The organism is Bartonella bacilliformis Ver097 (assembly GCF_000709795.1).
In the GTDB taxonomy this organism is placed as follows: domain Bacteria; phylum Pseudomonadota; class Alphaproteobacteria; order Rhizobiales; family Rhizobiaceae; genus Bartonella; species Bartonella bacilliformis_A.
In genome coordinates this window covers 115,343-223,720 of record NZ_KL503804.1, presented here as the reverse complement: position 1 = coordinate 223,720, position 108,378 = coordinate 115,343, and the positions used below count along the sequence as shown (strand labels likewise).

The window sequence follows — 108,378 nt, the reverse complement described above, 5'->3', positions numbered from 1 at the left end:
ATGAATATTCAGTAATAGGCTAAAGAAAAATAAAAACAGTTTCATTTTCATTTTTTTGTTTCCTTTAAAACATCCCTCCCACTATGATGTTGGTAGGTCTACCAGAAACTATGTTTTACATCTTCCCCTGAGGACAGGGTTTTTAATGTTTTTATTAGACAATTTTAATTGGTGATTTATATTGATTTCTTTACATAATAAACATTATTTTGAATATTATTAATTTAGAACAAGGCACAAAATGCTGATTCTATAATGACTAATATCACTACGTTAGCAATCTCATTTTCATTAAACTATAATTACATAAGGACTATCAAGTGAATCAGATGCATCAAGACCGTAGCCGATTTTATACAACCAAGACATATGCTTACTTTAATTAAAGCTGATAAGAAATATAAATTATGAGATTTGATTAGTGAAGATACCTAAAGTTGAAAATATTTATTCAAAATCAACTAAAACGTGACACTATCAAAGATTTAGAGGAAATTAAAGAGAAAATGCAGTTTTTATAGCAAGGTAGGTTGTTGTCTTTAATCTTATAAAGATTTTTCTTTTAAGCGAAGTTAGCAAAATTTAAAGATATGCAAGTCGAATAAAATTGACTTTTAATTTAAAGATTAGAGATAATAAAATAAAAACTAAGTGCCTGTAATCTTAAAAAGATAAATTATATCAAACTATTAAGTATAAAAAACAGCATGATGTTTTCAGAAAATGTAAGAGCACTAAAAAACTATCCAGAATATCAATGTGATATTTCTATGATTGTTTGTAAGGTTTATTCTTGGATGGTACCTTAATATGAATAGAACTGGAATATTTTTCAAATATGCGGTAATTTTAAAACCATAGGTTGGTATGAATAATTAAGCTCTTTCCAGTTATGGAACAGATGAGAGTTATGGTTTGGCATTTATTTGGTGATGGGAAATTGTGAGAGTGCTAAAAGAGAAGGGAATCACACTAAATAAAAAAGATACCCTTCCTCGTTTTATTCATCTGAGGGTACATTCAGCTTATTCACTTCTTGAAGGAGCTATAAAAATTCCACAGATTATTCAACACGCGGTTTCTGATAATGCACCAGCGATAGCTATTACAGATACGAATAATTTGTTTGGTGCATTGGAGTTTTCACAATATTGTCTTGCTGAGGGTATCCAACCTATTATCGGATGTCAGATTGCTATTGATTTTGGTGATAAAAATGATCATTCACGTTTAGCTAAGTATCACCATCCTGCGGATTTTCCCTCTATCGTGCTATTTGCTGCCAGCAAAATAGGTTACGCTCATTTGGTTCGTCTTGTGAGTCGTGCTTATCTTGATAAGCAAAACAGTAATTTTCCTCATATTAAAGCTAATTGGCTATTATCACAAAGTGAAGGCATTATTGCTTTGACTGGTGGTTCAGGTGGTCCCATTAATTTGGCTTTAGCAGAAGATAAAAAAGAGTGGGCCATTGAGTGCTTAATAGATTTGAAGAAGATTTTTGGTGATCGTCTTTATATTGAATTACAACGCCATGGTTCTTATGATCGAAAAGTTGAAGCTGAGCTTATTGATTTGGCTTATGTGCATCAGATTCCTCTTGTTGCAACTAATGAAGCTTTTTTTCTCAATAGAAAAGGATATGAAGCTCACGATGCACTGATGGCAGTTGCGGAAGGACAAGTTGTTTCTAATCCAAATCGCAAACGTGTGACACCGGATCATTATTTAAAGTCACAAGATGAAATGGTTGCATTATTTTCTGATCTTCCAGAAGCTTTAGACAATAGTGTTGAAATTGCATTACGTTGTCATGCTTTTACACCAATGCGAAGTCCCATTTTGCCTCGTTTTACAGAGCGATCTGTAGATTCAAATGCTGCGTTAGAAGAAGATGAAGAATTGTTAAATCAGGCAAAAGATGGTTTGAAAATACGCCTTGAAACAATTGGTTTGGCTGAAGGCTATACATTCGCAGATTATGAGCAGCGGCTTGATTATGAGATTGCAATTATTACACGTATGCAGTTTTCTGGTTATTTTCTTATTGTTTCTGACTTCATAAAATGGGCAAAATTTCATGGTATTCCTGTTGGTCCTGGTCGCGGTTCTGGTGCTGGTTCACTTGTTGCTTATGCACTCACTATTACGGATGTTGATCCGTTGCGCTTTTCTCTCTTATTTGAACGTTTTCTTAATCCAGATCGTATTTCTATGCCGGATTTTGATATCGATTTTTGCCAAGATAGACGTGAAGAGGTTATTCACTATGTTCAGCAAAAATATGGTTGCGATCAAGTAGCTCAGATCATTACATTTGGTAAATTACAGGCACGTGCAGTGTTACGTGATGTTGGTCGTGTTTTGGAAGTGCCTTATCGTCAGGTTGATTATCTTACAAAGTTAGTTCCTGCTACACCTGGAAATAATGTTGAATTGGCACAGGCAATTAAAGATGAACCCAAATTTGCAGAAGAGGCAAAAAAAGAGCCCGTTATTGGACGTATGTTGGATATAGCTTTACAGCTTGAAGGACTCTATCGTCACGCATCAACTCACGCTGCAGGGATCGTTATTGGTGATCGACCTTTATCGGAATTGGTACCAATGTATCGTGATCCACGCTCAGATATGCCAGTTACCCAATTTAACATGAAATATGTTGAACAAGCTGGGTTAGTGAAATTTGATTTTCTTGGTTTAAAAACCCTTACTGTTTTAAAAATGGCTGTCGATTTTGTTGCACGAAAGGGTATAAAAGTAGATTTGTCGTGTATTTCTCTTAATGATGAAGAAACTTATATCATGTTAGCGCGTGGTAATACAGTGGGAGTATTTCAAGTTGAAAGTCCTGGTATGCGTAAAGCGCTTATTGGGATGAAACCAGATTGTATTGAAGATATTATTGCGCTTGTAGCGCTTTATCGCCCTGGTCCGATGGAGAATATTCCAACATATAATGCACGTAAACATGGGCAAGAAAAAATCACTTCTATTCATCCTAAAATAGATCATTTAGTTAAAGAAACACAAGGTGTTATTGTTTATCAAGAACAAGTTATGCAAATTGCTCAAGAGCTTTCTGGTTATTCACTTGGGGAAGCAGATTTATTACGCCGAGCTATGGGAAAAAAGATTCATAAAGAAATGCAAAAACAGCGTACACGCTTTGTGAGTGGAGCTGTTGATCGTGGTATTGATAAGAATCAAGCTGACATGATCTTTGATCTTTTAGCAAAATTTGCCGATTATGGTTTTAATAAATCGCATGCTGCTGCTTACGCAATCGTTTCATATCAAACAGCTTATATGAAAGCACATTATCCGGTTGAGTTTTTGGCTGCCTCTATGACATATGATATGATAAATACCGATAAATTAAATGATTTTCGGCGTGAAGCATTAAGACTAGGAATTAAAGTTATTGCACCTTGTGTGCAAACATCGCATCGCATTTTTGAAATTGGAGAAAATTGCATATATTATTCTCTTTCTGCTATTAAAGGAGTAGGAGATTCAGTTGTTGATCACATTGTTGCTTGCCGTGGGAATAAACCTTTTAAGGATTTAGAAGATTTTTGTGGGCGTATTGATCCTCGTATTATTAATAAACGTGCAATGGAAAGTTTGATTTATGCTGGTGCCTTTGATTGTTTTGGTATTGCTCGTGAAGTCTTATTAGCAAGTATTGAAACGCTAAACGCGCGTGCTATTCGTATTTTTGATAACAATTCTAGTGGGCAGACTGATATATTCGGGATGATGGATGGGCCAAAAGAGCCTTTTATTTTATCACAGGCAACTCCTTGGTCTTTGGCAGAAAAACTTAATCATGAATTTCAGGTTATAGGTTTTTATTTTTCTGCTCATCCATTAGATGAATATCAAACTATTCTTGCTAAAAAACGTGTTCAGACTTGGAATAATTTTTCCACTGCGGTTAAAGGTGGAGCAACAGCTGCTCGTCTTGCTGGAACTGTTGTGACAAAACAAATTCGTAAAACAAAATCTGGTAAAAAAATAGGTATTATCCAATTTTCTGATACAAGTGGGCAGTATGAAACGGTTATGTTTTCTGAGGGGCTTATTGCCTATGAAAGGATGCTAGAACCTGGAAAATCTTTTATCATTACAGTGAGTGCAGAGAACCGTTTTGACGGAATTAGTTTACGTCTTGAGACAGCTCAAGACTTGGAAGAAGAAGCAGTACAACATCATAAAATGATGCGCCTTTTTATAAACAAGGTTGATATGCTTTCACAAATTGAACAAAATTTAAATTCCGGTGGTAATGGAGAAATAGGAATTATTTTGATTCAAGAAAATGGATCACGAGAAGTAGAGGTCGTACTTCCCAAGCGATATAAGGTGAACTTAAATGTAGCGCGTGCTATGAAAACGCTTCACGGTGTTCTTGATGTAGAGTTGAATTAACAGAAAAATGGTGCAAATGTTTTTTTATGTTTATTGATAAGAATAACCGTTAATTAAAGTTATTTGTAGTTCATATCGGATAAGTTTTTTACTGCGGGGTTGTTTGTTACGTTCATTGCGTCATGACTATAAAGCCAATCAAGACTGGACATAATATTCTCAGATGTGCGGATTTTCATGATGAAGTTACGTGCGATGGCTAAAGGCCCCGTTGCATGATACATCAGTCTATTAAAGTCTCCACGTTTTTTGACGGCTGTGATGCGTGGTTTGCGTATTGTTTCGTAGAGTGAAGTGGCTTCAATAAATGAAAGATTATTGCAAGAGAGCAATTCTGCTAATGTGGCAGCATCTTCTATTGCCATAGCAGCGCCTTGTGCTGCAAAAGGAAGAGCTGCGTGTGCACAATCTCCAACAAACACTTGATTCTTTAAGCCTAAAAAGCGATCATGTTTCATTTGAAATAGTGGCCAATAGCTCCACTCATCAATATAGTCAAAAATTTGAAGAATTTTAGGATTCCAGCTATTAAAGAGAGATTTGAGTTTATCTTTTTGTCCTTTCTGTTTCCATTCTTTTTTTAGATTTTCTCCATGAGTAATCGCTACAAAATTAAAAATTTTTGTTGATTGAATAGGATAAATAACAAGATGGTTTTTAGGTCCTATCCAGGCAGTAATTGTTTCTATATCCTGTAATAAAGAACGGAAGCTTTCGGGAAGATTTTCAGAGAGTATTGTGGCACGCCAGGCGATGAAACCACTAAAATCCGCTTCTTCATGAAAAGGTGCCAATTGTCGTAATTTTGACCAAACACCATCGCATCCAATAAGAAGTGGTGTTGAATAAAATTGGTGTTGTTGTGCTTTGGTTGATCTTTCGGTTTTTATGGTTTCTATATTAATGCCATTTGTTGCAGTTTGAGTAGCTGATATAATATTTTCACCTAGTTTATGTTTGATAAGAGAGTTTTTAATAACAGCATTATATAAAATTTTCTGTAAATCGGCTCGATGAATTGTAATATAAGGAGCCTTCCAATGTTTTATAGATAATTTGATAAGGTCAACATGCAGGTGTGTTTGTAAAGATACACCATCTTTCAATTCAAGAAAGTGAGGCTGAACACCTACTTCGATAAGTTGGTTAAGAATTCCCCAGCGAGCAAGAATACGTGTTGCATTTGAGGTAAGCTGGATACCAGAACCGTCACTATCAAGTTTGTTACGTTTTTCGATAATGGTACTTGCAATTCCTTTATGAGCAAGTGCTAAAGCAGAACTTAAACCAGCAATACCGGCTCCAACGATAACTGGTGATTGGTGCATGGACATTTCACTATTAGGAAAATAGAAATAGATTACCGCATATTATTTACATGATATGTGCACCCTGCTGGGTTGGTTTGATTATACTGTAATGAAGGATTATAGCGGTAAAGGGTTGAGCAATAAGGGCAAATCTTTTCATCAGCTGCTCCCATGTCTATAAAAATGTGAGGATGATCGAATGGCTGTGTAGCACCTACACACATAAATTCTTTTACACCAATTTCAATTATTTTATAGCCACGGTCATTTTGAAGATGAAGAATGTTGTGATCAGCCATAGTATATAAATTCCGGATGGATTGTCTAAAAAAGAACAACTTAGATCATATGTTTCATTACTCTGTAATAAAATTCATTATAATACAAGCTACTTCTAAAGACAATTTGCAAATGAAGACAGTTTTCATTGCTGTGCATAGTGTAAAGTAAAATTAATTATTGATTATCTGACATAGGTAAAAATTGAGTACCATCTTATTAATAGAGAATATAGAATATGCGTGACTAAATTAATGACCATATTTTGATGAAGTTTACCAGTTCGAAACACCCTTTAAAAAGGAATAGAATTTTTTTCGATTTAAGTGTGATGGATTTTTATTGTTTATATTGCTAGCTTTTTTAGCTAAATCAAATCCAAGTTAGAACTAGTCTATAATAGATTTACGTTTTTATGTATGTTGATCATACATTTTCACGTAAAGATTTCTTCTACAGATTCAAGATCTTTCATTATTATTTGTCCATTGTGAAAATAAAATCCTAATTTCCCCTCTAACATTTGTTCAGCTTTTTGACCAAAGATTTCATAACGCCAACCATTCATAGTAGGAATATTTTGAGTCATGGTTCTCGTGGCGATTTTTTCTAAATCATTGGAAGTTGCAATAATTGTCGGTGAAATATTATTTTTATTCGCAACGAGCTTTAATAACACTTTAAGGAGATCGATTGCAGCAGTTGTTTTATCACCGATAAGATTGTACTTAGGAAGAGCAGGTAAAGTAGAGGTGTCGATTTTTAAGCTTTCATGAATAGTTTTGATTAATGTCTGCGTCATTGATGGATGATGCCAACTCTTGTTAATATTGCGCAAACGTTTCAATGCATATTCGTCTTTCGGTTTTTGGATCGCAATTTCGATAAGGCATTCATCTTTTATGATATGGCGACGTGGAACATTATATTTCCGTGCTTCATATTCACGCCAAGCTGCTATTTTTTGTAAAATGGCAAATTCACAAGGTTTTTTAACTCTTCCTTTCACTTTCTTCCACGCTTCATCTTCTGGAATATCATAAATCGTTGGTGTTGAAAGAATTGCCATCTCATTGTCCATCCAATGAAAGCGTTTACTTTCTTCCAACTGCTTTTTCAATGAAAGATAAACGTCTCTAAGATAGGTAACATCAGCAAGTGCGTAGAGTATTTGTTTTTCAGAAAGGGGGCGACAGCTCCAATCTGTAAAGCGTGATGATTTATCAAGATGCTGTCCGGTGCAACGCTGTACAATTTGATCATAGGAGATAGAATCACCAAATCCACAAATTGCTCCTGCAATTTGGGTATCAAATAAAGGGAAGGGAATGATTCTTCCCAGATGATAAATAATTTCGATATCTTGGCGCGCAGCATGAAAAACTTTGACAATGTTTTTGTCTATCATCAAATCAAAAAATGGCTGTAGATCAATATCCGGAACCATTGGATCAATAAGCGCTGTAGCATTTGGCGATGCAAGTTGGATAAGGCATAGCTGAGGCCAAAAAGTTGTCTCACGGATAAACTCAGTATCTACTGTTACAAAATCAGAATTGCGCAAAGTGGCAATGGCGATTTCAAGATCTTTTGTCTTCGTAATAAGTTTCATCATTTTACCATAGCAAAAGAAATTAAATTTGTCTTTTATGGTTTTTTTTCTGGGGCTTTGGGGTCATATCTTGACAAATGGCATTTAAAAAGCGTTTGTAATCAATATGAAACAAATTTACAATTAAAGGCAAAAAATATGCACCGTTATCGCAGTCATAATTGCGCCGCTCTTCGTAAATGCGATGTAGGAACACAAGTTCGTCTTTCGGGATGGGTTCATCGCGTTCGTGATCATGGCGGGATTCTTTTTGTTGATCTACGTGATCATTTTGGAATCACACAAATCGTTGTTAATCCTGATTCTTCAGCTTTTCAAATCATAGAAAAGGTGCGTTCTGAATGGGTCATCTGTGTAGATGGTAAAGTATGTGCACGTTCTGATGAAGTGATTAATACGACTTTGCCAACCGGTGAAATTGAAATTTTTGCAGATGAAATTGAAATTCTTTCAAAATCTGATGAACTTCCTTTACCAGTTTTTGGTGAACCTGATTATCCAGAAGATATTCGATTGAAGTATCGTTTTCTTGATTTACGTCGCGTAACTATGCACAAAAATATAATGCGCCGTACTGAAATTATTTCTTCTATAAGACGGCATATGCAAGACAGTGGTTTTACAGAATTTACAACTCCACTTTTGACAGCTTCATCACCAGAAGGGGCACGCGATTTTTTGGTTCCAAGCCGTATTCATCAAGGAAAGTTTTATGCACTTCCTCAGGCTCCTCAACAGTATAAACAACTGTTAATGATGTCTGGTTTTGATCGCTATTTTCAAATAGCTCCATGTTTTAGAGATGAAGATCCGCGAGCCGATCGTTTACCAGGAGAGTTTTACCAATTAGATATTGAAATGAGCTTTGTTGAGCAAGAAGATGTTCTTGCAACAATGGAGCCTATTATACGTTCTGTTTTTGAGGAATTTTCAGATGGCAAGCTTGTAACACAGAGCTTTCCTCGTATTTCATATGATGAAGCAATGCGTAAATATGGCTCAGATAAGCCCGATTTGCGTAATCCAATTATCATAGAAGATGTTTCTCAGCATTTTTATGATTCTGATTTTAAGGTTTTTGCTCAAATTTTAGCGAATAATGAAAATGCACGAGTGTGGGCTATTCCTGCTAAAACAGGTGGAAATCGTGCTTTTTGTGATCGTATGAATGGGTGGGCTCAAGGTGAAGGACAGCCAGGTCTTGGGTATATTTTTTGGCGTAAAGAAGGTGAAAATTTTGAAGGCGCTGGTCCTATCGCTAAAAATATTGGTGAGCGGAGGACTGAAGCTATTCGTACACAGCTTAGGCTTGAAGAGGGAGATGCTTGTTTTTTTGTTGCTGGTGATCCGAAGAAATTTGCATCTTTTGCTGGTGCTTCACGTACACGGATAGGAGAGGAATTAGATCTTATTGATTCTAGATGTTTCTCTTTTGCGTGGATTGTTGATTTTCCATTTTTCGAATGGAATGAAGATGAAAAGAAGATTGATTTTGCGCATAATCCTTTTTCAATGCCACAGGGAGGAATGAACGCAGTTGATAGTCAAGATCTTCTTACCATCAAAGCCTTTCAGTATGATCTTGTATGTAATGGTTATGAGATCGCATCAGGGGGAATTCGTAATCATTCTCCTGAAATGATGTTGAAGGTTTTCAATCTTGTTGGGCTTTCTAAAGAAATAGTCGAAGAGCGTTTTGGTGGTTTATATCGTGCATTTCATTATGGTGCTCCACCGCATGGTGGTATGGCAGCCGGTGTTGATCGCATTGTTATGCTTTTGCAGGGAGTAAAAAATTTACGTGAAATTTCTTTATTTCCCATGAATCAACAAGCACTTGATCTTTTAATGAGTGCTCCATCTGATGTTTCTGCTACACAGTTGAATGATTTAGGGATTAGAATTTCTCCTAAAGTTAACAATGCCTAGTAAGGCCTTTTTATAACACTGATATAGATGTGATTTGGGTAAAGATTATTTAAATTTCTATTTTAGGTTTGTGTTTATAAGGTCAATTAATTTCTCTAGTTTCTTATCATCATTAATGTAAGAAACGTAAGAACTGGCAGGTTTTTTGAGGTGAAAGGCTCTATCTTAATACTATGTCTGATAAAATTGATGAGGAACATATTGAGCTGATAGAATTACGTTCTGCTTTGCAAGAACGTTACTTGGCTTATGCATTGTCTACCATTACACATCGTGCTTTACCCGATGTACGGGATGGGTTGAAGCCTGTGCATCGGCGTATTATCCATGCTATGCGCTTATTAAAACTTAACCCTACACAATCTTATGCTAAGTGTGCTCGGATTGTAGGTGATGTCATGGGGAAATTTCATCCTCATGGTGATGCCTCTATTTATGATGCATTAGTTCGTTTGGCACAGGACTTTGCTGTCCGTTATCCATTAATTGATGGACAAGGAAATTTCGGTAATATCGATGGTGATAATGCTGCGGCTATGCGTTATACAGAAGCACGCATGACCGAAGTAGCAGAATTGTTACTTGAGGGTATCAACGAAAATGCTATTGATTTTCGTTTAACTTATAATGAAGAAGATGAAGAGCCTATTGTTTTACCAGGAGCTTTTCCTAATCTTCTAGCGAATGGTTCTTCAGGGATCGCTGTTGGTATGGCAACATCTATTCCGCCGCATAATGTTGCTGAGTTATGTGATGCAGCGCTGCATTTGATTACTCATTCTGATGCGAGTAATGAGGACTTAAATCAGTTTGTACTTGGTCCTGATTTTCCAACAGGTGGCATTTTAGTTGAGCCCAAAAAAAGTATTGAGGAGGCTTACCGTACAGGACGTGGTTCATTTCGATTACGTTCACGTTGGCACCAGGAAACGGGTAACCGTAATTTTTATGTAATTGTTGTTACTGAGATACCCTATCAAATACAAAAGTCTCGCCTTATTGAAAAAACAGCGGAATTGTTACTTGCACGACGTTTACCAATGCTTGAAGATATCCAAGATGAATCGGCGGAAGATATCCGCATTGTGCTTACTCCTAAAAATCGTACAGTTGATCCTGAACTCTTAATGGAGTCACTTTTTAAGTTAACCGATTTTGAAGTAAGATTTCCTCTTAATCTTAATGTGTTAACTTTAGGCAAAACTCCTAATGTTCTCTCTTTACGAGAAAGTTTGCAGCAATGGCTTGAACATCGTCAAGAAGTTCTTATTCGTCGTTCAAACCATAGACTTTGTCAAATTAATTGTCGGTTAGAAATTCTTCATGGATATTTGGTCGCATATTTGAATCTTGATAAAGTAATTCAAATTATTCGAGAAGAAGATGAACCGAAAAAGGAATTACTTGCACATTTTCAATTAACAGAGAATCAAACTGAAGCTATTCTTAATATGCGATTGCGTTCTTTACGTAAGCTTGAAGAGTTTGAAATTCGTAAAGAATTTGAAAATCTCAAGGATGAAGAAGAGAAATTGCAGGCATTATTGAGCTCTAATGTAAAGCAATGGCAAGTGATTTCAGAAGAAATCAAAAAAGTTCGTAAAAAATTTGGTCCTGAAACTTCTTTAGGAAAAAGACGTACAACATTTGAAGATTCACCGAAGCGTGATGTTAATGATATCTATCAGGCAATGATCGAAAAGGAATCTGTAACTATTGTTATTTCTGAAAAAGGTTGGATGCGCGCTTTAAAAGGTCATTTAAATGATTACAAAACCCTTTCTTTTAAAGAAGGTGATTGCTTAAAGTTGGCATTTCCAGCATTCACTACAGATAAAATTGTGGTAGTAAGCACAAGAGGAAAGTTTTTTACTATTAGTGCAAATACTTTACCTGGAGGACGAGGGCATGGTGAGCCAATTCGTATTTTGGTAGATATGGATAATGAGCATGATATTTTGACAGCTTTTATACATAATGCACAGGGGAAATTGCTTTTAATTTCATCTTATGGAAATGGCTTCATCGTTTCTGAAACGGAAGTCATTGCTAATACTCGAAAAGGAAAGCAAATTATGAATGTAAAATTTCCTGATAAGGTGAAACTTTGCATTCCGATCAAGGGAGATCATATTGCAGTGATTGGAGAAAATCGTAAGATGCTCATTTTTCCTATTGGACAAATACCAGAAATAAGCCGTGGTAAAGGTGTTCGTTTACAGCGTTACAAAGATGGTGGTGTTGTTGATGCAAAAACCTTTAATTTGTCAGAAGGGTTAAGTTGGCAGGACACAGCTGAGCGCAGTTTTAATCGTCAAGCTGATGAGCTTATTGAATGGATGGGGACACGTGCTGGAGCAGGCCGCTTGCTTCCAAGAGGATTTCCCAAGTCTGGAAAATTTACTAACTAATTTAATATAGTCAATATACCTATTTTAGCTGATAAAAAACACAACAAAGGGATGTTTTTAAAGTAAGGTTTAGTACAATTAAAAAGCTATGAACTTTTGTTTATAGTATAGTTATATTTCCTCAGACATTTCCTTCATACAAAAACGCTCTTTCTCAGTCCATAGGATAAGAAGAATGGCACTGAGACTAAGAAAGAAAAATCCTGCCGAATTGATGATTGTTGTTTCATTAAAGCGCTGTGCAATCAAAAAACCAAGACTCGTACCAATGGATGTTTGAAAAAAACCAGTTACAGAAGATGCAGTTCCGGCAATTTTCCCCAAAGGTTCTAAAGCAAGCGCGTTGAAATTAGCTAAAATCCCACCACATGCAAACATCAGTGTACAGTATAATATCATATAAAAAGGAAAGGGGACAACACCACCTGTTAGGATTGATGCAATAAACCAAATAAATGAAATGACGCAAAACAGCACGAGCATACTATGAGCAATACGCCGCATTCCAAGGTATTGGACAAGTTGAGAATTAAAGAAAGATGATACAGCTTGAAATGCAGCACCGACAGCAAAAGCAACAGGAAACCAAAATCCTAAATTATAGATTCCTTCATATATTTGTTGTGATGTATTCACGGATATAAAGACACAGCCTAAAATAATAGAAGTAGCAAGCGTATAACACAGCGTAGTGCGATTAGTAATGACATACCGTAAGTTATTTTTTACAGAGGAATAAGAAAGAGGGCTCTGTGTATGTAGCGTTTCAGGTAAGCGCAGTTGAATCCAAATCATCATTCCAAAGCCGAATATTCCCATAAATATAAAAATAAATTTCCAGTGTCCAAATAACAAAATTATTTGTCCTATTGCGGGTCCAATCATTGCTGCAATAAGAAAAATCATCATGGTTATCGACATCACTTTTGCCATTTCTTTTCCGCTGTAAAGGTCGCGTATAATAGCAGTTGTAAGCACACGCATCATTGCTCCTCCAATACCTTGCAAAATACGCAGAATTAATAACATAGGTAAACTTGACACAAATACACAACCAATCGCTGTAAATGAATAAAAAGCAAGACCAATAAGGACGAGATTACGTCGACCGTAACGATCACTTATTGGTCCAAAGAATATTTGAGTAGCACTATAGCTAATCAGGTAACACGAAATGATATAATGCTGATCATTTTCATTCGTAGTATGTAAGCTTTGTAAAATATCTGGCATAGCCGGCAGCATAATATCAATGGCTATGGAATTGATTGCCATAAGCGCTGCAATGATAATAATAAATTCTTTATATCCAATTTTTGATTTGATCGCATCTATATGCATTTGTTCGTCGACACAATGTGACATATTTATCCTTGATAAAAATTGCGACCGACCAAAAGAGGTTAACAAAATCAGAGAGATTATGACGCACTAAAGGAAATGTTTTTTTCTTTTAGAATTTTTTGTAATTCATTGCACTGAAACATTTCTTTAACAATATCACAGCCACCAATAAATTCACCTTTAATGTAAAGCTGTGGGATTGTTGGCCAATTGGAATAATTTTTTATTTCTTGACGTAACTCACCAGAGGCTAGAACATCAATTCCTTTATAATCTAATCCCAAATAATCAAGAATCTGAACAACTTGTCCAGAAAATCCACACTGTGGAGAGCTTGGTGTTCCTTTCATGAACAAAACGACATCATTTGTTTTAATTTCATTGTCAATAAAATCGTAAGTAGTAGTCATTTTTATTTTCTTAATATTTTGATCTTTGAGAATATAAACTTGTATCAGTTATCATTCTAATCGTACTGATGGAATGAATGCAAGGAGAAAGTTTTAGGTTATGAAGGAATATGTGTTTGCAGCGCTAAAGCATGTAACATACTTCCCATGTTTCCTTTAAGAGAATCATAGACCATTTTATGTTGTTGAATTTTATTTTTGCCTCGAAAGCTCTCTGAAATAACCTCTGCAGCATAGTGTTCACCATCCCCAGCGAGATCATGAATTGTCACTTTGGCATCGGGAATTCCTTCACGAATGAGGGTTTCTATTTCATGGATACTCATTGCCATGGTTATTTTCCTCTATTTATTTATGATTTTTGTAAAAGTCGTATGCAGGAAATGGAAATTAATCATCATGTACTATTTATTCTCCCATAAATTTTGGAAACCAGCTTTCATAAGCTTGTGTAAGTTGATATATTGAAAGTGATAATGTATCTTTTATGTCAAGTGTGTCGCCTTCAACGGTGCCAAGTTTTGTTAAAGAAATCGTGTTTGTTTGTGCAAGTTCTTTAAGGCTATTAAGTGCGCTCGGTTTAACAGCCATAAGGTAGCGTCCTTGATCTTCTCCAAAAAGTTCAGCATGACACGGTGACATGTTGCTTAATTTAACTCTAATTCCTTTACTAGCTTTAATAACCATTTCTGCAAGAGCAATAGCTAATCCCCCATCAGAAATATCATGAGCAGCATGAATAAAGCCACGACTAATCACATCTCGAACAAATTGGCCATGCTTTTTTTCAAGTCGTAAATTTACATGAGGAGGAGTACCCATATCAATATTTAAAATGTCACGTGCATAGATTGATTGTCCTAAATGTGAACCGCAAGGGCCAACTAGAACAATGGTATCCCCCTCTTGCATACCGCCGACTGTTACCACCTTTAACCAGTCATCAATAATGCCAACACCAGCTATTGTGGGTGTAGGAAGAATTGATTCTCCATTAGTCTCATTGTAAAGAGAGACATTTCCTGAAACAATTGGAAAGTCGAGTTCTTTACACGCTTCTCCTATGCCTTTAATAGCAAAAACTAATTGTCCCATGATTTCAGGTTTTTCAGGATTACCAAAATTGAGATTATCTGTTGCCGCTAATGGTGTTGCACCTGTGGCGCTAATATTACGCCAGCATTCTGCAACGGCTTGTTTTCCTCCTTCATAAGGATCAGCTTCACAATAGCGAGGTGTTACATCAGAAGAAAAAGCAAGGGCACGTTTATCATTATTGTCTACGCGAATGATACCTGCATCGCCTCCTGGACGGACAAGACTATTTCCTTGGATAAGTGTATCATATTGTTCATAAACCCATCGCCGTGAGCTTTGATCAGCAGAGTTAAGCAATGTCAGGAGCGCATCACCAAAATTTTCAACTTCTTTGACTTCTTCCGCTTTAAGAATAGTTTTTGGAGAAGGCGCTATCCAAGGGCGATCATAAACTGGTGCTTCATCACCGAGCTCTTTAATTGGCAGGTTAACGACTTCTTCTCTCCGGTGCAAAACACGAAAACGCAAATCATCTGTTGTTTTGCCAATAATAGAAAAATCAAGTCCCCACTTATGAAAAATTGCAGCAGCTTGTTTTTCCATCTCTGGTTTAAGCACCATGAGCATTCGTTCTTGACTTTCAGAAAGCATAATTTCATAAGCTGTCATGTTTTCTTCACGAACAGGTACCTTATCAAGGTTAAGCTCTATTCCTAGGTTTCCCTTTGCACCCATTTCAACTGAAGAGGATGTTAATCCTGCAGCTCCCATATCTTGAATAGCAATAATAGCTTTTAGTGCCATTAATTCTAAACACGCTTCAAGAAGACATTTTTCAGTGAAGGGATCACCTACTTGAACAGTAGGGCGCTTTTCATCAATTGCATCATCAAATTCAGTAGAAGCCATTGTGGCTCCACCAACACCATCACGTCCTGTTTTAGCTCCAAGATAAACAACAGGAAGTCCTACTCCTTGTGCTTTTGAGTAAAAAATAGAATCTATTGTTGTAATACCAGCTGCAAAAGCATTAACGAGGATGTTGCCATTATAGCGTTTGTCAAAATTAATTTCTCCTCCAACAGTTGGAACACCAAAAGCATTACTATAACCACCGATTCCAGAAACAACGCCCGAAACAAGATGGCGTGTTCGAGGATGATCAGGAGATCCAAATCGTAATGCATTTATGGTCGCAATGGGGCGAGCACCCATTGTAAAAATATCTCGTAGAATGCCACCAATACCTGTTGCTGCACCCTGATAAGGCTCAATATACGAAGGGTGATTATGGCTTTCCATTTTAAAAATCACGCATTGACCCTTGCCAATGTCAACGACACCAGCATTTTCACCAGGACCTTGAATGACACATTTCCCTTTTGTTGGTAAAGTTTTGAGCCATTTTTTAGATGATTTATAGGAACAATGTTCATTCCACATTGCAGAAAAAATTCCAAGTTCAGTAAATGTTGGTTCTCTGCCGATTAATTCTAAAATGCGCTGATATTCATCGGTTTTGATACCATGATCTGCAATGAGTTCTGGTGTAATTGCACTATTATTGCGAATGCTCATGAGTATTTTATTCCGTCAAATTAATCAAAATTTTAGTATTTATTTTTCTTGTTATTAGCAGTTTATATCATCAGAGATTTCATTTAACAGATGATAAAGCCATTAACGTTCTATAATTAAAACTTTAGTTGGTTATCTTATCGGATGCAAGGATTAGAATTTATTGTTACGGTTGAAATTATTATAGAAAAAATCTACCAAGCTTCTCTTGTAATGATCAGCTTACTAATTTTAAAGCACTTTCAAAGAGTAAACGACCATCAATACAACCATGTGCAGGTTCAATGAAATTTTCAGGATGAGGCATCATACCAAGGATATTGCCAGCCTTATTAACAATACCAGCAATATTATTAATTGAGCCGTTAGGGTTTGTATTTTCTGCATAGCGGAAAACAATTTGTTTATTATCTTCCATTTTTTTTAAGGTATCACTATCAGCAAAATAATTTCCATCGTGATGAGCTACAGGGCAACGAATGATTTCTCCTTCAGAATAACCTCGAGAAAATCTTGTATCTGCGTTTGTTACTTCGAGTTTTACCTCACGACAAACAAATTTTAAAGAAGTATTGCGCATTAAAGTGCCGGGTAATAATTTAGCTTCCAGTAAAATTTGAAAACCATTGCAAATTCCTATAACCGTGACGCCTTTTTGTGCTTTTTCATGAACAGCTTGTAAAACTGGTGCACGTGCAGCAATAGCGCCACATCTTAAATAGTCACCATAGGAAAAACCCCCAGGAATAACAATCATATCTACATCTGGGATTGTTGCTTCCGTTTGCCAAATTTTCAAGGGTTCAACACCTGTTATGTGGTATAATGCAGCAATCATATCCCGATCGCGGTTTAATCCAGGTAATTGAATGATAGCAGTTTTCATTTATTAATCCGCTTAAAGAAATTCTATAGCATAATTTTCGACGACAGTATTTGTGAGTAATTGCTCACACATTTCTTCAAGTTGTTGCTTTGCTATTTCAGAAGACATATCATCAAGAATAATATCAAAGACTTTCCCTTGGCGAACGGACTGGACGCTCGCAAAATTTAGACTGTTTAAAGCATTAGCAATCGCCTTTCCTTGAGGATCAAGGACACTGCTTTTTAAAGTAACGATGATACGTGCTTTCATTTTTACTTTCCATTATCAAAGAACATCTTTTAAGGATTTGTATTAAACAATACAGAACAATATTGCTTTGTTTTTATTTTACTAAAACTGGACCATTTGGCCGTGGAAGATCATTTTCATTCATGATTCCAAGACGTCTTGCAACATCTTGATAGGCATTAATGAGTCCTCCCATATCACGACGAAAACGGTCTTTGTCCATTTTTTCTTGTGTTTGCATATCCCATAAACGAGCCGAATCAGGAGAAATCTCATCAGCAAGAACAATGCGCATTGTTTCATTTTCCCATAAACGACCAAATTCCATTTTAAAATCAATTAATTGAATATTAACACCTGCAAAAAGCCCCGAGAGAAAATCATTGATGCGAATCGAAAGCTGCATAATGTCTTCTACTTCTTGCGGAGCAGCCCATCCAAAAGCAGTGATATGTTCTTCTGTTACCATTGGATCATCAAGAGAATCATTTTTATAGTAAAGCTCAATAATGGATTGTGGAAGAACAGTTCCTTCTTCTAATCCCAAGCGCTTAGAAAGAGAGCCTGCGGCAACATTACGAATGACAACTTCTAATGGAATAATTTCAACCGCTTTAATAAGCTGTTCACGCATATTTATGCGTTTAATAAAATGTGTTGGAATATTTAAACGGCCAAGTTGGGTGAAGATATGTTCTGAGATACGATTATTTAAAACACCTTTACCATCAATGATTTCATGTTTTTTTGCATTAAACGCAGTTGCATCATCTTTAAAAAATTGAATATAGGTACCTGGTTCAGGCCCTTCATATAAAATTTTGGCCTTGCCTTCATAAATGCGGCGACGACGATTCATCATAATTATCTATTCGTTAAGCGGTCTGAGTATTATTTATAAAGGAAATATACCCTAATTAAGGGTAATTCTCAATGATTGCTGTAACACCTACACAATTTTTATCATTTAGAGAATAGAAAAAAGCTAATTTATGTAACAATATAATAAATAATTCCTTTTTGAAAAGGATCTATATTTATATCAAAGTTTTGCTAGAAAATGAGCAAGAAGTATCAGTCCTTCAGGCCAAGGTCCATGTCCGGATTCCGCATTAATATGGCCAGATTGTCCAGCATCAACAAATAGTGCTCCCCAATCATTTGCAAGTTTTTGTGCTAATGAAAATTGGCAAAACTTATCATTTTGACTAGCAATAACGACAGAAGGAAAGGGAAGATTCTTCTGAGGGTATGGGCCAAATGTCATTAAATGTTTTGAACGTATTTCTTGATTAGCTACATCTGGTGGAGCAACAAAGAAAGCACCACAAACTTTTTTCGCATTATGCACAATTGCATGAATGGCCGTTGGAACTCCTAATGAATGTGCAATAATAACAACAGGTTTATTAGCTTGTATGATAGCTGTTTCAACTCTATTAACCCATTCTCCAAATACAGGTTTTGACCAATCCGTTTGTTGAATACGCTGAGCGGTAGATAGTTTTTGTTCCCAGCGCGTTTGCCAATGGTTAGGACAAGATCCTTTATAACCAGGAACAATTAGAATATCGAGTTGATTTACTTTCATGATTTTTTTTTAGTTGAAGTATATTTTAATTTTGGCCAAAAGAAGAGAAAAGCAGTGTATTTTTTTTTATATAAAATTTTGTTATGATCCGAAAACACGCTTAAAAATCGTATCAATATGTTTAGTATGGTATGCAAAATCAAATTTTTCGCGAAGTTCTTCTTCACTTAAAGCTTTTGCAACATCTTTATCTTTTAGTAATTCTTCTAAAAAATCTTTCCCTTGTTCCCAAACCTTCATTGCGTTTCGTTGTACGATTCGATAGGAATCTTCGCGGCTAATACCAGCTTGTGTAAGTGCTAAAAGCACACGCTGTGAATGAATAAGGCCACTGAATTTGTTGAGATTTTTTTGCATATTTTCTGGATAGACAATTAAATTTTCAATCACGGATGTCAGTCGAGCAAGAGCAAAATCAAGCGTGATGGTGGCATCAGGGCCAATATAACGCTCAACAGATGAATGAGAAATATCTCGTTCGTGCCAAAGTGCAACATTTTCCATAGCAGGCATTACAAATGCACGTACCATACGCACTAACCCGGTTAAATTTTCTGTTAAAACCGGATTCCGTTTGTGAGGCATAGCTGATGACCCTTTTTGTCCAGGTGAAAAATACTCTTCTGCTTCAAGGACTTCTGTTCGTTGCAGATGGCGTATTTCTATAGCTAGCCTTTCAATGGATGATGCAATAACACCAAGTGTTGCAAAAAACATTGCATGGCGATCACGGGGTATAACTTGAGTAGAAACCGCTTCAGCACGCATGCCCAAAGCCTTTGCTACATGTTCTTCAGCGCGTGGATCAATATTAGCAAAAGTACCAACGGCTCCTGAGATAGCACAAGTAGAAATTTCTTCGCGTGCTGCAAGCATACGTTGGCGACAGCGAGAAAATTCAGCATATGCAAGAGCAAATTTGACTCCAAATGTTATAGGCTCTGCATGAATGCCGTGACTGCGTCCAATAGTAATCGTTTCTTTATGCTCGAGAGCACGTTTTTTTAGTGCTACAAGAAGTTGATCTATATCTTTTAGCAAAATATCACTGGCTCGCATTAATTGAACATTTAATGTTGTATCTAAAATATCTGATGATGTCATACCTTGATGAATAAAACGTGATTCTGGCCCAATAAATTCAGCTAAATGGGTAAGAAATGCGATAACATCATGCTTAGTTGTTGCTTCAATTTCATTAATACGATTCACATCAAATTCAGCAGCTGAACCTTTTTCCCAAATGATTTTAGCGGCTTCTTTTGGAATCACACCAAGTTGAGCCATTGCATCACAAGCATGTGCTTCAATTTCAAACCAAATACGATACTTTGTTTTTGGCGACCAGATTGCTACCATTTGGGGGCGAGAATAACGCGTAATCATAATTTTTCCTTATTATGAGAGAGGAGGGTTGCAGCTTGACGTAATTCACTAATGCGTGTTTTATAAAGATCTTTATTCCCATTTTTATAAATAGCAGATCCTGCCACAAATACATTGGCACCAGCTTTTGCAGCTGTTCCGATTGTATCCACTGTGATACCGCCATCAACTTCAAGGTCAATAGGCCGATTGGCAATCATATTTTTTATACGTTTAATTTTATCTTTCATTTCTGGAATGAAATTTTGTCCACCAAAACCAGGATTAACTGTCATAATCAGGATGATATCTAATTGATCAAGTAAATACTCAAGCACATGCTCTGGAGTACTTGGGTTGACTGCAATCCCTGCTTTTTTCCCCATTGTTTTGATTATTTGCAGTGAACGATGAATATGAGGTCCTGCTTCTGCGTGAATGGTTATAATATCTGCACCAGCTTTTGCAAAAGCTTCAAGATAAGGGTCAACAGGCGAAATCATGAGATGAACATCAAATACCACTTTTCTTAACGGACGTAGTGCTTTTATAGTATCAGGTCCAAAGGTGATATTAGGAACAAAATGGCCATCCATGATATCAAGATGAAGCCAATCTGCACCTGAATCAACAACATCGGATATTTCTTGACCAAGTTTTGAAAAATCCGCAGATAAGAGTGAAGGTGCAATAAGAGGGGAATGAACCATTAAGATCTCCTTAGTTGGCTCTTTTTAGCATGTAATATTGTATGATAAAATATGCATTTTATTGCTCATATATGTGGTATGACATAAAAAATAATCATGTATAATTGAAATATCCTTTAAGAATTTAAAAACTGTATAAGTAAAAATATGTCAAATCATACAATAAATTTAATGCCTAAATTTCAACAGAATCCTACTGTTTCTCCGCAAGAATATCGGAATACTATGAGTTATTTTGCAGGAGCTGTACATATTGTAACGACAAATGGCATTAAGGGAAAGCGTGGAGTAACAGTTTCAGCTTGCTGTTCTTTATCAGATAATCCTCCCACACTTCTTGTGTGTCTAATGCGTCATAATCCTGAAAATAAACTATTTATAGAAAATGGTAATTTCTGTATCAACAGTTTAGCAGGGAAACATCGTACATTGGCTGATGCTTTTTCTGGACGTTCTGACTTTACACAAACTGAACGCTTTGGCATAGCTCAGTGGAATGTTTTAAAAACTGGTGCACCTAGTTTATCAGATGCTTTGGCCTCGCTTGATTGTAACTTAATTTGTTGGCATGAACATGCAACTCATTATGTTTTAATTGGTGAAGTGGTAGCAATAAACAACAATAAAGAAAAAGATGCTTTAATGTATTTCAATCGCAACTATCATAATTTACTTCTATAAACCTTATATCTTAGAAAATTAGTAAGCTAATCATTAGCTCTTTTGGGTTTTGAGTTTAATTAATTTGTAGACAAGTTAGTATATGAGATATCACACTGAAATAATTGTTTGTTAGGTGAAAAAATAACCAAGAGAGAGCCATCATTATTAGATACACGAATGCCAATAATTTTTTAATAGATTTTAAAAACGAGTTAAGCGAGAACTCTGATGTTTCTGTTAGAAAACATTTTATTTTGATTTAGCCAGTATCAGAGATAATATAATTTTTTCTGATGGTTGTTTATAAGCTAGGTAATAAGAGGAAATAACACTAAAAAATAACGTACTTGCTCATGTTTTTTTAGAAAATGCACATAAATCGTTTTTGATGTAAAAATTTTATTTTTCCTGAGTAGGAATGAATAGGGATGGTTCTTGTCGTCCTTCGATTGTAGCAGTAATTGCTGAATCATTTAAATTGTGATCGAATGAGGTATTATTGTGTACAGATTCCATTTCTTTTAGAGAAAAAGGCGTTTTTTCTGTAAAGGTATGATGTTGATCGATTTCTGTTATTGTTGATAGTATATCTTTTCGCAGTTTGTGGTTATTTTTATGTGCAATGTTTAATGTATTGATAATGCCAGATTCTACAACCATATCTGTTGTTCCACCAATAAGAATTAAATGCTCTACATTGTCACGGCGTATCAGAACAAGACGGCGCATACGATCAACAGCAACCGTATCACATATAGTTAACCGTTGTGGACGCTTTTTTCTGTTTTTATTTAAATAGCCTAAAAGCCCTATAACAATAGTAATTGCTATGATTATCATTATGAAGAATGCAAGACTCGTAATTATATTCGCTGCGTGTACCCCTATTTTATTTGATAACCAGATATTCATATGGCTTCCCCTATTTGGCAAGAAGCTATTTTATATAAATCCGTAAGCATCTTGCAAGATTGGACTAAACATAAATATGACTTGTCTAATTACTTAAGCCATTTCGATTAAGTATATAGCACGTAATATATTATATGTAATAGAAAACACACTCAATATAAGTGAAAACAATCTATGGCATAAAAATCAGCCATAATCGAGGCAGATAAAAATGAATAAAAATTCTTATGATAGTACAAAATCATTGCTTTCTTTTATGCAATGGGGTGCTATGATTTGGGGGATTTTTTTTATAATAACTTTTTTAGTCATTATAGGATTTTTAGGTGTTTTTTATCCACATTCCCATAAAGTTGCATTGGTATCTTTCTTAATTTTAACCATTGTAGCTATTGTAGCGTTTTTTCTAATGGGAGCAGGCATTTTAAAATGTCATGCTATCTATTTGCGTAAAGATTTGGATTTTAGTCTTTTTGATGATGTGAATGATGTAATTATAGTATCTGATTTTTCAGGTTTTATTCACTATGCTAATCAAAATTATCAAAGGCTTTTTACTTATAAACCTAAAACTTCTTGTTATGCTGTTCTTGCTGATCTTCCAGGTGCTAGTGCACTTGTGTATCGCTTGAAGGTGGCAGCGTCTAATAATCTTGCAGCTCAAGAAAATTTTAAAATAGATCGCTCAATTTTTATCCATTCTACACAGCAACAACCTATTTTGTACAATATTTCTATTCATCCGATTATAAAACGGAAACAAAAATTTTTATTGTGGCGTATTGCTGATATTTCGCATTTTCAAGAACATCATGAATCTTCTTCCTTGAATCTTCAAGAAGCTACCAATCACTTAAATCACACTCCTGTTGGATTTTTATCTGTAAACGCACAAGGAGTGATTATCTATTTAAATTCAGTTTTTGCTAAGTGGTTTTCGATCGATTTAACTAATTTTATTGTTGGTCAATATAGCTTTGATCAATTATTTTATAATACTGGAAACAACAGTAAGTGGAGTGATATTAGGGATATTTGTTTGCAAAATAACAAATATCAAAATTCAAATTGTGCTACGAGTTACGTTTTTTCTTTGTCTTTAACTTTAGAGGATGGTAGCAAAAAACTGCTGAAATGTTTTATGTATGTTTCTTCTTTTTTAGAAGATGAAACTATCTATCGTATTGTTCTGCTACCACAGAAAATGCAAGAAAGTGAGAGGGATTGTGAAGAAAAATTACCGAGTACATTGATAAAATGTTTTGATGCAAGTCCTTTTGCAATGGCAGTGATGGATCAGAAAAGACAGTTGGTTCATGTAAATTATGCTTTTTTGTCATTACTAGGATGCACGGACAAGGATATTAATCTTTATAACATTATATCTCATAGTTATCATGCACAATTAGAGCACGCATTTCGGCAGGTGACGATATATAAAAATTATCCAGATCCGATAGATACGGTATTAGCAAATAATAAGGAACGCCGTTTACGTCTTTATGTTACACCTTTGATACAATGTGATGATTTATCACACAATTTTGTAATTATATCTGCTTTGGAAATAACAAAGCAAAAAACACTTAACGATGATATGGTACAAAGCCAGAAAATGCAAGCTGTTGGGCAGTTGGCGGGTGGTATTGCTCATGATTTTAATAATGTTTTGACAGCAATTTTAATGTCGTGTGATCTGCTTTTAAATACGCACCGTGTTTCTGATCCAGCACATGCTGATCTTACTAATATTAAAAATAATGCTAATCGTGCGGCTGCACTTGTACAGCAATTATTAGCTTTTTCTAGAAAACAAACGCTTAGGCCTGAGAAAGTTGATTTTACAGAATTTTTATCGGACATTCGTAATCTCATTTTGCCTCTTTTAGGTAATCATATTCAGTTAAAAATTATTCATGGAAGAGATTTATGGAGTGTGAAAGTTGATCAAGCATCTTTCCAGTGTGTTGTTATGAATTTGGTTATCAATGCACGTGATGCAATGCCTGATGGAGGTATAGTAACAATTGCAACAAACAATATTACAAGGCAACAAAGTGCTGAATTAAATTATGTTGGTCTTACAGCTGGCGAGTATGTGCAATTGACTATTGCAGATACTGGATCAGGCATATCTGCTGCTGTGCAAGAAAAAATGTTTGAACCATTTTTCACAACAAAAGAAATTGGAAAAGGTACAGGACTTGGTTTATCAATGGTTTATGGCATTATCAAACAGACAGGTGGCTATATTCACTGTAATAGCCAGGAAGGAGAAGGAACGATATTTCATATCTTTCTACCTCGCTATGTCTCCAATACCAGAGATGAGATTATTGAACAGATTGAAAAAGCAGAAGAACAGGAACACAATACAGATTTAACAGGCTCTGCAACCGTGTTATTGGTTGAAGATGAAGATGCAGTTAGAATGGGTGGGGTGAGAGCTCTTCAAATGAGGGGGTATACTGTCTTAGAAGCTGCGAGTGGGGTAGAAGCGCTTGCTGTTCTTGAGGAAAATAAAGGTGTTATTGATATTATTGTTTCTGATGTTGTGATGCCAGGGATGGATGGGCCAACTTTGCTTAAAGAAGTTCGTAAAAGTTACCCCGATATCAAATTTATTTTTGTTTCTGGTTATACAAAAGATGCATTTACTAAAAGTCTTCCAGAAGGTGCTATTTTTGGGTTCTTATCTAAACCATTTTCAATTAAACAGCTGATTTTAGCAGTTAAAGAAAGACTAGAAGAATAAAACAACGTGATTAGAATTAGAAAAATAAATAAGGCAAGAGATACTGGATATAGAACGATACAATGTAGGGTAAAACAATACCGATGTAGGTAAAGGTGCGTTGGGAAGATAGGAGCACCATAACATTAGAAATTTTATATTTTAAATGATTTTTGTTATTTAAAATATAAATTAATAACAGCAGTAAATATAAAGCGCATTTTGATCTTCTAAAAATTAATGTAATGGAGAATAGGGAAAGCTCTGGCTGTCTATGTGGATGAAATGCTATTAATGAAATATAGAATAAAATTCTTCTATGATATTTTATAGTTCTCCGTCATTGGTAAAATTTGCGGTAGCCCCAATGTTGGATTGGACAGATCGACATTGCCGATTTTTTTACCGTCTTTTAACAAAAAAAGCACTTCTTTATACTGAAATGGTTGTTGCGGATGCTATAATCCACGGTATCCGTGGATCACTCTTAACTTTTAATAATCAAGAGCATCCTGTTGCATTGCAAATAGGGGGATCGGATCCTAAAAAATTAGCAGAAGCTGCGCAAATTGCAGAAGATTTTGGTTATGATGAGATAAATTTAAATGTAGGTTGTCCATCAAATCGTGTTCAGTCAGGCACATTTGGTGCTTGTTTAATGTTAAACCCTGATGTTGTAGCGAATGCTGTAGAAGCGATGAAAAGGGTTGTTACTGTACCTGTGACCGTTAAATGTCGAATTGGTGTGGATGAGCAAGATGAAGAGTTGGCTTTAGATTTTTTAGCAGATCGAGTATGGAATGCTGGTTGTGATGCACTCTGGGTACATGCACGCAAGGCGTGGTTAAAAGGTTTAAGTCCCAAAGAAAATCGAAATATTCCGCCACTTAATTATAAAAGAGTTTATAAATTTAAAAATAAGTTTTATAATAAATTCGTAGGGATAAATGGAGGAATTAAATCAATTTCTGAAATAAAAGAACATTTGAAATTATGTGATGCTGTTATGGTAGGACGGCAAGTTTATTATAATCCTTCTTTATTGCAACTCATTGATTCTGAGATATACGGTGAGTCACAGAACAATCTTAAGGATTGTGATGTAATTGATATCATGTGTGATTATGCTACGAAACATATTGCATCAGGTGGGCGTCTTTCTCATGTGACACGTCATATGATCAGCTTTTTTTATGGTCGCGACGGTGCACGTCGATGGCGACAAATATTGTCAAATGATGCAACAAGAAAAGATGCAGATGTGCGTATTTTAAAAGAAGCTTTTTCTGCTCTTATTTAAAGTAAGTTTTGCGAGTATCTCATTTTTATATTTTAGAATAAATAATTTATATTATATATTGTCATTTATAGATAATTTAAAATTATTGAGATATTAAAAAGAAGAATTTCAATTTTTATTCACCTGTTATTTATCTAGAGTATCTTTAGAATACAAATATTAGAGATTGTATTATTAGAGACATTTTAGAATTTTAAATCAAGTAGCCAGAGAATAGAGTGATTTTATTAGAAAACTATAATTAGTCTCACAATGTATAGTATATTTATTTTTTCCTAAAAATGACAATGAATTCTTTATACTCTGTTTGTAGAATAAAATTCTATAAACATACACTCAAAAAGGTATTTTCATGACCGTTAGTCCATTTGATGATTTTCGTACATTACTAACAAATTTACCCGATGCTGATGAGTTCACTATGACTTTAGCAAAAAAACGGCAAACGCAATTAACAAAGTTGCAAGGAGGATTAGGAAAATTAGGAGATATCGCAGTTTGGTATGCTGGGTGGAGAGCTGAAGAAAAGCCAATAATAAGGCGGCCTTTAGTAGCTATTTTTTCTGGAAATCATGGTGTAACTGACGAAAATGTTACACCATTTCCGCGATCTATGACACAACAGATAGTCAATAACTTTGCAGCTGGTGGTGGTGCTATTAATCAAATTTGCGCAGCCTATGATCTTGGATTGAAGATATTTGATTTGGCTTTAGAATATCCAACAATGAATATTACCAAGGATGCTGCAATGGATGAGCGTAGTGCAGCTGCAACGATGGCATTTGGAATGGAATCGATTGCTGGAGGAATAGATCTTTTGTGTGTGGGGGAAATGGGAATTGGCAATACAACGATAGCTTCAGCCTTATGTTTAGCTCTATTTGGTGGAGAGGCTGAGGAGTGGGTGGGTCCTGATACAGGAGATGTAGAGGAATTTTATCAACGCAAAGTGGTGGCAGTAAAAACAGCAGTTTTTTTGCATAAAGATTATTTAAATGATCCTTTTGAGGTTATGCGTTGTTTAGGAGGGCGTGAAATTGCTGCTATGGTAGGAGCTATTTTAGCTGCAAGAATGAAAAAAATTCCAGTTATTTTGGATAGTTTTGTAGCAACAGCAGCAGCATCAATTCTTTATAAAATGCATCCAAGATCTCTTGATCATATTATTATTGGGCATATTTCTACTGACTCAGCACATCGCAAACTTTTAGAAAAAATAGGAAAAGAACCGCTTTTAGATTTAAAGGTGAATCTTGGTGAAGGAATAGGCGCTGCTATGGCAGCTGGTGTGGTTAAGGCTGCTGTTTTAACACATGCACAAATGGCAATATTTGAACAGGATGTCGCTATTTAGGGAATTAAATTGCCATAAACATCAAAAAAATTCAAAATTTATTGTCCATTTGGATTTTGTAATTTTATATAGTCAAGAGGTAGCTCTGTTGTATATTTAATTTGCTTTATTGCGAAAGAGGATGATACGTTACAAATATCAACTTTAGAAATTAATTTTTATAAAAAAGATCATAAGCTTCAATATTGGGAACCACAACACGTAATAAATAATCTATATCTCCACTCATTCTATAAAATGCAATAACTTCACGAAATTCTTGCAAAATTCTTGAAAAGCGTTTTAGCTATTCATGGTTATGTAAATGGACACGAATAGAAACAAAAACAGTAACATGTGCATTCACTTTTTGAGGAAAAAGAATAGCAACACGACGTTGAATAACACCGTCATCATCGAGTTTTTGAATCCTACGCCAACAAGGGGTTGTAGAGAGTTCAACTTTTTAGCAATATCAGCGACAGAGAGTGTGGCATCTTCTTGCAACAAATGGAGGATTTTTCGATCAAGACCATCTATATTTTCTTTTCCAATTTAATTTACAAAAACTTATGAATTAAATGGCGAAGATACACAATAAGTTCATCCTGAAACCAGGGGTGTTTTTGTAACCAAAAAGTATTTCGCCATGATGGATGAGGCAATGGTATGACATTATATCCTCTGGGTTGACGTATAGAGAGAATGTTTTTCCAATCACTGACGGTTTCTGAAACAGTTTTGTATTTTAATCCTGTAATGTGCCATTTCTGTGCATAACTTCCAATAGCAAGAACAAGCTTTATTTGTGGCATAGCTTGAAATACTTCTTTATGCCATATTTCTTGGCATTCACGCCTTGGTGGTAAGTCGGATTTATTTTGGTCATAGCCCGGAAAACAAAATCCCATAGGAATAATGGCAAATAAAGATCTGTCATAAAACTGATTACGAGTTACACTGAGCCAATTACGTAATGTTTCGCCGGAGCGATCATTGAAGGGAATAGAACTTTCATGTACCCGTAATCCTGGTGCTTGTCCTGCAATTGCGATAGAAGCTGTATCGGATAAATAAACAACAGGTCGTGGTTCATGAGGTAAGGGAGGGTAATAACGCGGATTCGTTATACAGATACGACAAGAGTGAATTTTTTTTTCAAGTTCAATAATTTTATCACATCGTTGTTTTTTCATAAGTAAAATAAGCAAGTAACATTTGCATTGTAGAAAGGAGAGCATTTTACTGTGCTCTTTTGTTAAGGTGAATTCTTCTCCATTCTCGTGGTTGTTGAAAACTTGATTGCCATATACCTTTCTTTTTTTTACGGGCTTCTTCTTCCTCTTTACGATAGCTATTATAACTTACAGCCCAACCGTTCTGTACCATTGTTGCATTAATATTTTTGACTTGTTTTGTTTGACACGTACCAAGGATACGCCGATATTTGTCTTTTATATTCCAATAACATGTAACAATTTTTTTTGTTATAAGCCTTTTTAAATATTCTTTAGCTTTTTGTCCACACGGATAACGTTTTGTTTTCATACCACAAAATTGATGGAGCTCAGGAGCATCAATTCCTATAAGTCGGACCATGATATCAGAAACTTTGATTGAATCTCCATCAATAACTGATGCATAACCCTTAATAGACTTTATAGAAATTGGCTTTTGTGTTTGAGCATATTCCGTATAAACAACCATATTGGTGAAGATAGTGGTTACTAAGACAATTAAGCTAAAAACTTTTTTTTTGAAGCTATCTAAATTGGAATGAAGAGTAGCTTTTTCTTTCATAAAATTAATAAACTCATATTTAAAGTACTGTTTTAGAGATAGCACTAACCAAGAAATTTGGATTTTTGAATGTCTAAATTTTTTCATATTAAGCAGTGAGATACCAACGTATTATAATTTTCGTAAAACGAGATTATTATAGTTTGCAACAATCTGTTTTTTATAAAGTAGATATATTATACATCTTAATAAACGGGATATAGAAACATATATTGGCTATAGGTATATCTCTTAAGTTTCTTTTTTACACGAATAAAATTTTTAATAAATATCATTTGGATTGAGGATTAAAATCAAAAATACATTCTTATTTTTGATAAAAAATGCCAAACATTCAATAAGCTTTTTTAGAGAAAAAACACGTGCTCTCCATTCAATAAGACAAAGTTAGTGTATCCAATTTTTTAATAATTTGACTAAATTAGAAGTTGAAACACTAAATCACGACAAATAATATACAAACACACACATTTTATTTTTATTTACGACTGTTCTTGAGAATTGTAAGCTGAAAAGAACAAAAGTAATTATTTGATTTTTGTTTCTTTAAACTCAACATGCTTTTTAACAATTGGATCATATTTACGTTTATTCATCTTATCTGTCATCGTACGGCTATTTTTTTTCGTTACATAGAAAAAACCGGTATCTGCAGTTGACAAAAGCTTAATCTTAATCGTTGCTGCCTTAGCCATAATAATGATCCTATTTATGTTGAAAATAACACTACTTTGTCACTAAAATCCATTTTTAATGTAAACCAGATTTTTCATTAGCCTACGGATGTTACAAAAAAAGTCAAGAGTTGATTAGCTTTTTCATTAAGAAAACACGCACTAAAATAAGTATATAAGCTCCCAAAAAAGCCATTACAGAAGAAAAACCAAAAGGTTTAAGATTCATTGTTTGACCGATAATGGTAGGTCCAATTAGCATTCAAATGCCATAAAAAAGATAAAAGAAGAATTAGCAGAAGCAAGTTCATATCCTTTAAGGTATGCATATAACTGTGGGAGTCCAATTGTATAAAGACATGTAAATACACTACCAAGAAGAAAAATATTAGGCATTACAGTCTATTGATGTTCGGCTTATCTATGGTACTATAAAGTGTGAGGCCTGTTTCTCGTTATATCCGATTGATAAACTAAAGATATTATAAACGTTAACGCGCTCATTTTGACAGACCATAAACCAATACTGCCATAGTTGAAGTAGTGATATAAAAAAATGTGGTATGTTTACTATTTTAAGATTTTAGGTTTAATTTTGAAGCGGTAGGAGTTAGTATAACAACAATTCCAACAAAGACACTGCTAACATATAAAAGGCGTAAAATCCTGCGCTCCTATTTTGGCAGTGTTGGACCGATAGAAAATTCTAGTTCCAAAGTAATAGCATAAATAGAAAGTACTAAACTGCCTCTTTGAGGAGGAGCAGAGAATTGTTGATCCAAAATTCTGATAGGATGAATGTAATTGTCATAGCGAAGTGCAGCGTGAATCACAGAATGAACCAAACCAATACTGGTTGAAAAAATAAAAAACTTAATTTCCAAATTAATCTTGAGATAAGAGGAAGATTTTTTAGCAAGCTAGTATTTGATTGATATCGAGCAAGATTTTTTCAGTAATTATAGGAAGATAAATTCATCAATTACTGATTTTCTATAATCCATTTAATATATTGTCAAAATATATATTAAATTACCGCATATTAGAGTCATGAATGCGTAGGGTTAATGACAATCGATTCGAAATTTTTAGATTTTTCTTTTGTAGGAATTACGTTTCCGTCTTTTCATGGTAGATTTTGTTTTATGGTAAGAAAGAGATGAAGAAGTTAATAGCTGAGGTTCTGTTAATATTTCAAAACATAAAGCACCAGAAAAAGGTTGTACTTCTACAAGTTTGATTTCTACTGCATTGCCAAGTTGATAGTATTTATAGTTATGTTTTCCTATAAGGGCGTGCTGTTCTTCATCAAAGTGATAATAGTCATTTTTAAGAGTAGAAATAGGTACAAAACCATCTGCATTGAGTTTATCAAGAGAGATAAAAAGACCTGCTTTTGTAACTCCGGAAATGTGACCTTTAAATAAATGACCAATTTTATCAACTAAATAGTGCGCAACGAGTCGATCAATTGTTTCTCTTTCAGCCATCATAGCACGACGCTCATATGAAGAAATTTGCGTGGCGATTTCTACAAGATTTTGTTCTTGTTCATCTGTTAGTCCATCATCGCCTAATTGCAAAGCTTTAATAAGTGCTCGATGAACAATCAGGTCAGCATAGCGACGGATCGGTGATGTAAAATGTGCATAATTTTGCAAATTTAAACCAAAATGACCTATATTTTTAGGATTATACTCAGCTTGCGATTGTGAGCGCAAAATAATTTGGTTTATTAATTTCTGTTGCTGTGTATTTGTGATTGTTGTGAGAATATTATTCAGTTGTTTTGACGTAAGTTTTACTTTTGGGGAGAGAGGTATTCTAAATTTATGAAGAGAATTTCGCAGTGTTTCCTGTTTTGTGAGTGAGGGTTCATCATGAATACGATAAATGAAGGGTTGACGATGTTCTTTCAATGTTTCAGCAGCAGAAACATTAGCTTGTATCATAAATTCTTCAATGAGACGATGAGCTTCCAAATGAGGTGGAAGTAAAATATCTTTGATGCGTCCATGTTGATCAAGAATAACTTTTTTTTCGGATATCTCTAATCTCAATGGTTGCCGGAGATCGCGTGCAATTTTAAGACTAGTATAAGCTGCCCACAATGGTTGTAAAATATTTTCCATAAGAGGAGCTGTTTTTTCATTTGTGTTTCCTTCAATTGCGCATTGTACCTCTTGATAAGATAATTTAGCAGCTGTTCGCATTATAATACGGTGGAAGCTATGTTTACGTTTATTACCATTAGCATCAAAAACCATGCGAACAGCTAAAGAAAACCTATCTTCTCCTTCACGTAAAGAGCATAAATAATTGGAAATAGTTTCCGGTAACATTGGCACAACTCGATCAGGAAAATAAACAGAATTCCCCCGCTGTAATGCCTCTTTATCTAAAGCACTTCCTGTTTTTATATAATAAGAAACATCTGCAATGGCGACGATGGTGATCCAACCACCACTATTTGTAGGGTCTTCATCCTTTATTGCGTAAACTGCATCATCATGGTCTTTTGCATCTGGTGGATCAATTGTAACAAACGGTAAGTGTCGCCAATCTTCTCGGTTGATTGTATTAGTAGGTTTTATATTTTTTGCTTGTTCAAGAACGTTTTCAGGAAAAATATAAGGAATTCTCTTGGAAAGGAGAGAAATCATTGCAAGTGTTTTTTCACTATCAATGTGTTCTAAAACATTTGTTATTTTTGCACTTTTAAATCTGCAATTCGTATTTTTAATTTCAATTTCAACGAGATTACCAGATTTGATTTTAATATCTGAGGGTTCATCAATAATGAATTCTCTGATTTTACGCTCTATAGGGGAAAGTTGCCATTTGCCATTTTCTAATTTTCTTACGATACCAAGAGTTTTTGTTTCTTGTTTATCAATTTTACGGACAATTCGTCCTGTATAAGGCGTAATTTGAAAATTTTTATTTCGGAAAATTTTTATAAGAATGTGATCTCCAACACGAAAATTTATATTTCTCATACGGCGAGGAGGAAATATTTCAATATTGGGTTTTGTACTATTTTCCCACTTAAGGGGGTATGCAATAAAACTACCATCTTTATTACATGTATTAATTTTGGCCACAGTGATTAATGATAATTTTTTTTTGGTCATTAAGCTCTTACATTATATTGATATTGAGGTATTATTTTAAAAATCACGTTTATATCTTTAACCCGTTATAAAAAACTATTTTCAAGTTAAAAATTTTCGTGATTTTACGTTTACTTATCGTTCGGGGTTGTCAGTAATAAAAGAATAATTTTGTTTGCATTGTCCAATATTATGTGAGTGAAAGTGTTTTATTTTGCTTTTAGCCACAATTTATGCTTTTTTTATTGTGGAAGAAGCTTTCTTTACTGTTGTATTTTTCTTTAGAGCTGTTCTTTTAGCAGATACTTTTCTTGTTTTTGAAGAAGCAGATTCTTTAGCGGATAAGAGCTCTAATGCTTCTGAAAGTGTTATGTTAGCTGGATCTTTATCTTTTGGTAATGTTGCATTAATTTTTCCCCAATTAACATATGGACCATAACGTCCATCACGTACAGTAATCGATCCACCATCTGGGTGATCACCTAATATCGCTAATACGGAAGATACTGTTTTGCTTCGATTATCTTTATTTCCTTTTTGTTCAGCTAGCACTGTGACAGCACGATTAATGCCAATATCAAAGACGTCATCTACATTTGAAAGGGTTGCATATTTCCCGTCATGAGTGAGATAAGGACCATACCGTCCAATTGTAGCTGTGATCATTTGACCTGTTTCAGGATGAATTCCGACTTCACGCGGCAGAGACAATAAAGATAGGGCTTTATCAAGATTAACATTTTCTATTTTCCAGCCTTTTGGTAATCCCGAGCGCTTAGCTTCTTTTCCTTCACCAAGTTGAATATATGGACCAAAGCGGCCATTACGAAGAGAAATATCTTTTCCTGTTTCAGGATCAACACCGAGTATAACGGGTTCATCATTGTGTGCTGCTTCACGCTCTTCTCCTGCATCTGTACCAAGTTGTTTTGTATATTTACATTCAGGATAATTAGAACACCCAATAAATGCGCCATAACGACCTAATTTTAATGATAATTGGCCATGTATACAAAGAGAGCAAGAACGGGGATCGCTGCCATCTTCACGTGTAGGAAAAGCAAGGGGTGCTAATGTTGTGTTTAAAACATCAAGGACATTCGCTATACGCAATTCTTGAATATTGGTAACGGATGCATTAAATTCATCCCAAAAGTCACGTAAAACGTCTTTCCAAAAGAGTTTTCCGTCTGATATGAGGTCCAATTTTTCTTCAAGGTTTGCTGTGAAGCCATATTCTACATAGCGATTGAAAAAATTTTCAAGAAAAGCTGTAACAATGCGTCCTTTAGCATCAGGAGTAAGTTTTCGTTTATCAATGATAATATAGCCACGATCACAGAGTGTTGCTAATGTGGATGCGTAAGTTGAAGGTCGACCGATCCCTAGTTCTTCAAGCTTTTTAATTAATGAAGATTCAGAATAACGAGGAGGGGGTTCTGTGGTGTGTTGTACAGTTTCGACCTTTTCTTTTGTAAGCACTTCATTAACATTTATTGGGGGCAGGCATGTTAGATCATCTTCGTCACCGTTTATTTCATCGCGTTGATCGATATAGGCAGCAATAAAACCATCAAAACGTGTAACAGAACCTGTTGCTCGTAAATTTGCGTAATTTTCTTCTTGAACTGCTTTAATTTCAACAGTTGTACGTTCAATTTCAGCAGAACGCATCTGGCTGGCAATAGCGCGTTTCCATATTAATTCATACAGCTTTGCTTGATCATCATCGAGGAAATTGCGCACTTGATCGGGATGACGTTTAAAATCTGTTGGGCGAATGGCTTCATGTGCTTCTTGTGCGTTTTTTGCTTTTGTTGAATAAAAACGTGGCTTTTCAGGAAGATAGTTATTTCCAAAGGAATCACTGATTGCTCTTCGTGCTGAATCAATAGCCTCTGGGGCTATTTGCACGCCATCAGTACGCATATAGGTAATGAGTCCTGCTGTCTCACCATTCATTTCAACACCTTCATATAGTTTTTGAGCAATTTGCATGGTGCGAGAAGCTGAAAAATCTAATTTTGAAGAAGAAGCTTGCTGTAAAGTGGATGTTGTAAATGGTGGAGAAGGATTTCTTTTTGTTGGTTTCGCCTCAACACTTCGTGTGTGATACTCCGCTTTTTCCAACATAAGACGGATCTGATTTGCTTGTTCTTGAGATTGGATATCAAGTTTGCTTAGTTTTTTTTGATTAAATTCTATCAACCGTGCTTGAAATACATCATTTCTGAGGGTTTTTAAGTATGTTGTGATTGACCAATAATCTTCTTTAACAAAATGTTCTCTTTCTGATTCGCGATCACAAATAATACGTAAGGCAACTGATTGCACACGTCCAGCTGAACGTGCACCAGGTAATTTACGCCATAAAACAGGGGAAAGTGTAAAACCAACCAGATAATCAAGAGCACGGCGTGCAAGGTAAGCATCGACAAGAGATACATCAATATCCCGTGGATTATTCATAGCGTCAAGTACAGATTGTTTTGTAATTGCATTAAAAACGACCCGTTTAACAGGCTTATCATTTAAAATTTTTTTTTGGTTAAGAACATCAAGGATATGCCATGAAATAGCTTCCCCTTCACGATCAGGGTCAGTTGCCAAAATAAGGCTATTCGCTTCTTTAACAGCTTTTGCTATTTCATTTAAACGTTTTGCAGAAGCGGTATCAACATCCCATTTCATCGAAAAATCTTTATCAGGAAGAACAGAGCCATCTTTGGCAGATAAATCACGGACATGTCCAAATGATGCTATGACCTTATATTGAGATCCAAGATATTTATTAATTGTTTTTGCTTTGGCTGGAGATTCGACAATAACGATATCCATAATTTTATCCGAATGTTGAAATAGAAATTCTCTCTATAACTCTCTTTCAACTGAATAGCCAATGGCAATTGATCAAGAGTACATAAAAAAAATACATTATACAACTTTTGATTGTTATTATTTTAAATACACTTTATAAGAAATTTTAACAACTTATTTTCCACGGTTGATAAAAAGACATGCAGAAAAATACTAAAATAACATCTATTGAGAGATAGGGATAATGCTCAAGGATAGAAAATTATGTTAATAGATCATTTAAAAGTTATCCGCTATATTACAGATATGTCAAAGCAAATGAGCCATATGGCATATCAAGCTCATAGTCCGCTTTTGGCATTGCTTTTGGATATGGTAGCCAAAGAAGGGCAAAGTATTATTAACAATAATGAAGCTCTTGGGGAGGATTCTCAGTCGACAGTGACACATAACCGCCGGAGTGCCGAGTAAGTTTTCCAGCCAAGTCTAATTCAATCAATAAGAGATATAAGTTTTGTAAAGGAACACTTGAATGACTGCTTAATGTGTCTAAATCAATTGGAGTTGTTGAGAGAGCAGAAAGAATAGCTGCTCGTTCTGCATCATCTGCAAAGGGAGCTTTTGTATTAGGTTTAGGTAAGCTATGATTTTCTTGTTGTAATTGAATTGGATATGATTCCTCAAAAAAACTCAGCTGATAACCAGTATTGTTTGGAATTAAGGGGGTAAGTGCCTCTATGATATCAGAAGGATGTGTAATCAATAAGGCTCCTTCTTTGATAAGGTTGTTTGTACCAATTGACCTCGGATCAAGTGGAGAGCCGGGAATAGCAAAAATCAGTCGTCCTATTTCAACAGCTTGACGAGCTGTAATTAAAGATCCTGATCGCATAGCTGCTTCTACCACTAAAAGACCCAGTGATAACCCTGCAATAATGCGGTTTCTTCTTGGAAAATCGATAGCACGTGGTTTCCAACTAATTGGCATTTCACTGATAATGGCGCCACCATTATCGATAATATCATTATAAAGTTTTTTATTTTCTGAAGGATAAATGTGGTCGATTCCGCCAGCCATAACTGCAACTGTACCTGTTAATAAGCTTGTTTGATGAGCAATGCTATCAATACCACGTGCTAAGCCAGAAATAATTGCAAAACCAGTATTTCCAAGAAAATGAGAAAATTGAGTTGTTAGTTTTTGACCAGCAGCTGAAGCATTTCGAGAACCAACAACCCCAACAGAGGGTTTAGAAAAAACTGCAGCATTGCCTTTTATAGTAATAAGTGGCGGTGATGCCTCCATGGCTCTGAGAAATGGTGGATAACCTGGTTCATCCAAGCCGATAAACCGAATGCCTAATTTTTCGGCTTTATTCATTTCTTTTTCAGCATCTTCTAGTGTTGCTATGCGGATAGCTTTACCAAGGCCGCCCTTGTGACTAAGTTCAGGAAGTGCAGCTAAAGCATTTTCTGCTGTTTGATAATGATCAATTAAATTGCGAAAAGTAACAGCTCCAATATTCTCACTGCGTAATAACCGCAACCAGTTTAAACGTTGATGATCAGTAAGTTGGATCCCCTTATCCATTCCTTTTTTTGATGGTAACCTTTCTCTCTTCCCCAATTAATAATCTGCGAATATTTGCATGATGTTTGATAATCACAAGTATGCTCATTATTATTATTGTGCAATTAGTATAGAAGCAAGGAGAAGAAAAATAGACAAAAATTGGAACAGCAGTGACTGCAAAAAGTGCTGATAATGAGGACAAACGCTTAAATAAAAAGGATATTATCCAGACAAAGGTAAAGACAATTACTGCTGGCCAAAAAAGTCCTAAGCATACACCTAGATAAGTTGCAACGCCTTTACCACCTTTGAATTTGAGCCATATGGGGAAAAGATGACCCCAAAAAGCAAAAAATCCCGCTAAAACAGAAATAATATTGTTATCTATTGGATAGATTAAAAATTTTGCAATCCAGATAACAATAGTTCCCTTTAAAGTGTCGCAAAGAAGAGTTAGAGCAGCAATTTTTTTATGTCCTGTCCGTAAAACATTTGTAGTTCCAATATTTCCAGATCCAATGGTTCTCACATCACCAAGTTTAGCAAATCGTGTAAAAAGCAATCCAAATGGAATAGATCCTATAAAATAGGATATCAAAAGAAGAAAATATGCATAAAACTGAAAGAATATTTCAATCTGATTCATTGAGAATTTAATCCTATTTAGTGGTTAAGATTAAACACTGATTTACCTTTAACAAAGGTTTGAATTACACGTCCTTGAAAGCGTGTATTTTCAAAGGGTGTATTTTTTGAGCGTGAGTGCAATATATCTGGAGATAATACCCATGGTTCATCAAGATCAACCAAAATAAGATCTGCAGGAGCACCTTTCATAAGTGTTCCAGCATTTAAACCAAAAAGTTTTGCCGGTGCTGTTGATAAGAGTTCGATTAAACGTAAAAGAGATACGGATTTATTGTGGTACAAGCGTAAAGCTGCACTTAATAAAGTTTCCATTCCAATAGCGCCTGCTGCAGCGTCTTGAAAGGGTAAACGTTTTGTATCAACATCTTGAGGATCATGTGAAGAAACAATAACATCTATTGTTCCATCGTTTATTGCTTCAATCATTGCGATGCGATCTTCTTCTGAACGCAATGGAGGTATTAAACGAAAAAAAGTACGATATTCACCAATATCATTTTCATTAAGAGATAAATGATTAATTGATACACCCGCTGAAATTTTTGTATTATGTTGTTTTGCTAAACGAATAGCATCAGCAGACATAGCTGTTGATATTTGGGCAGCATGATACTTTACTTTTGTCAATGCAGCCAGTCGCAAATCTCTTTCCAAAGGGATGACTTCTGCTTCGCGAGGTACTCCAGAAAGACCAAGCCAACTTGCTAATAAGCCTTCATTCATAACACCTTGGCCAGTCAGGTCTTTATCTTGCGTTTCATGGATTAAAGCGACATCAAAGTCGCGAGCATAAGTCATTGCACGACGCATAACAGATGAATTCTGAAGAGTTTTTTTCCCCTCACTGAAGGCAATGACACCTGCATTTTTTAATAAGCCAAATTCAGCTATTTTTTGTCCATTTAGCCCTTGAGTGATAGCTGCCACAGGGTAAATATTGACCAATGACATTTCTCGTGCTGTCCGTATAATGAATTCGACAAGAGCTACATTATCAATGACTGGTTGTGTGTCTGGCATCATCAAAAAAGAGGTAATTCCTCCTGCTGCTGCTGCTTGACTTGCCGAAGCCATTGTTTCATGATGTTCAGCTCCTGGTTCACCAATAAAAACTCGAGCATCAACAAGTCCAGGTAAAATTGCTTTATTGCTTGCATCAATGATTTCTGCGCCTTCAGGTGTTCCCTGGTTGAGGGATTCTTTTCCAGAAACCGTAATGAGCCCATTTTCAATAATGACTGTGCCAATTTCATCGATCGCGCGTGAGGGATCAATAATACGGGCATTTTGGAAAACTATTGACCTTGTCATTTTTTTTCTCCATTGCAGCCATGGCGCGGATCCAGCAACGCTTCCATGATAGCCATGCGTACAGCTATTCCCATTTCTACTTGTGTATGGATCATACTGCGTGTTCCATCAGCTATATCAGAGGCAATTTCTATACCACGATTTATTGGGCCAGGATGCATGATAATGCAATCATTTTTAGCATGGATTAGATTTTCTTTATGTAAGCCGAAATGATAAAAATATTCACGGATGGAAGGAATAAAAGCACCTGCCATACGCTCAAGCTGTAAACGTAACATCATAACAACATCAACATCTTTAAGACCTTCTTGCATCGTATGAAAAACTTCCACGCCCATATTTTCAATTCCGGTAGGCAATAATGTTGAGGGTGCAACAACACGGACACGTGCCCCTAAAGTATTAAGACTAATGATATTGGAGCGTGCAACACGTGAATGCAAGATGTCGCCACAAATTGCAACAGTTAATCCTTCAATACGACCTTTTGTTCTTCTAATAGTAAGAGCATCTAATAAAGCTTGTGTTGGATGTTCATGTGCTCCGTCACCTGCATTAATTACGCAACAGTCAATTTTTTGAGCTAAAAGGGAAGCAGCTCCAGCGCAATTGTGGCGAATAACGAGTATATCAGGCTTCATTGCGTTAAGGGTTGTTGCTGTATCAATTAACGTTTCTCCTTTTTTTACAGATGAATTGCTGATGATCATGTTCATCACATCTGCTCCTAACCGCTTCCCGGCTAGTTCAAATGAGGATTGTGTTCGTGTAGAAGCTTCAAAGAAGAGATTAATTTGAGTACGTCCATACAAGGTAGATTTCTTTTTATCATTTTTGGGGGAAAGAGTAACATTCGCATCTGCACGATCAAGTAATGTAGTAAGGTCTTGTAAAGTTAAACCCTTAATACCTAAGAGATGTCGATGGAGAAAAATTGGAAATGGAGTATTTTGAGTCATCGTATTCTTTTCTATAACTCTCTTAAGAGCGTTAATAAGCATTTTTTTGAATGTAACAAATGTTTTTAATTGCGAAAAGATAAATAGTTTATGATGCAAATGATTCGAATAAGGAATAATACATATGAATGATCCATTTATGCACAGTGGTCGCCGAAAAAATGCATTTTTTAGTGATACACTTATGTTTCGTGTTGCATCTACTCTTCCTGAATCTTTATTAGAGAATTTTCAAGAAGTTGGGGCTTTTGTAACGAGCCGTGAAGCATGGGATCTTTCTCGTTTGGCAAATCGCTATCGGCCAGTGTTGCACCGTAATGACGAGTGGGGTCAACTAATAGAGCAATTGGAGATGCATCCATCTTACTATACTCTGCAACGATATTCGAGGCAGATGGGGTTGGTTTCTTCACTTTGGGAAAATACAACTGTAGAGAATGGTGTGCGTTACCAAGCACGTGCTATTCGCTTAGCTTTATCTGCTGGTTTGGAGACCGGACATTTAAATGAGGTTGTTATAACAAGTGCAGCTATTGCCGTATTAGTTGGTAACTCTGAATTATTTAAAAGGTGGCAAAATGTTCTTTTATCACGTCAGTGTGATTTTTCTTCTAAGCCTATTCATCATAAAAAGGGAGCTTCTCTTACCTGCGCTTTTGATGATATTGAAGAAAGTAGAAAACATTTTTCCAGTTTTTCAACGGCACAAAAAATTTCTTTTGATGAAAAGATTGGTTGTGATTTATACAATTTAAATCTTACAAAGACCAATGTTATTAATCCAATAGTTGACGGATATCTTGTTAGTGCAGAAATAGATGGTCGTTTGAATTGCTTTTTCGTTCCTCGCTTACAAGAAAATGGTGAATTAAACGGTATCATATCAATCCGTCATTTAATGCAGCGCTCTGGAGAGCATTCAGTACCAGAAGGAAGTGTTGATTTTCAAAATTCTTATGGTTGGCTTTTAGGCAATATTGGAGAAGGCACAAAAATAATCCAAGATGTCGAAACCATGATGCGTTTCGATCAGTCTGTGATATCAGCAGGTGTTTTGCGGGCAGCACTTCAATTCGGTATAGATTTTTTTCGACAAAAAATGCCAAATCAACCTTTACCACCATTAACAGAGCGTATTTTTTCTGACATCGCACTTGATATTGCTGCCTCACAAGCCTTGGTTTTTCGTTTAGCATGGGCGTTTGATAATGCGGCTAATGATCGCTCTGAAGCAGCTTTTGCACATATTATGACACCCATTGTTGCGTATCATGTAAGCCAATTGGTTGTTCCGATTATTGGTGAAATTATTGCACAGCTCGGTTTAGAAAGCTTTATAGAAGGCAATCCATTATCACAAATGTTGCGTGATGGATCTGCAAGGATGCTAAGGAATAATAATGCTAATCAATTAGTGAAGGATGCAATTCTCATAGCTAATAAAGCACCTGGATTATTTCAAAAATTATTAGAAAAAATTGCAACGGATATTGGTCCAGCAGGCCCAAAGGCTATTGAAATTATCAAATCTGCTGCACAGATGGCTTCAACAAATGAAGGAGCAGGTAGATTTTTTGTTGAGCAAGTGGCATACGCAGGAGCTGCTGCATCATTACGTCGCAAAGAAATGGATTATGTTGTTAATGCTTATATGGAAAGCCGCCTTGGAGGGCAATGGAGATCATCTTATGGTATGATGATTGCACGATATAATCCATCAGAACTACTAAATATCCTTTATCCTTCTGTATGATTATGACGGAGTATTTGAATTCTGTCGAGCGCACCTTGTAGTATAAAAGCAGCGGCAGCTGAATCAATACGGTTTTCTCGTTTAGTGCGTGATACATCCATTTCTAAAAGATGACGTTGTGCTGCAATTGTTGATAATCGTTCATCCCAAAAAATAAATGGAATTTTTGTGTACATTGCTATATTACTGACAAAAGTTCGAGTAGTTTGAGCACGAGGACCATTGCTTCCATCCATGTTGATCGGTAAACCAATGATAACAACACCTACATTTTCATAATCAAAAATTTTTATAAGTGTTAAGGCATCTAACGTAAATTTTTTTCGCTGAATAACAGGACGCGGATTTGAAAAGGTTAAACTGATATCAGAAATAGCGATTCCAATGGTCTTGGTTCCCAAATCCAAACCTGCTATTGTTTGCTTAGATAAGAGATGTGAAATAACTCTGTCTATAGTAATAATAGCCATGTGATTTGATTTTATGTTTGTAGTTCTTTAATATTTTAGATTCGTATTTATAATGAAGTTTTGATACAAATATCAATATTTTTATGCTTATAGATGCGAACTTGATATAACTAAATGAAAATATGAATAAATTAATATCAGAATGAAATTCGAATAGAGAAATAATATGTCTGTAGATGATAAAACGATTAAGCGGATAGCGCATTTAGCGCGTATTGCTATCCATGACAATGAGACAGAGCGTATAACAAAAAAGCTTAATGCTGTTTTAGATTTAGCAAAACAACTTGATGAAATTGATGTTACAGGAGTTGATCCATTAATATCAGTGGTTCCAATGACTTTACGAATGCGTGAAGATAGTATCACAGATGGTAATAAGGCCGCGGATATTGTGGCAAATGCACCTGTAACAGAAGAAAATTTTTTTCTTGTTTCAAAAATTGTCGAATAATTTTTTATACACTGAGAATCAATATGACCGATTTAACAATGTTAACAATTGCACAGGCTCGTGATTCCTTAAAAAAAGGCGATTTCAAGGCAACTGAGTTAACAGAAGCTTATTTGCAAGCAATTGAGTTAGCTAATCCAATTTTGAATGCTTATGTAGCAGTAACAGCAGAACAAGCAATGAGAATGGCTGCTGAATCAGATAATCGTCTTGCTAAAGGAGAGGCTGGTATTTTAGAAGGAATTCCACTAGGAATTAAAGATCTTTTTGCAACATATGATGTACATACTCAGGGGTGTTCATATATCCTTGATGGTTTTAAACCAAAGTATGAATCGACAGTAACTGCTAATTTATGGAAAGATGGAGCGGTTATGTTGGGCAAACTTAATATGGATGAGTTTGCTATGGGATCATCCAATGAGACATCATATTATGGGCCAGTTATCAATCCATGGCGTAAAAAAGGATCGGATGAAAAGCTTGTTCCTGGTGGCTCTTCAGGTGGTTCTTCAGCTGCTGTTGCAGCACGACTTTGCGCAGGCGCAACAGCTACCGATACTGGTGGATCAATACGTCAACCGGCAGCTTTTACTGGTACGGTAGGGATTAAACCAACTTATGGGCGTTGTTCACGGTGGGGAACTATAGCTTATGCTTCATCATTAGATCAAGCAGGGCCTATTGGACGGGATGTTCGAGATTGCGCAATTATGCTCAGATCAATGGCTTCCTTTGATAAAAAAGATTCAACTTCTGTTGATTTACCAATACCCGATTATGAAAAATACATTGGTCAATCAATCAAAGGAATGAAAGTTGGTATCCCAAAAGAATATTGTCTTGAAGGGATATCTACTGAAGTTATTGAGCTTTGGCAAAAAGGAATGGATTTATTAAAAGAAGCAGGAGCAGAGATTGTTAATATTTCGTTGCCTCATGCAAAGTACGCCTTACCTTCCTATTACATTGTGGCTTCTGCAGAAGCATCTTCTAATTTAGCTCGCTATGATGGTGTTCGCTTTGGACTTCGTATACCAGGGAAAGACATTATTGAAATGTATGAGAAGACACGCTCAGCTGGTTTTGGTGATGAAGTTAAGCAGCGTATTTTGATTGGAACCTATGTTCTTTCGTCAGGATATTACGATGCTTATTATCTTAAAGCTCAAAAAGCAAGAACATTGATTAAGAATGATTTTGATCAATGTTTTGCTACTGGTGTTGATGCAATTCTTACGCCTGCAACACCGACACCAGCTTTTGGCCTTGCTGATGAAAAAATAAAAAATGATTCTATAGCGATGTATTTTAATGACATTTTTACCGTACCAGTTAATATGGTGGGTTTGCCAGGAGTTTCTGTGCCTGCAGGTTTATCATCAAGTGGTTTGCCGCTAGGATTGCAATTAATTGGAAAGCCTTTTACTGAAGAAGTCATTCTTCAGATAGCGTATATTATAGAACAGGCTGTAGGAACATTCAGTGCTGAAAAGTGGTGGCCATAAAGATAGACCCTATAAAAAATATTTGGGAAATCTTTTTATATGCTAACTGTATATCTTTAAGTTCGAGCTTCCTTAATGCATTTAACTAATTAACGGAGGCAAATATCAATTAATAGGATTATTTGCTGAAGAATTTGATTTTCTATAAGTAAATTATCATAGCTTTTGTGATAAAAGTGTTATCAATTGCAGAGCTGAAATCTTCAGGAGCTTGTCTTGAACTTCATTATTATGCGAGTTAAATACTATAAATCAGTTACTGTATGAAGTTCTTTATGTCTTCTTTGAATTAAACAAAGCATATGATTAAGCATTATTATGAAGTGGGATGACCAATATAGGGACAGTTTTATCTTGGGTCTTGCTGTTAATATGAGAGCAATGTTCACTTAACATTGAGAGAATTAATTTGTAGAATTTAAATTCACGGGGTTACGTTTAGTTATGATGATTAAGAATACATTGAAGAATCATTCCCCGTTGGAAGACGATTTTGAGGGGTACCGTGAGATTGTTGAAATTTCTGGTATCATTAAATGGTTTGATAGCAGTAAGGGATATGGGTTTGTTACACCTGATTTTCCTAAACTTCCCGATATATTATTACATATTAGTGTGCTGCAGCGAGACGGTTTTCAAACGACTTTGGAGGGTGCTAAGGTTGTTTGTTCTGTAAAAAAAACTAAACGAGGATTAAAATGTATCCAAGTGAAGTCTATTGATTTATCATCGGCTGTTCATCCATCAGAAATTCCGGTGCGTACACATATTACGGTTGCTCCTGAAAGTGGTTTGGAGCGTGCAATCGTTAAGTGGTTTATCGCGATAAAGGATTTGGCTTCCTTAGTCGAGGACAGGGAACAGAGGATATTTTTATTCATATGGAAACATTGCGTCGTTTTGGTTTAACAGAACTACGTGCTGGCCAAGTTGTTATTGTGCGTTTTGGTAAAGGGAAAAAGGGGTTGATGACAGCAGAAATTTATCCCGATATAGTACTTCCATTTTCTACGCATTAATAAACTATAGGGTAGCTTTCTATTTTATCGTTATTTTTAATTTTTATTTCTTTTATTGTTTCACGAAAAATTTAAAATCCTAAATGATCAAGAGTAAAATGTTAAAATTTTTTAAAAAAATAATTTTTTTTGTCTTTTTTATAGAAATAAATACAGCTTTAGCACAAAAGCCTATACAGATTCCTATTGATTTGATTCCTTTAAAAATAAAGACGGAGCAGGGGACTATTTTTTATGAAGTAGAGCTTGCCTTTTCTCCAGTTCAATCAAAGGCGGGTTTGATGTATCGTACTCATTTTCCTCGTAACCGTGCAATGTTATTCAAAAATTTGATGAATAATGAGCAAATTTTTATGTGGATGGCTAATACGCCTTTATCTTTGGATATGATTTTTTTAAATTCTGAAGGGGGTGTTGTTTCCATTTTTGAAAAACTTTCTCCATTCTCAACAGATATAATTTCATCAAAAGTGCCTGCAACTTTTGCTATTGAAATTAATGCTGGTGAAGTTTTTGAGAAAAAAATACAAAAAGGACAGCGTGTTATTCATCCTGCTATTTGTGGGAAATGTGAAAGTAATTAAAGGATAAAGGATGGCAGTAGAAAATATTCGTTTTTTTGAACATGATGGTTTGCGGTTTGCTTACTATGAAGAAGGGCAAGGAGCACCTATTTTATTGATTCACGGTTTTGGATCCTCTGCACGTATCAATTGGTATGAAACAGGTTGGTTTTCTTGTCTTATTGAAGCAGGTTATCGTGTTATTGCTCTTGATAATCGTGGACATGGTGATTCAGACAAAAGTTATAATCCTTCATTTTATACGCCGCAATTGATGGCGAGTGATGCTGCTAAATTACTTCAGCATTTAGAATTATCTAAAGCTCATGTTATGGGATACTCCATGGGTGCGCGCATTAGTGCATTTATGGCTCTTTTATATCCAACATATGTGCATAGTGTTGTTTTTGGTGGCTTAGGTATAGGTATGGTAACAGGAGCAGGAAGTTGGGAACCTGTTGCAGAAGCTCTTTTAGCAAAAGATGTTTCAACTATTACAAATTCGCGTGGTTTAATGTTTCGTAGATTTGCAGATAAAAATAAAAGTGATAAACATGCTTTGGCAGCATGTATCATGACATCAAAACAAAAATTAACAAAATGTGAAATTTCTCAGATTAAACAACCCTCACTCGTTGCAGTTGGTTCACTGGATGAAATTGGTGGTGAAGCGAAACCATTAGCGGCTTTATTACCAAATGGCGAAGCATTACAAATTCCTAATCGAAATCATATGCTTGCTGTGGGAGATAAGATGTATAAAAAAAGCGTTATCGATTTTCTTGCTCGTTTTCCTATTATTTGACCTGTGATTTATAAAGTCTAAAAATATTTAATTAAATTTTGCAGACTTTGAAAAAATTTTTTCCAATCTTTACAGAATCATAGGAGTAGCTTATCTGCCAACAAGGAATTAGTTATTAATCTTTAAATTCAGGAGAGCACGGGTGAATGCTGATGAAATAAAAAAACTTGATAATTATTTTAAAACGATCTTCCAAAATTCAGCATTGCAGGTAAAAGCGCGGCCGAAAAAAGATGATTCTTGTGAAGTTTATATCCGAGATGAGTTTTTAGGTATTATTTATCGAGATGAGGATGAAGATGAACTATCCTACAATTTTTCGATGGCTATATTGGATGTAGATTTAGAAAATTAATGTATGTATAATTGGATAAAGCTTTTTTCTTTATTTAATTTTATATAAGTTTCAGTGCTTTAAAGCTTATATAATCATTACGTGCGATAATGAGATGGTCATGGAGAGTGATATCTAATGCATTGGCTACATCCTTCAATCTATACGTCATTGATATGTCTTCTTGGGAAGGAGAAGCATCACCTGAAGGATGATTGTGAACTAAGATAATTCCTGATGCAGATAATTCTAGAGCTCGAGATACGACCTCACGGGGATAAACAGGGGTGCGGTCAATAGTTCCAGTTTGTTGCACTTCATCGGAAAGAAGACCATGCTTTTTATCAAGAAATAAAATACGAAATTGTTCGCGTGTTTCATGAGCCATAACAGCTTTGCAATAAGCTAACACTTTATCCCATGATGAAAAAATATCACGTTTAGATAATTGTGCACGAGCAAAACGTCCTGCAACTGCTGAAATGATTTTTAAATCTATTGCAGACGCTGGACCACATCCTTCAATTTCTTGAAGTCTATGAATATCAGCTCCCAAAACATCGGCTAACGAACCAAAACGCTCTATTAAGTTTTTAGCAATTGGTTTGGTGTCTGCACGAGGAATAGTACGAAAAAGCAATAATTCAAGATACTCATAATCTTCGATTGCATTGCCTTTCGTATTTAAAAATCGTTTACGAAGACGTTCACGATGCCCTTGATAATGATTATTTATTGGTAAAGTTTTTTTCTTACGTTTTTCGTTTTTTGTATTTGTTGTCGGGCCATGCAGAACATTTGGTATGTGTTCAAAATGATCGCTTTGAGCAGATTCATTTTTATTTGTTTTTTTGGCCATGATATTTCTACATTTATTTAGGCATATGAATTAGGAACATAAAAAATATTTTTGGGAGATTGAGTAAATATTTCGCATCCTTGATCTGTTACACCGATTGTATGTTCATATTGCGCACTAAGAGAGCGATCACGTGTAACAGCAGTCCAACCATCAGATAAAATTTTAACTTGTGGTTTACCTAAGTTAATCATGGGTTCAATTGTGAATATCATGCCTTGTTTAAGCTCTTCGCCTTCTCCTGGATTTCCGTAATGAAGAATATTAGGTGCATCATGAAAAAGTTGACCGATTCCATGACCACAAAAATCTCTTACAACTGAACATCGTTCAGATTCTGCGTAACGCTGAATGGTTGCACCAATATCACCTGTGGTTGCTCCAGGTTTTACGGCTTCAATTCCTCTCATAAGGCATTCATGAGTTACTTCTAGTAATCGTTCTGCAGCGCGCTTAACTTTTCCAACAGGATACATGCGGCTTGAATCTCCATGCCAACCATTCAGAATGAATGTTACATCGACATTGACGATATCACCTTCCTGTAAAGATTTTTTATTTGGTATACCATGGCAGACAACATGATTGATAGATGTGCAGCATGAGTGGCTATATCCGCGATAATTTAGGTCTGCTGGTAGGGCACCTCGCTCCACTCCAAAAATGAAAATAAAATCATCAATTTCTTGTGTTGTAATACCAGGTTTTATGATATCTGTGAGCTCATCAAGACATTCTGCAGCAATCTGACCCACTTTACGCATTTCAGCAAAAGCATAATCATCAAAAATACGAATTTTCCCATTAAATTTTAGAGGTGTTTCATTGTATTCAATATAATCAACCATTTTTTGCTTTCGCTTAATGAATCAGAAAGATACTTTTCTACATTTACCTGACATTTTATAGCATAAAATTCCACTCTTGATTTTAAGATTTTATCAGATTTACATTTATAAATAGGATTAAAATTATAGCAAATAGATAAGTGTTGAGTGATTTTTTCGCTAAATTATGTTTGTTTTGATGTCAGGAAATTTTGCTCGTCCTTTTTGGTAAATGAGATAAATATTTTTTATTTCCAGATAATATTAGGGAGGGATATCATTGCGTAGAAGAAAATCAATATATGATTGAGTTTAAAAAAATAACGGTAAAAATTATTCTGTACAAAAATTGGTGAAATGATGGCTGAAACAAATAGAAATAGTAAAAATATGATGGGTGCTCCAGTCATTGTCTTAGTTGAACCGCAATTACCTGAAAACATTGGCATGGTAGCAAGAGCAATGGCAAATTTTGGGCTATCTGACTTGCGTTTAATCAATCCTCGAGAAACATTTCCAAATGATAAAGCTAAAGCTGCGGCTAGCAAAGCGGATCACATAATAGATAATGCTTTGGTTTTTAATACATTACATGATGCAATTGCAGATTTACATTATATTTTTGGCACAACAGCGCGTAAAAGATATGGCTTTAAAACTATCAAAAGTGCTGTAGAAGCAGCAAGTATTTTACGTCAGCATGAAAACATCGGATATAAAACAGGTATTTTATTTGGAAGAGAAAGATGGGGCTTAAAAAATGATGAAATCAGCCTTGTGAATGAAATTGTTACTTTTCCAGTTAATCCTGCTTTTTCATCACTCAATATTGCACAAGCTGTCTTATTAATGTCTTATGAGTGGATGAAATCAGGTTTAGAGAATGTGAGTGATACAGTTTTTCGTGCAAAAGAGATGAAGTTGGCTGATAGAGAAACACTTCATGGTCTTTTATTTCAGTTAGAGGACGCTTTAGATGTTCGTGGATATTTTAGGCCGCAAGAGCGTAAAGAGATAATGGTTTCAAATATACGTTCTGTTTTTATACGCGCTAATTTTAGTGAATCTGAGGTTAGATTATTACGTGGAATTGTATCTTCATTAAATCATTTTTCTCCTAAATTTCCACGGGGTAGTGGTGCACCTGTAGAGCGCGATCGTAAAAAATCAAAAAAATGTGAATACTGATGAGTGAGAAACCAGTTATTTTTTTTGATAGTGGTATTGGTGGATTAACTGTATTGAAAGAAGCACGCATCCTTATTCCTGAATTTCAATTTATTTATGTTGCTGATGATGCAGGATTCCCTTATGGTGCATGGAAAGAAGATGCCTTAAAAGGTCGTATTTTGAAAATTTTTACAAATCTTCTAAAATTGTATACTCCTGCTTTATGTGTGATTGCTTGTAATACAGCTTCTACACTCATGATATCAGATTTACGACAAGAATTTCCTCATATTCCTTTCGTAGGAACTGTTCCTGCGATTAAATCTGCAGCTGCACAAACAAAATCTGGTTTAATTTCAGTTTTGGCAACTCCTGGAACAGTTAAGCGAGCATATACACATGAATTAATTAGTTCTTTTGCTAATCAATGCCATGTAGAATTGATTGGAAGCAAAAAACTTGCTACATTTTCTGAAAATTATTTACGTGGTTATCCTATTGATTACGAAGAATTGCGTCACGAAATTTTGCCGTGCTTTATTGAGAAAAATGGAAAATATACTGACGTTATTGTTTTAGCTTGTACGCATTATCCTTTTTTGATCAACTTATTTCATAAGCAGGCTTTATGGTCAGTCAATTGGATTGATCCAGCAAAAGCTATAGCTAAACATACAAGATCGTTGTTGCTAGAAATAATGCAAAATAAAAGCTCAAAGAAGAATATTAAAAATTATGCTTTGTTTACATCACAAAATATAGACTTTGTAACTGAGCATTTACTGCAAAGATTTAATCTCAATATAATGAAGGGAGTTGACTTTGAAGTATGAGATGAATAGAAGGAAAATAGCTATTTTTCTTTTAAGAAAATAGCATTCACTAACGTGTCCCGTGGATAGCTTTTTGAATTATGAAATAAGCTATTCTGTCAGTCTTCATTTTTGAAGGCAGAGGAGGGTGCGTTTCCTTAAGATTAAATTTTTAATCTTCTTTTTATTTAAAGGAAATGCGATGAGTAAGCGCGAATCAGCAAAATATAAAATTGACCGCCGTATGGGAGAAAATATCTGGGGTCGTCCGAAGTCTCCAGTTAATCGCCGTGAATATGGCCCTGGTCAGCATGGTCAACGCCGTAAAGGAAAACTTTCTGATTATGGTGTGCAGTTATGTGCTAAGCAGAAGTTGAAGGGTTTTTATGGCGATATCTCAGAAAAACAATTTCGTAAAATTTATCAAGAAGCCGTTCGTCGTCGTGGGGATACTGGTGAAAATCTCATCGGTCTTTTAGAATCACGTTTAGATGCGATTGTTTATCGTTCAAAATTTGTACCTACTATTTTTGCTTCTCGTCAATTTATTAATCACGGTCATATAAATGTGAATGGTCGACGCACAAATATTCAATCGTATTGTTGTAAACCAGGTGATGTTATCGAAGTACGAGAAAAGTCAAAGCAGCTTCTTTTGGTTTTGGAGGCTACGCAACTAAATGAGCGTGATGTTCCTGATTATATTGAGGTTGATCATAGCAAGATGAAGGCAACTTTTGTCCGTATTCCTGCTTTTTCAGATGTTCCTTATGCGGTTCAGATGGAACCTAATTTGGTTGTTGAGTTTTATTCTCGTTAATTACCTTATACGAGATATTATTTTTTGTTTTATTTATGCCAAAGACATTGTTTTCTTTGCTTTGTAAGCAGATGAGTAATGTCTTTGACAGAATGTTTTATACGAAGAGAATCTTTGTTATTTTTTGATATACAGAGTATATAGTTCGTCTCTTATTTAATTCAATTTTAGACTGTAATTTAACGTAGATTGAAATAATCTATTTTTACTGATTTATACATTGCCTATAAAGTGATGGAGATATGCTATTTGTAGATAAAGCTTCAACTAAATACTAAGCAATGGAAAAAAACATAAATATAGATGATTTTTTAAAAGAAAAAGTTGATGATTGCCATCCGATTTTTCGGAATGCTCCTTCAACTGTAGAATTTAATAAATTGCGTAAACGCCTTTTACGCAACATGCGGCAAGCAATCGATGATTTTTCTATGTTATCCTCAGGAGAAAAATGGCTTGTTGCTTTATCCGGAGGAAAAGATTCTTATGGTTTACTAGCACTTCTCCTTGATTTAAAGTGGCGTGGTTTGTTACCTGTTGAAATTTTAGCTTGTAACCTTGATCAAGGGCAACCAGGCTTTCCAAAGCATATTCTTTCTGATTTTTTGAAATCTTATAAAATTCCACACCGTATTGAATATCAGGATACTTATTCAATTGTTACAGATAAGTTAGCACAAACGCAAACATATTGTTCACTTTGTTCTCGATTACGACGTGGGCATCTATACCGTATTGCTCGTGAAGAGAGATGTTCTGCTTTGGTTCTTGGACACCATCGTGATGATGTTTTAGAAACATTTTTTATGAATCTATTCCATGGTGGCCGATTAGCAGCTATGCCTGGAAAACTTATCAATGATGAAGGTGATCTTTTTGTTTTGCGTCCTCTTGTTTATGCTGCTGAAGAAGATATGGAAAAATTTTCTCAAGCAATGCAGTTTCCTATTATTCCTTGTAATCTCTGTGGCAGTCAAGACGGCCTACAACGCGATGCAATGAAGGTAATGCTCAATGATATCGAAAAAAGAATGCCAGGACGAAAAGATACCATGATACGCGCTTTAACAAATGTGCGTCCAAGCCATTTACTTGATAAAAAACTCTTTTCTTTTAAAATTCCATTGTAATTTTAATGTATAATTTTCATTTTAAAAAAGAGAGAATACAAGTTTTTTTGATATGATTATGAATGAGTCAAAATAGATTCATATACTTAATCAAAAGAGAAAAATATTTACTTTGTTTTTTAATTCAGAAAGTAAAAATTAATTTATTTGTATACTATGATATATCTATATTATCATTTTCTTGAATTTATAAAGCATATTTTCAATATTTAGATTAATAATTCTTCATGATAAATATATTGAAGAAGAATAAAAAGTGTTGACCAAATGAAAAGTCAACCTTATGTTCCATTTACTTCCTGCACACAAAGTGTTTTGTTTGGGAGCGCGTAGCTCAGCTGGTAGAGCAACTGACTTTTAATCAGTAGGTCCAGGGTTCGAATCCCTGCGCGCTCACCATCTGCTATTCCATAAAAATTGATCAAAAATTAATAAGATGATTCGCTGAAATGTATCTTTTTTTTTCATGAATAAACAATGTGTAATTGTTGTTCACAGAGAATATTTTTTTATTATCTGTATTAGATTGTTATATTTTATTAGTAATTCTATATCTTAATACATTGTTTTTTTTAATTTTATTTTTGAAAATGTATTAAAATAATATCTAAATTTTTACAGTGCTTAATAAATATTTTTTATATTATATTAACGTATTATATTGGCCCCTTGATAAAAAATACTTTTGAGAATAATCCCCGTTCTATTGGGGATATAAGTATTTCTTCTACTAGAATAAATTTTTCTTAATCATATGCGGTGAACGCAATCAGAAAAGTTAATAGAGAATAGGTGGGCTAAAAATGTTTTTAAAGAGTAAAAAGAAATTGACCTCGGTTATTAAGTTGGCATTTCAATTTTTCTTTATAATAGCTACTGCTGGATTATTGACAGCCTGCGCAAGCAAAACAACACAACTTCCAGTGAAAGACTCTAAAAACAACAAGATATCTGGTATAATGAAAATAAAAAAATCTTCTGTGTCTCCGAAGCCTTTAAATCAACAAAATGAATCAAAAAACAAAAATAAACAGATCTCTGTTGGTAAACCCTATAAAATAAAAGGAAAATGGTATTATCCAGAAGCTGATTCAAATTATAAACGCGTTGGGCAAGCATCGTGGTATGGTGAAGGTTTTCATGGACGCTTAACTGCAAATGGTGAAATTTACGATATGAATCTTTTAACAGCAGCCCATACTACGCTGCCTTTACCTAGCTATGTTCGTGTTACTAATTTAAAAAACGCTTCTTCTATCATTGTTAGAGTTAATGATCGTGGCCCTTATATGAAAAATAGAATTATTGATTTATCAAAACAAGCTGCAGTAATGCTTGGCTTTGAAGATGATGGAATAGCAGATGTTAAAGTGGAGTATGTTAGTGAAGCACCCATTAATAATTATGACGGTAGTTATTTAATGGCCTCTTATACGCCTGGAAATTATACTTCGCTTATGATATTAGCGTTAACAGATATTGAGGAAAAGAAGAAAGATACCGTGTCTTTAGCATTGAACGGAGAGAATCAAAAGAAATTAACGAAGGTTGTTGTTAATCAAAAGAAGTCTTCTTGGATAAAATTGCCAGAAATTGGTCCAATTTTAGTTGATAAACCTATATCATCATACACTGAGGCTTTTCTGTAAATAAGTCAGACATAATTTTTATTATTTTAGAAAAAATGATTAATTTTTAAATTTTTGATTTTAAATGATTTTTGAAAAGAAGAATATAATTAGTTATGCGATTATTTGCAGTGGATTACAAAATTCTGTTTCTCTTAATTCTAGTTTTTTGAAAGATTTTTTGCAAAGAGAAAAGATACATTTTATAAAATAATCACTGAATAATTACGAATATAATCTACACTAAATAAGGAATTAAGGTTTATACGTATTGGGTTATTTCATTACATTCGAGGGAGGGGAAGGCGTAGGTAAAACAACTCAAATTTCTTTGCTTGCTCATTATTTCCATAGTAAGGGATATGAAGTTGTTATAACAAGAGAACCTGGAGGTACTGCAGGTGCAGAGATTATGCGCCATATTTTATTATCAGGTAGTGCAGTCCAATATGGATCATTTATTGAAGCAGTTTTGTTTACAGCAGCGCGAGCTGATCACGTTGCTGAAGCTATTAAACCTGCTTTGCAAGCAGGTAAGATTGTTTTATGTGATCGATTTATTGATTCTACACGTGTTTATCAAGGATTAAATAATAAAGTAGATTCCTATCTTCTCTCTATTTTAGAATGTATTGGTATAAATGGGGTGATGCCTAATTTAACATTTTTATTAGATGTACCTGCAATATTTAGTATGGAGCGTGTAAAATTGCGAAGAAAAGAATCTGGAATAATTGATCGTTTTGAAAAAGATGAATTGAAGATTCAAGAACAAAGACGACAAGCTTTCCTTCAATTAGCAGAAAATGAACCTAATAGGATTCAGGTTATTGATGCAACAGGTACAGTAGAAGAAATTTCTTGCCAAATAAAAGATATTTGTCATCAGATAATACTGGATCATTCTTCATGAACGATATTAATTTTTTTCACCAACATGATGATATTGAAGGAATTTTATCACCATTACAAAATAATATTATCGTTGGTCATGAAGAGGTTCGTCATTTTTTAGCTCAGCTTCGTAAAGAAAAACGTTTACACCACGCATTATTATTTGAAGGAGAACGAGGAATTGGCAAAGCAACGTTATCGTTTCACTTTGCTTGGAATATTTTAAGCAATCAAGAAAATGGATTTTTACAACCAGAGCATGATTCAGTTATATGGCGCCAAATTGGACAGGGGAGTCATCCTAATCTTGTATATGTTGCACGTCGTTTTGATTCAAAGATAAAAAAATTCAGAACAGGTATATCAATTGATGACATTCGCAATATGATGTATTTCTTAAATCAAACATCTCAAAATGGTGAGTGGCGTATCGTTATCATTGATCCTGCAGATGATATGAATAGAAATGCCGCTAATGCACTTCTTAAAACACTTGAAGAACCTCCAGAAAAAACTTTATTCATTATTATTACGCATTCTTCAAGAAAATTGCTTTCAACAATTCGTTCACGATGCCAACGAGTTTTGTTACGATCATTGCGTGATGACGAAATGAAACAAGTAATTTCACATATTATACCCAAGCAAGTGCTAAGCGATGAAGAAACTGTTAAAATGATTATTCAAAAATCTGAAGGCAGACCTCGGAAAGCAGCATTACTTATTAGCTATGGTGGGTTTGAAATTGCTAAAACTCTTGATAATCTTTTCGAGCAATCTATTTGTAACCTACCTATTGTTCATAACTTTGCTCAAGCACTTTCATCATTTGATTTGGATATCCAATTTCAACAATTTTGTGATGAAATTCTTGATAGGATTCAAAAAAAAGCTATCTTCTTCGCTGAGCGAGGAGTTCTTACTTTATCAAAGAAATATGCGCAAATATGGCAGAATGTTCATCAAGAAATATTAGAAATGCAGTCATTTAATCTTGATAAAAAACAATTTGTTATCAATCTTCTTTTGAAAACTCGTAAGATTATTCAACAAATATAAGCTTTTTCCGTGACAATATGACAAGCGTTATGCCATTATATTTTTTCTTGCATTTTAAAGCGGGTTAATAACATGTCTGATACGTATTATATAACAACTCCAATTTTTTATCCTAATGGCGCTCCACATATTGGGCATGCTTATAATGCTATTGCAAGTGATGCATTAGCCCGTTTTCATAGATTAGATAGCAAAAATGTGTTTTTTTTATCTGGTACAGATGAACACGGTCTCAAGATGCAAAAAACAGCAGAAGCGTTAAATATAACACCTCAACAACTTGCCGATCGTAATAGTGCTCTTTTTCAAAAAATGCTAACGGCATTAAATTGCTCTAACAATGATTTTATTCGCACAACGGAAGAGCGGCATCATAAAACCTGTCAAGTGATGTGGAAAAAAATGGAAGCTAATGGCGATATTTATCTTGATCGCTATGCTGGTTGGTATTCAATTCGCCAAGAATCTTATTATGAGGAAAAGGATACTGAAATTAGAGAAAACGGAATCCGTTGTGAGAAAGAGTTAGGATCTCCAGTCGAATGGAATGAAGAAGAAAGTTATTTTTTTAAACTTTCTCGTTATGGAGATTCTCTGCTTGAACATTATGAAAAATATCCTGATTTCATTGGTCCCAATGAACGACGTAACGAGATTATAAGTTTTGTTAAATCAGGCTTGAAAGATATTTCTATTTCACGGACCAATTTTAATTGGGGAGTCTCTGTTCCGAATAATCCAAAGCATGTGATGTATGTCTGGGTTGATGCACTGACAAATTATCTCACAGCTATTGGCTTTTTTGATAACACTTCGAAAAAACGTGATTACTGGCCTACCAATGTTCATGTCATTGGTAAAGACATTATTCGTTTTCACGCAATTTATTGGCCAGCATTTTTACTATCAGCGGGAATTGAATTGCCTAAGCGTATTTTTGCACATGGTTTTTTGTTCAACCGCGGTGAAAAGATGTCAAAGTCTATTGGAAATATCGTTGATCCTTTTAAAATGATTGATCATTATGGTGTTGATCAAGTGCGTTATTTTTTTCTTCGTGAAGTGCCATTTGGGCAGGATGGTAGTTATAGCCATGATAGTTTGGTTAACCGTGTCAATGCAGATCTTGCTAATGATCTTGGCAATTTGGCACAACGCTCTTTGTCTATGCTGCAAAAAAATTGCGATGCAAAAGTCCCTAGTCCGGATACATTTTTAACTCAGGATCAACAACTTTTAGAACAATCTCTTCAAGCACTTGAAGTAGCACGCAAAACCATGTCATGTCAGGCACCACATTTAGCACTTTCAGCTATTTTTTCAGTTATAGCAAATGCTAATCGCTATTTTGCTGGTGAAGAGCCTTGGAGTTTACGTAAAAATAACCCAAAAAGATTTTGTACAGTTCTTTATGTAACTGTGGAAAGTTTGCGGCGGATAGGTATCATGCTGTTGCCATTCATTCCGCAATCCGCTGCTAAGCTTCTTGATAGTCTTGCTATTCCTGAAGACAATCGATTGTTGCGGCATATAAGCAGTTTAAGGATTAAGGAAGGGACTGATCTTCCACCACCAGAAGCAATTTTCCCTCGATATATCCTTAAAAAGGATGACGTTCATGATGCTAATTGATACACATTGTCATCTTGATTTTGAAGATTTTGCACAAGATCTAGATGGTGTTATTCAACGAGCTTTAACTTCTGATATTGGACGTATGATAACGATTTCAACATATGTTCATAAATTGGATAAGCTTTTAGTAATTGCACAAAATTATGATCAAATTTTTTGTTCTGTTGGAACACACCCCAATAATGCACATGAAGAACAAAATATTAAAGCTGAAGATCTTATTCATTTATCAAAGCATCCAAAAATTGTTGCATTAGGTGAAGCTGGGCTTGATTATCATTATGATTATTCTTCACCGAAAGAGCAAAAAAAAAGCTTTCTAGAACATGTTATTGCTTCCCGAGAGACACAGCTGCCTCTTGTTATTCATTCACGCAATGCTGATACAGATATGGAGAAAATATTATATGAACAAATGAAGGAGGGGGATTTCCCCTTTATTCTTCATTGCTATTCATCTGGAATGCGGCTTGCTCATGCTGGTATTGAACTTGGTGGATATGTATCTTTTTCAGGTATTCTCACATTTAAAAATGCACTTAAAATTCGTGAAATAGCAAAGAGTGTACCTCATGAACGTTTATTAGTTGAAACAGATGCACCATTTTTAGCACCAATACCTCATCGTGGCGAAATAAATGAGCCATCTTTTGTGTGTCATACTGCAGCTATACTAGCTGAAATTCTTGATTTAAGCATTGAAGAAACAGCTCAGATTACAACACAAAATGCCTTTCGTTTGTTTAGTAAAATGAAATAAAGAGAATGTCTGATTGCTACCGATTTACGATATTGGGTTGTGGTTCATCACCAGGAGTTCCGCGTCCTAATGGTTTTTGGGGAGCGTGTGATCCGAATAATCCTAAAAATAAACGTTATAGAACTTCTTTATTAGTTGAGAGAATTCAAAAATCAGGCTTAAAAACAACTGTTATTATTGATACTGGTCCGGATTTTCGATCACAAATGTTAGATATGCGTGTTAGCCATCTTAATGCTGCTATTTACACGCATCCTCATGCAGACCACACTCATGGTATTAACGATTTACGTAGCTATGCACTCGCACAAAAGTGTTTAATAGATATTTATGCAAATGCATTCACGCTAAAGCACCTTAATAAGGCTTTTGGTTATTGTTTTCAAACACCAAAGGGATCATGTTATTCTCCAATTTTAAAAGCGCATCTTATAGATGAAGAGAGTAAATTCACAATTAGCGGGCAGGGTGGAGAAATTACTTTTAACACGCACTTACAGCTTCATGGTACTATTCATTCTTTGGGTTTTCGTATTTGCAATGTTGCTTATTGCACAGATGTGAACCAATTTCCTGAAAAAATACTTCCAGGTCTTATGAATTTGGATGTTTTAATTATTGATGCTCTTCAATTTAAACCTCATCCTAGTCATTTTTCGGTTGATCAAGCATTGTATTGGATAAATTATCTTAAGCCCAAACGAGCTATATTAACACATATGGATAATTCGCTAGATTATAACGATGTTATAAAATACGTTCCACCACATATTGAACCAGCATATCAAGGACTTAACTTTGAAATTGAAGCTGAAGATTAAAGCTGTCATAGATTACTGATTTTTTGTGTGTTTATTAAAAAGTTCCATAATATATATTATGCAATCGTAAGATGAATACATACAATAGTAGGATAAACATATGCTTAAAATATTTATCTAATTATTCTTTTGTGCACCTAATTGGGGGAATAATTGCATGATAGCTCCAATACAGTAAATATAAATGCCAGTAATTGAAATTCCAACCTTAACCCAATATGGGGTATTAAGCTGATAATAAAGTGCAGCAGCACCGAAAGCACACCATATAAGAAAAATTGGAAGATTAAGCATGCGTAAACGAATAACTCTTACTGGGTGAATAAAATAAATAGGTAAGAAAGAAAGAATTGCTGAAAGCAAAACAGTGATAAACGCAATCCATTCTCCTGGCTTTACCACAAAAAGCATGAAAAGAATCATATTCCAAACTACAGGAAATCCTTTAAAAAAATTCTCTTTTGTTTTCATTCCAGTATCTGCATAGTAGATAGCTGACGAGATAACAACAATAGCACTTAATAAAAACGATAATCCTGGTCTCATAAAACCGCTTTGATAAAAAGCAAAAGTTGGGATTAAAACATAAGTTACATAATCAATAATGTTGTCTAATAATTCACCAGACCACGTTGGCAGTACAGATTTAACATCAAGTTTGCGTGCAATTGGCCCATCGATTCCATCAACAAGAAGAGCAAGTCCAAGCCAACAAAACATAGTAATCCACTCTTTTTCAGATGCAGATATCAAAGAAAGAAATGCTAAAAATGAACCTGAAGCTGTTAGCAAGTGGACAGAAAAAGCCCTTGCTTGTGGTACTATTATTGTTTTTTTGCACAAACAGTTTGGTTTAAGTTTCAATTTTTTATCCTCGTTTCCCAACTCGATTATTTTTTTTATGTTTGTATCGTAATATTTATTAGGTTATGCAATAAGAAAAAGTATTTTATTATAATTTAGAAAATAAGATAAATTAATATTGTGATATCTAAAAAAAACGGACATAGCGATATAGCTGTTATTGGTACAGGTCCAATTGGTATGCTAACAGCACTTAATCTTGTGCACGAAGGTTATTCCGTTTCTCTTATTGGTTTGCCTCCCCATACGAGTGAGCTACGGACATCTGCTCTTATGATGCCAGCAATTCGTATGCTTCAAAAGCTTAACATTTGGGATATTATCAAATGTCATGCTGCAGCTTTATCCTCAATAAGAATTATTGATGCAACATCTAGAATTATACGCTCTCCTACTATAAGTTTTTATTCTTCTGAGATTAATGAAGAATTTTTCGGTTATAATATACCTAATTCCACACTGAACAATGCTTTAATGCATGCCATCACGCATACACCAGGTATTGCAAAGTTTCCTTCTTTAGCAAAATTCTTTCATCATCAACAAGATCATGTATGTATCACTCTTTCAGATGGTCAGTTAATTCAAGCATCACTTATTATTGCAGCCGATGGGCGGAACTCTTTAGCACGGCAAGCAGCTGGAATTAATGTGAAACAATGGAACTATCCACAGACAGCTCTTATCTTAAATTTTTTACATACTTTACCTCATAATAACATATCAAATGAATTTCATACAAAGGATGGTCCTTTTACACAAGTTCCTTTACCAGGAAATAAATCTAGTCTTGTATGGGTTTCTAATCTCATGCATGCTAAAGAATTATTGAATATGAAGTCTGAAGTGATTGCTAAAATTATTGAAGATAAAATGCAATCAATGCTCGGTAAGATAACAGTAGACACAGCAGTTCAAGCGTACCCTCTCTCAGGTCTTATTTCTAGTTGCTTTGCTGCTAATCGAACAATTTTAGTAGGAGAAGCCGCTCATGTTTTTCCTCCTATTGGAGCACAGGGATTAAATTTGGGATTTCGTGATGTTCAAACTTTAATTGATATTTTATCTAATAAAATCTCTGATTTTAATCCTAAGACGATTATTTCCTATTATAATCGATATCGTAAACCTGATATATTCATTCATACAGCATCTATTCATGCACTAAATTGTGCTCTGCTTTCTAATATGTTTCCTATTCATATTATGCGAAGTATTGGATTTGAATTATTACGTAATTTTTCGCCGTTACGTAATTTTTTTATGCGAGAAGGAATACATCCCGGTTATGGATTAAAGGAATTGATAATCAAAAGAATACTCTCTTAGGTTGTAATTAAAATATTTTACAAAAAATACGCGATTTAAAATAAATATTGATCAAAGGACAAAAATAATTACATTAAAAATGTTTAGAACCGTATTTGGGTGGTTGACCTTTGGCAGGAACCCTGTAGAAAAGCGTATATCTTTAAAATGGTTTGGAGGGGTGGCCGAGCGGTTTAAGGCACCGGTCTTGAAAACCGGCGTGCAAGAAACTGTACCGTGGGTTCGAATCCCACCCCCTCCGCCACACTCAAAAGGGTCTTCAAGGGGTTTTCTTAAAGAGTCTTTATTTAGAAAATTTTAGTATAATCCGGTAGCGATTTGCGCTTCTTCTGACATGAGATCGGGTGTCCATGGTGGGTCAAATGTCATGGCCACTTCAACTCCTAAAACACCCTCAACTGCACTCACAGCATTTTCTACCCAGCCTGGCATTTCACCTGCAACAGGACAACCAGGTGCTGTAAGTGTCATTTCAATTTTTACTGAACGATCATCTTCAATATCAATACGATAAATCAACCCTAGTTCATAGATATCAGCAGGAATTTCTGGATCATAAATGGTTTTAAGAGCAGCAACGATATCATTCGTCATACGATCAATTTCAGCTGCTGGAATTGCTGATATATAAGCTTTTTCTTTTCCATCTTCTCTATCAACTGATTGAGCAGAATGACATGATGCTTCAGTTGATTTATCCATTAAAAAATGTCCTTGCTTTTTCTAATGCTTTAACTAGTTGGTCAACATCTTCGTGATTATTATACATGGCTAATGATGCACGACAAGTTGATGTTGAGCTAAAATGTTGCAACAGAGGCTGTGCACAATGTGTTCCTGCACGTATAGCAATCCCTTCCCGATCAATAAACATTGCGATATCATGTGGATGAATGCCTTCAATTGTAAAAGATACGATAGGTCCCTTGTTAGGGGCACGACCATAAATACGCAATGATTTAACTGTTTCAAGCCTTTCATGCATATAAGCCAAAAGTTCCAGTTCATGTGCATGAATAGAATTTTTATTTTTTTCATCTATGTAATTAATAGCAGTAGCCAATCCAACAGCCTCGACTATAGGAGGAGTTCCAGCTTCAAAACGATATGGAAGAGAGTTGTAGGAAACCTGATCGACAGTTATCTCCTCAATCATCTCCCCTCCTCCTTGAAAAGGATTCATCTCTTCTAAGCGAGATTTTTTTCCATAAAGAACACCAATACCTGTAGGACCATAAATCTTATGACCGGTAAAAACATACCAATCACAATCAAGGTCTTGCATGTCAACTGTTAAATGCACAATTCCCTGAGAACCATCGATAAGAACGGGAACAGCATTTTGGTGCGCTAGCTTTACTATCTCTTTAACAGGGGGAACAGTTCCCAATACATTTGACATATGAGTAATAGCAACAAGCCGAGTTTTATTACTAAAAGCTTTTTGAACATCTTCAATGTGTAAAATACCATCTTCATCAACGGGCACAAAAACAAGCTTAACACCTTTGCGTTCACGGATAAAATGCCAGGGAACAATATTTGAATGATGCTCCATGATCGTGAGAATGATTTCGTCACCTTCATTCAAACTAGACATTCCCCAACCATAAGCTACAGTATTGATAGCTTCTGTTGCATTTTTAGTAAAAATAACCTCTTCAACTGTTTGTGCATTTAAAAAAGAACGAACCGTTTCACGAGAATTTTCATAAAATTGTGTTGCTGAATTTGATAAAAAATGTATTCCTCGATGGACATTAGCATAACTGCTTTGATGAATATTATTCATTGCCTCGAGAACTGGTTGTGGCTTTTGAGAAGAAGCTCCGTTGTCAAGATAAGCTAATCGCTTACCATAAACAGTATGGTGCAAAATAGGAAAATCACGTCGAATTTCTTCTACATTATAATTCAATGTTTGTGTGTGATTTTCCATTTTTTTCCTTAGAGATATTTTTGTTTAACCAGTTACCAAGGATATTATCCAAAATAATTTGGACATCATCTTGATTGATGTCATCAATTAATTCTGAAACAAACCCCTTGATTATAAGTGCACGAGCCATTTTAAAGGAAATACCACGTGCCATTAGATAAAAAAGATGGTCACGGTTAATTTTAGTAACCGTTGCACCATGACCACAAGAAACATCATCAGCAAAAATCTCTAACTCAGGTTTTGCGTCAAATTCTGCATCATCTGAAAGGATAAGACTATTACAAGCCATACGTGCATCTGTTTTTTGAGCTTTTTTTGCAACACGTATCATTCCTTGAAAAACACCATGAGCCTTATCCGTAATCACATTGCGTATGATCTCCGTTGAGGTTGATGCTTCTTCAGCGTGGAGAACATTCATTGTAATATCACTATGTGTTTGCCCAGATAATAAATTGATCACGCGCAATTGAAAATTAGCTTCTTTTTCCTGTAATTCTATATCAATTTCTTGACGATTAAGCTGGCTACCTATGTTAATTATATAAAGTGATAATTTAGCATTTTCACCAAGCACAGCACGAAATCGACCAAATTGTGTAGAATTCACTCCTCGATCTTGGATAAGGATCCATGTAACATCACTATGCGCTGCAACATGCAGTAAACATATAGAACTGACAAGGCTATTTTGGTCGTTACCAATTTGGCGTTCAATCATTGTAACTTGACTTTTTTTTCCAACCTTAATCTCTGAAAAAATATGCGATTGCCCACTCATTTGAATATTTTGTAACTCGATTGGGACATCTAATTTTGTATTTTCAGGAATTTGAAAAATCCAACCATCCGTTACAAAAGCTGTATTTAATTGCCCAATAAAGTCATCATCAGAAATCACTTGATCTATTATTTTTGTATCATTTTCTTCTAATAAATCTGCAATTTTTTTTACTATAATATTCGCTATTTTTGATTGTGTGAATACTTTACCATTTTGGATAGCAAAAATAATATTTTCCGAAAGTAATGGATTGATAAATTCTTGATTATTTATTTCTGAAAAGTCACTAACAGATTTCAATAAAGTACGTAGATTAGTATAGTGCCAATTTTCAATTTTGCGTGAAGGCAACTTTGTTTTTTGAAATAACTCAATAGCCCTTCTGCGTATCGCCTGCACTTCTTTATTGCCTGGTAAATTGTTGACACGTTGATTAAAATAATTGATGATATTAGTCTCAATTTCTATTAATTCTTGCTGCGAGTTCATACTCATATTTAATGACCTCAAGCTGCTTCACCGATGATATCAGCATATCCATTTTTTTCTAAATAAAGTGCTAATGATTTGTCTCCACTTTTTATGATATGACCTTTATGGAGAATATGCACCGTATCTGGTACAATATAATCAAGCAACCGCTGATAGTGAGTAATAATTAAAAATGAGCGTTCCAAGCTACGAAGTCTGTTAACACCATCAGCAACAATTTTTAATGCATCAATATCTAAGCCAGAATCTGTCTCATCTAAAATACAAAGTGTAGGTTCAAGTAGAGCCATTTGAAGAATTTCAGCTCGTTTTTTTTCTCCACCTGAAAAGCCAACATTTAATGGGCGCTTAAGCATGTCCATATCGATTTCAAGTTTGGAAGCAATTTCTTTAACACGTTTAATAAATTGAGGAATTTTAAGCTCTTCATCATTACGGGCTTTACGTTGAGAATTCATAGCAACCTTTAAAAATTCCATTGTCGCAATACCTGGTATTTCCATCGGATATTGAAATGCAAGAAAAATACCAAATGCTGCACGTTCTGCTGGATCCATCTCTAAAATGGATTGTCCATTATAAAGAATATCTCCCTTTGTTATTTTATAATCATCATGACCAGCAAGCAAATAAGATAAAGTAGACTTCCCTGCTCCATTTTGTCCCATAATGGCAGCAACTTCACCATTTTGAATAGTTAAATTTAAATCACAAATAATCTCTGTATTGGTTTCAGAAATACAAGCATGTAAATTTTTGATTTCTAACATAATTTAATCCTGGTTTCGTTACTTTAATATTCAACGAGCATTTCTATTTTATTAATAATTAACCTACACTACCCTCGAGGCTAATACCAATGAGCTTTTGTGCTTCGACCGCAAATTCCATGGGAAGCTTTTGAATCACTTCTTTTACAAAACCATTAACGATTAACGCGATAGCTTCTTCTTCAGGAATCCCTCTTTGCATAACATAAAAAAGCTGATCATCAGATATTTTTGATGTCGTTGCTTCATGTTCAAATTGGACTGTTGCATTTTTTGCTTCAATATAAGGTACTGTATGAGCACCACAGTTATTACCAATTAACAAACTGTCACATTGAGTAAAATTACGAGCATTTTGCGCTTTTCGGTGTGCAGTCACTTGCCCACGATAAGTATTATTTGAAAAGCCTGCTGAAATTCCTTTAGAAATAATACGACTTGATGTATTTTTTCCTAAATGGATCATTTTTGTACCGGAATCGATTTGTTGATAACCATTTGCAATAGCTATAGAATAAAATTCTCCAGATGAATTATTACCACGGAGTAAACAAGAGGGATATTTCCAAGTAATTGCAGAACCTGTCTCAATTTGAGTCCATGAAATTTTAGAGTGGTCGCCTCGGCAATCCCCACGTTTCGTTACAAAATTATAAATACCACCCTTACCTTCTTTATCACCAGGATACCAATTTTGTACTGTAGAGTATTTAATTTCAGCATTTTTTAATGCAACGAGTTCAACAACAGCAGCATGGAGTTGATTTTCATCACGTTGAGGTGCTGTACATCCTTCAAGATAAGACACGTAAGAATTTTCATCTGCAATGATCAATGTTCTTTCAAATTGACCTGTATTGCGTTCATTAATTCTAAAATAAGTTGAGAGTTCCATAGGACAACGAACGCCTTTAGGAATATAAACAAATGAACCATCTGTAAAAACAGCAGCATTTAAAGCGGCATAATAATTATCACTGATTGGAACCACTGTTCCTAAATACTCTTTAATCAAGGCAGGATGTTCAATAATTGCTTCTGAAATAGAACAAAAAATGACACCAGCACGCGCTAATTCTTCTTTAAATGTTGTCACAACAGAAACAGAGTCAAAAACCGCATCAACGGCCACTCGTCCGGAGCCATAAATATTATCATCAAAAGCAAAATTCTCAGTTTGTTTTTTTACTCCAGCTAAAATTTCTTGCTCTTTAAGAGGAATGCCAAGTTTTTCGTAAGTTGCCAATAATTCAGGATCAACTTCATCTAAAGATTTTGGTCCAGTATGATTTTTAGGAGCAGCATAATAACAGAGATCTTGAAAATTAATTTTTGGATATTGAATACGCGCCCAATTAGGCTCTTTCATTGTCGACCAACGATGAAAAGCCTGTAAACGCCACGTCAACATCCATTCAGGTTCACCTTTTTTAGCAGAAATAAATCGAATAATATCTTCATTTAAGCCTTTTGGAGCTTTATCCATTTCAATATTGGTTTCAAAACCATATTTATACTGATCAACATCTATTTCACGTACTTGACGTATCGTCTCTTGTACTGCCGGCATCAACCTTCTCCATTTTGCCGGTGCCTAAAACCGGTGACTAAAAACCTTGCTTTTTTCGAAATAAAACAATTAGTCTGTTTTTAGGTTATATGTAAAATAGGAAAATTTCAATCAAGCTTATTCTATTTTTAAAAGACCGTATTAAATTTTTTCAGTGATCAATTTGATTTTTTGTTTTTATTGATAATTTGAGAAAAAATTAATAAAAAGTCATCGATATCTTTAAGAGTTGTATATCGTCCTATTGAAACACGGATTGCACCTTGGGGTACATAGTATCCCATGGCTTCTAAAACTTTGCTTTGCTTCACTTTTCCTGAAAAACAAGCAGAACCCGATGATACAGAAAATCCTGCTAAATCAAAGGAAATTTGCATTGTTTCAGCTTTTATATTACGTACAGAAAAATAAGTAGTATTCGGCAAACGCTGGACATTTTTGCAAAAAATTTCAATTTCATCGCTAATTTTTTGTAAACCTTCTTCTAATTTATCACGCAAATAACTTAATTGTTTTACCTCTTCTTGAGTAAAGCAATCAGTCATTGCGGCTCCAAAAGAAGCAATAAGAGGCAATGCTTCTGTTCCCCCGCGGAACCCTTTTTCTTGCCCACCAGCGACAATGAGAGGTTGTGGCATAAGAAGACCTTTAGCAACAAAAGCACCAACCCCCTTAGGACCACCAACTTTATGAGCTGAAAGTATAAAAAAATCCCCTCCAAAATGATTAATATCAATGAGATTTTTATCTACATATTGTACCAAATCAACAATGAATACACCTCCAGCGTTGCGGACAATATCAGCGATCTCTCTTATGCGTTGAATGACGCCAGTTTCACCATTTGCTGCTTGAATAGCAATGAGAGGTAAACCTTTTCTTTTATCATGTGTAGATAATAAGCTTTTTAATTTTTCTTGTTGAATGAGACCATTTTGATCAACCGGAATTACACTGATTGATTTTTTAGAAAAACGCCCCCCCTCTGCAATAGATGGATGCTCACTAGCACCAATATAAAGGTGAGAAAATCGTACTTTTTTAGAATATCCCATATTATAAAGAGGTGTAAGTAATGTCATTGCTGCTTCACTTGCACCAGATGTAAATACAATATGCTCTGGATTTGCATTAAGTCTATCGGCAATTTGCCGACGCGCTTTTTGTAGTAAAGCTTTAGCAGCACGTCCTTCAGTATGTACAGATGATGGATTGCCAAAAATCTCTAAAGATTCTAGTAACGCCATTCGTGCTATTTTTGTGAGTGGTGTTGTTGCATTATGATCAAAATACCGGCGTTTTACAGCCATTTTAAAATTCCAATATAATTTTTATGAATTGATTTTCAAAAAACAACGCAATTTTCTTGAAAAATTCCTATAAAACAGAGTATTTAGCGATTAATTAAAGTACAATAAATTATGCATATACAAAGCAGATTTTACGGTGAAAATTGACTATGGTCAATGATAACTTAAGGAGCATTTAATGCCAGAAATCATTTTTAATGGCCCTGCAGGTCGTCTTGAAGGGCGTTATCAACCCTCACAACAAAAAAATGCCCCAATTGCAATTGTTCTACATCCTCATCCCCAATTCGGTGGAACAATGAATAATAGAATTGTCTATGACCTATTTTACATGTTTCACCAACGTGGTTTTACCACATTACGTTTCAATTTTCGTGGAATTGGTCGAAGTCAAGGTGAGTTTGATTACGGAACAGGTGAACTGTCAGATGCTGCCGCTGCACTTGATTGGGTGCAGACACAACATCCTGATTCTCAAAATTGCTGGGTAGCTGGATATTCATTTGGTGCGTGGATTGGTATGCAACTTTTAATGCGTCGACCAGAAATTGAAAGTTTTATATCTATTGCTCCTCAACCCAATATTTATGATTTTTCATTTCTTGCTCCTTGCCCCTCCTCTGGTCTTATAATTCACGGTGACTCTGATAAAGTTTCTCCTCCAAAAGATATTCAAGCTCTTGTTGATAAATTAAAAATGCAAAAAGGTATTACCATTACGCAAGAAATATTAGAGGGGGCTAATCACTTTTTCAGTGGGTATAACAAAAAACTTCTTGAGCGATGTGCGCGATATTTAGATAATCATATTGCAAATGAAAGATTGGTTTCTCCACTTGAAATCTCTTCTTCTTACTTAGGACGTCAAAAAGCTTATAAGAAATAAAAAAATTACTCTTAAATACTTCAAAAGTGTCTTTTTCTAGGAAGATTAAGACACTTAGATGATGATTTTTGTATTTTAGATAAATTTTGAAAAATAATTCAATATAGTCAATGAACACACGTTCCTTAAGCTTGTTCATTCTAAGAGAATGCTTAAAACAAAAAATGCAACTTCTAATTATCTCGATATTATTGCTAACGTATTTTTTAAAAAAATACTATTAATTTCAAAATTTTATTCGATTATGAAATTAATCGCTCTTTATTATAATCAACATTTTCATATTCTTGTGAGCTTTGTATTATTTATGATAAAGACAACGCGTTAGCTTCCAATCCTATAAATGCAGGAAATAAATCCATGTTTTCTTTTAAATCTGAATTTTTACATGTTATGAAAGAGCGAGGTTTTATACATCAAATTTCAGATGAAAAAAGCCTAGATAATCTTTTCTTAAAAGAAATTGTAACTGCTTATATTGGATTTGATCCCACCTCCTCAAGTCTTCATGCTGGAAGTCTTCTTCAAATCATGATGCTCTACTGGTTACAAAAAACTGGTCATAGGCCTATTGTTTTGATGGGTGGTGGTACAGGTATGATCGGTGATCCCTCTTTTAAAGAGGAATCCCGGATGCTTTTAACACAAGATGATATCGCTAAAAATATCGTTGGCATTAAAAAGGTTTTTGCCAATTATTTGACATTTGGTGATAAAAAAACTGACGCACACATTATCAATAATGCTGAATGGCTATGCAATATAAATTATATAGAATTTTTGCGCGATGTAGGAAAACACTTTTCAGTGAACCGTATGTTGTCATTTGATTCTGTTAAACTTAGACTTGAGCGTGAGTATTCTTTATCATTCCTTGAATTTAATTATATGATTTTACAAAGTTATGATTTTGTTGAACTCAATAAGCGCTATGGATTACGCCTGCAAATGGGTGGTTCAGACCAATGGGGCAATATTGTTAACGGTATTGAATTAGGACATCGTTTAGGAACACCACAGTTATATGCATTAACTTCGCCATTACTGACCACGTCTTCTGGTGCAAAAATGGGTAAATCATTAAGTGGTGCCATATGGCTTAATGCAGATATGCTTTCACCTTACCAATTTTGGCAATATTGGCGTAATACAGAAGATGCTGATGTAACACGATTTTTAAAACTTTATACCACGTTACCAATGAATGAAATTTCTAAACTTTCTGCATTACAAGGCATTGAAATTAATGAAGCTAAAAAGATTCTTGCAACAGAAATTACAGCAATGTTGCATGGATATACTGTTGCAAATGAGGCTGCAGAAACTGCACGTAAAACTTTTGAAGAAAAAACTCTTGGAGATAATCTGCCAGCAATTGAAATCAATGCTATAGAATTTAAAAAAGGTATTGGATTGCTTTCTCTTTTAGTCCAAGCAGGATTAGCTAAATCCAACAGTGAAGCACGTCGACATATTCAAGGTGGAGGTGTGCGTGTAAATGATCAAATTGTTACAGATGAAACTCGCTTAATTTCCGAAGAAGATATCAATACAATAGAGAGCATTAAGATCTCCTTTGGAAAGAAAAAACACGTTTTAATTAAACGACTATAATCTATGATCTACATTTTATAGTTTCTTAAATGACTTATAAGCTAGATTGATTAATATCATATCAAAGAGAAAGGTAAGCCAATGACACAACCAACTAAAGGTGATATTGCCCCTGATTTTAAGTTACCACGTGATGGTGGCAGTCATTTATGCTTTTCCGATCTTCGAGGAACACCAGTTGTTTTATATTTTTATCCCAAAGATGATACAAGTGGATGCACAAGAGAAGCGATTGATTTTACAGGATTAAAAGAAGAATTCGATAAAATTGGAGTCGTTATTGTTGGTATATCTCCAGATAATATTGAAAAACACGATAAATTTAAAGCGAAACACAAACTTGATATCATCCTTGTTTCAGATGAAGAAAAAACCGCTCTTAGAGATTATAATGTTTGGATCGAAAAGAGCATGTATGGGCGTAAATATATGGGTGTTGAACGTAGCACATTTCTTATCAATTCAAATGGAAAGATAGTAGAAGAATGGCGTAAAGTTAATATATCTGGACATGCTGAAAAGGTTTTAGCAGCTGCACGCGCTATGGTAAAATAATATTCTATAATTCAATTATTGAGCATGGGTGCTTTTTTGTAAATTTAATTTTGATAAGATTAATCATCATAAATAAGACCGATAAAGTAAATGATCATAACAAGAAAATTTAAATATTATAGATTAGTATCTTCAATCACCTGCTTTTTTCCATAAACTCGCTGGGCAAGTGCTGCTTCTATAAATCTATCTATATCACCATTAAGTACAGATTGCGGATCAGTATTTTCAATGCCTGTGCGTAAATCTTTAACAAGCTGATAGGGTTGAAGAACGTAAGATCTAATTTGGTGCCCCCATCCAATTTCTGTTTTAGAAGCTTCAACGGCATTGGTCTCTTCTTCACGCTTTTTAAGCTCTTCTTCATAAAGACGCGCACGTAACATAGACCAAGCTGTTGCTCTATTTTTATGCTGAGAACGCTCCGTTTGACATTGAACAACAATACCTGTTTTTATATGAGTGATGCGAACTGCAGAATCCGTTGTATTGACATGTTGTCCTCCAGCTCCTGATGCACGATATGTATCAATACGCACATCGGACTCTGATACATCAACTTCAATATTGTCATCAACAACGGAATAAACCCAAACACTTGCAAAAGAGGTATGACGTCTTGCATTTGAATCATATGGTGAAATGCGCACCAGACGATGAACTCCTGACTCTGTTTTTATCATACCATAGGCATTATGCCCTTTTATGAGAATGGTTGCTGATTTTATACCCGCTTCTTCTCCATCATGAATTTCTAAGACTTCAACCTTCATTTTATGCTGTTCAGCCCAGCGAGTATACATGCGTAGAAGCATGGCAGCCCAATCTTGGCTTTCTGTGCCACCAGCTCCAGCATGAATTTCTAAATAAGTATCATTGGAATCTGCTTCTCCTGAAAGAAGTATATCAATTTGACGTTTATCTATCTTATTTTTTAATTCACGTATTGTGTTTTCTGCGTCAGCAATAACATCTACATCATGTTCTTCTTCACCCATTGCGATTAATTCAATAGATTCTTCAAGTTTTTGCGTAAATAATTGAATGCTGTTAATGGAATCTTCAAGGGATTGACGCTCACGCATCATATCTTGCGCTTGTTGTGCATTATTCCAAAGTGATGGATCTTCTGTCTTTTGATTAAGATATTTAAGACGTTTCAGCGACTGATCCCAGTCAAAGATGCCTCCTTAGCAATTGAAGTGCCTGCTGAATTTCATCGACTAATGTTTCTATTTCTGTTCGCATAATTTAGCACTCTCAGCCTTTATTTTTACTGCCACAACATCTCTATTTTCTACATTTCTTATATAGAGGATGTTGTCCTCTTTCGTCAATTTACTGATCGTAGTTTAATTACAGAAATAAGTGAATATCACCCATAACAGCTTATGATTACATAAATTTTCTACTATTACTATATTTTATTATAGGACCATCTAAAGTAACTAATTTTCGTGTATACTCACTTCAATACAATCCACCAGTACCACTTTCAAGAGCCTTATGAACTTGCGGAGACGTTGTTACTGTAGGTACGCCCTCTTGAAAAGAATTTGTTCCACCAATAACCTGATACATATCAGAAGGACCAGTTCCTGGTTTGAATGCTTCTATGATAACATCAGTGTCCCCTTCTACAGCAAGCATGCCTGTTTTACGATTAATTGCCATTAAAATCATATCATCTGGTACTTTAAACGGAACATCCGGTTTGTCTTTTAGGGCATTGTTCATAAACTCACCAAAAATAGGTACTACTAACGCACTTCCTGTTCCTTTATGTCCTAGTGAAGCTGGTTGGTCGTATCCTAAAAAAACACCAACTACAAGATCAGGCGTAAATCCTATAAACCACGCGTCTTTAGAGTCATTAGTTGTGCCTGTTTTGCCAGCAATGTGCTGATTAAGGTAACGCAAACTTGCAGCTGTACCACGCTTAACAGCTCCTTCCATCATTGAAGTAATCTGATAAGCTGTCATAGGATCAAGAACTTGATCTCGTTCATCAATCAATTTGGGTTCACTCTGATAATCCCATGATTGAGCATTACAATTTTCACATAGGCGGTTATCATGACGGTATATCGTTCTTCCATAACGATCTTGAATACGATCTATAAGGGAAGGTTGAAGAGAGCGCCCTCCATTTGCAATAACTGAATAAGCTGTTACCATTTTTAAAACTGTTGTTTCACCAGCTCCTAAAGCCATAGGAAGATAAGGCGGTAATTTACTTGCAACGCCAAAACGCTCTGCATATTCGGAAACCAGATTCATTCCCATATCATTAGCGAGACGAACAGTCATCAAATTACGAGAATACTCAATACCATAACGTAACGTTGAAGGTCCTGCAAATGTATCACCATAATTTTTAGGTTGCCAAACTGTGCCATTACTTTGGCGAATTTCAACAGGAGCATCTAATATGACTGATGCTGGTGTATATCCATTATCAAGAGCTGCTGCATAAACGAACGGTTTAAAAGCAGAACCAGTCTGACGGTAAGCTTGTGTTGCACGGTTAAATTCAGATACAGCGAAAGAAAAACCACCTATCATTGCAAGAACTCGACCTGTATGAGGGTCCATTACAACAATTGCACCTTCAACTTTAGGTATTTGTTGTAAGCTATACATATTGTCTGCATCGGATAATTTTTTAACGAAAATAACATCTCCAATATGCAAAACATCAGATAAATTTTTGACAGTTTTGAAATGACCATTTTTATTAATAACCTTTAATGCCCATTTTGATTGTTCTGTAGACAATTGAGAAATTTCTCGTTTTTTTGATAATAAACCTGACTCTTCAAGTTTTGGTTGTAAACCAATCTCTATTTTGTTAGCGTCTGCAGAAAGAACAACTGCTAAATCCCATTCGGGCACATCACTTAACTTAGGAATATCTGCAAGCGCTATACCCCAATCTTTTTCTTTTTGATTATCAATATGTTTATAGGCTCCACGCCATCCTTGTGTGTGATCAAATTTAATTAAGCCATTTTGCAAAGCATGCCGTGCAATAAGCTGCAAATGCGGATCAAGCGTTGTACGCACTGAAAACCCGCCCTTATACAGTGCTTCAGCCCCATAACGATTCATTAAATCACGGCGAACTTCCTCAGTAAAATAATCAGCAGCAAAAACGTAACTATCACGTCCACGTAAGACTACTCCTAAAGGTTTTTCTTTAGCTTGTTCACCTTGTTCTAATGTTATGTATCTATTAACAACCATCCGATCTATAACCCAATTACGCCGCTCAATAGCCCGTTGTGTATGTCTGAACGGATCGTAATTTGCAGGAGCTTTAGGAAGAGCAGCAAGATAAGCGCATTCCTCCAAAGTAAGTTCATCGACAGATTTATTAAAATAAGTTAATGAAGCTGATGCAACACCATATGTGCCACGACCAAGATAAATTTCATTAAGATACAATTCCAGAATGTGATCTTTTGAATAAGTTCTTTCAATACGCATCGCAAGAATAGCTTCTTTTAATTTACGTTCAAATGTTGGATCTGAATTTAATAAAAAGTTTTTAGCAACTTGCTGTGTAATGGTTGATGCCCCCTCTGGACGTCGACCAGAACCCATATGAATGATATTACTGATTAAAGCTCTAGAAATCCCCTCAGGATCTAAACCAAAATGATTATAAAAATTCTTATCTTCAGCTGAAATAAAAGCTTCTTTAAGAATATTTGGAATTAATTGAATTGGTAAATAAAGGCGATTTTTTGTTGCAAACTCTGCCATAAGATTGCCATCAGTCGCATGTACACGCGTTACCACAGGCGGTTCATAAAGCGAAAGAGCCTTATAATCAGGAAGCCCATTAGCTTGACTATTTGTCATTATTAACAACAATACAGTTTTATAAAATCCAATAGTAATAAAAGAACGAAAAAAATATCTAAAAAAAATCATCATTAAAATGGGTATCGCTTTGTTATGTGTATGGTAAGTGAAACCTACTATGCTCTGTTATTCATAGAGCATAATTGTGACTGAATTAATATAAATGCAAGACTATTTTTTGTTATTTTACTCTTTTATATTTAGATTTAACATTAATACTTTATTTTTATTTACTTTAAAGAGATTGCATAATCTTTTGTTGATATTGAAAAAACTGAAAAATAGCATGAGCAATAGAAGCCGCCATTTTTTTTCTCCATTGAGGATTATTCAATAATTCTTCATCCTCTTTATTAGATAAATAACCTATTTCTATCAACACAGAAGGTACATTGGGGGCTTTTAAAACTTGAAAATTAGCATATCGATGAGGATTATTAATCAAATGAATATTACTGTTTGATAGATTTAAAATAACACGATCAGCAAAATTAACTGAAAATGCATGAGTTTCACGTTGAGTAAGATCAATCAAAATATCTGCAACTTCAGGAAGTTCCTCCGCAGGTAGTCCATCAAGAAGATCAACTTTGTTTTCACTCTCAGCTAAAGTTTTTGCTATTGCATCAGATGCTTTATCAGAGATAGTATACACTGTAGCACCACGCAGAGAGGGAGTATTAATAGTATCCGCGTGAATTGATATAAAAAGATCAGCACAAAATTTTTGTGCTTTTTTAATTCTCTCGTTTAATCTTAAAAATACATCAGAATCGCGTGTTAGCATAACATCAATATCAGTATATTTTTCTAACTCATCTCGCAATGCACGTGCGAAGGCTAGAGTTATATCTTTTTCTAAAATACCAGTAATACCTTGCGCACCACTATCAATTCCACCATGACCAGGATCAATAGTAACACAAAAAGGATATTTTAAATTTGGTTGTTGTGTTTTTATAGTATTGTTAACTAACTGTTGTTTTTTAAATGTTTCATTAAATTTTTGTTGTGTACTGAGTGCAATATCAATCAACATTTGCCATGAACCATTATCTAATTTTTGCACTGTAGTTTTTTCAACAGAAAAAACGACATTACTCGTTAAAATAATGCGTGAGGTTTGTGTATCAGAAAAACCATAACGCACATCTGATAACATACTTGATAATGTATTCTTTTTATTTAATGACACATTTTGTGAAGAAAAATCAGTTAAAGGCAAATTGATAATTAAACGTGCAGGCGTATCTAAAATTTGTAAATGGAAATTTGGTTCAACATTAAAAACTACAATAATACGTGTATACATATTATCGCCAATAGCACGCAAACTAATGAGTTTTAGTGCTTCTGCAGCTTGAATATGTGTTTGGCATATCATAAAAAATAATAAACAGCATAAGAAATGCCTAATAACATCCCCAAAAGCTGTTTGTAGCTTTTTAATACAGAACTTTAGTGAAAATATCATTACAATCAGAAACTCTATTTTACATTTATAACTTACTTTATCGTGTATGGAATATAATCATGTTTTAATGGAATGCTAAATCAAGTCATTATCGTAAGGTACACTGAATTGTTACTTGCCAAAAGTATGATATCAACATAAAAGAACATTTGCGCATCCTATAGGATCATAACCATCTAGTATTGACTTAAGAGTTATCAATGAAATTCATTGAATCGTTTTTAGAAGGTTGTTCCTATAGCTATAGGTTCAGGATTTTATAAGAAAATCTTCATATCCTAAGAACAGGATGCGTTTAAGATTCGCTGGTTCGGATATTCTGACCATTTTCGGAATTGTTTTGCCGGAGACTTGTAAAATATGAGTCATATAAAACAGATGGGAATGATGATTGAAGATACTGTAAATACTATAATATGTTTACGTACGGTATCCCATCACATTATGTCTGCACTCCCCCTTTATAACAAACAGTCATTTACATTTATAAATAGTTACGCTGTTTGTTTAAATAAAATTGCGCATAGCGTCTTCAGGATTTTAACTTATGTCAAACAAAATGCTTATCGATGCCTCCCACCCGGAGGAAACACGTGTTGTTGTTGTTCAAGGCAACAAAATTGAAGAATTTGACTTCGAATCAGAACACAAAAAGCAGCTCAAAGGAAATATTTATTTAGCACGTGTAACACGTGTAGAACCTTCTCTTCAAGCAGCCTTTGTAGAGTATGGGAGTGGCCGTCATGGATTTTTAACATTTTCAGAGATTCACCCTGATTATTATCAAATTCCTGTTGCTGATCGTCTTGCCCTCCTTGAAAAAGAAGAGGAAGCGGTTTCCTTTGAAAATGATGATGATCTCATTGAAGAAACAAATCAAGGTAAAAGAAACTCAAAGAAACAAAAGAATTCTTGTACTATAGCAGAAGGTATTGAGAATGATATTCTCTCTGAATCAATAACAATGGATGATGAATCGTTTGATGTACTTACTTCTGATAATGATAATGGAGTGATTAATTCACAAGATTCCTTTGAAGAAAGGCCTACTGATTACTCCAAACAAGAGCGTCAATATAAAATTCAAGAAGTTATTAAACGGCGTCAAATTTTATTAGTTCAAGTAATTAAGGAGGAGCGTGGTAATAAAGGTGCAGCACTAACAACTTATTTATCATTAGCGGGTCGCTATTCTGTTTTAATGCCAAATACAGCACGCGGCGGTGGTATTTCACGAAAAATTACTAATACGCAAGATCGCAAACGTCTCAAAGAAATTGTAAAAGGATTAGCAGTTCCGAAAGGTATGGGAGTAATCCTGAGAACAGCTGGAGAAAATAGAACAAAAGCTGAAGTTAAACGCGATTATGAATATCTTATAAGATTATGGGAAACTGTTCGTAATTTGACACTTAAATCAATAGCTCCCTGTTTAGTTTATGAAGAAAGCAGTCTTATAAAACGCTCTATACGCGATCTTTATAATAAAAATGTTACTGAAATTCTTGTTTCTGGTGACCAAGGATATCGTGAAGCTAAAGATTTTATGCGCATGCTTATGCCTAGCCATGCAAAAGCTGTTCAACCTTACCGAGATTCAATACCTATTTTTACACGCAATGGTATTGAAACTCAACTTGACAAGATGTTGCATCCGCAAGTTTCTTTAAAATCTGGTGGTTATCTTGTTATTAATCAGACAGAAGCACTTGTTGCTATTGATATAAATTCAGGTCGATCTACTAAAGAACATTCTGTTGAAAAAACGGCGTTACAAACAAATCTTGAAGCAGCTGAAGAAATAGCTCGTCAATTACGCTTACGTGACTTGGCTGGTTTGATTGTGATTGATTTCATTGATATGCTTGAAAAGCGCAACATTAAGCTTGTTGAAAAAAAATTAAAAGATTGTTTAAAAAGTGACCGTGCTCGTATTCAAGTAGGGCGTATTTCAAATTTTGGCCTCCTGGAAATGAGTCGTCAACGTATTCGTGTATCGGTTTTAGAAAGCACAACACAGCCCTGCCCGAATTGCTCTGGAACCGGAAATATACGCTCTGAATCATCAATTGCTTTACATGTTATGCGTTCAATTGAAGAATATCTTCTACATAATTCGCAGCATAACATTATTGTACGAACCCCTACAGCAACAGCATTTTATGTGTTAAATTATAAACGCAATATTCTTGTTGATTTGGAGACACGCTTTAAACTCAATATTAGCATTGAAGCAGATGATAGCATTGGAATGCAACACCTCCTCATTTTAAAAGGAACTTCAGCAAAAGAAGATAACCTATCTCCAACCACTTCTGAAAATGAAAGCAAGAAAAAAGTCAACAATATACTCTCAGTAAAAGTTGAATCTATTGAAGATTCGATGCTTATTAAAAATAACAAACAACGTTCGCATAAGATAACTGAATCCACAGATAATTCTCTTCATGCTTCTCATGAAAATGATGTTCAAAATGGTGAAGAGACTCGTCATCGTGGGCGTTGTCGTGGACGCCGTGGAAATCGTCGTAACCAAGGTAACAATTTTTATCAGTTCCGCACTCCTTACGCAGAACCAGTTGGAAATTTTGCTCAACAAGCATTAGCAGAAATTAAAGCAGAACGTCGCAAATCTTATGTTCCAAATGCTGAGCCTGTTGGATTTAGTCAACCCCAAAATAATAAAAGACACCTTATGAAAACACAAAATAGTGTTTCAAAAGCTAATGTAAATCATAAGTCTAAAAAGCATAAAACACACCCTAGAAAGGTTTCTCAGAAAATTCTTGAAAATGATAAACAAATAACAACAGAAGTTTTCGAAAATAATTTAATAACTAAAGGAAAAAAAATTAGTGAACCAATTTCTGAGATAATTGTTAAAGAAGAAACTATAAAAACAAGAAAATCAACACGTCAAAAGCAAAAAAATTCCATTAAGGAATCAGCAATCTCAAAAGAAAAGCTTGAACCAGAAGCAATAGTTGAAAAAGATTCAACTAAAATGACTATTACCTCATCAACTTCTGAAACGTTTCAACAAACTAAGCGTGTTGGTTGGTGGAAACGCAAAACTTTCCTTAAAACTGAATAATATAAAACCGCTACATATTCTGTAGCGATTCTAACTCAATTACCTATAAAAAAGAAATTTTGAAATAGAAGAAAGGGATGTATAATTCCTTCCCTTTTATTTCTCCTGTTTAGCTTTTTCTTGTTCAGCACGCATACGATCTTCAATTTCTTTTTGCTTTAATTGAACAGCTTTCTGCAATTTCATTTGTTCTTGTTGAAAAGTCTTCTCATCTACACCAGGGCCTGTGTATGCAGTAGTGAAACCATTAAGGGAAAGCTCTATAGGATTCTCTGAACCTCGAAAATTAATTGTAGTAATAACCATTTTTGAGCCAGCTTTCATAGCAGAAATGAGTTTATCACTTAAAACATCATTAGCAATACAGCTTGCTCCATTACAAAGAACATAAGGAATCTTTTCAGAAAAGCTATCTCCAATTTTTACATGGACACCTTCTGGTATAAAACGACCTGTAGGTACCTGAACACCTATACGCTTTTCATTTTGCGCTCCCTTTACTTCAACTAAATTAATAACTGTTAAGGGTTGTCCAGTATTCGACACAACACTATTCATCGTGTTACAGACATCGACATCACCCTGTTTACTGCAAATTTTATACCAGCCTTGAGACAGAGTCTGTGCACTTGCTGGAATAGAGAATGCAAAAAAAAGAGTAGAAATTCCAGCTAATACCGAAATAGCAGTATAGGCATTTTTATGCGACATGATCAAGTTAATCCTTTCAACGCGCTTTCATAATTAGACTTAACATAGGGATATTAAGTATCATTTTCAATCAGGTTTATAAAATTAATTAATAAAATGAGATCTTTTTGTATTATTTAATTAAACCAAAGATAAAAATCTCATAAATTGACTCTAAAAATACCTTAGAATCATGAAATAAAGTATATTGTCAAAATGAATCAATTTTATCAAATGATCAAAGTGAATCTTCATGATACCTTACAGTTCTCATTATCTTAAACTATTCCTTATTTTTATCACTCTCCTTTTTTGTCATGAGGTTTCAGCAATTGGTATTGCAATGCATGGAACACCAAAACTACCAGATAATTTTGATCATTTTCCTTATGCTTCTCCTAATGCAAATCAAGAGGGTAAAATAACCTACGGTGTTGTTGGAACGTTTGATGGATTAAATCCGTTTGTCATACGTAGTTTTCGAACAACAGCAAGAGGGCTTTTTGCGGATGAGCAGTTTTCTGGTCTTGTTTATGAAACAATGATGGTACGTTCCCGTGATGAACCTTTTACGCTTTACAGCCTTTTAGCAGAAAAAGTTGAACTTAATGAAGAACGCACAAAAATTACTTTTTTTCTTAATCCCAAAGCACGTTTTTCAGATGGAGAGCCTATAAAAATCGAAGATGTTTTATTTACAATCGAGCTGCTTAAAGAAAAAGGAAGACCTCCATTTAATCGATATATAAAAAACATAGAATCTATTGAAATAATTGGCAACCACGGTATTAGAATGAATTTTCCACACTCAAAAGATCGTGAGTTTCCACTTCTTTTGGCTAGTGCCATGCCAATTTTGCCAAAACATGCTATTAATGTTGATGATTTTGAAAAGAACGGTCTTGTTAAAATGCCAGGAAGCGGACCTTATATTATCCATCACGTGGATCCTGGTGAAAGAATTATTTATAAGCGCGATCCCAATTATTGGGGTAAAGATCTTCCTGTTAACAAAGGATTGAACAATTTTGATACCATCCAAATCGAATATTTTCGAAATGATACGGCACGTTTTGAAGCTTTTAAAAAGGGAATTATTGATATCTTCATTGAAGGGTCTGCTAATTCAAATCGCTGGCGTCTTTCTTATAATTTTCCAGCTGTTCGTGAAGGGCGAGTTATCAAAGAAGAATTTTCAAAAAGTACACCCGCTGACATGATTGGTTTTGTTTTTAATACGCGTCGTGCTGTTTTTAAAGACAGAAAAGTACGACAAGCATTATCAATGCTTGTCGACTTTGAATGGGTCAATCATCATTTTTTTGATAATGTTTATAAAAGAATAGAAGGTTATTGGGCAGGTTCTATTCTTTCGTCCGTTGGTAAACCTGCTAGTGCAGAAGAAAAAGCTCTTTTAGCACCTTATCCTGATTCAGTTCTTCCTGAGGTTATGGATGGAAGCTGGCGTATGCCAAAAACAGATGGTTCAGGTATGGAGCGAAAAATTGCTCAGAAAGCCTGGAAACTCTTACAAGAAGCAGGTTTTACTAGAAAAAATAACAAAGCTATTGCTCCTAATGGCTTACCTTTGCAATTTGAAATTATGACTCAAACATTTGACGAAGAAAAGGTTGCTCTTGCATTTCAGAGTAGTTTGTCACGTCTTGGTATTGATGTTGAAATAAGAACTGTTGATGATACCCAATATCAAAACCGCTTAGGAACGTTTGATTATGATATGATTATTGGAAAATTAAAAAACTCTTTATCACCAGGGAACGAACAAATAAATCGTTGGGGTTCAGATTCTCGAAATTTGAAAGGAAGTTTTAATTTCGCCGGAACAGCTGATCCTGCGATAGATGCAATGATAAAAGCGATGCTTGATGCACGCTCAAGTGTTGATTTTATTTCAGCAGTTCGTGCTTTAGATAGAATCCTTATTTCTGGTAGTTACTATATACCGCTTTATCATGTACCTGAACAATGGATAGCTCGTTGGTCATATATTAAACATCCCTCTTACACACCACTATACGGATATCGTCTTCCAACTTGGTGGCGTGAATGAAGAAAAATTATTTATAATTTATATATCTTATAAAACTCACAATTTAAAACAGCTACAAAATGAATTATAGATTTCTAAAAGGAGATCACTGTATCATTTCTGTAAGTTTTGTCATAATGATTTCTGCTCCCAGTAGTCTTTTATCTGCTGTTTGCCAATCACGAATAAACACAATAGTTTGGTCTGGTCGGATTTTTGCCATTGAACCTTGTTCTTCAATCCATTGAACAAGAGCAGTACTGTTGCTAAAATGATTATTGCGAAACTGAATAATAACACCTTTGGGTCCAACATCCAATTTTTCTACGCGTGCTTTTCGACATAAAGCTTTGATATAAACAATCTTAAGTAGATGTTGAACTTCTAATGGAAGAGGACCAAAACGATCGATCAATTCAGCTCCTAATTCATTAATTTCCTCTAAATTCTCAAGAGCCATTAAACGGCGATAAAGACTCATACGTAATGATAAATCAGGGATAAAATTTTCTGGTATTAAAACTGTTGCACCTATTGAAATTTGAGGTGACCATTGAAGATCTTCATTATGTTTTCCTTCTTTTAACTCAGAAATGGCCTCTTCAAGCATTTTTTGATAAAGCTCAAATCCAACTTCTTTAATATGTCCTGACTGTTCTTCGCCTAAAAAATTACCTGAACCACGAATATCCATGTCATGACTAGCCAATTGAAAACCCGCTCCTAAAGTATCAAGAGACTGCAAAACTTTAAGACGACGCTGAGCAGCAGGCGTTAAAACTTTATTAGATGGAAAAGTAAAAAGTGTATAAGCGCGTTGTTTGGAACGCCCCACTCTTCCCCGTAATTGATAAAGTGCAGAGAGACCAAACATCTCAGCACGATGCACAATTAATGTATTAGCAGTTGGAATATCAAGACCTGATTCAATGATAGTCGTGGAAAGCAGTACATTGTATTTTCCATCATAAAATGCATTCATAATATCATCAAGCTGTCCAGCTGGCATTTTTCCATGGGCTATAACAAATTTGAGCTCAGGTACGTACTTTTTAAGATATTCTTCCACGTAAGAAAGATCAGAAACACGAGGACAAACATAAAAACTCTGTCCTCCACGATAATACTCACGCAGCAATGTTTCGCGTATAACAAGTGCATCAAAAGGTGAAATAAAAGTACGAACTGCCATTCTATCAATAGGTGGAGTCGTAATTAATGAGAGTTCACGCACCCCTGATAAAGCAAGTCCTAAAGTTCTTGGTATAGGGGTTGCTGAAAGTGTAAGAACATGAATATCATTTTTAAGCTCTTTGAGATGTTCTTTGTGCTTTACACCAAAGTGCTGCTCTTCATCGATGATCAATAACCCTAATCGTGAAAAATTAACTGATCCGCTCAATAACGCATGCGTTCCAATAACAATATCGATTGTACCATCTGAGATCCCCTTTTTTACTTTGGTCAATTCTGCAGCTTTTACAAGTCTTGAAACATGACCAATTTTAACAGGTAATCCTTGAAAACGTGCAATAAACGTCTTGTAATGCTGCCGTGATAGTAAAGTTGTTGGCACAACAACGGCAGTTTGGTAACCATTCAACGCAGAAACGAAAGCACTTCGAATAGCGACTTCTGTTTTGCCAAAACCAACATCACCACATATGAGACGATCCATTGGTTTTCCTGCTTCTAAGTCATCCAAAACCGCATCAATTGCATTCATCTGATCTTCTGTTTCTTCATAAGGAAAGCGTGCAACAAATTCATCAAATAGGCTAACTGGTGGAGTCAAAACAGGAGCAGAACGCATAGAGCGCTCTGCAGCTATAGAGATTAATTGCCCAGCAATCTGCAATAAATGCTTTTTAAGCCGTGTTTTACGTGCTTGCCAAGCAACACCACCTAATTTATCTAATGTTACATCTGTATCTTCTGATCCATAACGTGATAGAAGTTCTACATTTTCAACAGGCAAAAATAATCGATCATCTCCAGCATAACTGATTTCAAGACAATCACGTAAAATTCCGCCTGTCATAATAGTTTTGAGACCAATAAATTGCCCAACACCGTGATCAATATGAACAACAAAATCACCAGAATTTAATGTAGAAATTTCAGAAATAAAATTCGCATTGCGTCTACGCTGTTTCGAAGATTTTACTAATCGATCACCAAAAATATCTTGTTCTGTTATAATAACGAAATCTTCAGATTCAAAACCATGATCAATCATTATAACAGCTGCAAATATAGAATGAGATGAACTTGTTTTTACAGTGCTTAATGATTTTGCAATTTCTACTTTTTTTAATCCATATTCATCGAGCACTTGCAATAAGCGATCCATAGATCCTTCGCTCCAACAGGCTAGAAGAATTTTTTTACCAGCAGATTGCAATGAAGAAATATGATCAACCACACTTAAAAAAATATTTTTATCTTGCGCATTACGCTCTTTTACGAAATCATATCCTGGAATAACATTCACATGAAAAACCGTTATCTGTTCAGAAGTTTTAGGGACATTAAAAGGCGTAAAATCAATACGTTGAGCTGATTGTTGTACACATTCTAAAACTTCCTCTAGCCTCATATACAGTAGATGTGGTTCTACTGGATGATAAGAAACATCACTTTCTTTATCATTTTCGTGCTCTTTGCGAGCAGCATAATAATCTTTAATAAGACGATAACGTTCAATCAGAGCTTCTTGTATAAGATTTTCAAAAATAATAGGAAAATTACCACAATAATCAAAAAAACTGTCGAGCTTTTCATAAAAAAATGGCAACCAATGCTCCATGCCAGCAACACGTCTTCCTTGAGAAATGGCTTCATAGAGTGTATCATTTTTTTGTGGTACACCAAATGTACTGATATAATTTCTTTTAAATCGACTGATGAGCTCCGGTGTGAGGATAACCTCGCTCATTGATTGCAGAAAAAACTCAGTTTTATTTTTTATTGTCCGTTGCGTTTCTGTATCAAATACACGGATTGTCTCTAAGGTATTGCCAAAAAAATCAAGACGTGAAGGTTCAACCTCGCTTGGAGAAAAAATATCAATAATTCCTCCTCTTACAGCATATTCACCAATATCACGCACAATTCCAACACGTTCAAAGCTATTACGTTCTAAGTAATGGATCAAATGATCCATATCAACACGCTGACCGACACGTACATGAAGAATCTGACTATCAATCATTGCGCATGGTGGCAATTTTTGAATGATTGCGTTTGCTGTTGTCACTATAATAGCAGGATGTGGATTATTACGTAAAGTCGATATATGTGCCAGAACTGAAAGCCTACGTGCAGTAATAGTTATTGTAGGTGATACACGATCATAAGGTAAACAATCCCACGCAGGAAAATGAAGAATAGGCAAATGAGGCTCAACAAAACTTAAAGCTTGCTGCAAATAAGCAATTTTTGTTTCATCACGAACGATATAAACAAGTGGCTTACCTTGAGCAATTTTTGCACTTAATTGAGCGAGAGCAAAAGCCTCAACTCCATCAATAACCCCATCAATAACCATTGAATCACGTTGATTTTTGGGAAAAATAATTTTTTCAAATATAGGCATCTTGATCAATTACAATTTATACAAACACGATAATTTATGATGTCATGAAAAAGCGGACTATCCACCTTAGGTGGTGTAATAGCTTCTCCAGTAATCCATGTGAGTAAATCGCGATCTTCAAAAGACATAATATATTCAAGCTCAGAAATTGTTTCATCACTCATCTTAGAAAGATGAGCATCAACATACGGCCCAAAAACCAAATCCATTTCACGAGTACCCCGATGCCATGCACGAAAAATCAACCGACGACGACGTATATCTAGTTGCTGATTTTTATCAACTACAAAATCTGTCATAAAAACCCTTCCTAATCAGCGAAAATAGGCATAAAAGTGTAGTGTTTAATTTTTTAGAATAACTTTGGATTTCATTTTTTAAGGAAGTTCAATAATTTTTCTTCCTTTCAGCGTAATTCTACGGTGCATCTGTTTAGCCAAAGCGTAATTATGTGTTGCAATAAGAGCAGAAAGCCCAGCTTGACGAACAAGTGCCGATAAAGCCTGAAATACATAAGCTGAAGTTACAGGATCAAGATTTCCAGTAGGTTCATCAGCCAACAATACAGAAGGTGCATTTGCTACTGCACGTGCTATTGCAACACGTTGTTGTTCACCTCCTGATAATTCTGAAGGACGATGCTTAGCGCGATGAGACACTCGCAAATATTGCAATAATTTAAATGCACGATCTTCTGCTACTGATTTTTTTAACCCTGCTATCATTTGTGGTATCATTACATTTTCTAATGCTGTAAATTCTGGAAGTAAATGGTGGAATTGATAAATAAAACCGATATCATTTCGCCTAATCGCTGTTCTCTCATTATCTGAGCATTTTGTGCAAGAAACACCCCGTAATAAAACATCACCAGCTGTTGGTTTTTCTAATAATCCAGCAATATGAAGAAGTGTTGATTTTCCAGCACCAGAAGGTGCAACAAGTGCTACAAGCTCTCCTTGATGAAGACGAAAATTAGCTTTATCTAAAACAATCAAAGGTTTGTCATTATCAAAAAAATGTCGCTCAATCTCAATAAGCTCTAAGACAACAGACATTACTCATACCTCAAAATCTGTACGGGGTCTAACTTAGCAGCTCGCCATGCTGGAATGAGTGTTGCAAGAAATGACAAAAATAGAGCCATCACGGCTACCATAAGAGTTTGATCCCATTCGATCCGTGCTGGTAATTTTGCTAAAAAATAAAGTTGAGGATTAAAAACATCAACATTAAATAGCCAAGATATAAAATCTTGAATATGATTAATATTTACGATAGTTATAATACCCAAAACCAAACCTAATGCTGTTCCAATAAATCCAATCACCATACCAGTAGCAATAAATATGCACATAATTTCGTTTCGACGTGCTCCCATCGTGCGCAAAATTGCAATATCGTGACTTTTATCTTTTACAAACATAATTAACCCTGAAACAATATTTAAAGTAGCAACGAGAATAATAAGAGAAAGAATAAAAAACATGACATTTCTTTCAACCTGTAAAGCTGAAAAAAACGCCTGATTTCTCATACGCCAGTCAACTAAATAAACTGGTTGATCAATTTCTTTCATGATGACTGGTTTTACCTGATCAATAATATCAGGATCATGAAGAAATAACTCTAAAGATTGAGTTGTTGTCCCAAGATTAAAAAACGCTTGTGCTTCATGAAGAGGCATAAAAATAAAAATCGAGTCATACTCAGACATACCAACTTCAAAAATAGCAATCACTTTATAGGCCCTAACACGTGGCATAACACCAAAGGGCGTCTCATCGCCATCTGGTGTAATCATACGAAGATCGCTTCCAATTGTAAGTCCTAACTTTTCTGCTAGACCACTACCAATTGCAACACCTTCTTCTTGATCAAATTGAGCAAGAGAACCTGATTTGATATTTTGGGAAACTGTTTTTAGTTTTTCCAAATCCTCTTTGCGTGTGCCACGAATTAGAGCACCAGTTCCTCCTCCAATATTACCCTGAACAAATGCTTGACCTTCAATGATGGGCAAAACAAATTGCACACCGTTTAAAGATTCTAGAGAATGAATAAGGGTATTATAATCAGAAAAATCAGAATCCATTGTTTGAATAATAAGGTGCCCATTCATGCCAAGAATGCGATTGAGAAGCTCCGTACGAAAACCATTCATAACAGCCATAACAACAATTAAAGCAAAAACTCCCAACATAATTCCAATTAAAGAAATAATTGAAATAATAGATGTAAATATATGTTTTTTATTAGGAATCATATATCGTAAAGCGATCATCCATTGATAAGATGAAAATCCTTTACTGCTTAAACTCTTCATAGAATTGCTCATCACATCGCAGCAAGTCGATTGAGCGCAGCTTCAACCGTTAAAACTTCTTTAATACCTGTTTTTCGATCTTTAATTTCAACCTCATCTTGTGCTGCATTTTTGGGGCCAACGATTATTTGTGTTGGCAAACCAATTAAATCCATTGTTGCAAATTTCACTCCAGGACGCTCATTTCTGTCATCTAATAATGGATCAAAACCAGCATTAACAAGTCCTTGATAAAGAGTTTCACACATATTATAACATTTTGCATCATCTGATTTCGTATTAATGATACCAAAATCGAATGGCGTTATCGGCTTTGGCCAAATAATACCATTTTCATCGTGAGAAGCTTCAATTGCTGCAGCAACAAGACGCGAAGGTCCAATTCCATAGGATCCCATAAAAACAGGATATGCTTTTCCATCTCGTTCCATAATTTTTGCCCCCATTGGCTCAGAGTATTTCGTACCAAAATAAAAAATATGCCCTACTTCAATACCACGCGCTGAAAGTTGTTTACTTTCGCAAACTTGAGCCCACTCCTCTGCATTGTGCATTTCCTCTGTTGCTGCATAAAGAGTTGTCCACTGTTTAACGATATCAGTTAAAACAACGTTATCTGTGAAATCAACCGAAACAAGCGGTGCAGTCATTCCCAGAAACTGCTTATCACAGAATATGGCACTTTCACCTGTCTTAGCTAAAATAATAAATTCATGACTGAGTTCACCACCAATAGGGCCTGTATCAGAACGAACAGGAATAACTTTTAAACCAATACGAGAAAAAGTCCGTAAATAAGCAATGAACATGCGATTATACGATGTTTTTGCACTTTCATAATCAAGATCAAAAGAATAGCCATCTTTCATTAAAAATTCTCGTGAGCGCATCACACCAAAACGTGGACGAATTTCGTCCCGAAATTTCCATTGAATCTGATAAAGGTTGAGCGGAAGATCTTTATAAGAACGCACATATGAGCGAAAAATATCCGTAACCATCTCTTCATTAGTTGGCCCATAAAGCAAATCACGTTCTTGACGATCTTTAATGCGTAACATTTCCAAGCCATAGTCATCATAACGGCCACTTTCACGCCAAAGATCAGCAGATTGAATTGTAGGCATCGATATTTCTAAAGCACCAGCCCGTTCTTGTTCTTCACGAATGATCGTACAAACTTTATCAAGTACTTTTTTACCTAAGGGCAACCAAGAATAAATCCCTGATGTTTGTTGACGGACCATACCTGCACGCAACATAAAGCAATGCGAAATAATTTCTGCTTCTTTAGGATTTTCTTTTAAAATAGGAAGAAAATATTGAGAAAAACGCATCGAAACTATTAACTCCTAATCAGGCTCGTCGAAGCGGAGCAGTTCAAATAATTATATCTGTATCATCGTTACATTCTGAATACTTGCAAATTAACGAACCATAACTATTAAAATTTATCAATCTTATTTCTATGTTTCTTATAAAAAAATATTAGATACATACTTTAACAATGAAAATGATCTGAAAATTCTTCTTTTTTATTTTAAATCACAAAAAATAACTTGATACACATGTGCTTTTATTTCGATCTATGTAAAAAAACTGCACAAATAGGCTTTTTTCCCCAAATTTCGTTAATAGCTGACCTAACTGCACGACGTGTTGCTTTCCGAATAAGGTCATTATCCTTTCTTTTAATTCGTGGAATATTATTAATAGCATTTTCAACAACATCTAAAAGAATATCTTCTAATAATATTCCTTCTTCATCTCTTTCGGGTACACCATATGTAATAAGACCAATATCATCAAGTAAATCATGCTTACTGTTCATATGAAGAGAAACTGAAACATGACCTACGTAACTCAATTTACGACGCTCACTAATTCCTAGCTCGTCTTCATCACCAAGTAACCGGCCATCTTTATAAATTCTTCCAACAAATGCTTGATCAATCACTTCTACCGGTCCTGGTGCAAGACGTAGAATATTGCCATTTCTAATCTCAGCAACAGTTTTTATACCAGCTTGACGCACCAAAGCTGCTTGAGCAGAAAGATGCATAGCTTCACCATGTACAGGAACCAGTATCTGTGGTTTTATCCAATCATACATCTGCAAAAGCTCTGAACGGCGAGGATGACCCGAAACATGAACAAGAGCATCGTCATTTGTAATAATTTTAATTCCCTGATCAATGAAACGGTTTTGTATCTCAATAATAGCCTTTTCATTTCCTGGAATACTACGTGATGAATAAACAACTGTATCACCAGGAGAAAGCGCAATGTTTTTCATTGCATTGTGTGAGATTTTTGCTAGTGCAGCGCAGGGTTCACCTTGACTACCTGTGACAATCAAAACCACATCTTTCCGTCGAGTGTCACTATATTCCTCTTCCGATATAAATGGCATTAAACCATTCATATAACCAAGCTCTTGTGCTACCAAAAAACTGCGCTTTAGAGAGCGCCCCACCAAAAGAACTTTACGGCCAACAGCTTCAGCTGCAAGAGCAATAGAATGTACCCGACCAATATTAGAAGAAAAAGTTACAATCGCAACTCGGCCTTCAGCGTTTGAAATAATTTCAATAAGACTCTCCTGAACGTCTTGCTCTGATGGAGATATACCATCCTGAAAAGCATTAGTAGAATCACATAGCAATGCTAAGACCCCCCTCTTTCCTAGAGTACGTAGCCGTTTTTCATCTGTGATAGTTCCGAGCGAAGGAGTATGATCAATTTTCCAATCACCAGTATGGATTAAATTTCCTAAAGACGTTGTAATTGCTAAAGACACTGCTTCTGGTATCGAATGGTTGACAGCAATCGCTTCAATTGAGAATGAACCAACCTGAAAGCAATCACCAACTTGAAAAATATTTAATGGAATTTGACGAAATTTAAAATCCGATTGCCTTTTTTTCTCTAATAACCCTGCTGTAAAAGGAGTACAATAAACCGGAATTTGAAGTTTTGGCCATAAATCAAGAACAGCACCATAATGATCTTCATGAGCATGTGTCAAAACAAGACCACATATATTATGTTTTTCATTTTCTAAAAAACGAATATCTGGTAAAATAAGATTTGCTCCTGGCAATTCAGGACCAGCAAAACTAACCCCCATATCAACAAGTAACCATTCACGAGAATTCTTTGAACCAAATCCATAAACGGCAAGATTCATTCCTATTTCGCCTACCCCTCCTAAAGGAAGAAAAACCAATTCATTCTCATCGGCAGAAGCCATAAATATTTCCCTTTTAGATAATTTCATGGTAAGATAAGATTTGGTAAATTAACCACGATCTATATGAACAGAACCAGCCGAACCAAAGTGAACATCTCCAGCTGTTATAATCGCTTCTTGACCATTTTTTTGTTTTACAATACAATTGAAATTACAATCAAGACCATCAAAAATGCCTTCAATGATCTTTGATCCATCTGTTACTTTGATATGTTGTCCAAAATGAGCAGAATATAAAAGCCACTTTTTACGAATGACATCATAACCTTTTGGTTGTTTCCAAAGGAGATAATTTTTAGCAAAATATTTTGTTAAAACCTTAAATAATTGTTTTTTATCAATATGTAAACCAATTTTCTTCATGCTTGATGTTGGATATGGAGCGTCCTTATAATGAGACTCCACATTCATGCCAATACCAATAACCAATGCATATTTTTGAGGAAATAATTCAAACAATTCAAGCAAAATTCCAGAACTTTTAGCTCCTTCAAGTAGAATATCATTTGGCCATTTTAAACTGATAATATCCTTGAATTTGTATTGATCTTTTATAAATTCTTTTACTGCTTCTACCATACTGACTCCAGCAACAAAACCGAGATGAGCAGCTGTTTGATGGGTAATATTATCAATAAGCAAAAGACTAGTATATAAATTTCCTTTTGGACTGCTCCATGATCTTCCTCTTCTAGCTCGTCCTTGTATTTGTTCCTCTGCAACTATCCAAAGATAGCCAAAATGACCAGCTTTAGCTTTTCGTTGAGCAACAAGGTTTGTTGAATCAACACTTTCATATGACTCAACACCATATCCCTGTTTTTGTGCAAAATTTGATAATACGTACATCATTGTTTATTGAAACAATGATATTGCTGCTTTTTCTGCAATTTCAGAAAACCAAAAGCCAAAAAACACATAAAATAAAACAAACAATGAAGAAAAGCAAAGACATAGCTTAATCTCATTTGATAAAATAACAAAACTATCTTTTGCATCATCAAACCACATAATTTTAATTATTCGTAAATAATAAAAAGCACCGATAACAGAAAGTACCATACCCACAATAGCAAGCGGAGTAAGCCCTGCATGAACAGCTGCAGAAAATGTATACCATTTACCAAAAAATCCTGCCATAGGTGGTATACTTGCTAAAGAAAAAAGCTGTATCGTCATCATAATAGCCATAAATGGGTTAGTTTTTATCAATCCTGCTAGATCATAAATGTTTTCAACATATCTATTACTAAATCGCATCCCAAGGATAAAAGAAAACGAACCAATCGTCATGCAAAGATAAATAGTCATATAGATAAGAATACCTTTGACTCCCAATATATTTCCAGCGGCTAAACCAACAAGAGCATATCCCATATGACCAATCGATGAATAAGCCATTAAACGCTTAATATTAGTTTGACCAATTGCTGCAAATGCACCCAGCGCCATTGATGAAATGGCTATAAAAACCAAGATTTGTTGCCACGAAGGCATAAAATTATCAGAGCTTTCTAATGGAATAAAAGCAAATACAATAACACGAATAATTAACGCCATTGCCGCAATTTTAGGAGCACCAGCAAAAAATGCTGTAATAGGTGTTGGTGCTCCTTCATAAACATCAGGAGTCCACATATGAAATGGAACTGCAGAAATTTTAAAAGCCAAACCAGCTAAAATAAACACAATGCCAAAAATAACTCCCAAATGCAAAATATTACCACTTAAAGCAGAAGATATTTCACGGAAACCAATCTGACCGGTAAATCCATAAAGTAATGAAATACCGTATAGTAATAACCCAGAAGATAATGCGCCTAAAACAAAATATTTTATGCCTGCTTCAGAAGATTTTACATTATCACGATGAATTGCAGCTAAAACGTACAAAGCTAAAGATTGTAATTCCAATCCCATATAAAGTGATAACATATTACCAGATGAAATCATTAACATCATGCCAAGGGTTGCCAAAAGAACTAATATCGGAAACTCAAATATGTCAAATTTTTGAGACGAGAAAAAACCAACAGACAAAATAAGAGAAAATGATGCACCAATAAGCGTTAAAATCTTCATATAACGACTGAAAGCATCAATAATGAGGGCATTTGTGTAAAAAAAACCATCTTTTGGAAAAAGAACGATAAGAACAATAGTCGCAAAAAGAAGAGCAATCGTTAAACCTGTAACAGTTAAATATGAATGAGCACCAGAATAAACACCGATTAAAAGTAATGCCATTATCCCTAATGCTATTAAAATTTCTGGAAGGATTAACACCAATTGAGCGATTATTTCAGTTTGCATAAGCATTTATCTCTATTTTAGTGTAGCTGATTGGTAAGCGCTTTTACCGAAAACACAGTTGTTTGAAAAATTGGTGTAGGATATATACCAAAAAATATTGTAAGAATGACCATTGGATAAAGAATAAATTTTTCTCTTTGAGATAAATCACAAAGTATTTTTAAATTTTCTTTATCTAAGGTACCAAAAATAACACGTCGGTAAAGATAAAGTGCGTAAGCAGCTGATAAAATAACACCAGTTGTTGTAAAAATTGCAACGAGTTTATTAATTTGAAAAACACCTATTAAAGTTAAAAATTCACCTAAGAATCCTGAAGTTCCAGGCAATCCAACATTTGCCATAGTAAGGATCAAAAAAACAACAGCGTATTTTGGCATGTTATTCACTAAACCACCAAATGCTGAAATTTCACGCGTATGTAAACGATCATAGATAACCCCAACACAAAGAAACAAAGCCGCTGATACAATTCCATGTGACAGCATCTGGTAAATAGCTCCTTGAATACCTTGTTCATTGGCAGAAAAAATACCCATTGTTACGTATCCCATATGAGCTACTGATGAATAAGCAATAAGTTTCTTCATATCATTTTGAACGAGTGCAACCAATGACGTATAAATGATTGCAATAAGCGATAACACAAGAACAAAGGGAGAAAAGTCAGCAGAAGCAACAGGAAACATTGGTAATGAAAAACGAAGAAAACCATAACCACCCAATTTGAGTAATACACCAGCTAAAATAACAGATCCTGCTGTTGGTGCTTCTACGTGAGCGTCAGGTAACCATGTATGGACTGGCCACATTGGCATTTTAACTGAAAAAGACGCAAAAAATGCGAGCCACAACCACATTTGCATAGATATAGGAAACTGATAGCTTAATAAAGTTGGTATATCGAGTGTTCCTGCTTCCCAATACATAGCCATAATAGCAACAAGCATGAGTACAGATCCAAGCAAAGTGTATAAGAAAAATTTCATACTTGCATAAACACGACGTGCTCCACCCCAAACACCAATAATAATAAACATCGGAATGAGGCTACCTTCAAAAAAGATATAAAATAATACTGCATCGAGAGAACAAAAAACCCCAATAATCGCAACTTCAAGCAAGAGAAAAGCGATCATATAAGCCTTTAATCTATCTTTAACGGTTTCCCAGCTTGCCAAAACACAAAAAGGTAACAAAAAAGCTGAAAGAACAACAAAAAGTATAGAAATACCATCAATTCCCATATGATAGCTAATATCGCCACCTAACCAGTCAAACTTTTCAACCATTTGGAAATTGGAATTTGTATTATCAAAACTTACCCAAATAATTAAAGAAATAAAGAAAACAAATACAGTTGTGAAAAATGCTACATTACGTATATTACGTTTTTCTGCTTCGCTGTTATCTTTGATAAATAAAATCAAAATCACACCAACAAGTGGCAAAAATGTAACCGTAGAAAGAATAGGCCAATCGGTCATTATTTTACACTCCCGATCATCATCCACGTAATTAATGCTGCAACACCAATAAGCATCGCAAACGCATAGTGATAAAGATAACCTGTTTGAACTCGAATGACTCTATTTGTAATATCAACGATGCGTGCTGCAATTCCATTCGGACCAAGACCATCAATAATCTTAATATCCCCTACTTTCCAAAGAAAGCAGCCGATTTTTAAAGCAGGACGGATAAATAAAAAATTATATAATTCATCAAAATACCATTTATTATAAAGAAAACGATATAATACAGGCATCAAATTAGCAAGTTTCTTAGGAATTGACGGAAAAAGAATGTAAAATAAATACGCCAAAATAAGCCCAAGAAGCATTGCCGTAAACGGAGACCATTTTACCCAAGTTAATACATCATGCGCCTCATGAAGGATGTGATTCTGGTGACCTGTAAACAATGCTCCCTTCCAAAACGCATCATATAAATTACCAAAGAAATAAGGTTGAAAAATTGCACCAGCAAATAGTGCTCCAATAGATAGAATATACAACGGAATTAACATAATTGGTGCTGATTCATGAACATGATGCATAACATCAACAGTTGCACGCGGTTTACCATGAAATGTCATAAAAATTAGCCGCCATGAATAAAAACTCGTCAATAAAGCAGAAATAACAAGCAACCCAAAAGCATATCCTGAAGCAATATTATGCGATGCAAAAGCAGACTCTATAATGGCATCCTTTGAGAAAAAACCTGCTGTACCAAAAATTGTTCCTGGAATTCCAACACCCGTTAATGCAATTGTTCCCACAATCATCATCCAATAAGTCACGTTTATATGTTTACGCAATCCTCCCATTTTTCGCATATCTTGTTCATCAGATACTGCATGAATCACAGAACCCGCACCGAGAAATAATAAAGCTTTAAAAAAAGCATGGGTAAAAAGATGAAAAACAGCTGCCCCATAAGCTCCAACACCTAAAGCAACGAACATATAACCAAGTTGTGAACATGTGGAATAAGCAATAACGCGCTTAATGTCATTCTGCACCAATCCTACAGTTGCTGCAAAAAATGCGGTCGTCGCTCCAATAACAATAATCACTGTTAAAGCATTCGAAGAAAGTTCAAAAATTGGTGACATACGTGCAACCATAAACACACCAGCAGTTACCATTGTTGCTGCATGAATAAGTGCAGAAACAGGCGTGGGCCCCTCCATTGCATCAGGAAGCCATGTATGTAAAAGAAATTGAGCTGATTTTCCCATGGCTCCAATAAACAAAAGAAGGCACGTAACAGTAATCATCATTTGCTCATCAAGCTGCCAGCCTAAAAACACTAAATTTTGCGTGAAACTATTATCTGAAACCTTTGCAAAAATAGATGAAAAATTAACTGACTGAAATAAAATAAAAATACTAAAAATCCCTAAAAGAAAACCAAAATCGCCAACACGATTAACGATAAAAGCTTTCATTGCTGCTTTATTAGCAGAATTTTTTTGGAACCAAAAACCAATCAATAAATAAGATGCAAGTCCAACACCTTCCCACCCAAAAAACATTTGGATTAAATTATTAGCCGTCACCAACATAAGCATCATAAATGTAAATAAAGAAAGATAAGCAAAAAAACGAGGCCTTGAAGGATCGTGATGCATATAGCCAATTGAATAAATATGTACTAATGCTGAAACACTATTCACCACAACAAGCATAACAGATGTCAGCGTATCAATATGTAATGCCCAGTTAAATACCAATTCACCAATTGTTGTCCAATGTAATACCAAAATGTCAATTGCTGGAGTATTACCAAGAGCAATATTAAAAAAAGAGACCCATGATAATGCAGCAACAACAACCATAAAACTACATGTTATCAGCTCACTAGCGCGGGCTCCTATAGTTTTTCCACCTACAGCAGCAATTAAAAAACCTAAAAGCGGAAGAAAGACGATCGTATAATACATCTCTCATTAGCCTTTCATTACATTAACATCTTCAACCGCAATAGAACCACGGTTACGGAAAAAAACAACAAGTATTGCTAAACCAATTGCTGCTTCAGCAGCCGCCACTGTCAAAATAAATAAAGCGAATATTTGACCAATAAGATCATGAAGAAATGCTGAAAATGCAACAAAGTTGAGATTAACTGAAAGTAATATAAGCTCGATTGACATAAGAATAATAATCACATTCTTTCTATTTAAAAAAATACCGAAAATTCCAACCGTAAACATTATTGCAGAAACAGTAAGGTAATGAGCAATACCAATGTACATAATAATCTTCCCGCTAGATGCCTTTTCCTGACTCAACTTTTTTAATTTCAATTGCAGTTTCTGGGTTCCTAGCTACTTGTATACCAATCGATTGCCGTTTAACACCTGCTTTATGGCGAAGCGTTAAAACAATAGCACCAATCATTGCAACCAATAAAATCATCCCAGCAATTTGAAAATAAAAAACATAATCTGTATAGAGAATATCGCCTAATGCCTGTGTATTTGTTCGATGTTCTAAATTTGGCATTGGCTGTGTAGTATGAGTTCCTAAAATTAAAGAAAAATCATTACTAAAAAACACAATGATAAGTTCCACAGCAATAATAATACCAACCAATGCACCAACAGGAACATACTGAAAAGCATTTCTTTTCAATTCAGCAAAATCAACATCAAGCATCATAACCACAAACAAAAACAACACTGCGACAGCACCAACATAAACAACCAATAAAAGAAGTCCTAAAAATTCTGCTCCTGCAAGCAAAAATAAAGCTGCTGCATTAAAAAATGCCAATATTAGAAATAATACTGAGTGCACTGGATTACGTGCTGCAATAACAATGATTGCGCTCATCAGCATAATAAAAGAAAACAGGTAGAAAAATGCCGCCGCTAGACCTGTTAGCATGGGCTTCCCCTCAATAAAGATGGGTGTGAATTTTCACACCATATTTACATTTACCGGATAGAATCATCCGACCATTTATTTTATAATACACCTAACGATAAGGCGCATCCATCAATATATTACGAGCAATTTCTCGCTCCCAGCGATCTCCATTAAGTAAAAGCTTTTCTTTATCATAATAAAGCTCTTCGCGCATCTCTGTCGCAAATTCAAAATTTGGTCCTTCTACAATAGCCTCAACTGGACAAGCTTCTTGACAAAATCCGCAATAAATACACTTGACCATATCAATATCATAGCGAACTGTTCTACGTGTACCATCATTGCGCCTTGGCCCCGCTTCAATTGTTATCGCTTGTGCAGGACAAATCGCTTCACACAATTTACATGCAATGCACCGTTCTTCACCATTTGGATAACGACGTAAAGCATGCTCACCACGAAAACGATGAGAAACAAAACCTTTTTCATAAGGATAATTAATCGTAGGTTTTTGTGAAAAAAACTGACGCATTGCTAAAAAAAAGGCACTCACAAACTCTAACAGAAGAAGCGATTTTGCCGCTTGAATAAGACCTGACATATGAGAATTCCTTTTAAGCGAAACTAGTATATTTTAAAATAGCAGCAGTTATCACAACCATCGCCAATGAAATAGGCAAAAACACTTTCCAACCCAGCCTCATTAATTGATCATAGCGATAACGCGGCACAAATGCTTTAACCATAGCAAACCAAAAAAATACGAAACAAACCTTCAAAACAAACCAAATGACACCAGGAACCCAATTAAGCCACCAAACATCCAAGGGAGGTAACCAACCTCCTAAAAATAAAATAGTTGTCAAAGCACACATTAAAACAATAGCAACATATTCGCCAAGGAAAAAAAGCATATAAGGAGTTGAAGAATACTCCACCATATGGCCGGCTACAAGTTCAGATTCTGCTTCAACTAAATCAAAAGGAGGACGATTTGTTTCCGCGAGTGCAGAAATGAAAAATATAATAAACACTGGAAAAAGGATTAACCAATTCCAATCAAGCAAACTGCTGAAAGATAAACCAAGATATGTTCCAAACCCTTTATTCTGCTCCTGAACAATTGTTGTAAGATCCAATGAACCACTCACTAAAATAACAGTTACAAGAACAAACCCTATTGAAACTTCATAAGAAACCATTTGTGCTGCTGATCGAAGTGCACCTAAAAAAGGATATTTTGAATTCGATGCCCAGCCCCCCATAATAACACCGTAAACTTCAAGGGATGAAATGGCGAGAATATAAAGTAAACCAACATTAATACTCGCAATTTCCCAACCTTCATTAACTGGAACAACAGCCCAAGCTGATAATGCGAGTGTTGCAGAAACAAAAGGTGCTAAAAGAAAAACACCCTTATTAGCACCAGAAGGAATGATAGGTTCCTTAACAACAAATTTAATTAGATCCGCAAAAGACTGCAATAATCCCCATGGACCCACAACATTCGGACCACGCCGTAATTGTACAGCTGCCCAGATCTTTCTATCCGCATAAAGAAGATAAGCAATAAGAACTAAGAGAACAGTTAAAAGAAGCAGTGTTTTTCCTACTACAATAAATAATGGCAATAGCCAGGTAAAGAAAGTGTCCATAATATTCTTTCCCTCTCTGCCTCTATTCTACAGCTTCTATAGTATGATTTTTTGCAAGAGCTGAGCATTCCGCCATAACCGCAGAAGCCCGTGCTATTGGGTTTGTCAAATAAAAATCTTCAACTACAGAAGTGAATTCTTGTGTCTTTAAAGTAAGTATTTGCGAACCAAGTGCTTTAAGATCACTAATACATGAAGGTGCTATCTCATCAATACCAGCAAAATGTGGAAAATCACTGAACAAATTTTGCCTTAACTGAGATAATGAATCAAACGGAAGTTTTTTTCCTAAAACATCAGATAAAGCACGCAAAATAGCCCAATCTTCTTTTGCTTCACCTGGGGAAAAACCAGCACGATTTGTCATTTGAACACGCCCCTCTGTATTCACATAAATCCCTGATTTTTCCGTATAAGTGGAGGCTGGTAAAATTACATCAGCAGCATGTGCACCATTATCACCATGGCTGCCAATATAAATTGTAAAAGCCTTTTTATGCGCTAAGTTTACTTCATCAGCACCAAGCAAAAATAAAACTTCACAGGTTTCAACAATATTTTTAACCCCAAGCTTAGAAGTGAAACCGATATCAAGTCCTCCAACAGTCGATGCAGCATTATGAAGAACACCAAACCCATTCCATTCTTCACTAAGGGCACCAACACTATCAGCTAATTTTGCAAGATTTTTTAAAACAGAAAGACCTTCTTGACCTAAAACAGCCCCTACCCCAATAAAGATAATTGGTTTCTTAGCCTTTTTCAGCACATCAAAAAATGGATTTTTTCCTTCAACAAGTGCATTCAACGTGTCAGTATCAGCTCCAAGATAAGAATATGGATAGCGTAAATCAACCTTCTTTCCAATTAATGCAATTGGAAATTTTCCCATTCGCTGACGCTTTAAAATACGTGCATTTAAAACAGCTGCTTCAGCACGCGGATTTGATCCAACAATGAGCAATGCGTCAGCTTGTTCAATACCTGCAATAGTAGGATTAAATATATAACTTGAACGCCCTAATTCAGAAGAGAACGCTATATCTCTTTGACGACAATCAAATATTTTTGATCCTAATGAAATCAGCAATGCTTTAAGCGCATATATTTCTTCAACGGATGCAAGATCTCCAGCAATTGCACCAATCTTTTCTGCTGACGTTTCAGAAATTACTTTTTTAATTTTTGCAAAAGCTTCTGACCAACTGACAGGATGAAATTTTCCATCTTCACAAATATAAGGTCTATCAAGTCGCTGAGTGCGCAATCCATCCCAAATAAAACGCGCCTTATCAGAAATCCACTCTTCATTCACATCTTCATTAACACGTGGCATAATACGCATGACTTCACGACCACGGCTATCAATACGAATAGCACTACCGAGAGCATCCATCACATCAATCGATTCTGTTTTAATCAATTCCCATGGCCGTGCATGAAACGCGTAAGGTTTTGAAGTTAAAGCTCCAACTGGACAAAGATCAATAACATTTCCCTGTAATTCAGATGTCATCGCTTTTTCAAGATATGTCGTAATTTCAGCGTCTTCACCACGACCAATTAAACCAAGTTCTGAAATACCTGCAACTTCTGTTGTAAAACGGATACAACGTGTACAGTGAATACACCTTGTCATAACAGTTTTGACAAGAGGACCAATGTATTTATCCTCTACAGCACGTTTATTTTCTGCATAACGAGAACAATCACGCCCATAAAACATAGCCTGATCTTGAAGATCACATTCTCCACCTTGATCACACACAGGACAATCTAATGGATGATTGATGAGAAGAAACTCCATAACACCTTCACGAGCTTTTTTGACCATCTCTGTGTTAGTGAATATCTCAGGTATTTCGCCATTCGGTCCTAACCGTAAATCACGGACCCCCATAGCGCAAGATGCCTGAGGTTTTGGAGGGCCGCCCTTAACCTCCACCAAGCACATGCGGCAATTTCCTGCAATTGACAAAGATTCATGAAAACAAAAACGAGGCACTTCAGCACCAGCAGCTTCAGCAGCCTGAAGCAACGTGTAATAATCAGGAACTGTAATTTCTTTTCCATCAACTTTGATATTTATCATCACTAATCCAGTCCGCGGACAATTTATCTAAATTTGTATTCCATTATTCATGAAAATAAGATTTTTTACCCCACCGCTTCTAAAGCAAAATTTTTTCTTTGAACTGCATTACGGGTATAATCATCAATCCTCTGTTCAATCTCTGAACGAAAATTTCGTATTAATCCCTGCACAGGCCAAGCTGCAGCATCACCAAGCGCACAAATAGTATGTCCTTCTACTTGTTTAGAAACTTCAAAAAGAAGGTCAATTTCTCGCTTTTGCGCTTTTCCTTCAACCATGCGTCCCAAAAGGCGCATCATCCAACCAGTACCTTCACGACAGGGTGTACATTGCCCACAACTTTCATGTTTAAAAAAGGCTGCTATACGCCAAATTGCCTTGATGATATCAGTTGATTTATCCATAACAATTGCACCCCCGGTACCAAAAGAAGATCCCACATCACGCATCCCATCAAAATCCATAATTGCATCCATGATATCCTCACCGCGAACAACCGGACAAGAAGCTCCACCTGGAATAACCGCTAAAAGATTATTCCACCCCCCCCGAATACCTCCTGTATGTTTTTCAATTAATTCACGAAAAGAAATCCCCAGAGCTTCTTCAAATGTACAAGGTGCATTAACGTGCCCAGAAATCATAAATAACTTTGTTCCAACATTGTTTGGACGACCAATTGATGAAAACCATGAAGCTCCTCGACGCAAAATCGTTGGAACTACCGCTATAGATTCAACATTATTAACTGTTGTTGGGCAACCATAGATCCCTACATTAGCAGGAAATGGTGGTTTAAGCCGAGGCTGTCCTTTTTTACCTTCAAGGCTTTCAAGAAGCGCAGTTTCTTCACCACAAATATAAGCGCCAGCACCATGATGAACAATAATATCGCAAGCATACCCATGCTTAGTTTTTTTACCAAGAAAACCAGCATCATAACATTCATCAATTGCTGCTTGTAGCGCTTCACGCTCACGAATATATTCTCCGCGAACATAAATAAAAGCAACATTTGCTCCCATTGCAAAAGTAGCAATAACACACCCTTCAATCAAAGTATGGGGATCATGTCGCAAAATATCACGATCTTTACATGTTCCAGGCTCTGATTCATCTGCATTCACAATTAAATAATGTGGCCTACCATCACTTTGTTTTGGCATAAAAGACCACTTCATACCTGTAGGAAAACCTGCACCACCACGACCACGTAAACCTGATGCTTTCATTTCATTAATAATCCAATCACGGCCTTTTTCGATAATCGCTTTAGTGTTATCCCAATGCCCGCGTGATATCGCACCCTTTAGAGATCTATCCTTAAAACCATAAATATTGGTGAAAATGCGATCTTTATCAGCTAGCATACCCCACCATTTCCTTTATCACTGACTGCATTTCTAGCATTTTTCTGAACTCAATTTTTAAATATGTTCGTAAGATTTCTTACTTCTACTAAAATAATTTTACAATGGATGAATAATAAATTCCTCATCAACAAAAGCGATATTTATTCCTACTTCTATTTCTTTATTACTTTTTTTCTTTGACGATTTGAATAACTTCTTTTATCTTCATCTTCATTAATTAAAGAAGTTAAACTGTTAATAGGCTCTGATGATTTACGGCTATTTTGCGGACCTACAGCTACTTCAGAACCTTTATTTGCTTCAAATAAATCAATAATTTCTTCAAGACGCTCAGCCGTAAGATCTTCATAAGTATCTTTAAAAATCATAACCACCGGTGCATTAACACAAGCACCAAGACACTCTACTTCTTCCCATGATAAAGTTCCTTCTTGATTGGTAATAAAAGGCTCAGGATGAATTTTTTTTTGACAAATTTTGATTAATTCAGTTGAACCACGTAGCATACAAGGGGTAGTACCACAAACTTGAATATGCGCCTTTGTTCCAACTGGTTTTAATTGAAATTGAGTATAAAAAGTTGCAACTTCTAAAACACGTATATAAGCCATAGAAAGCATTTGAGCGATATGCTCTATTGCTGCACGCGTCACCCAACCTTCCTGCTCTTGAGCACGCATTAATAAGGGAATTACAGCTGATTGCTCACGCCCTATAGGATATTTTTCTATAGTATTTTGCGCCCATAGTTGATTTTCTTTTGTAAAAGAAAATTCTTCTGGTTGGTGAATATCATCTGCAAGACGACGCACAGACATTAGCGATCAACCTCTCCAAAAACAATATCAATCGAACCCAAAATAGCTGTTGCATCTGCAAGCATATGACCTCGAGTCAAAAAATCCATTGCTTGAAGATGAGCAAAACCAGGGGCACGTAATTTAACACGATAAGGCTTATTTGTTCCATCAGAAACCAAGTAAACACCAAATTCACCCTTCGGAGCTTCTACAGCGACATAAACCTCACCAGGAGGAGTATGAAAACCCTCCGTGTAAAGCTTAAAATGATGAATCAGTGCTTCCATTGAATTTTTCATTTCGCTACGCTTTGGTGGAACAATTTTACGATCTAAACTTGAAACAGGCCCATTTTTTTCAGTACTAAGCAAGCGATTCACGCATTGGCACATAATTTTTGCTGACTGACGCATTTCTTCCATGCGAATGAGATAGCGATCATAACAATCACCATTTTTACCTACAGGAATATCAAATTCCATTTCATCATAACATTCATAAGGCTGACTCTTACGCAAATCCCATGGCACTCCAGCTCCACGAATCATAACCCCAGAAAAGCCACGTGCCCAAGCTTCATCAATGCTCACTACACCAATATCTACATTACGTTGTTTAAAAATCCGATTTGGTGTTATAAGTGCATCGAGATTACCAAGAGCAACAAGAAATGGATCAATAAAATTACCAATATCTTCAATTAAAACTTCTGGTAAATCTTGGTGTACACCACCAGGACGGAAATAATTTGCATGAAGACGTGCACCACATGCACGTTCATAAAAAATCATCAATTTTTCACGCTGTTCAAAGCCCCAAAGTGGTGGTGTCAAAGCGCCAACATCCATTGCTTGTGTCGTTACATTAAGCAAATGATTAAGCAAGCGACCAATTTCAGAAAAGAGAACACGAATCAACTGTCCTCTTTTAGGGACTTCAACACTTAATAATTTTTCAACAGCAAGTACAAAAGCATGCTCTTGATTCATAGGAGCAACATAATCTAAACGATCCAAATAAGGGCCCGCTTGAAGATAAGTTTTTGTTTCCATCAATTTTTCGGTACCGCGGTGCAATAATCCAATATGTGGATCCACACGCTCAACAACCTCACCATCTAGCTCTAGAACCATACGCAAAACGCCATGTGCTGCAGGATGCTGCGGACCAAAATTGATATTAAAATTTCGGACATTAACTTCAGCCACAACTAACCCCTTACTTTTCTAGATGCGCCCTTAAATTGAACACCAACAGAATTTTGCTTATTATATTGCAAAAAACATCCAATTATTTAGTCTCCATTTCCTTCATTAATATCATTTTTCGCCATTTTCCTTTTTATCACATGGTAAAATATAATCAGTACCTTCCCAAGGTGAAAGAAAATCAAAATTACGCATTTCCTGCCGTAAAACAACAGGCTCATAAATTACCCGCTTTGCTTCATTATCATAACGGCACTCAACAAATCCTGTTACTGGAAAATCTTTACGCAAAGGATGTCCTTCAAATCCGTAATCAGTCAAAATACGTCTTAAATCTGGATGACCTGAAAATAAAATCCCATACATATCGTATATCTCACGCTCATACCACTCTGCTCCAGGATAAACGGAACAAACAGAAGGAACAGGAATATTTTCATCAGTTCGCACTTTAACACGTAACCGTAAATTCTGAAAAGGCGATAATAATTGGTAAGAAACATCAAAACGCTTATCACGCGCAGGATAATCAACACCACTAATATCTATAATATTAATAAACTGGCAACGTGAATCATCACGAACAAACATTAAAATATCAATAATCGCATCAAGACGCGATACAATAGTCAATTCACCAAACGCAAATATACTTTCTTCTAGCTTATCCCCTAATTTTTCCTTTAGGTAAGCAGCAAGCTCGATCAATGTTTCAGTTGCCATAATCAAACCCCTATCGCTCTATGGAGCCAGTACGACGAATTTTCTTTTGTAACAATAAAATACCATACAATAACGCCTCTGCCGTAGGAGGACATCCTGGAACATAAATATCCACTGGTACAATACGATCACACCCACGTACAACCGAATAAGAATAGTGATAATACCCACCGCCATTTGCACATGACCCCATAGAAATCACGTAACGCGGTTCAGGCATTTGATCATAAACTTTACGTAAAGCAGGCGCCATCTTATTCGTTAAAGTACCAGCAACCACCATCACATCTGATTGACGTGGAGAAGCACGCGGTGCATACCCAAAACGCTCATTATCGTAGTGAGGCATGGAACATTGCATCATTTCAACAGCACAACAAGCTAGGCCAAAACTCATCCACATTAATGAACCAGTACGCGCCCAAGTTATCAAAGAATCTACGGAAGTTACTAAAAAGCCCTTATCAGACAATTCAGCATTCATGTCCTGAAAAAATTGATCATTAGCACCAATAAATTTACTGGTATTTGGATCAATAATTCCTTTTGCCTGTGGAGCAACAATCGTTGAATTATTAAACACTAATCCCATTCAAGAGCCCCCTTTTTCCACTCATATATAAACCCGATCGTTAAAATAGCTAAGAATAAAATCATTGACCAAAAACCGAACATACCTATCGAATGAAATGAAACAGCCCATGGAAAAAGAAAAGCAACTTCAAGATCAAAAATAATAAATAAAATTGAAACAAGATAAAAGCGAACATCAAATTTCATACGTGAATCATCAAATGAGTTAAATCCACATTCATAAGCTGATAATTTTTCAGGATCAGGAGCACGGTAAGCCACAATGTAAGGTATAATCAAAAGAACTCCCACTATAACCGCTGAAACAATAATAAAAATCAACACTGGTAAATAAGAGCCCAATAAGTGAGTCATAATCCTCTTCCGCTTCAATGAGGTACATAAATTAACAAAGTTATCCAATGTGATTTAGATTTATCTAAATTAAACACCTGAATTGCTAAATAACCCCGTTAATTACACTCGCACT

The 108,378-nt window shown here is 35.3% G+C and carries 89 protein-coding genes, 2 tRNA genes and 3 pseudogenes; 33 read left to right on the top strand and 61 right to left on the bottom strand.

Annotated elements, in window-relative coordinates; genetic code table 11:
• Positions 1-948 precede the first annotated feature (948 nt).
• Entirely contained in the window at positions 949-4,434 is a 3,486-nt protein-coding gene (dnaE, locus tag H710_RS04720; RefSeq protein WP_041849677.1) for a DNA polymerase III subunit alpha, read from the top strand.
• A 59-nt stretch (positions 4,435-4,493) separates the two neighbouring features.
• On the opposite strand, the gene H710_RS04715 is transcribed toward dnaE, so the two are convergent.
• From H710_RS04715 to rnd, 3 genes are all read right to left on the bottom strand, one after another.
• Complete coding sequence (locus H710_RS04715) at positions 4,494-5,762, bottom strand: FAD-binding protein (protein ID WP_041849676.1); 1,269 nt, start codon at positions 5,760-5,762, stop codon at positions 4,494-4,496.
• 32 nt (positions 5,763-5,794) lie between these two features.
• Positions 5,795-6,043: a zinc-finger domain-containing protein gene (locus H710_RS04710; protein ID WP_041849675.1), complete on the bottom strand. Its 249-nt coding sequence runs from the start codon at positions 6,041-6,043 to the stop codon at positions 5,795-5,797.
• Positions 6,044-6,459: 416 nt separating this feature from the next.
• Entirely contained in the window at positions 6,460-7,638 is a 1,179-nt protein-coding gene (gene rnd, locus H710_RS04705) for a ribonuclease D (RefSeq protein WP_041849674.1), read from the bottom strand.
• A gap of 135 nt (positions 7,639-7,773) precedes the next feature.
• On the opposite strand from rnd, the gene aspS reads away from it, so the two are divergent.
• Together aspS and parC are read left to right on the top strand one after the other, a co-directional pair.
• Positions 7,774-9,564, top strand: coding sequence for an aspartate--tRNA ligase (gene aspS, locus H710_RS04700; protein ID WP_041849673.1), 1,791 nt, complete (start codon positions 7,774-7,776; stop codon positions 9,562-9,564).
• A gap of 173 nt (positions 9,565-9,737) precedes the next feature.
• Positions 9,738-11,975, top strand: coding sequence for a DNA topoisomerase IV subunit A (parC, locus tag H710_RS04695; protein ID WP_041849672.1), 2,238 nt, complete (start codon positions 9,738-9,740; stop codon positions 11,973-11,975).
• Between the two features lie 111 nt (positions 11,976-12,086).
• Here the strand turns inward: parC and H710_RS04690 are convergent, their stop codons facing one another.
• The 10 genes from H710_RS04690 to rpe form a co-directional block, all read right to left on the bottom strand.
• The gene (locus H710_RS04690) at positions 12,087-13,340 is read right to left on the bottom strand and encodes a multidrug effflux MFS transporter (protein WP_041849671.1); all 1,254 of its coding nucleotides are present in this window, start codon (positions 13,338-13,340) and stop codon (positions 12,087-12,089) included.
• Positions 13,341-13,396: 56 nt separating this feature from the next.
• Entirely contained in the window at positions 13,397-13,729 is a 333-nt protein-coding gene (gene grxD, locus H710_RS04685; RefSeq protein ID WP_041849670.1) for a Grx4 family monothiol glutaredoxin, read from the bottom strand.
• A 98-nt stretch (positions 13,730-13,827) separates the two neighbouring features.
• Positions 13,828-14,061 carry a BolA/IbaG family iron-sulfur metabolism protein gene (locus H710_RS04680; RefSeq protein ID WP_041849669.1) on the bottom strand — a complete coding sequence of 78 codons (234 nt, stop codon included), beginning with the start codon at positions 14,059-14,061 and terminating at the stop codon, positions 13,828-13,830.
• 76 nt (positions 14,062-14,137) lie between these two features.
• Positions 14,138-16,345 carry a phosphoribosylformylglycinamidine synthase subunit PurL gene (gene purL, locus H710_RS04675; protein WP_041849668.1) on the bottom strand — a complete coding sequence of 736 codons (2,208 nt, stop codon included), beginning with the start codon at positions 16,343-16,345 and terminating at the stop codon, positions 14,138-14,140.
• A 217-nt stretch (positions 16,346-16,562) separates the two neighbouring features.
• Positions 16,563-17,231, bottom strand: a complete 669-nt coding sequence (purQ, locus tag H710_RS04670; protein ID WP_041849667.1) for a phosphoribosylformylglycinamidine synthase subunit PurQ — start codon at positions 17,229-17,231, stop codon at positions 16,563-16,565.
• Between the two features lie 12 nt (positions 17,232-17,243).
• Positions 17,244-17,483: a phosphoribosylformylglycinamidine synthase subunit PurS gene (purS, locus tag H710_RS04665; protein WP_041849666.1), complete on the bottom strand. Its 240-nt coding sequence runs from the start codon at positions 17,481-17,483 to the stop codon at positions 17,244-17,246.
• 73 nt (positions 17,484-17,556) lie between these two features.
• Positions 17,557-18,321 (bottom strand): phosphoribosylaminoimidazolesuccinocarboxamide synthase, encoded by a 765-nt coding sequence (gene purC, locus H710_RS04660; RefSeq protein ID WP_041849665.1) that lies wholly within the window; start codon positions 18,319-18,321, stop codon positions 17,557-17,559.
• A gap of 183 nt (positions 18,322-18,504) precedes the next feature.
• A complete protein-coding gene (locus H710_RS04655; protein ID WP_041849664.1) occupies positions 18,505-19,053 on the bottom strand; it encodes an RBBP9/YdeN family alpha/beta hydrolase in 549 nt (182 codons plus the stop codon).
• An 81-nt stretch (positions 19,054-19,134) separates the two neighbouring features.
• The gene (purB, locus tag H710_RS04650; protein WP_041849663.1) at positions 19,135-20,439 is read right to left on the bottom strand and encodes an adenylosuccinate lyase; all 1,305 of its coding nucleotides are present in this window, start codon (positions 20,437-20,439) and stop codon (positions 19,135-19,137) included.
• On the bottom strand, positions 20,436-21,128 hold the full coding sequence (gene rpe, locus H710_RS04645) for a ribulose-phosphate 3-epimerase (RefSeq protein WP_041849662.1): 693 nt from the start codon (positions 21,126-21,128) through the stop codon (positions 20,436-20,438). The genes purB and rpe overlap by 4 nt, the downstream gene beginning before the upstream one ends.
• Positions 21,129-21,275: 147 nt before the next feature.
• Here rpe and H710_RS04640 point away from each other — a divergent pair, with 147 nt between their 5' ends.
• Positions 21,276-21,809: a flavin reductase family protein gene (locus H710_RS04640; RefSeq protein WP_041849661.1), complete on the top strand. Its 534-nt coding sequence runs from the start codon at positions 21,276-21,278 to the stop codon at positions 21,807-21,809.
• Between the two features lie 381 nt (positions 21,810-22,190).
• On the opposite strand, the gene H710_RS04635 is transcribed toward H710_RS04640, so the two are convergent.
• Entirely contained in the window at positions 22,191-22,703 is a 513-nt protein-coding gene (locus H710_RS04635) for a flagellar biosynthetic protein FliO (RefSeq protein WP_041849660.1), read from the bottom strand.
• A 211-nt stretch (positions 22,704-22,914) separates the two neighbouring features.
• Between H710_RS04635 and H710_RS04630 the strand changes: the two genes are divergently transcribed.
• The 3 genes from H710_RS04630 (at position 22,915) to H710_RS04620 (ending at position 28,094) form a co-directional block, all read left to right on the top strand.
• Positions 22,915-25,458, top strand: coding sequence for a response regulator (locus H710_RS04630; protein WP_041849659.1), 2,544 nt, complete (start codon positions 22,915-22,917; stop codon positions 25,456-25,458).
• 298 nt (positions 25,459-25,756) lie between these two features.
• Positions 25,757-26,737, top strand: coding sequence for a tRNA dihydrouridine(20/20a) synthase DusA (dusA, locus tag H710_RS04625; protein WP_041849658.1), 981 nt, complete (start codon positions 25,757-25,759; stop codon positions 26,735-26,737).
• A gap of 352 nt (positions 26,738-27,089) precedes the next feature.
• On the top strand, positions 27,090-28,094 hold the full coding sequence (locus H710_RS04620; RefSeq protein WP_041849657.1) for a nicotinate-nucleotide--dimethylbenzimidazole phosphoribosyltransferase: 1,005 nt from the start codon (positions 27,090-27,092) through the stop codon (positions 28,092-28,094).
• A gap of 38 nt (positions 28,095-28,132) precedes the next feature.
• Here H710_RS04620 and H710_RS04615 read toward each other — a convergent pair.
• The 8 genes and pseudogenes from H710_RS04615 to topA form a co-directional block, all read right to left on the bottom strand.
• Positions 28,133-28,613, bottom strand: a pseudogene (locus H710_RS04615) (Lrp/AsnC family transcriptional regulator).
• Between the two features lie 20 nt (positions 28,614-28,633).
• Positions 28,634-29,269: a uracil-DNA glycosylase family protein gene (locus tag H710_RS04610; RefSeq protein ID WP_041849685.1), complete on the bottom strand. Its 636-nt coding sequence runs from the start codon at positions 29,267-29,269 to the stop codon at positions 28,634-28,636.
• A 46-nt stretch (positions 29,270-29,315) separates the two neighbouring features.
• A complete protein-coding gene (locus tag H710_RS04605; RefSeq protein ID WP_041849656.1) occupies positions 29,316-29,873 on the bottom strand; it encodes a thermonuclease family protein in 558 nt (185 codons plus the stop codon).
• 527 nt (positions 29,874-30,400) lie between these two features.
• Positions 30,401-30,568 carry a 50S ribosomal protein L33 gene (gene rpmG / locus H710_RS04600; RefSeq protein ID WP_041849655.1) on the bottom strand — a complete coding sequence of 56 codons (168 nt, stop codon included), beginning with the start codon at positions 30,566-30,568 and terminating at the stop codon, positions 30,401-30,403.
• Between the two features lie 103 nt (positions 30,569-30,671).
• Positions 30,672-30,809 carry a hypothetical protein gene (locus tag H710_RS06400; protein WP_244875591.1) on the bottom strand — a complete coding sequence of 46 codons (138 nt, stop codon included), beginning with the start codon at positions 30,807-30,809 and terminating at the stop codon, positions 30,672-30,674.
• 412 nt (positions 30,810-31,221) lie between these two features.
• Positions 31,222-31,431, bottom strand: coding sequence for a hypothetical protein (locus tag H710_RS04590; RefSeq protein WP_041849654.1), 210 nt, complete (start codon positions 31,429-31,431; stop codon positions 31,222-31,224).
• Positions 31,432-31,635: 204 nt separating this feature from the next.
• Entirely contained in the window at positions 31,636-33,681 is a 2,046-nt protein-coding gene (gene rnr / locus H710_RS04585) for a ribonuclease R (RefSeq protein ID WP_041849653.1), read from the bottom strand.
• 210 nt (positions 33,682-33,891) lie between these two features.
• Complete coding sequence (gene topA, locus H710_RS04580) at positions 33,892-36,498, bottom strand: type I DNA topoisomerase (protein WP_041849652.1); 2,607 nt, start codon at positions 36,496-36,498, stop codon at positions 33,892-33,894.
• A gap of 243 nt (positions 36,499-36,741) precedes the next feature.
• Here topA and H710_RS06490 point away from each other — a divergent pair, with 243 nt between their 5' ends.
• Positions 36,742-36,948: a hypothetical protein gene (locus H710_RS06490; protein WP_080772765.1), complete on the top strand. Its 207-nt coding sequence runs from the start codon at positions 36,742-36,744 to the stop codon at positions 36,946-36,948.
• On the opposite strand, the gene dprA is transcribed toward H710_RS06490, so the two are convergent.
• From dprA to H710_RS04560, 4 genes are read right to left on the bottom strand one after another with little or no spacing between them, the layout of a single operon-like run.
• The gene (gene dprA, locus H710_RS04575; RefSeq protein WP_041849651.1) at positions 36,878-38,068 is read right to left on the bottom strand and encodes a DNA-processing protein DprA; all 1,191 of its coding nucleotides are present in this window, start codon (positions 38,066-38,068) and stop codon (positions 36,878-36,880) included. The genes H710_RS06490 and dprA overlap by 71 nt on opposite strands.
• Complete coding sequence (plsY, locus tag H710_RS04570) at positions 38,061-38,696, bottom strand: glycerol-3-phosphate 1-O-acyltransferase PlsY (protein WP_041849650.1); 636 nt, start codon at positions 38,694-38,696, stop codon at positions 38,061-38,063. Before plsY ends, dprA begins: the two co-directional genes overlap by 8 nt.
• 17 nt (positions 38,697-38,713) lie before the next feature.
• Entirely contained in the window at positions 38,714-40,009 is a 1,296-nt protein-coding gene (locus H710_RS04565; protein WP_041849649.1) for a dihydroorotase, read from the bottom strand.
• Complete coding sequence (locus H710_RS04560) at positions 40,006-40,971, bottom strand: aspartate carbamoyltransferase catalytic subunit (protein ID WP_041849648.1); 966 nt, start codon at positions 40,969-40,971, stop codon at positions 40,006-40,008. The genes H710_RS04565 and H710_RS04560 overlap by 4 nt, the downstream gene beginning before the upstream one ends.
• Before the next feature lie 124 nt (positions 40,972-41,095).
• Here H710_RS04560 and H710_RS04555 point away from each other — a divergent pair, with 124 nt between their 5' ends.
• Entirely contained in the window at positions 41,096-42,724 is a 1,629-nt protein-coding gene (locus H710_RS04555) for an acyl-CoA dehydrogenase family protein (RefSeq protein ID WP_041849647.1), read from the top strand.
• Here H710_RS04555 and ruvX read toward each other — a convergent pair.
• Positions 42,709-43,194 carry a Holliday junction resolvase RuvX gene (ruvX, locus tag H710_RS04550; protein ID WP_041849646.1) on the bottom strand — a complete coding sequence of 162 codons (486 nt, stop codon included), beginning with the start codon at positions 43,192-43,194 and terminating at the stop codon, positions 42,709-42,711. The genes H710_RS04555 and ruvX overlap by 16 nt on opposite strands.
• Positions 43,195-43,360: 166 nt before the next feature.
• Between ruvX and gatC the strand changes: the two genes are divergently transcribed.
• From gatC to H710_RS04520, 6 genes and pseudogenes are all read left to right on the top strand, one after another.
• Positions 43,361-43,648: an Asp-tRNA(Asn)/Glu-tRNA(Gln) amidotransferase subunit GatC gene (gatC, locus tag H710_RS04545; RefSeq protein ID WP_041849645.1), complete on the top strand. Its 288-nt coding sequence runs from the start codon at positions 43,361-43,363 to the stop codon at positions 43,646-43,648.
• Positions 43,649-43,671: 23 nt separating this feature from the next.
• Positions 43,672-45,156, top strand: a complete 1,485-nt coding sequence (gatA, locus tag H710_RS04540) for an Asp-tRNA(Asn)/Glu-tRNA(Gln) amidotransferase subunit GatA (RefSeq protein ID WP_041849644.1) — start codon at positions 43,672-43,674, stop codon at positions 45,154-45,156.
• A gap of 444 nt (positions 45,157-45,600) precedes the next feature.
• A pseudogene (locus tag H710_RS04535) lies at positions 45,601-46,175 on the top strand (cold-shock protein).
• A gap of 98 nt (positions 46,176-46,273) precedes the next feature.
• Complete coding sequence (locus H710_RS04530; RefSeq protein WP_041849643.1) at positions 46,274-46,759, top strand: DUF192 domain-containing protein; 486 nt, start codon at positions 46,274-46,276, stop codon at positions 46,757-46,759.
• A gap of 10 nt (positions 46,760-46,769) precedes the next feature.
• Positions 46,770-47,543: an alpha/beta fold hydrolase gene (locus H710_RS04525; protein WP_041849642.1), complete on the top strand. Its 774-nt coding sequence runs from the start codon at positions 46,770-46,772 to the stop codon at positions 47,541-47,543.
• A gap of 142 nt (positions 47,544-47,685) precedes the next feature.
• On the top strand, positions 47,686-47,898 hold the full coding sequence (locus H710_RS04520) for a DUF3126 family protein (protein ID WP_005767176.1): 213 nt from the start codon (positions 47,686-47,688) through the stop codon (positions 47,896-47,898).
• Positions 47,899-47,938: 40 nt separating this feature from the next.
• On the opposite strand, the gene radC is transcribed toward H710_RS04520, so the two are convergent.
• Both radC and map read right to left on the bottom strand, forming a co-directional pair.
• Positions 47,939-48,736 (bottom strand): RadC family protein, encoded by a 798-nt coding sequence (gene radC, locus H710_RS04515; protein ID WP_041849641.1) that lies wholly within the window; start codon positions 48,734-48,736, stop codon positions 47,939-47,941.
• Between the two features lie 17 nt (positions 48,737-48,753).
• Positions 48,754-49,584: a type I methionyl aminopeptidase gene (gene map / locus H710_RS04510; RefSeq protein WP_041849640.1), complete on the bottom strand. Its 831-nt coding sequence runs from the start codon at positions 49,582-49,584 to the stop codon at positions 48,754-48,756.
• Positions 49,585-49,923: 339 nt separating this feature from the next.
• Here map and H710_RS04505 point away from each other — a divergent pair, with 339 nt between their 5' ends.
• From H710_RS04505 to H710_RS04455, 11 genes are all read left to right on the top strand, one after another.
• Entirely contained in the window at positions 49,924-50,751 is an 828-nt protein-coding gene (locus tag H710_RS04505; RefSeq protein ID WP_041849684.1) for an RNA methyltransferase, read from the top strand.
• On the top strand, positions 50,751-51,566 hold the full coding sequence (gene murI / locus H710_RS04500; protein ID WP_041849639.1) for a glutamate racemase: 816 nt from the start codon (positions 50,751-50,753) through the stop codon (positions 51,564-51,566). The genes H710_RS04505 and murI overlap by 1 nt, the downstream gene beginning before the upstream one ends.
• Positions 51,567-51,747: 181 nt before the next feature.
• Positions 51,748-52,365 (top strand): 30S ribosomal protein S4, encoded by a 618-nt coding sequence (gene rpsD, locus H710_RS04495; protein ID WP_041849638.1) that lies wholly within the window; start codon positions 51,748-51,750, stop codon positions 52,363-52,365.
• Positions 52,366-52,646: 281 nt separating this feature from the next.
• The gene (ttcA, locus tag H710_RS04490; protein ID WP_041849637.1) at positions 52,647-53,495 is read left to right on the top strand and encodes a tRNA 2-thiocytidine(32) synthetase TtcA; all 849 of its coding nucleotides are present in this window, start codon (positions 52,647-52,649) and stop codon (positions 53,493-53,495) included.
• 323 nt (positions 53,496-53,818) lie between these two features.
• Positions 53,819-53,894 (top strand) — tRNA-Lys (locus H710_RS04485).
• A 404-nt stretch (positions 53,895-54,298) separates the two neighbouring features.
• Positions 54,299-55,144, top strand: coding sequence for a septal ring lytic transglycosylase RlpA family protein (locus H710_RS04480; protein ID WP_041849636.1), 846 nt, complete (start codon positions 54,299-54,301; stop codon positions 55,142-55,144).
• Positions 55,145-55,394: 250 nt separating this feature from the next.
• On the top strand, positions 55,395-56,036 hold the full coding sequence (gene tmk, locus H710_RS04475; RefSeq protein WP_041849635.1) for a dTMP kinase: 642 nt from the start codon (positions 55,395-55,397) through the stop codon (positions 56,034-56,036).
• Positions 56,033-57,076 (top strand): DNA polymerase III subunit delta', encoded by a 1,044-nt coding sequence (locus tag H710_RS04470; RefSeq protein WP_041849634.1) that lies wholly within the window; start codon positions 56,033-56,035, stop codon positions 57,074-57,076. Before tmk ends, H710_RS04470 begins: the two co-directional genes overlap by 4 nt.
• Before the next feature lie 72 nt (positions 57,077-57,148).
• Positions 57,149-58,708, top strand: coding sequence for a methionine--tRNA ligase (gene metG / locus H710_RS04465; protein ID WP_041849633.1), 1,560 nt, complete (start codon positions 57,149-57,151; stop codon positions 58,706-58,708).
• Positions 58,698-59,471, top strand: coding sequence for a TatD family hydrolase (locus H710_RS04460; protein ID WP_041849683.1), 774 nt, complete (start codon positions 58,698-58,700; stop codon positions 59,469-59,471). The genes metG and H710_RS04460 overlap by 11 nt, the downstream gene beginning before the upstream one ends.
• Positions 59,472-59,476: 5 nt before the next feature.
• Positions 59,477-60,292, top strand: a complete 816-nt coding sequence (locus H710_RS04455) for an MBL fold metallo-hydrolase (RefSeq protein WP_041849632.1) — start codon at positions 59,477-59,479, stop codon at positions 60,290-60,292.
• 117 nt (positions 60,293-60,409) lie between these two features.
• On the opposite strand, the gene pcsA is transcribed toward H710_RS04455, so the two are convergent.
• Positions 60,410-61,156 (bottom strand): phosphatidylcholine synthase, encoded by a 747-nt coding sequence (pcsA, locus tag H710_RS04450; RefSeq protein ID WP_280508810.1) that lies wholly within the window; start codon positions 61,154-61,156, stop codon positions 60,410-60,412.
• A gap of 120 nt (positions 61,157-61,276) precedes the next feature.
• Between pcsA and H710_RS04445 the strand changes: the two genes are divergently transcribed.
• Together H710_RS04445 and H710_RS04440 are read left to right on the top strand one after the other, a co-directional pair.
• A complete protein-coding gene (locus tag H710_RS04445) occupies positions 61,277-62,485 on the top strand; it encodes a UbiH/UbiF family hydroxylase (RefSeq protein ID WP_041849630.1) in 1,209 nt (402 codons plus the stop codon).
• Between the two features lie 154 nt (positions 62,486-62,639).
• A tRNA-Ser gene (locus H710_RS04440) sits at positions 62,640-62,729 on the top strand.
• Positions 62,730-62,782: 53 nt separating this feature from the next.
• Here H710_RS04440 and H710_RS04435 read toward each other — a convergent pair.
• The 6 genes from H710_RS04435 to H710_RS04410 form a co-directional block, all read right to left on the bottom strand.
• Positions 62,783-63,187 carry an SUF system Fe-S cluster assembly protein gene (locus tag H710_RS04435; RefSeq protein WP_041849629.1) on the bottom strand — a complete coding sequence of 135 codons (405 nt, stop codon included), beginning with the start codon at positions 63,185-63,187 and terminating at the stop codon, positions 62,783-62,785.
• Positions 63,180-64,424, bottom strand: a complete 1,245-nt coding sequence (locus tag H710_RS04430) for a cysteine desulfurase (RefSeq protein WP_041849628.1) — start codon at positions 64,422-64,424, stop codon at positions 63,180-63,182. Before H710_RS04430 ends, H710_RS04435 begins: the two co-directional genes overlap by 8 nt.
• On the bottom strand, positions 64,393-65,706 hold the full coding sequence (gene sufD, locus H710_RS04425) for a Fe-S cluster assembly protein SufD (protein ID WP_052472887.1): 1,314 nt from the start codon (positions 65,704-65,706) through the stop codon (positions 64,393-64,395). Before sufD ends, H710_RS04430 begins: the two co-directional genes overlap by 32 nt.
• 11 nt (positions 65,707-65,717) lie before the next feature.
• Complete coding sequence (gene sufC, locus H710_RS04420) at positions 65,718-66,473, bottom strand: Fe-S cluster assembly ATPase SufC (RefSeq protein ID WP_041849627.1); 756 nt, start codon at positions 66,471-66,473, stop codon at positions 65,718-65,720.
• A 58-nt stretch (positions 66,474-66,531) separates the two neighbouring features.
• Entirely contained in the window at positions 66,532-68,043 is a 1,512-nt protein-coding gene (gene sufB / locus H710_RS04415) for a Fe-S cluster assembly protein SufB (RefSeq protein WP_041849626.1), read from the bottom strand.
• Between the two features lie 158 nt (positions 68,044-68,201).
• The gene (locus tag H710_RS04410) at positions 68,202-69,353 is read right to left on the bottom strand and encodes a cysteine desulfurase family protein (protein WP_041849625.1); all 1,152 of its coding nucleotides are present in this window, start codon (positions 69,351-69,353) and stop codon (positions 68,202-68,204) included.
• Between the two features lie 178 nt (positions 69,354-69,531).
• Between H710_RS04410 and H710_RS04405 the strand changes: the two genes are divergently transcribed.
• The 3 genes from H710_RS04405 to H710_RS04390 all read left to right on the top strand — a co-directional run bounded on the left by H710_RS04405 (position 69,532) and on the right by H710_RS04390 (position 72,408).
• Positions 69,532-70,239: an alpha/beta hydrolase gene (locus H710_RS04405; RefSeq protein ID WP_041849624.1), complete on the top strand. Its 708-nt coding sequence runs from the start codon at positions 69,532-69,534 to the stop codon at positions 70,237-70,239.
• Positions 70,240-70,599: 360 nt separating this feature from the next.
• On the top strand, positions 70,600-71,853 hold the full coding sequence (gene tyrS, locus H710_RS04395; protein WP_041849622.1) for a tyrosine--tRNA ligase: 1,254 nt from the start codon (positions 70,600-70,602) through the stop codon (positions 71,851-71,853).
• Positions 71,854-71,934: 81 nt separating this feature from the next.
• Positions 71,935-72,408 carry a peroxiredoxin gene (locus tag H710_RS04390; protein ID WP_041849621.1) on the top strand — a complete coding sequence of 158 codons (474 nt, stop codon included), beginning with the start codon at positions 71,935-71,937 and terminating at the stop codon, positions 72,406-72,408.
• Positions 72,409-72,524: 116 nt separating this feature from the next.
• Here the strand turns inward: H710_RS04390 and prfB are convergent.
• The 3 genes from prfB to H710_RS04375 all read right to left on the bottom strand — a co-directional run bounded on the left by prfB (position 72,525) and on the right by H710_RS04375 (position 77,752).
• A protein-coding gene (gene prfB / locus H710_RS04385; RefSeq protein ID WP_155367626.1) for a peptide chain release factor 2 occupies positions 72,525-73,656 on the bottom strand; the annotation gives its coding sequence in 2 pieces (ribosomal slippage) (positions 72,525-73,586 and positions 73,588-73,656; 1,131 coding nt in all).
• A gap of 222 nt (positions 73,657-73,878) precedes the next feature.
• A complete protein-coding gene (locus H710_RS04380; RefSeq protein WP_041849619.1) occupies positions 73,879-76,350 on the bottom strand; it encodes a penicillin-binding protein 1A in 2,472 nt (823 codons plus the stop codon).
• Positions 76,351-76,513: 163 nt separating this feature from the next.
• Complete coding sequence (locus tag H710_RS04375; protein ID WP_041849618.1) at positions 76,514-77,752, bottom strand: N-acetylmuramoyl-L-alanine amidase; 1,239 nt, start codon at positions 77,750-77,752, stop codon at positions 76,514-76,516.
• Between the two features lie 547 nt (positions 77,753-78,299).
• Here H710_RS04375 and H710_RS04370 point away from each other — a divergent pair.
• Positions 78,300-80,846, top strand: a complete 2,547-nt coding sequence (locus H710_RS04370; protein ID WP_041849617.1) for an Rne/Rng family ribonuclease — start codon at positions 78,300-78,302, stop codon at positions 80,844-80,846.
• Between the two features lie 96 nt (positions 80,847-80,942).
• Here H710_RS04370 and H710_RS04365 read toward each other — a convergent pair whose 3' ends face one another.
• Positions 80,943-81,557, bottom strand: a complete 615-nt coding sequence (locus H710_RS04365) for an invasion associated locus B family protein (RefSeq protein ID WP_041849616.1) — start codon at positions 81,555-81,557, stop codon at positions 80,943-80,945.
• A 322-nt stretch (positions 81,558-81,879) separates the two neighbouring features.
• Here H710_RS04365 and H710_RS04360 point away from each other — a divergent pair, with 322 nt between their 5' ends.
• Entirely contained in the window at positions 81,880-83,607 is a 1,728-nt protein-coding gene (locus H710_RS04360) for an extracellular solute-binding protein (RefSeq protein ID WP_244875592.1), read from the top strand.
• An 85-nt stretch (positions 83,608-83,692) separates the two neighbouring features.
• On the opposite strand, the gene mfd is transcribed toward H710_RS04360, so the two are convergent.
• The 21 genes and pseudogenes from mfd to H710_RS04255 all read right to left on the bottom strand — a co-directional run bounded on the left by mfd (position 83,693) and on the right by H710_RS04255 (position 108,263).
• A complete protein-coding gene (mfd, locus tag H710_RS04355; protein ID WP_041849614.1) occupies positions 83,693-87,184 on the bottom strand; it encodes a transcription-repair coupling factor in 3,492 nt (1,163 codons plus the stop codon).
• A gap of 5 nt (positions 87,185-87,189) precedes the next feature.
• Positions 87,190-87,483: a succinate dehydrogenase assembly factor 2 gene (locus tag H710_RS04350; protein WP_041849613.1), complete on the bottom strand. Its 294-nt coding sequence runs from the start codon at positions 87,481-87,483 to the stop codon at positions 87,190-87,192.
• A 78-nt stretch (positions 87,484-87,561) separates the two neighbouring features.
• Positions 87,562-88,242, bottom strand: a complete 681-nt coding sequence (locus tag H710_RS04345) for an ABC transporter ATP-binding protein (protein ID WP_041849612.1) — start codon at positions 88,240-88,242, stop codon at positions 87,562-87,564.
• Positions 88,242-89,510 (bottom strand): lipoprotein-releasing ABC transporter permease subunit, encoded by a 1,269-nt coding sequence (locus H710_RS04340; RefSeq protein WP_041849611.1) that lies wholly within the window; start codon positions 89,508-89,510, stop codon positions 88,242-88,244. The genes H710_RS04345 and H710_RS04340 overlap by 1 nt, the downstream gene beginning before the upstream one ends.
• 11 nt (positions 89,511-89,521) lie before the next feature.
• On the bottom strand, positions 89,522-90,847 hold the full coding sequence (gene proS, locus H710_RS04335; RefSeq protein WP_041849610.1) for a proline--tRNA ligase: 1,326 nt from the start codon (positions 90,845-90,847) through the stop codon (positions 89,522-89,524).
• A 239-nt stretch (positions 90,848-91,086) separates the two neighbouring features.
• Positions 91,087-92,763: a ribonuclease J gene (locus H710_RS04330; RefSeq protein ID WP_041849609.1), complete on the bottom strand. Its 1,677-nt coding sequence runs from the start codon at positions 92,761-92,763 to the stop codon at positions 91,087-91,089.
• Between the two features lie 48 nt (positions 92,764-92,811).
• Positions 92,812-93,615 carry a biotin--[acetyl-CoA-carboxylase] ligase gene (locus H710_RS04325; protein ID WP_041849608.1) on the bottom strand — a complete coding sequence of 268 codons (804 nt, stop codon included), beginning with the start codon at positions 93,613-93,615 and terminating at the stop codon, positions 92,812-92,814.
• Between the two features lie 3 nt (positions 93,616-93,618).
• Positions 93,619-95,076 carry an NADH-quinone oxidoreductase subunit NuoN gene (gene nuoN / locus H710_RS04320; RefSeq protein ID WP_041849681.1) on the bottom strand — a complete coding sequence of 486 codons (1,458 nt, stop codon included), beginning with the start codon at positions 95,074-95,076 and terminating at the stop codon, positions 93,619-93,621.
• Between the two features lie 17 nt (positions 95,077-95,093).
• A complete protein-coding gene (locus H710_RS04315) occupies positions 95,094-96,563 on the bottom strand; it encodes an NADH-quinone oxidoreductase subunit M (protein WP_041849607.1) in 1,470 nt (489 codons plus the stop codon).
• Entirely contained in the window at positions 96,563-98,527 is a 1,965-nt protein-coding gene (gene nuoL, locus H710_RS04310) for an NADH-quinone oxidoreductase subunit L (RefSeq protein WP_041849606.1), read from the bottom strand. Before nuoL ends, H710_RS04315 begins: the two co-directional genes overlap by 1 nt.
• Before the next feature lie 6 nt (positions 98,528-98,533).
• The gene (gene nuoK, locus H710_RS04305; protein ID WP_041849605.1) at positions 98,534-98,842 is read right to left on the bottom strand and encodes an NADH-quinone oxidoreductase subunit NuoK; all 309 of its coding nucleotides are present in this window, start codon (positions 98,840-98,842) and stop codon (positions 98,534-98,536) included.
• 13 nt (positions 98,843-98,855) lie between these two features.
• Positions 98,856-99,476 carry an NADH-quinone oxidoreductase subunit J gene (locus tag H710_RS04300; protein WP_041849604.1) on the bottom strand — a complete coding sequence of 207 codons (621 nt, stop codon included), beginning with the start codon at positions 99,474-99,476 and terminating at the stop codon, positions 98,856-98,858.
• 91 nt (positions 99,477-99,567) lie between these two features.
• Entirely contained in the window at positions 99,568-100,059 is a 492-nt protein-coding gene (gene nuoI / locus H710_RS04295; protein ID WP_041849603.1) for an NADH-quinone oxidoreductase subunit NuoI, read from the bottom strand.
• Between the two features lie 13 nt (positions 100,060-100,072).
• Positions 100,073-101,116: an NADH-quinone oxidoreductase subunit NuoH gene (nuoH, locus tag H710_RS04290; protein WP_196295853.1), complete on the bottom strand. Its 1,044-nt coding sequence runs from the start codon at positions 101,114-101,116 to the stop codon at positions 100,073-100,075.
• Positions 101,117-101,138: 22 nt separating this feature from the next.
• A complete protein-coding gene (nuoG, locus tag H710_RS04285) occupies positions 101,139-103,208 on the bottom strand; it encodes an NADH-quinone oxidoreductase subunit NuoG (protein WP_041849601.1) in 2,070 nt (689 codons plus the stop codon).
• A 65-nt stretch (positions 103,209-103,273) separates the two neighbouring features.
• The gene (gene nuoF, locus H710_RS04280; RefSeq protein WP_041849600.1) at positions 103,274-104,581 is read right to left on the bottom strand and encodes an NADH-quinone oxidoreductase subunit NuoF; all 1,308 of its coding nucleotides are present in this window, start codon (positions 104,579-104,581) and stop codon (positions 103,274-103,276) included.
• Positions 104,582-104,680: 99 nt separating this feature from the next.
• Positions 104,681-105,402, bottom strand: a pseudogene (gene nuoE / locus H710_RS04275) (NADH-quinone oxidoreductase subunit NuoE).
• Entirely contained in the window at positions 105,402-106,592 is a 1,191-nt protein-coding gene (locus H710_RS04270; RefSeq protein WP_041849598.1) for an NADH-quinone oxidoreductase subunit D, read from the bottom strand. The pseudogene nuoE and the gene H710_RS04270 overlap by 1 nt, the downstream one beginning before the upstream one ends.
• Before the next feature lie 111 nt (positions 106,593-106,703).
• Positions 106,704-107,315, bottom strand: coding sequence for an NADH-quinone oxidoreductase subunit C (locus tag H710_RS04265; RefSeq protein ID WP_041849597.1), 612 nt, complete (start codon positions 107,313-107,315; stop codon positions 106,704-106,706).
• 10 nt (positions 107,316-107,325) lie between these two features.
• Positions 107,326-107,907 (bottom strand): NuoB/complex I 20 kDa subunit family protein, encoded by a 582-nt coding sequence (locus tag H710_RS04260; RefSeq protein ID WP_041849596.1) that lies wholly within the window; start codon positions 107,905-107,907, stop codon positions 107,326-107,328.
• Positions 107,898-108,263 carry an NADH-quinone oxidoreductase subunit A gene (locus tag H710_RS04255; protein WP_041849595.1) on the bottom strand — a complete coding sequence of 122 codons (366 nt, stop codon included), beginning with the start codon at positions 108,261-108,263 and terminating at the stop codon, positions 107,898-107,900. Before H710_RS04255 ends, H710_RS04260 begins: the two co-directional genes overlap by 10 nt.
• Between the last annotated feature and the right edge of the window lie 115 nt (positions 108,264-108,378).

Excerpts from the sequence above, each read along its gene's own strand:
- H710_RS04715 (WP_041849676.1), bottom strand. The coding sequence starts at position 5,762 with ATGCACCAATCACCAGTTATCGTTGGAGCCGGTATTGCTGGTTTAAGT.
- H710_RS04620 (WP_041849657.1), top strand. The coding sequence starts at position 27,090 with ATGACCGTTAGTCCATTTGATGATTTTCGTACATTACTAACAAATTTA.
- H710_RS04655 (WP_041849664.1), bottom strand. The coding sequence starts at position 19,053 with ATGAAAGTAAATCAACTCGATATTCTAATTGTTCCTGGTTATAAAGGA.
- H710_RS04505 (WP_041849684.1), top strand. The coding sequence starts at position 49,924 with ATGGCTGAAACAAATAGAAATAGTAAAAATATGATGGGTGCTCCAGTC.
- map (WP_041849640.1), bottom strand. The coding sequence starts at position 49,584 with ATGGTTGATTATATTGAATACAATGAAACACCTCTAAAATTTAATGGG.
- H710_RS04380 (WP_041849619.1), bottom strand. The coding sequence starts at position 76,350 with ATGATGATTTTTTTTAGATATTTTTTTCGTTCTTTTATTACTATTGGA.
- nuoL (WP_041849606.1), bottom strand. The coding sequence starts at position 98,527 with ATGTATTATACGATCGTCTTTCTTCCGCTTTTAGGTTTTTTAATTGCT.
- H710_RS04560 (WP_041849648.1), bottom strand. The coding sequence starts at position 40,971 with ATGACTCAAAATACTCCATTTCCAATTTTTCTCCATCGACATCTCTTA.
- H710_RS04455 (WP_041849632.1), top strand. The coding sequence starts at position 59,477 with ATGTCTGATTGCTACCGATTTACGATATTGGGTTGTGGTTCATCACCA.
- H710_RS04360 (WP_244875592.1), top strand. The coding sequence starts at position 81,880 with ATGCATGGAACACCAAAACTACCAGATAATTTTGATCATTTTCCTTAT.
- dprA (WP_041849651.1), bottom strand. The coding sequence starts at position 38,068 with ATGGATAAGGGGATCCAACTTACTGATCATCAACGTTTAAACTGGTTG.
- parC (WP_041849672.1), top strand. The coding sequence starts at position 9,738 with ATGTCTGATAAAATTGATGAGGAACATATTGAGCTGATAGAATTACGT.
- H710_RS04435 (WP_041849629.1), bottom strand. The coding sequence starts at position 63,187 with ATGGATAAATCAACTGAAGCATCATGTCATTCTGCTCAATCAGTTGAT.
- mfd (WP_041849614.1), bottom strand. The coding sequence starts at position 87,184 with ATGCCTATATTTGAAAAAATTATTTTTCCCAAAAATCAACGTGATTCA.
- H710_RS04630 (WP_041849659.1), top strand. The coding sequence starts at position 22,915 with ATGAATAAAAATTCTTATGATAGTACAAAATCATTGCTTTCTTTTATG.
- H710_RS04640 (WP_041849661.1), top strand. The coding sequence starts at position 21,276 with ATGTCAAATCATACAATAAATTTAATGCCTAAATTTCAACAGAATCCT.
- H710_RS04460 (WP_041849683.1), top strand. The coding sequence starts at position 58,698 with ATGCTAATTGATACACATTGTCATCTTGATTTTGAAGATTTTGCACAA.
- rpe (WP_041849662.1), bottom strand. The coding sequence starts at position 21,128 with ATGGTTCATTCCCCTCTTATTGCACCTTCACTCTTATCTGCGGATTTT.
- H710_RS04555 (WP_041849647.1), top strand. The coding sequence starts at position 41,096 with ATGAATGATCCATTTATGCACAGTGGTCGCCGAAAAAATGCATTTTTT.
- purL (WP_041849668.1), bottom strand. The coding sequence starts at position 16,345 with ATGAGCATTCGCAATAATAGTGCAATTACACCAGAACTCATTGCAGAT.
- murI (WP_041849639.1), top strand. The coding sequence starts at position 50,751 with ATGAGTGAGAAACCAGTTATTTTTTTTGATAGTGGTATTGGTGGATTA.
- H710_RS04265 (WP_041849597.1), bottom strand. The coding sequence starts at position 107,315 with ATGGCAACTGAAACATTGATCGAGCTTGCTGCTTACCTAAAGGAAAAA.
- nuoK (WP_041849605.1), bottom strand. The coding sequence starts at position 98,842 with ATGTACATTGGTATTGCTCATTACCTTACTGTTTCTGCAATAATGTTT.
- topA (WP_041849652.1), bottom strand. The coding sequence starts at position 36,498 with ATGGATATCGTTATTGTCGAATCTCCAGCCAAAGCAAAAACAATTAAT.
- H710_RS04430 (WP_041849628.1), bottom strand. The coding sequence starts at position 64,424 with ATGGAAAATCACACACAAACATTGAATTATAATGTAGAAGAAATTCGA.
- purC (WP_041849665.1), bottom strand. The coding sequence starts at position 18,321 with ATGAATCGTCGTCGCCGCATTTATGAAGGCAAGGCCAAAATTTTATAT.
- H710_RS04325 (WP_041849608.1), bottom strand. The coding sequence starts at position 93,615 with ATGATGTACGTATTATCAAATTTTGCACAAAAACAGGGATATGGTGTT.
- H710_RS04350 (WP_041849613.1), bottom strand. The coding sequence starts at position 87,483 with ATGACAGATTTTGTAGTTGATAAAAATCAGCAACTAGATATACGTCGT.
- H710_RS04680 (WP_041849669.1), bottom strand. The coding sequence starts at position 14,061 with ATGGCAATGAGTATCCATGAAATAGAAACCCTCATTCGTGAAGGAATT.
- H710_RS04365 (WP_041849616.1), bottom strand. The coding sequence starts at position 81,557 with ATGTCGCATAAAAATGCCTATACTGCTATTTCGGTATTAGCTGGAATT.
- H710_RS04690 (WP_041849671.1), bottom strand. The coding sequence starts at position 13,340 with ATGTCACATTGTGTCGACGAACAAATGCATATAGATGCGATCAAATCA.
- H710_RS04525 (WP_041849642.1), top strand. The coding sequence starts at position 46,770 with ATGGCAGTAGAAAATATTCGTTTTTTTGAACATGATGGTTTGCGGTTT.
- H710_RS04410 (WP_041849625.1), bottom strand. The coding sequence starts at position 69,353 with ATGGCTGTAAAACGCCGGTATTTTGATCATAATGCAACAACACCACTC.
- H710_RS04470 (WP_041849634.1), top strand. The coding sequence starts at position 56,033 with ATGAACGATATTAATTTTTTTCACCAACATGATGATATTGAAGGAATT.
- H710_RS04370 (WP_041849617.1), top strand. The coding sequence starts at position 78,300 with ATGTCAAACAAAATGCTTATCGATGCCTCCCACCCGGAGGAAACACGT.
- purQ (WP_041849667.1), bottom strand. The coding sequence starts at position 17,231 with ATGAAAACTGCTATCATTCAATTACCTGGATTAAACCGCGATCGGGAT.
- H710_RS04315 (WP_041849607.1), bottom strand. The coding sequence starts at position 96,563 with ATGACCGATTGGCCTATTCTTTCTACGGTTACATTTTTGCCACTTGTT.
- proS (WP_041849610.1), bottom strand. The coding sequence starts at position 90,847 with ATGCGTTTTTCTCAATATTTTCTTCCTATTTTAAAAGAAAATCCTAAA.
- H710_RS04610 (WP_041849685.1), bottom strand. The coding sequence starts at position 29,269 with ATGAAAAAACAACGATGTGATAAAATTATTGAACTTGAAAAAAAAATT.
- H710_RS04375 (WP_041849618.1), bottom strand. The coding sequence starts at position 77,752 with ATGATATTTTCACTAAAGTTCTGTATTAAAAAGCTACAAACAGCTTTT.
- ruvX (WP_041849646.1), bottom strand. The coding sequence starts at position 43,194 with ATGGCTATTATTACTATAGACAGAGTTATTTCACATCTCTTATCTAAG.
- gatA (WP_041849644.1), top strand. The coding sequence starts at position 43,672 with ATGACCGATTTAACAATGTTAACAATTGCACAGGCTCGTGATTCCTTA.
- H710_RS04260 (WP_041849596.1), bottom strand. The coding sequence starts at position 107,907 with ATGGGATTAGTGTTTAATAATTCAACGATTGTTGCTCCACAGGCAAAA.
- metG (WP_041849633.1), top strand. The coding sequence starts at position 57,149 with ATGTCTGATACGTATTATATAACAACTCCAATTTTTTATCCTAATGGC.
- gatC (WP_041849645.1), top strand. The coding sequence starts at position 43,361 with ATGTCTGTAGATGATAAAACGATTAAGCGGATAGCGCATTTAGCGCGT.
- H710_RS04530 (WP_041849643.1), top strand. The coding sequence starts at position 46,274 with ATGTTAAAATTTTTTAAAAAAATAATTTTTTTTGTCTTTTTTATAGAA.
- H710_RS04345 (WP_041849612.1), bottom strand. The coding sequence starts at position 88,242 with ATGTCTGTTGTCTTAGAGCTTATTGAGATTGAGCGACATTTTTTTGAT.
- H710_RS04340 (WP_041849611.1), bottom strand. The coding sequence starts at position 89,510 with ATGAAGAGTTTAAGCAGTAAAGGATTTTCATCTTATCAATGGATGATC.
- H710_RS04255 (WP_041849595.1), bottom strand. The coding sequence starts at position 108,263 with ATGACTCACTTATTGGGCTCTTATTTACCAGTGTTGATTTTTATTATT.
- sufD (WP_052472887.1), bottom strand. The coding sequence starts at position 65,706 with ATGAGTATGAACTCGCAGCAAGAATTAATAGAAATTGAGACTAATATC.
- aspS (WP_041849673.1), top strand. The coding sequence starts at position 7,774 with ATGCACCGTTATCGCAGTCATAATTGCGCCGCTCTTCGTAAATGCGAT.
- nuoI (WP_041849603.1), bottom strand. The coding sequence starts at position 100,059 with ATGTCAGGTCTTATTCAAGCGGCAAAATCGCTTCTTCTGTTAGAGTTT.
- nuoH (WP_196295853.1), bottom strand. The coding sequence starts at position 101,116 with ATGGACACTTTCTTTACCTGGCTATTGCCATTATTTATTGTAGTAGGA.
- plsY (WP_041849650.1), bottom strand. The coding sequence starts at position 38,696 with ATGAATCAGATTGAAATATTCTTTCAGTTTTATGCATATTTTCTTCTT.
- H710_RS04605 (WP_041849656.1), bottom strand. The coding sequence starts at position 29,873 with ATGAAAGAAAAAGCTACTCTTCATTCCAATTTAGATAGCTTCAAAAAA.
- H710_RS04330 (WP_041849609.1), bottom strand. The coding sequence starts at position 92,763 with ATGGCTTCTGCCGATGAGAATGAATTGGTTTTTCTTCCTTTAGGAGGG.
- H710_RS04635 (WP_041849660.1), bottom strand. The coding sequence starts at position 22,703 with ATGAATATCTGGTTATCAAATAAAATAGGGGTACACGCAGCGAATATA.
- H710_RS06490 (WP_080772765.1), top strand. The coding sequence starts at position 36,742 with ATGTTAATAGATCATTTAAAAGTTATCCGCTATATTACAGATATGTCA.
- purB (WP_041849663.1), bottom strand. The coding sequence starts at position 20,439 with ATGATTACGCGTTATTCTCGCCCCCAAATGGTAGCAATCTGGTCGCCA.
- H710_RS04480 (WP_041849636.1), top strand. The coding sequence starts at position 54,299 with ATGTTTTTAAAGAGTAAAAAGAAATTGACCTCGGTTATTAAGTTGGCA.
- H710_RS04405 (WP_041849624.1), top strand. The coding sequence starts at position 69,532 with ATGCCAGAAATCATTTTTAATGGCCCTGCAGGTCGTCTTGAAGGGCGT.
- tyrS (WP_041849622.1), top strand. The coding sequence starts at position 70,600 with ATGTTTTCTTTTAAATCTGAATTTTTACATGTTATGAAAGAGCGAGGT.
- nuoG (WP_041849601.1), bottom strand. The coding sequence starts at position 103,208 with ATGATAAATATCAAAGTTGATGGAAAAGAAATTACAGTTCCTGATTAT.
- rpmG (WP_041849655.1), bottom strand. The coding sequence starts at position 30,568 with ATGGCTAAGGCAGCAACGATTAAGATTAAGCTTTTGTCAACTGCAGAT.
- sufC (WP_041849627.1), bottom strand. The coding sequence starts at position 66,473 with ATGTTAGAAATCAAAAATTTACATGCTTGTATTTCTGAAACCAATACA.
- H710_RS04390 (WP_041849621.1), top strand. The coding sequence starts at position 71,935 with ATGACACAACCAACTAAAGGTGATATTGCCCCTGATTTTAAGTTACCA.
- H710_RS04565 (WP_041849649.1), bottom strand. The coding sequence starts at position 40,009 with ATGACAAGGTCAATAGTTTTCCAAAATGCCCGTATTATTGATCCCTCA.
- grxD (WP_041849670.1), bottom strand. The coding sequence starts at position 13,729 with ATGACTACTACTTACGATTTTATTGACAATGAAATTAAAACAAATGAT.
- nuoF (WP_041849600.1), bottom strand. The coding sequence starts at position 104,581 with ATGCTAGCTGATAAAGATCGCATTTTCACCAATATTTATGGTTTTAAG.
- nuoN (WP_041849681.1), bottom strand. The coding sequence starts at position 95,076 with ATGCAAACTGAAATAATCGCTCAATTGGTGTTAATCCTTCCAGAAATT.
- sufB (WP_041849626.1), bottom strand. The coding sequence starts at position 68,043 with ATGCCGGCAGTACAAGAGACGATACGTCAAGTACGTGAAATAGATGTT.
- dusA (WP_041849658.1), top strand. The coding sequence starts at position 25,757 with ATGATATTTTATAGTTCTCCGTCATTGGTAAAATTTGCGGTAGCCCCA.
- purS (WP_041849666.1), bottom strand. The coding sequence starts at position 17,483 with ATGAAAGCACGTATCATCGTTACTTTAAAAAGCAGTGTCCTTGATCCT.
- H710_RS06400 (WP_244875591.1), bottom strand. The coding sequence starts at position 30,809 with ATGCTAATTGGACCTACCATTATCGGTCAAACAATGAATCTTAAACCT.
- H710_RS04710 (WP_041849675.1), bottom strand. The coding sequence starts at position 6,043 with ATGGCTGATCACAACATTCTTCATCTTCAAAATGACCGTGGCTATAAA.
- radC (WP_041849641.1), bottom strand. The coding sequence starts at position 48,736 with ATGGCCAAAAAAACAAATAAAAATGAATCTGCTCAAAGCGATCATTTT.
- rnr (WP_041849653.1), bottom strand. The coding sequence starts at position 33,681 with ATGACCAAAAAAAAATTATCATTAATCACTGTGGCCAAAATTAATACA.
- rpsD (WP_041849638.1), top strand. The coding sequence starts at position 51,748 with ATGAGTAAGCGCGAATCAGCAAAATATAAAATTGACCGCCGTATGGGA.
- H710_RS04300 (WP_041849604.1), bottom strand. The coding sequence starts at position 99,476 with ATGCTAACAGGTCTAGCGGCGGCATTTTTCTACCTGTTTTCTTTTATT.
- rnd (WP_041849674.1), bottom strand. The coding sequence starts at position 7,638 with ATGATGAAACTTATTACGAAGACAAAAGATCTTGAAATCGCCATTGCC.
- ttcA (WP_041849637.1), top strand. The coding sequence starts at position 52,647 with ATGGAAAAAAACATAAATATAGATGATTTTTTAAAAGAAAAAGTTGAT.